The sequence below is a fragment of the Vibrio kyushuensis genome (assembly GCF_050337325.1).
Classification (GTDB): domain Bacteria; phylum Pseudomonadota; class Gammaproteobacteria; order Enterobacterales; family Vibrionaceae; genus Vibrio; species Vibrio kyushuensis.
Map to the genome: position 1 here is coordinate 922,745 of NZ_JAKJSV010000002.1, position 115,343 is coordinate 1,038,087.

Consider the following 115,343-nt stretch of genomic DNA (forward strand, 5'->3'; position numbering starts at 1 on the left):
CATATTTTGAGTAAACTAATTAAGAGTGTGGCAATACTGTCTGCCATATTAAGCGCAGGTGTATACAGTTCTGATTCACCTTCATACCAAGTTAACGATGACGAGAAACAACTCACGATTCGTACCCATTCTCACAACGATTACCATTTAGAAGACCCTTTTTACGGAGCCCTTAAGCTAGGTTTCGGCAGTTTTGAGGCGGATGTTTTTTGGGATGAAACGTTTAGCGAAGTATTAATCGCACATGATAAATGGGAAACCGCGCTTGAGTGGTCATTTGATGAAATGTACATCCAACCCATCGTTGAACACGTTCGTTCAAACGGTCACTTTTACGAAAACTGGGATTATTCAGTTGTCTTACTTGTTGATATTAAGACAGAAGCCCTTTCTACATGGTTAGCTGTTGAAGATGTGTTGGCTCAGTATCCTGATGTATTTACCTACTACAACGGAAAAAATCAAACTGTAGAGCAGCGTCCGGTCACCGCGATTATTTCAGGTAACCGTCCAATAGATGAAATGCGTAATGCTGTTGAGCGTTATTCATTTGTCGATGGTCGCATTGAGGACATTGGTGTAGAAACTGACGCAACGCTTATGCCTCTTATCAGCAATAACTTTAGCTATTTTAACCAAAATAATTTCGGTTATTTCTTTGGTAAAGGTGAGTGGCCAGAAGAAGCAAAAGCAGAGCTAAAACGCGTAACGGACATTGCACACGCTAATCAACAAAAAATCCGATTTTGGGCAACTCCTGAAGGAATTGACCATATGAATAATCATATTTGGAGTGAATTGGTTGAAGCAAATGTTGATTTCATTAATACCGATCATCAACAAGCGTTGCATGATTGGCTATTAGAAAATGATCCTAATCACGCGACACCGGGCGTTGATTGGCGTGATCACCCTAATTGGAATTAATCAGAATTTAATTTCCTCCAACTCTATTATTTCCTTTGAGGTAACTTGTGAAAAATTTAATTAAAGTCGCGTCTTTGACGACGTTAGCATTAACGTTGGCTGCATGTAAAAGCAGCAATGATGATCGATCTGATATCGACCTTGAGCCAAAAGTGGTGCCAATGTCACGCGCTATTGTGGGTACAAACTATTTATTAGATAACCCGTACGAACAAAATATTGAAAACCAGTTTGGCGCTTCTCAAATAGAAGTATTTTTCCGTAATGGAAGAGAGGTCTACGACGAACCATTGGTCGGTCGTTCGGAATGGATGACTGAATACGAATGGTCATTCGAAGATACATTTGTTAAACCCATCGTAGACCAAGTCAGAGCTAACGGCGGCCAATTCTATAAAGGCTGGGATGAAAGCTACATCCTATTAATGGACGTCAAATCCAGTAATGAAGAAAAAGTTATTACGTGGTTAGAAATTGAAAAAGTACTAGCGAAATACAGTGATGTTTTTACACACTATGACGGTCAAATGGTGACGGAAAAAGCCGTGACTGTAATACTTTCAGGTAGTGATCATATTATTGATGAGATGCGTGCTGCTCCTTATCGGTATACGTTTTTGGATGGTCGAATGAATCACCTTGGTGAAGAGTTAGACTCAAGGTTAATGCCTTTAATCAGTAGTAACTTCAACTACTTTGACCGCGACGAATACGGAAATTTCTATGGCGCAGGTGACTGGCCTCAAGAAGCGTTGCATCGGTTACAAGAAATTACTGACATCGCCGCTCAGAATAATCAAAAAATCCGTTTTTGGTCTTCACCTGAAGGCAATGATGAAATCAATGCGAAGATTTGGACTGAACTTCATAACGCAAATGTCGATTTGATTGTGACTCGTTATTCCGAAGAGCTACGTACGTGGTTACTCGAAAATGATGATGAACCTTCTCAACCTAACGTTGTTTGGACAGACCATTCTCAATGGACTAAAGCAGACTAATTACCCCAGTTTAAAACTAAGAGACCCTATTATGAAAAACACATTTTTTGCCCTTAGTGCTATTGCAGCCGTGACGGCTACCGTAGCTCCAATGCAAGCTTTTGCATCAAATGAAGAAGTCGTAGTGTACTGTTCAGTTGATGATAACTGGTGTCGCATTATGGCAGATTCATTCCAACGAGAAACAGGTATCAACGTATTGATGACGCGTCGTTCATCTGGTGAAACTTACGCTCAAATTCGCGCTGAAAGTGGACAACCACGTGGTGATATTTGGTGGGGTGGTACAGGTGACCCACATTTGCAAGCAGCTGAAGAGGGCGTAACACTTTCTTATAAGTCTCCAAAGCTTAACCAACTACAAGACTGGGCTGTTAGTCAGGCAGAAGCATCAGACTATAAAACGGTTGGCGTTTATGCTGGCGGACTTGGGTTTGGGTACAACACGGATCTAATACGTAATGATCAACCACAATGTTGGGCTGACTTGCTAAATTCAGATCTGAAAGACGATATTCAAGTAGCTAACCCAAACTCTTCGGGTACGGCTTATACGCTACTCGCGACATTAGTTCAGCTGTTCGGCGAAGATGAGGCGTTTGATTACTTAACTCAGCTAAACGGCAACATTAATCAATACACTCAATCTGGTGGTGCACCGATTCGTGCAGCAGGGACGGGTGAAACAGCCGTTGGTATCGTATTTATGCATGATGCAGTCGCTCAGTCAGCGCAGGGCGCTCCTATCGTAACGGTTTCTCCTTGTGAAGGCACTGGTTATGAAATTGGCTCAATGAGCTTAATCAAAGATGGACCAAACCCAGAAGCTGCAAAAAAATGGTACGACTGGGCGTTAACAGCGGATGCGCAAAGCCTTGCTATTGAAGCGAATTCTTACCAAGTACCATCAAATAAACAAGCGAAAACGTCGCCGCAGGCACCTAAATTGTCGGATATAAAGTTGATTGATTATGATTTCAAACTTTACGGTTCGTCAGATGAACGAGCACGTTTACTTAAGCGTTGGGATGATGAGATTGGGTCACTACTTTAATGCTTAATATCAATAATAATCAAAGAGCTGGCGCAAGCTGGCTCTTTATCATGCTCATCGCAACAGTGTTGATGCCATGGTATAAAATGCCATCAATCGAGCACAGCTCTTGGGTTGATAGTGCGTTTGTTAATGCGATGAATGGATCGGCATGGTTATGGTTGTGTGTCTTAACACCATTGATCCTTTCGTTGATCTCTTTGCTTAACCGTCAATTTAATCGCATTGACACCCTTGTTGTGAGTATGGTTGGTCTTGCGTTTGCCATATTTCAAGCATTCGCGATTCCTTTAAATGGTACAGAGTTTGGCCTCGTTCAAAGTGTCTTCCCTTCGTCGGTTAATGGACAAACTGGTTTGGGGTGGGGTGGTTACACATTTTTCGTTGGCTGCCTAGGGTTTCTGTCTCATGTATTAGCCTCATTTGGTCTGTGTAAAGGCGATCGATTTGCTAGCGCGGCAATAGTCTTTATCTCTGCGCTACTAATTACGTTTGTCTTTTTCCCTATCAGTAAATTGATATTAACGGCGTTCATTCAACCTGATGGTTCTTGGGGCGTCGCTCATGCTTTGCCACGAGTTACCTCAAACGAATTATGGCAACTAAGTTGTTTCACTGGCAGTGGACGTTGTGGCGTTGTTATTAACTCTCTAATCCTTGCGACGCTAGCGGCATCGCTATCCACGATTATTGGTTTAGCGTTGGCACTACTGTTTGTACGCTCTGATTTCAAATATAAAAAGCTACTTCGAGGGTTATCCATTCTTCCAATCATCACGCCGCCTTTCGTTGTTGGTGTTGCATTGATTGTGCTATTTGGTCGAAGCGGCTTAATCACCGGGTTCACTGCTGATCTATTTGATGTCCGTCCTACGCGTTGGTTATATGGTTTACCCGGCATATTAATAGCGCAAGTCTTAGCGTTCACGCCTGTTACATTCCTTGTGATTCAAGGGGCTTTGGAGTCAATAAACCCGACGCTTGAGGAAGCTTCTCAAACGATGGGCGCAAAACCGCTTCATAGTTTCTATCGCGTGACACTTCCGCTTTTGAAACCTGGTATTGCGGCCGCGTTTCTTTTGGCATTCATAGAGAGCTTATCTGACTTTGGTAACCCGATTGTTCTGGGTGGTAACTTTGAGGTTCTATCAACGAAGATCTTCTTTGCCGTCGTCGGTGCGCGTTACGATTTAACCAACGCAGCGGTTCTTTCTATCATTTTACTTGGACTAACATTAGCGGCCTTTTGGCTACAAAAACGTTGGTTGGGCGAAAAGAGCTATGTGACGGTAACGGGAAAATCAGATGCTGGTGTGGTCGCGCCACTGCCGAAGACACTACAAAATGGGGCTGCAGGGTTCGTCGTTCCGTTTATTCTTCTTACGCTTGCAATCTACAGTATTGTTTTGATTGGTGGTGTGGTGAAAGACATTGGTCGGTGGGATCTCACTCCCTCGATAGAGCACCTATCTACCGCTTTCTCTTTCGAAATCAGTACCAGTGGTATTGATCTCTATGGATCAGCTTGGAACTCTTTAAAGACAACACTTTGGGTTGCAGGAATTGCAGCACCAATTACAGCGGTGCTTGGCATTTTGACGGCTTGGTTAATCACTAGGCAGCAATTTTACGGACGACGTCAATTTGAATTCATGACGATGCTGAGCTTTGCGGTTCCGGGTACTGTTGTTGGTGTGTCTTATGTCGCTGCGTTTAATGTACCTCCTGTCGATATGACGGGGACATTGATCATTTTGATTATCTGTTTTGCATTCAGAAATATGCCTGTAGGTATGCGTGCGGGCGTCGCAGCGCTGTCTCAGATTGATAAGTCTATGGAAGAGGCAAGCCAAACTATGGGGGCAGGTAGCTTCGCGACTTTACGTAAAGTGGTATTGCCAATGATCAAACCTGCGATATTCACAGCAACCATTTATGCCTTTGTTACCGCGATGACCGCCGTATCTGCGGTGATATTCTTAGTTAGCGCGCGTCACAATATGGCGACGGCATACATTATGGGTAGAGTCGAAAATGGTGAATACGCACTGGCAATCACCTATTCAGCGGTATTGATGGTCATTATGATTTTAGTCATTGGTTTAATCGCAATTTGTGTGGGTAAAAAACGACAATTTCGCCAACGTGACACTGAACAAAATAACAATCAGCTTATTGAAGCAACGCAGAAGTAAATAAGCATTAAGGAATTATTATGAGCAAAGAAGTTGCGATTGAACTAAAAAATATCGTCAAAAAATTTGGTGACGCTACAGCAGTAGCTGGAATCGATCTCACTATCAATAAAGGCGAGCTAGTTACGTTTTTAGGGCCTTCTGGCTGTGGTAAAACGACCACGTTACGTCTCATTGCTGGGTTAGAGTTACCCAGTTCGGGTGAGATATTTATCGACGGTAATGATGTAAGCCAGCTGTCTGCGTCTGACCGAAATGTGGGTATGGTGTTTCAGTCCTATGCGTTGTTCCCTCATATGACAGTGTTAGACAATGTTATATATGGGCCAGTTACACGTGGAGAAAATAAGCGCGAAGCGAGTAAGCGTGCTCATGAGGTACTATCGTTGATTGGTTTAGATGGCTTATCTAAGCGTTATCCTTCTGAGCTGTCAGGAGGGCAACAACAACGAGTCGCTGTCGCACGTGCCATAGTGCAGCAACCTGATGTGTTGATGTTCGACGAACCGTTATCAAATGTTGACGCTAAGCTTCGTCGAAAAGTGCGTAACGAAATCCGAGATCTGCAACAAAAATTTGGAATTACGGCCGTGTATGTAACGCATGATCAAGAAGAAGCGCTCGCCGTTTCTGACAAGGTTGTTGTGATGAAAGATGGTCAGATTGAACAAATAGGAACGCCTGAGGAACTCTATGCACAACCCAATTCCCGTTTCGTTGCTAACTTCATTGGCGATGCCAACCTTATTGATGGCAAGATACAGCAAAATAAATTCTTCGCGGGAGAATGGCAAGTCGATGTTGAAGGAGAGGAAAGTATCGATGCGTCCATTTCTATTCGACCAGAGCTTATTCAAGTAACGGAAAATAAAACTGATTTGGTTGGGCGAGTGGTCAGTGCAACTTATCTAGGCAGTAAAATGGAGTATGAAGTTAAAACATCATTCGGTGAGCTATTGGTTTCTACTCCTGCAAATGATGAGCGGTATCGCGTTGACTCGGATATTAACCTACAGATAAACAAGAATGACCTAATTCGAGTAAGCTAAACGCGTTTTACTAATACGGAAAATAAATATCGAAGGCAACCAGTAGGTTGCCTTTTTCGATTAGTACGTACAATTCCATTTTACTGTCACGAATTTGTCACTGTTCTTCTATGTAAATGACACATTGAAAATCTAATATTTACCTCACTTGCACAGCTGTGCAAAGTATTTAACGAGGTGTATTTTGAACTCTTTGTCTGCAAGAACTCAAGAGTTAAAGCAACAACTAAGCTTTAATTCATTACGATATAAGTCACAACTAATAGTACAGACACCGACCAGTATTATTGGCTTCATGCTCCTTGCTCTATTTGGCTATTTTATAGCAGTTCCAGTACTGTCGCTTCTTTTTGATGCAGTACAAGTTCAATTTGGTGATGAACGCCGAATAGGTAGCTCTACAGGCGAATGGACAGACTATTATCTAATTCGAACGCTTGTTTCTCCTATTTCAGACTCATTGTTTTGGCAACCGCTTAGTCACACGTTACGAGTTGGTGTTGGTGTTATTGCTATCTCTTTAACATTGGGTAGCGTTCTTGCCTGGTTAGTGAGTCGTAGTGACATGTTCGGTAAGAAATGGTTTGCTACAGCGCTTATCGTTCCTTATATGCTACCAGCATGGACCTTTGCGATGGCATGGACGACCATCTTTAAAAATCGTACCACCGGCGGACAACAAGGTTGGCTAGAGAACCTTGGGATCTCAACACCAGACTGGCTTGCGTATGGTGAACTGCCAATTATCATCATTTTATCACTGAACTATATTCCGTTCGTTATCTTACTGCTCGGTAACGCGCTGCGATCATTCGACTCACAATTAGAAGACTCAGCAAGAATACTCGGAGCGAAACCACGAACTATCACGTTTAAGATCATCATGCCTTTGATGCTGCCCGCGTTGATGTCGGCAAGTGTTCTTATTTTTGCCAAAGTTTTGGGAGAGTTTGGTGTCTCATACATTCTTGGTCTTCCTGTTAATTACGAAGTGCTTTCAACTTCTTTGTATAGAAGTATTGAATCAAGGCAAACAGGTGTAGCGGCAGTTCTAGCTGGGGCCATTATGTTCTTTGGCATTGTTTCTTTATTAATAGATGCGCTCGTACTTAAAGAAGCGAAACGATTCGTCACTGTTGGTAGCAAAGGGGTGATGCACCGCCCAAGTCCGCTTGGTCAGTGGCGTCTGCCTGCAACCTTGTTATCAGCGACGGTATTTCTGGGCTCTGTGGTGCTACCGCTTCTTGTTCTTTCACTCTCAACCGTGATGAGAATTCCGGGTGATTTCTCTTTAAGCAACTTCACTTTAGATTACTGGGTCGGTACAGGCCTTGGGACAATAGCAGAAAGCAGTGGCATTTTACTGAGCTCGAATCTTTGGAGTGCGGTGTGGAATACATTATGGATAGTGAGCATCGCCTCAATATGTTCAGGTGTCTTGGGGTTGTTGGTCGGCTATGTGGTTGTGCGAAGTCCTATCAAGCTGCTTAGTACAGCGTTACGACAGATCACCTTCTTTCCATATTTGGTTCCAGGCATTGCATTTGCGGCTGCGTACTTGTCTTTGTTCGCAGTTTCTCGAGGACCAATGCCAGCACTATACGGAACCGTGACTCTCCTGATTTTAGCTCTGATAGCGGACGAAATGCCTTACGCTTCGCGTGCTGGAATATCCGCGATGATGCAGCTAGGAAAAGATCCAGAAGAAGCTGCTCAGTTGGCTGGCGCTGGATGGTTCACTCGAATGCGACATATTGTATTACCCATTCAAAAAGGGTCGCTAGTGACTGGAATATTGCTGCCATTTATCTCTGGTATTAATGGATTGAGCTTATTTGTCATTCTAGCAGTACCTTCAACAGATGTACTCACCACTTACGCATTGCGATTGATTGACTACAACTATACCCAAGCTGCGAATGCGGTTGTTTTAATTATCTGTTTAATCGCTTTTGTTGGGACATATTTCACTCAAAAATTGACCAAGACTAACCTTGCAGAAGGACTAGGAAGCTAATGCCAAATATTCATCTAAACCAAGTATGTAAACAATTTGATAGTGGGTCGGGGCAGGCGGTAAATCAGCTCGATCTTGTGATCAATGAAGGTGAGTTTATGTGCATCCTTGGCCCATCAGGATGTGGGAAAACAACCACTTTACGCATGATAGCAGGCCTAGAAAACGTGTCATCGGGAAAGATAATGCTTGGTGAAACCATAGTTGATTCTATAGATGATGGTGTTTTTGTACCGTCAGAAAAAAGAAACCTAGGCTTGGTGTTTCAAAGTTACGCTCTTTGGCCCCATATGACGGTTGAAAAGAATATCGAGTTTGGTCTTAAGCTGCGAAAGGTGAAAAAGACAGAGCGACAAGAAATCATTCAGTCGGTAATGGAAACACTAAGTATTGAAAAGTACCGTGCGCGCTACCCATCACAATTATCTGGTGGTCAACAACAACGTGTGGCGCTCGCTCGAATGTTAGCTGTGCAACCAGACATATTATTAATGGATGAGCCTTTATCGAACCTTGACGCAAGGCTTCGTCTTGAGATGCGTACTGAACTTAAGCGCATCCACTCAACTTACAATACTACTATCGTATTTGTTACTCACGACCAGTGGGAAGCGATGGCTCTGGCAACAAAAATAGCGGTAATGAAAGACGGTGAGTTGCAGCAAGTTGGAACACCAAACGATATTTATGATCGACCTGCGAATCGATTCGTTGCTGAATTTGTCGGTACCCCGCCTATTAATATTTTCGAGCTTAACGAATCTTCTCTCTGCAGTGAAGTGATTAAGAAGTACCTCGTTAATCAGTTAGGGAATATTGATGAGCACAGCTCTGTAGGAATTAGACCAGAGCGCATTAAAGTTGATGACTTAAGTAGCCTAAGCGACAAGGGAATTGGAGAAAAGGGAAACAGCGAACAAGGCAACCTAAGTTTAAGTGCACACCTTGAAAGTGTTCTTCCTACGGGAGGAAGTTGGATTTTAGAGCTAACCGTGGCTGATCATAAGTTTCACTTGAACACTCAAACACCACCAAATTTCCGAGAAGGGGAGCACCTTATGCTTTCTATTTCACCACAAGACATTCACTTATTTGACGGCGGAGGAAAACGCATTGAGATCGATGCGTTGAAGGAAATTAATGCGAATAAGAACGAACAAAAACTGATGACGAATTAGGATTAGATCTATGAAGATTACAAAAATCAAAGCTAAAACACTCGTGTTGGCTATGGCGAGCGTATTAGCTCCTTCAAGTGCTTTAGCAGTTACAGAAGACACAACTGAACTAGCTGAGTTGATTAAGGCCGCTCAAAATGAAGCGCCAATCACAGTGTATGCCCCATCAGGAAAGATTGTCCAAACGGCTGAAAATTTTACCAACAAATACGATGTAAAAGCGGTCGGCAGTAAGGTCAGCGGCTCTGTGCAAGTTGAGATGATGATCAGAGAATTCCGCGCGAACAATATACGAGGGGATGTGATTGTCTCCGGCGATGCATCCGCTACGGTCGCTCAACTATTACCTTTGGGGGTCGTTGAATCTTGGGTGTCTCCTTCTGTTTCTGCAGATATTGCTGATTACGGAAAAGACCCTTTGGTGGTTTATGGAGACCCGGCCGTTTGGACATATAACACTGAAGTACATGCTGAATGTCCGGTGTCTAATATTTGGGCCTTAACGGATGAGGATTGGTCACGCAAGGTGGCGATGCCTGATCCACTAAACAATGGTCGTTTTCTCGATTGGTTTAACCAAATAGAGATGCATCACGACGAGGCGGTTGCCATTGCCTATGAGTTGCACTACGGAAAACAGTTAGATACGAGCAAAGAATCGGCAACAACAGCTTGGGTTAAAGCACTGGCAAAAAATTCACCACTACCAACCGATTCGGGTTCTGCTGCGGGCGATGTAGTGGGTGCTCCGGGCCAAACCGAATCGTTTGTTGGGTTTATGTCCACAGCTAAATACCGAGACGTTGCGAAAGGGAAGGTCCACTTAGGTATATGCGAAACAATGAAACCATTCGTTGGGTGGTCTACACCGAGCTACGGGGTTATCTCGACTAAAACGAAAAGCCCAAATGCTGCGAAATTGTTTCTTCATTTCCTGATGACAGAAGAGGGCATAAGTAATCAAACAGTGGATGGCAAAGTATCTGGAAACTTAGCGATACCAGTACACCCGAAGGAAGCATCAGGGGTGCAAAACGTTTATTCGAAAATTCTGCAGTATAACGCGTCAACGGGTTTAGAAGACTTTGATAACCGTCAAGACTGGGCTGATCTATGGAGAATCAACTTCACTCGTTAAATCATTCCAATAATAACGCAAAGATAAAAGCATCAATAACAAACGCTGAACGCAATAATGAGATTGCGTTCGCCCAATTAGTAAGGGTTTACATGCAACAAGCTTTAGCAAAGAACACCGTTCAAGAATTGGACGAGACTAAACTAACCGAGGGTGATCTAACCAATCGCTTGGTTGTTGCCATCGACATCATTAAAGAAGCGGGAAAACTGGCTCGCAAAGCATTTATTTCGATGACACCTGAAAAAATCGCGTTTAAAGGCCCGCAAGATTTTCTTACAGAAACTGATCTCGCGGTTGAAGAGTTGATACGGGACCGTCTCATCGAGGCTTTTCCATATGACTCTGTTTATGGTGAAGAAACCGGCGGTGAAATTAAAGCCAACACATGGATATTAGATCCCATTGATGGGACAGCGAACTTCGCCCGTGGCATTCCTCATTTCTGTATTGTCATGGCGTTTGTGAGTGAGAACGACACCAAACTCGGCTTGATATTCGACCCAATCCACGATGAGCTTTTTATCGCTGAAAAAGGCAAAGGTTCGACGATGAACGGTCGCACAATCAGCGTTGCAAAAACGGAATCCTTTAGCGCAGCGAACTTAGAGCTAGGTTGGAATCAGCGATCATGTCGCGACAATTACTTCTCGGCATTACAAAATTTAAACCTACTTGGTGGAAATGTGCGCCGTAGTGCGTCTGGTGCTCTGGCACTGGCTTACGTTGCTATTGGTCGTACCGATGGGTATGTCGAGCTGCACATGAATCCTTGGGACTGTCTAGCGGGTTTGCTTTTAGTCAAAGAAGCTGGAGGTGTGGTCAACAACTTCACTCAGTATCCAGACTGGCACAACGGTGGGCCAGTCTTTGCTGTCATTCCATCATTGGCAGAGTCTGTCGCTGATACCGTCTCCATCCATATTGATCAGTGTGCTTGATTTACCAATAAAAGATTAGGAATTGAAATGAAAATATCTCCTGTATATGAGCGTGATGCTGCTCATTTGGTTGCAACGAACATCGGGCCTGAAGGTCAAAATCTGTACCTTGGTGGCTATGATTCAGCGCGAGATCTGGCTTTACATAAAGAGCTGGGCATCACGACCATTGTTAACTGTGCTGTTAATCTTGATATCAACTACGTTAATGACCCGTACTTGGAAGAGGAAGGCGAGAAACTTGCTGGTGGTAGCGGTGTCGCTCGTACCTATAAAATGGGGCTCATTGATGGACCTGGCAACCCCCATCAAATGATACTGGCCGGCTATTATCTGCTTGACGGTGCTTTTAAACAAACAATGCCTGAAAAGCCGAGTTATCCAAACAGAGAGCGAGGCAACGTACTCATTCATTGCCGCGGTGGTCGTAGTCGTTCAGTAGCGATAGCGTCTTTGTTTATTCATAGAAAGCAGCAAGAGCAATATCCTTCTTTACAATCTGCCATCGATATCGTCCGTGAGCGTCGCGATCTCAGACCTGATGAGTGGTTTGAAACGCCAAAGCCAAGCCTTGTTGAAGCGATTGAAAAAGCCAATAGCATGCTAGATCTGTTGGATGAGCACGGGTTCAACGATTAACATCGCGTTGTAGCCTTCGTTTGATCAAACGACTTAAAATGTCGTATAAAGGCCCGCTTTGTAAAGTGGGCCTTATCTTTTTTACCACTTAAAGACTTAGACATTACTATATGGCCAAGAGTGATGACACCGTAACTTAAAGCTTGGTTGTTTTTCGCCAGACAGTCTCAAGGGTATATTGGTGATCTATGTTTGGTTGGTTCGCTGGACTCTGTATTCGCTTAATGATGTGCTTAGTGATCTCTTCAATCGGTTGTCTAAACGTCGTAAGTTGATAACTACCCCAACTTGATTGCTCAATATCATCAAATCCTACTATCGCAACGTCTTCTGGGACTCTTAATCCATTAGATTTTAGACCATCCATAAAACCACACGCGAGAAGATCAGTGACGCAGAATACGCCATCAATAGGTTTAGTGAGATGCTTGGCAATGTAATAACCTGACGAATAAGAGGTATCACCATATCGGTGAATAAATACAGATACATTGGCCTTTTCCGCTGCGGAGATAAAGCTTTTTTCGCGGGCCTTTAAACTCGATGATCCTACGTTAGAATTAACAAGTGCAATATTTTTACACCCTTGAGAAACGAGAATGTCTAACGCCTGTTTAGCAGCGTCACTATTATTTATTCGTAGGTTATCAGTATTTGGATGGACGTAATTTCGGTTGACTAAAATAACACGCTGTCCATTAGCAATGCACTGGTCTATGAGTGTTCCTGACGGCTGCCCTGATAAAATAATGGACACTTCTGCACGGAAATTAAGGGTTTGGTTTAAAGCTGCAGTGACGCTCTCATTATCGCCTTTGGTGTTGATGACCATGGCGACTTTATTAATCTTCTGTAGGTTTCGAGTTAAGGTGTCAATGAAACTTGCTTGAAATGGCGTGCTGATATCGGTGGTAATTAGGCTAACGATATTACTCGTATCATGTAGGCCTCGAGCAAGATGATTGACATGATAGCCAAGTTCTTGCGCAGCTTTTAACACTTTCTCACGTGTTTTAACAGAAACACTGGCCCCTTCCGTGAACGATCTTGACACCGCAGAGCGCGAGACGCCAGCCAAATCGGCGACTTGTTGGGCACTAATGAATCCTTTAGTACTATCAGTCATAACCAGTTATAAAATCCGTATAAGTTTGTTAGCTCGGTGGTATACAGCATCTGATACAGTGGATACCAAGATTATAGATTAACGAATTTACTATAGAGATTCACAGTTACAATAATATGTTATAAGTTCAATTAATTCAGTTCAATACACGGATGTACAAGCGATGGATTCGAAAATGAATAAAGAGAGCAGAAAGTATTTACAAAACTTTCTTAACTCACTCCCAAAGACTACTTCAACACAATATCACTCCTTCAGTTCTGACTACTTTTGCGCGGATGAATATAATGCCAATTTGTGCGCCGACTTAATCTTACGCGGTGAAAAACGCGCGTCGTGCAGCATGGAGTATTGGTACAGCAATGAAGGTGAGGTTAGGCCTGAGGTTGGGCATTTACAAGTTGTGACGAACTGGGATGGTAAACCAATCTGCATTATTGAAATTACCTCAGTGTCGACTAGCAAGTATAACGATGTAACGGCTGAGTTTGCTAGAGCCGAAGGAGAGGGCGACAAAACATTAGAGTGGTGGAAAAAAGCCCATTGGGCGTTCTTTGTAAAAGAGTGCGAAGAATTAAAAATCGAACCCTGCGAGGAAATGCTTTTGCTACTAGAGCATTTTAAGGTGGTCTATCCTATAGAGAGTTAGGAAACAAAAAGGGAGCACTATGGCAAACATGTTAGAGAGTGAACTATATCGTTCACTTGGTGCTCATGCCGTTATCAAACTCGACATTTCGGAGCAAAGAATTGTACTAATTGTTGCGCCGTGGAGTGATCTCGATAACCAAATTACCGCTGTTTTCAAAGATATTGCGCTGAACTACGTCGAGGTGCAATTAGATCCTCAGGATGAAAGTGTTAACCTTGACTTACCGTGGGACATCATACGTTTGGATTCTTCCATGAACGATAATATCACATGGCACTTTGGTCTATGTTGCAGTGACATCATAATTGGATTTGATGCACCTTGGCCAAGTATTACCTTTTCCAACAAAGAATAGTTTCGTGGCGATCGTGAGGTAATTACGTTTCGTACATCAGATATAAAAGGTAGGGCAGCGAGCGCTACCCTATATTATTAAACATTAATCAAATTGTTTATTCACAGGTTGGAGTAACGAAGTCTCCATTATGTGTACCTTGGAAACCAAAGGTTGCGCTTTGTCCCGGTTGTAAATTACCGTTATAAGCTTCATTGGTCATTGTTGCACTTAGACCATCAGAAGATTCTGATAACACGCCATTCCAAGAGTTTGTAATCGAGGTTGGATTTTCAAAGTAAACGTTAACCGACCATTCTGCAATAGCGTTTGTTCCATTGTTGGTAACGGTTACTGGGTTTGCTGTGAAACCTGAATTCCATACATCGGTTGAAGTCACGTCACACACTAAACCTTCACCAACAGGTGGAATGACTACTTCAATAACATTGAGTGATAACGCCGCTTGAGCTTCGAGTTCAGTTCCTAGTTCGTCAATGGTGACAACATCGATATTAACAACGCCTTCAGTCTCAGGCATGGTCAACGCAACGTTGCCGCTACCGATTTTAGAGGTAACAAATGATCCATCTACGTACACATTCACGCCATAAGCATACACTACAGTGAGGTTTAGCTGCACAGTACTCGCTATTTCGACTTCTTCTCCATCTTCTGGTGAATTGATTGTTACACCAGGTACAATTGGTGCTTCGATGTCGATAGACACGGTTGCGGCGTTTGACACAGCACCTGAGTTATCGGTAGCGGTATATGTAAAGCTATCGCTACCAAAGTAATCAATATTTGGTGTATATGTCACAATGTTCTCGGCTAAAGTTGCTGCTCCTTTAGTTGGCTGAGAAGCAAGAGCATAACCGACAACGGTACCATCTGAATCAATGGCAGACAGAGTGATACTGACAGGAGAATTGTATTGCGTTGTTGCAGAGGCATTATCTGCTACGGGTAGACAGTTAATTCCAGATTCAGCGCCACAATCAGGCGTTGGCTCTTGGCCCCAAACGAGTTTGCCATCATCATACAATGCAATCTTAGGAGCTAGTTTTACACCGCTTCCATAATCGTCCCATGAAGGGTCGTTTGTGTTATCCCAGTCAGGGTTGTTGTTATCAGCAGGTAGAGCCATACGGAATTGAACTTCTTTCTTAGAGGCTGATTGTCCTCCAGGGTAAACGTCAACGCCTTGATAGCTAATTTCCGCATAGTAGATATTAGACTCAGGATCACCCCATGAATAGAGCCCAGATATCCCTTTACCTTGGTTATAGGCTGTTGATAGTTCAATATCATCTGCGGTATAGCCTGCGGAAATAACCTCAGAGATATCGATCCAGTAGCGGAAGGTGAGGTTGTCAGTGTTTCTTGATGGCCATGCCGTATGGTTATAAACCTTAGTACTCAGCTCCAAATGGCGCGTACCTTGAGAGTTAATCTTGGCGTCAACGTAGAACTCAGTATCCCGCACTTCTTTGGCTGGAAAGTCTGCTTCGTTGATAGGTTGACCACCATAGTCGAGCCAAAGTCTTGCCAGTGCCGAAGTAAAGCCTGCATTGTAGTCTGTCGCAACCTCATTCTTTACATAATCACCACGGTCATCTTCCCATGAATCATCCGCACCCGGCCCACCAACTAATGCGCCTACGAGTAAGTGACGGTTTTCAATTGGATCAGACGAACTATCATTCCAAGCACCATGAGCCGTTCGGTGGTGCGGCTTCGTTGGGTGATAATCGCCATAACCAATTTGATATGAAATATTTAACGGGTTATCACCAAGTATGTAATCAAGCTGGCTCTTCGCAAAGTCATGATACCGAGTGACCAATTCAGGCTTGAGATCGTTATTTTTAAGGAAGTCGGAGTACACTAACGCAAGAAATGAGGTATTGGATGTATATCGAGCCGCTCCCCATGTATCGAGGAACGCCATACCACCGGGCGTGTATTTAATTCGTTTTCCGTCATGCCCAACCGTCCAGTAATTTAACCATCGTTCGGCATCAACTTGGTATAGCTCATCACCTGTTAGCTGTGCCATCAAAACATAGGCACCGTAAGATTTATCATCCCACGCTTGTCCCCAACGGTAAGAACGTTCTGTCGATTGTGGTTCCGTACTTAAAAGAAGATATTCGTCTTTCGCTTTAGCGAGGTAAGACTCGTCACCTGTGGCGCGATAAAGCCAAATTGCGCCCCAGACAATCTCATCTTGGTACCCACTCCAAGAGTTATAGAAAGCGGTCGCATCTGAGATAGCGTCAGAATATTTTCCTCTGTACTCATCAGCAAATAGGTAAAGCTCTTTCGCATGTTTTAATAGTAGTGCTGCATATTCAGGATCTGACGATTCGAAAATCATTGAGATTGCAGCAAGAGCAGCCGCTGTTTCTCCTGCAAGTTCACTACCAGGGTTTTCTACATCGATCTTATACGATGGGCGATCCATCTTCATGACTTCAGCTGAGCCCCACCAAGCGTGGTCTGCAGCTCCGGCGCCGACTTGCCCATAAAATTCATTTGGACCGGTATGGGCTTTAACGAAATAATCAGCAACGAATCGTAAGTTGTTCTTTAAATGCTCAAGTTGACCCGTCTGTTCATACGCTTCACGGTAATCAACAGCACCCCAAGCAAGCATTGTCGCTGTGGCCGCCATTGGAAATCCAAATTTAACGTGATCACCAGCATCGTACCAACCTCCTGTTAGGTCGACGCCATTGTCTTGTCCATCTGTTAGCGCTGAATCACCACGCCACTCCGTTCTATTCCAATCGGGTATTACACCTGACTGTTGGGCTTCGTAAAAGTAAATAGATTTCTGTAATGCTTCTCCATAATTCGCAGCGGCGATATGGGTCGAGCAGAGTAGAAGGGCAGTCGTTAGTAATGTTTTTCTAAATTTCATTCTGTAGTCCTTTAACTAAATGTAAGCTTAAAACGTTAGATATTTCAAAAGCTTCGTTATTACGCGACGAGACTGCTAACAGGGGGGGGCTACACGTCGTATATTGTCTTTAACTGCGACAATGAAAATGTAGAATGAATTTTTAGGGGATGTGTTGCGTATTCAATTTTGCTAGAACGTGGTTCAAATATTATTTTTATTCATGACATGAAAAAATTACATATGAAATTATTTGGATATTATTTGTGATGTTACGACTTATTGTAAAAGTGAGATTAAACATCAATATAGCTGCAACTTATATTTTGTAATGTATTAATTAGTGATTTCAAAGTACACCATAGATATCTTCATCAATGTAGCAGCAATCTCGTTACAGTTTTTCAGTGCTTTTAATTTTAAACCTTATTATTACAGAGTTGTTTAGAGCGTTCGTGATATTTCTCCACTCATTACGCTTGCGTAATACGGTTTCAATAAACCTACGGTAAGATAACGCCATACAGAACAAAAATAGCAGAATAACATGACGTATAAAACCGTATTAGTGACAGGTGCAACAAAAGGCATTGGCCGAGCATTAGTCATCGACTTATGTAAAAAGGGATATCAAGTTTTCGCGACAGGTCGTGATGACCGAGAACTACAAGCATTAATGAGCGAAACAGGGTGTTTTGGGCAAAGCTTCGATCTTAGTCAACCTGCATCTGTTGCAGAGCTATATCAAACGGCTAAAGAAGCGCTCGGTAGTATCGATGTATTGATCAACAACGCCGGTATGAATTCTCGTAAATGTGCGATTGTTGATACATACCTTGAAGAATTCGAAAAGCAGTATGCGATTAACCTTCGTGCTCCTTACATTTTATGTAAAGAAGCGATGAATGACATGGTCCAAAATAAACATGGCTATATCATTAATGTGGTTAGCACAGTAGCGAAACGAAGCAATGAAACCATGGGTATCTACACTGCCATGAAGCAAGGTTTTGCTGGTTTAAGTAATGTGTTGATGAAAGAAGCTCAGCCTTACGGGATAAAAGTGACGGCAGCGTATCCTGGTGGCACAAATACTGGATTTAGAGATCAAGAGCGCCCTCAATATATGAAGCCTGAAAGTGTTGCAACAATGATTGCTCAACTACTAACAAACCCAAGTGATGTGATTGTTCATGAGCTCACATTCAGACCTCCCGTAGAGCTGGAATAGAAAGAGTTGGTAAACTATTTACCTACCTTTACTTGTTTGTGTGCGTAGCGCCAAACAAGTAAAACTCATTAGGATAGGGGCATAGTAAACGATATGAATTTATAATATTGTCAACGAACTCAATGAAAAGGAGTTTATCGTAGTTATGTCAGTAGAGTTCCAATCCAACAACTTATCTCAAGATCATTCCAAACAAACAGGCTCTTGTTCCTTGCGCCTTAATGTTGCATTACCCTTGATACTATCAGGTCCAATCCTTCGAAAGTGTACTCGTTCAGAGATAACACTTTGGTTAGCCGTTTCAGCGCCTTTGGTTGGCTCTTTTGAATTGTATAAACATGGAGCGGAACTGCCTTTTTTCAAAGCAAATTTAGAAGATGGCGAACACATTCAGATAGGGGAACGAGCTTGGATCTATTTACTCAATGTTAACGGAGATTTTCCGACTAATACGCCACTTGAATACGAGTTAGTGACTAGTGAAGGGGAACTTGCAGATATAGTTTCTGACTTACTTTATGATACAGAAACAAGGCCACAGTTCGAAATAAAATCCGAAGCGAATTACATCATGCATGGCTCTTGTCGTAATCCTCATTACCCAAGTAAAGACTCGCTTGTTACCGCCGATGCTAAGGTGTCTACATTATCAATAAATGAACGCCCATCGTTATTGATGATGAGCGGCGACCAAATCTATGCTGATCATGTTGCAGGTCCCATGTTGGATGCTATTCAACAAGTTATTCATCTACTCGGTTTGACCGACGAAACCTTTACAGATGCTCCTGTTTCTAGCGCCTCAGAACTCTACAAACACGAAGATAACTTTTACCGTAGAGACAAAATTTTGCCCCACTATTTAGATGGTGGAGAAGGAACATTAGATAAACGTGAATGGTTTAAAAACTGGTTAACTCGCCGTGTTCCCGTTTTCAGTTCAAGGGAGTCTGGCAATCACTTAATTTCGTTAGCTGAGTTTAACGCAATGTATTTATTAGTTTGGTCTCCGACACTTTGGCACTTTGTTGATAATGCAGCATTGAATCAGAATAAATTCATTCACGGTAATAAAGAGTTAGAGCCGAAGTGGCAAAAGCTTTGGAAAGATGAATACCCTGTGATCGAAGAGTTTGTATCTGGGTTATCAAAAGTACGTCGTTTAATGGCACATATTCCAACTTATATGATTTTTGACGATCATGATGTTACCGATGACTGGAACTTAACAAGAGGTTGGGAGCAAGCGGCGTATCAGCATCCATTTTCAAATCGAATTATAGGTAATGCGCTCATTGGTTACTGGTTATTTCAAGGGTGGGGGAACTCACCCAAAACTTTCAAAAATGCCTTCATAAACAGCGTAAAGACTGCATTAGTAGGTAACGATAGTAATAAACAAGATGAGTTAATCGATAAGCTCTATAAATTTGAGCAATGGCATTACACCATAGAGACAGCGCCTAAGATGTTAGTGTTAGATACACGAACCCGGCGTTGGCGATCCGAATCTAAAATGAACAAGCCTTCGGGGTTAATGGACTGGGAAGCGCTGAGTGAGTTACAGCAGTCTTTGTTAAATGAACCTGCTGTTATCATCGTTTCTCCTGCTCCAATCTTCGGAGTGAAGTTCATTGAGACGTTACAAAAAGCGATGACCGGGCTAGGGCAACCATTACTTATTGATGCAGAAAACTGGATGGCACACCCAGGATCAGCCAATACACTCCTTAGTATATTTACACACTCGAAAACGCCTACAAATTTTGTGATCTTATCTGGTGATGTCCACTACTCATTTGCCTATGACATCCGCCTTAGGTTTAGTAAGAGTAGCCCTAATATTTATCAAATCACCTCGAGTGGGATCAAGAATGAATTCCCAGATCCGCTACTTAAGGTATGTGACGTTTTAGACCGAGCTCTTTATAGTCCGCGATCACCATTAAACTTTTTTACTAAGCGAAAGAATCTTAAGATCTATAAACGCGACCCTGATTATGATGGTGAACGTACATTAATCAATCAAAGCTCCATAGGAGAGGTCTACTTAGATGAAAATGGAAAGCCACTAACCATACAGATCTTGCTTGCAAAAGGTGATGTTGTAACGTTTCCGGAGGTGGAAAAACTGCGATAGTTTACTAGACTCATGAACAAGGTGCTGTTAAAAGAATGAAGCTTTATATCGATAATTCAATTGCTTGTAGTTAGTGTTTTGTCATTTAAGTTCATTGTAATAGCGTTTTTTAGTGAAGGTATAGCAATGAAATATGATCATGGTCGAAAGGTCAGTATCCAAATGGCAATCAGTGCAGTACTAGCACTGGCCATAATTTCTGTTTCTATTTACTTTTCTCCGATCAACGCTGCTAACGAAAATATACTACGTGTTGCAAACTCAAAAGCGTGGAAACCCTATTCATTTATCAATAATGAAGGTGAGCCAGAAGGAATACTGATAGATTTTTGGCGTAAGTACGCAAAAGAAAATAATGTTGAGATAACTTTCGTTCTTGTTGATTGGAATGACTCACTTGAAGCTGTTAAGGATGGCCGAGCCGACGTACATGGTGGGCTACTGTGGTCAGAGCCTCGTGAAAAGTTCTTAGATTATGCACAGCCTTTGTTTGAGATCGAAACTCAACTTTATTATCACCAAAGTGATGTAGGTAATGACATCACGACCCTTCTCAATGGAGAAGTCGATGATGCAATTGGGGCAGTTAAAGGGGGCTATGAAGAGTACTTTGCTCGTAAAGAGTTTCCTAAGGCAAACATTCGAGTTTACGCAACCACCGAAGATCTTGTCTTTGCGGCAAACTCTGGTGAGGTGAGAGCATTTGTTAGTGATCTTCTCACTTCCAGTTTCTATCTGTACTCCTCAAGACAACCTTTAAGTTTCGTTCCCGTTCGTTATCTATATTCAGGCGACCTTTATCCTGCGGTAAAAGAGGGTAATGAGGCACTGATAAAAGAAGTTACCCTTGGTTTCAACAAGATAAGCGAAATAGATCGAAAGAGTATGTTACAAAAATGGATGCATATTGAGACTGTCTACCCAAAACATATCGTCACCTTGGTCATAGTGATCATCGCTTTCGTCGTAGTAGCATCTATTTTCATCCTCAGACAGAACGTTAAATCTAGAACTAAGCACTTAGAAGATACAAACCAAAGGTTAATGAAACTCTCTTTAACTGATGTACTCACCGGTATCAGTAATCGTCGGCACTTTACAGATTATATTAGTGGTCTAGAGAAAGACGGGCATACCATTTCAGTTATGATTTTTGATATTGATAACTTCAAAAACGTAAACGATACATATGGGCATACCGTTGGAGATAAAGTTATACGCTTTGTCGCACAAGTAGTAAAAACTGAGCTTAATTCGACCATGCACTTCTCTCGTATTGGTGGCGAAGAATTCGCTATCGTCGCACTCGATCTAGATTTTGATGCCGCTAAAGATCTAGCACATAGAGTTTGCAGCAAAGTACACGAGGGGAACCATTCAGAAAAGTACTTAAATCGGCTCTCAATCAGTGTTGGTTGCGCATTCTATGAAGAAGGAGCCAACACCATTGATATCGTTAAAGCCGACCATTTAATGTATCGAGCTAAAAAACAGGGCAAAAACCGAGTTGTGGTGGAGAAGGTTTAATCCTTGAATCGCCTCTTGCTCTAAATCTCTTTCTTTAGCTCTTTTGTTCGTTGAATCAAATAGTTTTTAAAATCTAAACAACGCGCAGGCATCTGTTTGCGTCGCTTATAATAGAGGCTGAACTCAAATTCACTTTTCACGTAATCATTAAGAATAGAGACAAGCTTGCCACTTTTAAGCTCCTCTTTGACGAGCTGTTTAGGAAGATAAGCAACACCACAGTCTTGCATCGCGACAGTTTTTACAAACTCACTATTTTCGATCTCAATTGTTTGTGCTATTTGAACTGTTGTGAATTCACCATTACGTTCAAACTGCCACCGGTTTCCACCAACAAGTGTTGAAGTATATAGACAGTTGTGGTTTTTGAGCTCATTGGGTGTCATGGGCTCTTCATGCAGCTTTATATATTCGGGCGAACAGCATGCTACTAACGGGTATTTAAGCAGTACTCGCTTTACCAATAAGCTGTCTTTTTCTAAGTGCCCTCGATAGGTTGCATGGGCCTTTATTGAAAAGTCGACCTCTTGTATATGGTCTACTTCAAAGGCAGTTTCTACAATTTTGAACGATACTTTAGGGTGCGCTAGTAAATACTCGCCGACGATTCGGCTAAGGAACCTTTGTGAAAATAGAGGAGTGGCTGCTATTTTAATCACACCACCTATATCGTGATCGAGGTTTTGAATTTCCGTAAAGATATCCGATGCCTCATCTTGGATATGACTGAATCGCTCAAAAAGCTTTTGTCCCATGTCCGTTGTTTTTATTGATCGAGTTGAACGCAGTAATAAACTCACCCCTAACTCTTCTTCTAGTTCTTTTATCCAGCGACTTCCCGCCGAAGCGGAAATACCATAGATGCGAGCACCTTCAGATATTGATTGTGTTCTCACTACTTCTACAAAAAAAGCGGTCTTATCCAACATCACGAGCAGTTTTCCAAATTAATATTGCCATTTACGGTAAGCATAATCCCATATTTAGCAAAATAAGCATGGGTTCTTGTTCATTTTTTTGAACTACGACAGATAAGAACTGTTTATTAACCCACTACCTAACACTGCTATCTAGTTGTTATTTAGTATTTATTTCTTGTCAAGTAACCCATAAAGAGCTTGTTCCTATTTTCAAAAAAGCACCTGTTTTCGTGATTTGAGTAGAGAAGATCAAGTTGCTATATCTAATAGCCATATTGATGAGGCAAGTGGCCGAGATTCATACCGAAAACGGAGAAACACAATGTTAAAAGATAAGATTTGTATTGTAACGGGTGGTGCGCAAGGTATCGGTCGCACTATTGTTGAACGTTTTTCAGCGGAAGGTGCTAAATGCATTTATGCCTGTGACATGAACTCGGAAGCAATGAGTGATGCATACGAATCTCTAAAGAATGTGAGAGCAACGCAGCTCAACGTTTGTGACCGTGCGTCGATTACAGCGCTAATTGAACAAATACAACAAGAACACGGACGAGTCGATGTGCTTGTTAACAACGCTGGTGTCACTCGCGACAATTTACTTGAACGTATGTCAGAACAAGATTGGGACTTAGTAATAGACGTAAACCTTAAAGGTGTATTCAACATGACTCAAGCGATTGCGCCGATGATGATTGAAAACAACGCAGGCTCGGTTATCACAATGTCTTCTGTGGTTGGTACTGACGGAAATATTGGCCAAAGCAACTACGCAGCAACAAAAGGTGGCGTTATCGCAATGACAAAAGGCTGGGCAAAAGAATTCGCACGTAAAGGTGCGCAAGTTCGCGCTAACTGTGTCGCACCGGGCTTTATTGAAACGCCGATGACGAAAGACTTGCCACAAAAGGTTCTTGACCACATGACAAGTAAAACGCCTTTAGCTCGTATGGGTACCGGAGATGATATTGCTAACGGTGTGACATTCCTTGCCAGTGAGCAGTCAAGTTTCATTACAGGGCAAACTCTAAAGATTGATGGTGGTTTAGTCATTTAAAGCACTGAATAAAATCATAAATTATCAATCAAGAGTGAAGGAATTAGTAATGAAACGAGTATTTATCGTCGGCGCTAAACGTACAGCATTAGGCAGCTTCGGTGGCACTTTAACAGGTGTACCAGCTTCTGAACTCGGTGGTACAGCGATAGCAGCATCGCTGTTGCAAAGTAATGTCGCACCACAAAATGTAGATGAAGTCATTGTGGGTAACGTTCTTGGTGCAGGTCAAGGCATGGGGCCAGGGCGCCAAGCGGCCATGTATGCTGATATTCCACAGGAAGTACCCGCTTATACGTTAAATATGATTTGTGGTTCGGGTATGAAAACCGTAATGGAAGCGGCGAGTAAAATTAAAAGTGGGGATGCAAATATTGTTGTTGCTGCGGGTATGGAGAACATGTCTCAAGCCCCATACGTTATGGATGCAAAAAACCGTTCAGGCGCGAAAATGGGCCACCAAACAATGAAAGACAGCATGATCAATGACGGTCTTACTGATGCTTTTCATCAATACCATATGGGCGTTACAGCGGAAAATATTGCGAAACATTACAAGATCAGCCGTGAAGCTCAAGATAACTTTGCGCTTCGTAGCCAACAACGCGCAGTAGCGGCAGTAGAATCAGGGCGATTTGACGATGAGATTGTTCCCATTGAGGTAAAGCAGAGACGAGAAACGCTGTCATTTTCTCAAGATGAATACCCTCGAAAACAAACGACGATTGAATCGTTGGCGAAGCTTCGTCCAGCTTTTGATAAAACTGGAAGTGTTACGGCTGGAAATGCCTCGGGCATCAACGATGGTGGTGTTGCCTTTGTTTTGGCTTCAGAAGAATCTATCGAGGAATTTGGTTTAGAGCCAATCGCCGAAGTACTTGCTTACGGGCAGGGGGGCGTTGATCCCGCCATAATGGGGTTAGGCCCTGTTCCGGCTATCAAACAAGCACTTCAACGTGCAGACCTCAAACTTACTGATATTGAATTACTTGAATTAAATGAAGCATTTGCAGCCCAAGCTCTTGGCGTTATGCATGGTCTAACAAAAGAGCATGATGTTGATATGGAATGGTTTGACGATAAAACCAATCTCAATGGCGGCGCTATTGCGCTAGGCCACCCTTTAGGTGCATCGGGTGGGCGAGTTCTCACAACGCTGTTATATGAAATGATCAAACAAGACAAAAAGCTTGGTCTTGCATCGCTTTGTATTGGTGGCGGAATGGGTACCGCGGTCATTCTTAAGCGCGCGTAATCATACTATTAGTGCGTGTTGAATTCCGACACGTACATATTTAAATCACAACAGTTAACAAATAGTTTAAAAGGTTTTAGCCATGTCTAAAGTAACTCAACTGACTTGCCAACAAGCAGCCGAACTCATTCAAGATGAAGACAAAGTGATACTAGGCGGCTTTATTGGCGCGGTTGTTCCTGAAGCTATTGAAGAAGCCGTCGGTGAACGTTTTCTTACAACGGGTCACCCTAAAAATTTAGAATTGATCTTTGCTGCGGGACAGGGCGATGGAAAAAGTAAAGCCAACAACCACCTCTCGTACGAAGGTATGGTCAAGAGTGCAATCGGTGGTCATTGGGGGCTTATCCCAAGGCTTCAGAAGCTAGCAAATGACGAAAAGATCACAGGATTTAATCTGCCTCAAGGCGTGTTGTGTCAACTATTTAGAGACTCTGCCGCAGGAAAACCGGGCTGTATTAGCCATATAGGGCTAGGCACTTTTGTTGATCCAAGAGTAGAAGGTGGCCGAATCAACAATTCAACAAAAGAAGAACGAGTTCACCTCACCGAAGTAGCAGGCAAAGAGTATCTCTTCTTTTCTCGTATTGATGCAAATGTAGCGCTACTGCGTGGTACCACAGCTGACGAAAATGGCAACATCTCGATGGAAGATGAATGCCTTATTCTTGAAAATCTTGCAGCGGCGCAATTGGTCCGCAATCAAGGCGGCAAAGTCATAGTACAAGTGAAAAAAGTAGTGCCTACCGGAACGCTTGATCCTCAGTCCGTTCGAATCCCCGGCATATTTGTTGACGCCATCGTCGTCACTGATGGTCAAAACCACATGCAAACTTTCGCTGAAGAGATGAATGCTAGTTATGTCGGTCGTGGAGTGCAAACCAGTGATCAAGTAATACCACGTAAGCTTGATGCAAAAAAAGTTATCGCTCGCCGTGCTGCAATGGAACTCAAAAAAGGCGCCATCATTAACTATGGGATTGGTGCACCAGAAGTGATTGCCGAAGTCACCGACGAAGAAGGAGTAAGCGATCAACTTATTGCCACGGTTGAACCGGGCGCGATAGGCGGAACACCCGCTGGCGGGCTTTCATTTGGTGCTTCAGCATTTCCAGAAGCAATTATCACTCAAGATCAGATGTTCGATTTTTATGACGGTGGCGGTTTAGATCAAGCCTTTCTTGGTTTGGCTGAAACAGACCAAAAAGGTGACCTGAATGTTTCCAAATTTGGTCCTAAAATTGCGGGCTGCGGTGGTTTCATCGACATCACTCAAAATGCCAAACAAGTGTTCTTTTGCGGAACCTTCACTGCGGGGCGATCGAAGATCATTGCTGAGGAAGGGGAACTAAAAATCATTGAAGAAGGCACGATAGACAAATTCATCGAAAGCGTTCAACAGATTACTTTCTCATCAGATACAGCAAGAGCCAATAACAAGTCAGTCATGTATATCACTGAGCGCGCTGTTTTCAGTTTGTCAGATGAAACCATCGAATTAACAGAGATAGCGCCTGGCGTTGATCTTGAAAAAGACATTCTTTCTCATATGGCGTTCAAGCCAGCAATCAGCCGAGACCTAAAGATGATGGACAGCCGCATCTTCTGGGATACCCCTATGGGTCTTGAGCTTAGCAATTAACAATCCTAAACATTTAAACGAATTCTTTTTTGGTGGGTGAGGATATTTCCAAAGCCACCCCAATAAATAGGTAATCTATGTCGTATACCATAGAGCAGCTCGAAATTGGCCAATCAGCCAGTGTCGAAAAGCGTATCACTCAATCAGAAGTACTCACTTTTGCTGATATCTCAGGCGATATCAATCCCGTCCACATTGACGAAGCTCATGCTAAAGCATCCGTGTTTGGTGAGCGTATTGCTCACGGCGCACTTGTGTCTGGTCTCACATCCACCGTTCTTGGAATGAGGCTACCTGGGGAAGGTACGATTTATCTTGGACAAGAAAATCGATTTGTTGCACCAGTCTATTTTGACGATGTTGTCACCGCCCGCTGCGAAATCATTGAAATAAATAAAGAGAAGAACATCGTTAAATTCTCCACTACAACCACCAATCAAGATGGAAAAGTGGTAATTACAGGTGTAGCAACCGTCATGCCGCCAAAAGACAACACGCCATTAGAAAAGGACACATTATGATCATCGAACCTGTCATCAAAGGCGTGGTAGCACGAACAGCGCACCCTGAAGGTTGCAAACAAGCGGTATTGAATCAAATTGAATACGTAAAGGCCCATGCGCCAATAGAAGGTGGCCCTAAAAAGGTTCTAATCCTTGGCGCTTCTTCAGGCTTTGGTTTGGCATCGCGTATCGCATTAACCTTTGGCGGCGCGAAAGCTGACACGATTGGTGTTTCATTTGAGCGTGGTCCAAGTGAAAAGGGGATTGGAACTGCAGGTTGGTACAACAACATCTCTTTTCGTGAAGCGGCTGAAAAAGAAGAGCATATAGCGAAAAACTTTGTCGGCGATGCATTCTCTCCCAAAGTTCGCGAAGAAGTAGTTGAGTTTATTCGAGATGAATTTGGCGGAAAAGTAGATTTGGTAGTATATAGCCTTGCAACAGGCGTGCGTCCTAATTCAGAAACCGGTAATTTATGGCGTTCATGCCTAAAAACGGTAGGTGAACCGTTCACTGGTCAAACAGTAAACCTAGAAGAAGACAGCTTATACGATTCTGTACTAGAACCAGCTTCTGATGATGAAATAAAATCAACTGAAAAAGTAATGGGTGGCGAAGATTGGCAAGAGTGGATCGACTTCTTATTAGAGCAAGACGTTTTAGCGAATGGCGCAAAGACCGTGGCTTATTCGTACATCGGGCCTAAAGCAACGTACCCAATTTATCACCAAGGCACGTTGGGGATAGCTAAGCAGCACCTTCATGCAACGAGTGACAAAATTAACCATCAATTAAAAGCCATCGGTGGCGAGGCTTACGTCTCTGTGTGTAAGGCGCTAGTCACTAAGGCAAGTGTGTTTATTCCTGCGTTCTCGCCATACATTCTTTGCCTCTTCAAAGTAATGAAAGAGAAAGGGTTACACGAAGATTGTATTGAACAAATGCAACGCATGTTTTCGGAGCGCTTATATCCTGTAGATGGCCAAGCTGTAGTTGATGAACAACGACTAATTCGCGTTGACGACTGGGAACTCAGCGATGCCGTTCAAAGTGAAGTATCTGCACTAATGACGCAAATGACCGCTTATAACTTCATGGACATCGGTGATTACCAAGGATACAAGCAGGCTTTCCTACAGCTAAATGGATTTGAACAACCTAATGTCGACTATAAAAAACGTGTCGACGTACATGCGTTAAAAGAACTTCATCCGTAATAAATATCAAAACTTAATAACTGCATTAGGGGGCTAACCTACAAGCCCCCATATATAATACGAAACTTAAGGAAAAGAATATGAGCATGAATAAGAAAAAACTGATCGAGCTTGTCATCTTCATGACCTATGCGCTTTTTGCGATGTCGTGGGTTGCGGGCTCTATGATGACAAAAGACATCATGGCCTTTTATCAAATTGAAGGTATGGCGGCCGCGACATGGATGACCAATGCGATTACTATCGCCAAAATAATTGGTAACTTACTTGCTGCGAGTTTTCTCGTTAAGCTAGGGCCTAAGAAAGCCTTTGGGTTTGCGTCTCTACTGATTGTTGCTGGTGCATTAGGAGCGTTCGCTTCGAGCTATCCTATGTATGTCATTACCCGACTAATCATGGGGTTTGGTGGCGCTTTCGTTATTGTCTATTTCAATCCAATCGTTATCAATTACTTTACACCTGAAGAGCGCCCAATGATCAACGGTATCAACGCCGCAGCGTTTAACATGGGTAACTTATTAGCAATATTACTGACAGGCACGTTGCTCGCGCATTTAGATATCTGGCAAAACGTTATCTTAGCAATATCAGCCGCGAGTTTTGTTGTACTAGTTATCTGGTGGTTTATTAGTGATGATTTCTCACTATCAAATGGCGCTAAGGGAGATACGCCAGCTCAAACATACACGTTAAAAGACGGTGTGAAAGAGAGCGTTAACTGGTGGCTTCCTATTGCTTACTCTGGCCTTCTATTTTGCTACATCTCAGTATTCGCAATCTTTCCTATGGTGCCAAGCTTTGCTGCTGAAGCAAAATACCTTTCTTCGATTATGATTGGTGCGGGTATGGTCGGTACGATTGTGGGCATATTGATTACTAAACGACTACCACTTCGAGTACCGATCATTCGTTACTGCGGTCTTGCGATGACAGCTTTTGCTGCGTTAATGATATTTACAGATAGTGCAATGATTGCTTACGGATCGGCTTTTTTCGCAGGATTCTTTATGTTTGTTCCAATGACGGCGCTAGTTACGCTTCCTCAAGAGCTACCAAATATGACACCAGCACGAATTACCGTCGTATTCGGCATGTTCTGGTCAATTTCGTATGTTGTTGAAACTATTTTGATGTTTATTTCTGGAATCATCGCAGATTCAACAGGTAACATCGCTTATGCGGCCATGTTTGCAGTAGCGTGTTCATCGACGTTCTTCATCGCGAGCTTTATGTTGCCGGAAACGGGAAAAAATCCTGATGTGTTACCTCAACAAACAAAGACAGCTTAGGAGTTCGCTATGCGCAAAGTAAGTCAAAAACTCGCTCCTTGGTTAGACAACTTTAACCAACTAGTCGTGAAGCTTGTTGAAGGTGGGTTCAAACCGACAGCGACAAACGCTCGTGAAGGGCTTGCCAATTTAACCAAAGGGCTCGTGACAAATATACCTGAAATTGAATGGGTTCAAGATGATTTAGTAGCGGGTGATGATTATGACGTTCCCGTACGTATTTATCATCCAGCGCCGAAAGAGTCACTCCCTGTCATAGTTTACTATCACGGGGGAGGTCACATGGCCGGAAGCGTGACGGTTTATGATCCAATCTGCCGTAAATTGGCTAATTCTACCCGCCATATTGTTGTATCTGTTGACTATCGCTTAGCACCTGAATGCCCATATCCGGCAGGCATAAACGATGCTTACTCTGCAGTTAAAAATGTGTGGGATACTTTAGAAAGCAGATCGCTCAATTATACAAAGCAGGTTTCTGTCGTCGGTGATTCGGGAGGTGGCGCGTTGGTTGCTTCGGTAAGTCGTAAAGCGCAGTTTGACAATTCTGTGTCTATATACAAACAAGCTATGATTTATCCAAGTTTAGATTACACGATGGATTCAGAATCCATGAAGCAGAACGCAACGGGATATTTATTACAAAAAGGGAAGATCGCTTGGTATTTTGATAATTACTTTAAGCGTAATGAAGATCGCCACGCAGTGTCTCCGCTCTTTGGTGAGTTTACAAATCAACTACCTGAAACACTGATGATTACTGCTGAATTTTGCCCGTTAAGAGACGAAGGTACTCGGTACTACGAGCAAGTAAAAGCGGTTGGTGTAAACGCTGAGCACATACACTTTGACGAGATGATTCATACATTTATGAATATGGAAGACCTTGTCGAAGACGAATGTAATCAAGTTTATAGAGCTATCTCAGAGTTTTTGAATAAATAGAAAGATAAATACTTAATAAACCAAATCATCGATAGCATCCATGCTGTCGATGATTTTGCGTATCTAACCCATTAGGATTCAAGCAACTCGGCATAAATTATTATGTGTTTAATGTTCGAGTTTAGCTACATTTCTGAGGTGTCAAATTTGAGCCCTCTCATGTTCAGATTTGATTCACTTAATTCCTCATACTTCAACGCATCCAAGTTGTAAGAAGTTATTACAGCTTAATTATTGAGATTGCCAAGCGACGAATACTTTCTATTAGTTCAAAAGTATTGGGTCACGCTAAGGGGGCATCTCCAGTTTTATGTTGATTTATAAGGTTTAAAATGAAACTCAATTTAATTGTCGCATCCGTCCCATTTATATTCGCATCAAGTATAGCGTTTGCGCAATCTCTAGATATTGGTAGCAATGAAAACTCAATTAAGCTGCCGGAAACCACCCCAAGTATTCCTGTAGAAGATCCAAAACATAATTTGGGTGTAATTGGGGAAGCAACGAAAGATGTTTACCAAGAAGCATTTCAAAGGGAAATTGAGAGTGGTAAAAGCACTCCAGAAGAAGCAGCCATAATTGCCCGACAAGAAGCTGAAGCATTCTTATATGAGCTTGACCAAACGATAGATCTACCAAATGGTGAACTGCCTGGGCCACATGATCCACTAAAACCTCAGCCACTACCAGAAAAGCCAGCACCGGTGAAACCAGAGCCTTCCCCTGAGAAACCAGACTTTGGTGCAACGAACCCAGTTGAAGACCCAACAAGAGTTGATGGCATTATTGCTGAAGGTGCTGCTGAAGCATATCGAAGCGCAGCATACGATGAACTGACTAATGGAAAAGGTGAAGCAGGAGATGGTGCTGCACGAATAGCAGGACGACAAGCAGCAGAAGCTTATTTACGAGAAGTAGACGAAGCTGTTGATCTGCCTGTAGGTGAAGTTCCAGGGCCTAGTGATCCAATTAAACCTCAACCACAACCGGAGAAACCAACTCCTGTTAAACCAGAGCCAGCACCTGAAAAACCAGACCATGGTGCAACGAACCCTGTCGAAGACCCAACAAGAGTTGATGGTATTATTGCTGAAGGTACTGCAGAAGCATATCGAAGTGCAGCATACGATGAACTGACTAATGGTAAAGGTGAAGTAGGAGATGGTTCTGCACGAATAGCAGGACGACAAGCAGCAGAAGCTTATTTACGTGAAGTAGACGAAGCTATTGATCTACCAGTAGGTGAAGTACCAGGGCCTCATGATCCTATCACAAAGCCTGAACCAATTAAGCCATTGCCGGAGATTCCAGCAAAGCCGCCTACAAACCCGGTAGAGCCGGTTAAACCTCTCCCTGAGATTCCGGCTAAACCGCCTACAAACCCAGTTGAGCCTGTTAAACCATTACCAGAAATAGGAGATGGAGACTTAACTGAAAACGCAGGTGAAGGCCAAGTAATGACAAAAATGGTTAAACTGGAGGCTCTAGAAAATGCATCTGGAAGTGAAGATCCAATACGTGACATAGTGGACAACATTAAGCCAACTCCAAATGAATCGGGAGAGTTAGAACCTACTACTCCAGGTACATTCAGTGGAGAGGGTGTCGAATCACTAAGCGCTGCACTACAAGCTCAAAGTGAAGAGTATATGGATTACCACGATAATGCGATGGCAACGACTCAGGCAACAGTGAACGCTCGTCCACAGGTGACAAATGGTCAATTCGCACTTGGCGCAGGTGTTGGTTTCTCTGGTGATTCTGAGGCGGTGTCTGTTGGTGCGGCCAAATCGTTCGGTGAGTCAGGTTGGTCTGCTTCTGCAACGGTAACTGGGACATCAGAAACGACATATGTTGAAACTGAAGTCTCTGCAGGTGCTGGCGTTCAATACGCATTCTAATAATTAAAACATTTAACAAAGAAAGCCCGGATTTGTCCGGGCTTTTCATTTGTAAACAATAATTAGATTTGAGCATAGTATTTAGTATGACCTTAATTTAATACAACTGAAGCACAACCTACTTATAAACGTCATATTTCCTCATTAAATTGTTCATACAAAAATGAGGAGTTCAAAATGAAAACAAAGCTTAAACAACTGTCAGTCTTAACATTATCGCTAGCCGCTACTAGCGTATTCGCATCTGTTTGTCCTGATACACTTCGCTTTGCCGATACAGGTATTGAAGGTACAGAAGAGTTACAACTGACTTACCAGCAGTTTGTCGACGAAGTTGAAAATCGTTTAGGTGTTAATGTTGAATTCTATCCAGTAGGTAACCGCACAACAGCGATTAACGCACTTCGTTTCAACCAAGTTGATATCGTACTTGCGGGTCCGTCTGAATATGTTCTTATGACTGAACACGTTGAAGGTATCAAGCCAATCAGTGCTGTTGTTCGTCCTGAATATTATTCTGTTTTTATTGCTCCAACAGACAGCGGTATCGATAGCCTTGAAGATTTAAAAGGTAAGCATGTAGCAATGAAAGACCACGGCTCAACAACAGGCCACATCATGCCAATGTACATGCTACACAAAGAAGGCATCGATTTAGATCGTGACTTAAACATTAGCCTTTTAGCTGGCGCTAGAATGCAAGCGTTAGCATCTGGTGAAGTGGATGCTGTTGGTACTGGTGTCCGTGATTTTGCACCATTTGCAGCGCAACAAGGCGAAGGGAAATACAAAATTATTGCTCGCAGCCAAACTATGCCTGGTGATCCGCTAATTGCTGGCCCTCATATATCTCAACAATGTTCAGACTTCATTCAAGAAAAATTTATGGACGATCCTGATGGATTACTTCAAGCGATTCTTGCACCAGGAAAACGTAAAAAATACGTTGGCGCTGAAATGGTTTCAGTCAATGACTCGGCTTACGACATGGTCCGTGAATCCTACTCTCTGCTTTAATCCACATAGTTAATAGTTAATAGTTAAGAGACACCTATGCGCTTAGACGTTCAAAACTTAAAAAAGACCTACAGCGACGGAACGCAGGCCCTTAACGGGCTTTCGTTTAATGTTGAGCAAGGAGAAGGTGTCGTTATTCTTGGCCATAACGGCTGTGGAAAATCGACTTTAATGAAATGCCTAACTGGAATAGAAGATATTACAGAGGGCAGCATTATCTTAAATGGAACGGACCTGACAACCGCTCCGAAAAGAGAACTACGTGAGTTAAGACAAAAGATTGGCTGTGTGTTTCAAAAGTTCAACATGGTTGGAAACCTCTCGGTTCTTCAAAATGTACTGTTTGGGTTGATGGGCAGAAAAGGATACTTTGCATGTAATAGTATAACGGCCAATAAATCGGACAGACTACTTGCGATGGATTCGTTAGAGCGAGTGGGACTCTCTCATTTAGCGGGTCGAAGAACCGATACTTTATCTGGTGGGCAACAGCAACGTGTCGCTATAGCAAGAATGTTGATGCAAGATGCTGAGATCGTATTTGCCGATGAGCCAGTTGCTAGCCTTGACCCTAAAGCAGGGCATGAGGTAATGACGCTGCTGTGGGACATAATTAAAGAGCGAAAGATGACTGTAATCTGCGTTCTTCATCAAATCGAATTTGCTCGTGAATTTGGCGATCGTTTTGTTGGCCTTAATTCTGGAAAGTTAATGTTTGACTCACTCTCTTCCAATATCTCCCAGCAAGATATTGACCAGCTATACAAGATTAACACTAACGTTTTGGAAAACTCTAATGGAACAAGTTTCAACGAAACACAATTCTCTGCCGCCTAGGTTAGAAAGTCCATCTATCTTTGCTTGGGTTATCGCTATTGTTGTATTGGCGTTTTTTGTTAATGGCGTTAATGAGGCCAATATTACTGCTGACAGACTAGGCAATGGATTCTTTAATTTAGGCACATTTATTGGTGAGGCTTTCCCGCCTAAATTAGATCGCGTGGATGTCATTGCAAAAGCGATGTTAGAAACGTTTCAAATGGCGATTGTGGGCGTGGTGTTTGGTGTCATCCTTAGTTTACCAATGGCATTATTGTGCGCTCGTAATACAACACCACACCCTTTGGTTCGTATGGTTTGTGTCAATATCGTCTCGACGTTCAGAACTATTCCAGACCTTGTTTGGGCGCTAGTGTTTGTTATTGCCGTTGGTCTAGGGCCACTGGCCGGCATTCTTGCTATCGTCATGGATACCATTGGTTTCTGTGCTCGCTTTTTCTCCGAACGCATTGAAGAGATCGATCCTGGTCCAAGTCACGCACTTAATGCCATTGGCGCAAAGCAAAGTGGTGTGATCATGGGTGCTGTCGTACCGGAATGTTTGCCATCATTTGTTGCAACTAGCCTTTATTCGGTTGAAAAAGCAGTACGAAGTGCGGTTGTTCTCGGTTTGGTTGGAGCGGGGGGAATTGGTGTTGAATTGTCTGCGTCAATGAATCTGTTCAGATATGATCAAGCGCTGACCGTAATTTTATCAATACTGGTAGTCGTGATTGGTGTTGAACGCGTATCAGCGATGATTAGAAAGAAAATACTGTAGATCTTACAAAGCCAAGTTACAGCCCAAGAAAGTAAGCTTGGGCTGTAACGACCTAAACCAATCTTCGTTTCAAGCCCGCTTTTTCTAAAATACGAGTCGAAATTTCTTCAACAGAAAGAGAAGAGGTATTGATATAAGGAATCGCTTCACGCCTGAAAAGAGCTTCTACACTCGCTAGCTCCAGTCTACATTGCTCTGTACTCGCATAATCGCTGCCTGATAAACGATTTTCACGAATTTCGGTCAACCTTTCAGGGTTTATGGTTAAACCAAACAATTTGTGTCGGTGAATTTCAAATTCTGGAAGAAGGCGCATCGCTTTTATATCGTCATCAATGAAAGGGTAGTTAACGACTCTTAAGCCAAACTGCATTGCCATATAGAGACTTGTAGGCGTTTTTCCACTTCGGGAAACACCCAGCAATACTATATCGGCTTTCTCTATTCCTTTAAGTGTGATTCCATCATCATGAGCTAAGGTATATTCGATAGCTGCAATTCGATCAAAATACGTGTCTGAGTCTCTTTTCACACTTCGTGAACGTTGAAGCTTTGGCGTTGGATCCATTTGAAGATCTTTTTGCATTTTCTGCACAATACCCTCTAGCACGTCATAACAGTGTGCCGAGCTTTCGATCAAGATTTGCCTTACATCTGGTAATACGATAGAGAAAAAAACAAGCGGTTTCTCTCCATTTCTTTCGAAGCTACTCTCAATTTCTTTAACAACGTCTAAAACTTTGTCTTCAGTTTCTACAAATGGAAAGGTTTTTTCATTTGCGGAAAATGAGAATTGACCAAGCAAAACGTGCCCAAGTGTTTCACAAGTGATGGCTGTACCATCAGAAACATAGAATACATCACGACTTTCGGTATTGATCTGCATATTTTGTTTAAACTATCAAATTATGTTGAGTATGATGCGTACCATAATAACGATAACAAAACCCGGTCTGCAATTACGCGCCCCACAGCTTTTGAAATTTGTTAGATTTTTTTAAGTTGATGCGTAATCGTTTGCCTTCCCCTACAAAAAAGCTGTAATGCATTCGGAGAAATTCATGCATAAGAACACTCTTTGGTTTAATCGCTTGTCCATGGAAGACGTCGACAAAGTCGGCGGTAAAAATGCCTCATTAGGTGAAATGGTATCAAACCTTTCAAATGCTGGTGTATCAGTACCAAACGGATTTGCTACAACGTCCTACGCGTTTAATCAATTTCTAGATTTTGAAGGCCTTGATGAGCGAATTCATCTACTGCTTGATGAATTAGATGTTGAAGATGTCGACGCGCTACGTAAAACAGGTGCTCAAATTCGAGATTGGGTGTTAAACGCCCCGTTCCCAAGTGATTTAGAACAAGCTGTTCGTGAAGACTATCATGCTCTTATTGATGGTAACGAAGAGCTTTCAGTCGCCGTGCGTTCATCTGCAACGGCTGAAGACTTACCTGATGCTTCATTTGCAGGCCAACAAGAAACGTTTTTAAACGTCAAAGGCATTGATGCAGTGTTAGAAGCAACAAAGCACGTTTATGCGTCTTTGTTTAATGATCGCGCTATCTCTTACCGTGTTCACCAAGGGTTTGACCACCGCGGAATTTCTCTGTCCGCTGGTATCCAACGTATGGTTCGCTCTGATAAAGCATCATCAGGCGTTATGTTTACTCTTGATACCGAATCAGGTTTCGATCAAGTCGTCTTTATTACCTCTTCTTGGGGCCTTGGTGAAATGGTTGTTCAGGGCGCAGTTAACCCTGATGAATTCTATGTTCATAAGCCGCTTCTTGAAGCAGGGCAAACGCCAATCGTTAAGAAAACCTTTGGCTCCAAACTTATCAAGATGATCTACTCTGACAACCAAGAAATTGGTAAACAGGTTGATATCATAGATACGTCAGCGGAAGAAAGAGAGCAATTCTCACTTAACGATGCAGAAATCAAAGAGCTTGCTAAGCAAGCAATGATCATTGAGAAGCACTATCAACGTCCAATGGATATTGAATGGGCGAAAGATGGCATTGATGGTCAGTTATACATCGTACAAGCAAGACCAGAAACGGTGTGCTCTCAATCAGAACAAAATGTTATCGAGCGATATGAGCTAAACAACAAAGCAGACGTATTGATTGAAGGCAGAGCTATTGGTCAGCGTATCGGTAGCGGTAAAGTTAGGTTGGTGGACTCACTTGATCAAATGTCTCTGGTTCAAGAAGGCGATGTTTTAGTGACAGATATGACAGACCCTGACTGGGAACCTGTTATGAAGAAAGCCGCGGCGATTGTTACTAATCGAGGTGGGCGTACATGCCATGCTGCAATCATTGCACGTGAGCTTGGTATTCCTGCGATTGTGGGCTGTGGAACAGCGACAAGCGCACTGACTGACGGTGACATTGTAACTATTTCATGTTCTGAAGGTGAAACAGGGTATGTTTACAAAGGCGAGCTTGATTTCGAAATCAAACGTTCTGCTGTTGATGAACTGCCTATTCTACCTACTAAAGTAATGATGAACGTGGGTAACCCCGACCGTGCTTTTGACTTTGCTCAACTGCCGAATGAAGGTGTTGGCCTTGCAAGACTTGAGTTCATCATTAACAAAATGATAGGAATACACCCTAAAGCATTACTTAATTTTGATGCGCAGAGTGAAGAGATTCAAGCTGAAATCAAACAACGTATTCGTGGTTATAAAGATCCGATCGACTTTTACGTCAGTAAGCTAACAGAAGGCATTGCAACGATTGCTGCTGCATTCTGGCCTAAACGCGTTATCGTTCGAATGTCTGACTTCAAATCAAATGAATACAGTAATTTGGTTGGCGGTAAGAGCTTTGAACCACATGAAGAAAACCCAATGCTTGGTTTCCGTGGAGCTTCCCGTTATATCTCTCCTGTCTTTGAAGATTGCTTTGAGCTTGAAACACAAGCAATTAAGCGTGTTCGTAATGGAATGGGGCTTAAGAACGTTGAAATCATGATTCCATTTGTGCGCACTCCTAGTGAAGCAGCTTCTGTGATTGACCTTCTGGCTAAATTTGACCTTCGACGTGGAGATCAAGGGCTGAAAGTCATTATGATGTGTGAACTTCCATCGAATGCAATTCTAGCGGAAGAGTTTTTGAAGTACTTTGATGGCTTCTCAATTGGTTCAAATGATATGACCCAGTTAACTCTTGGGTTAGACCGAGACTCTGGTGATGTCGCGCATCTATTTGATGAGCGTAACCCAGCGGTTAAGGCAATGTTGAAGATGTCGATTGATGCAGCGACCAAAGCAGGTAAGTATGTGGGTATTTGTGGTCAAGGACCTTCTGACCACGACGATCTTGCTAAGTGGTTAATGGATCAAGGGATTAGTTCAGTATCTCTAAACCCAGATACCGTCATTGATACTTGGCTTAAGCTTGGAAACGTCAGTAGCCAATAAATGATAGTAAAAAACAAACACTGTACATTTAAACAGTAATCATAAAAAGCGCCACTTTAGGCGCTTTTTTTATACAAGGAGTTTCGTAACCGATATTCGTATTACTTCAAATTGAACTACAACATCGAAGACGCTAATTCACGCTCTACACGCTTGTAAGCCTCAATAATAGGCTGAGTGTCACTATGATTACCTTTTGCTATTCTTTTGTAATGAGACAGCGTTTTAGCGAGGTACTGCTTCGCTACTCTCTGTTGAGCGTCACAGTTCGATTTCCATATCGTGTCGCCAACTAACGATACCAATGGTAATTCATCATTGTCGGTAGATGTTCGTGTCACAAGCTGCACTTCGTAGTACCGTCTGTTGTCTTCAATCAGAGTTTCTTGTTTCGATTTAAACCCAAGTGCGCGTAGATGCTCTCTAACACTGTAATGATGAAGGACGGGACACAGTAGAAAGTCAATTGACTCAGAAGGGTTACTTCTATTAATAGCCTCTATGAGCTCTTTTATTAAGTCCCCTCCAACACCAGCGATGATAACAAGGTGGTTTCCTAGGTACTCTTGTAAAGGTAACTTCGCGACATCCATGCAGTGAGTCTGCCAGGGAGTAGGGGAACTAGAATAGAACTTCGTTAAGTTGGCTTTCAGTTGTGCCATTAGATCAGGCACGATATCAACAAAGTGGACTTGCCCACCAGCTTGACGAGAAAGCAACTGAGCCCCAAGAAGCCCGTGATCACAGCAGCAATCCCAAATATGGTCGTAGCCAGGCGCAACCATGGCATCAATTTGTTTCAATCGTTTGCTAATTTTCACACGAAATACCTATTTGAAGTCGGAGCTATTGTAGTGGCTTTGAGAGCCTAACAAAAGGTTGTGTCGATAAGTAACACAAAGAACACGTGCTTAGACCAAGATATTCTAATCGGTTATGGGCTATCAGTTGGTTTTGGAGAAAAAGAAACAACTGTTTACGTGTAATGTTTTTGTTAAATGCATCACGAAACAATTTAATGACGAGAATAATCTTTCATCCAAACAAGTAATTTCCGACTATTTATTCATCGATGTTGAATCTGCCACTTCGGTGATTGTTAATACATTGTATCATTAGATAAACTAATCTTTATGGGTAGTTTTTGTCATTATTTAATCACCTAAAAAACAATTATATTAGCCGCAACGAAACGAAATTATTCGAATTATAGAGAGGCTTCTATGTCACAAGTAATGCATTTAGACACAATCGCTGTTCCAAACTCTATGGATAAGAAAACCTACTCGGTTAGTTTCAAAGGATTGATTGCACATTTATTAGATATTCTGTTTGTTGATAACAGCCAGCCACGCGCTTACTATGCATCTGATCTTTCAGACCACATGCAAAAAGACTTAGGTCTTACTCGCTAATATCAAGTAATAAGCATTTAAAAACGCAGCCAATGGCTGCGTTTTTTGTTTGTGTCTTTCTAAAGCGATATTTGATGCCAAAACACAGCAAGTAAACTCCAGGTACAAAAAAGGCGCTCATTAAGCGCCTATTCAATCATTCTTTTTGAAAATTACTTCTTACGACAGAACTCAGCAATTACATACATAGATTGGCCGCCGTTTGTTTTACCAGAAACAAGCTTTGGGTCATCGCCAACGCTGATTCCGCGAATAACAGTACCTTGTTTGATTACTTGGTTAGTGCCTTTAACAGGTAAATCTTTAATTACCGTTACGTCGTCACCTTTTTTAAGCTCGACACCGTTTACATCAAACGGCTTATCATCAGCTGACATGCCGATTTGAGCCCAAACTGAAGTCTCTTCTTCAAGGTACATCATTTCTAGTAGGTCTTGTGCCCATGACTCGGCAGAAAGGCGAGTCAGTTGACGCCATGCTGTTACTTGAACTGGTGCTTCTTGGCTCCACATACTGTCGTTCAGACAACGCCAGTGGTTGATGTCTTTCGGGTCTTCAATTTCACTTAAACATTTTTCACAAGCCATGATGCCGTGATCAACTGTTACATGGCTATGTGGTGGTACAGCGTATGCTGTTAGTGGAGAGTCGCTTCCACATAGTTCACATTTAGATTGGCAGCGTTCTAGCATAGTCGCTTCAGAAGACATAATTGGCTCACATTTAGTAAATTAAATAACGCGCATATTATCCACTTTATCCATTAAAAAGAAAGGGATTTAGCTAGCTGGCCCAATTCTGGCTGCAATGTGTATTTAAACTCGGATTAAACCCCAATAACTTGTCAGTTAGTTACCTTGTAACACAAGTTCTAGCTTTACCCATCACTTATTGCGCGTCATAATCTCCGCGTTAATGATCGTTTAATAATAGGGAACACATTGGAACTTTTAGCAATTGAATGTCTTGGAAAACCGCTACGTCTTGAAGGCTCGATGGCAGGTTGGCAACAACTCTACTGGGATAACACCCTAGTATCTCAAATAGACGCTTCAAACTCCTCAGATAGCCAATCCACTCACCAGTTCACGCTAATGCAAGGTGATGTACACCTAAACTGTAAGCTTAACCTTGATCTGATTTGGCAACCTTTTGATCTAAATTACTCACTGTCTATAAACGAGCAACCAATAACTCAAGGTGAGAGAAATCAAAAAGACATAGAACAGCAAGTTCCATTTACGCCACCTAAAGCAGAAAGACGTTTCAGCCTTATCGGCTTAGTCTCTCTGGGCATGAAAGCGCTCAAAAGTGCAAAGCTTATTAAAGTCGTTCTTGCTTCAGCAAGTCTTGCTGCTTATTCATGGTTGTTCTCATTTCAATTCGCGCTAGCGCTGATTGCCTGCTTGGTATTCCACGAGTACGGCCATGTTAAAGCGATGAAATATTTTGGGATGAAAACCAAAGGAATCTACTTAGTCCCATTTTTAGGGGGATTAGCCCTAAGCGATGAGAAAATCAATACACGCTGGCAAGACGTCGTTATTTCAATAATGGGGCCGTTCTTTGGCCTGATTTTATCGATCGTATTGATTATCGCTTATTGGGTTACAGGCAATATGTTCTTTGCAGGCCTCGCTGTTTTTAACGCGTTCCTTAATCTGTTTAATCTATTACCCATATTGCCTTTAGATGGTGGGCATATTTTAAAAAGTATCAGCTTCTCGATGAACAGTGTCGCCGGCATTGTATTGTGCGCAGCGGGCGCAATTGGCGGAGTGGTTCTTAGTTACTCACTAGGGCTTACGCTGTTTGGTTTCTTACTCATCATGGGAACAGTAGAAATCGTATTGGAGTGGAAACAACGTCACCATAGCCATTTGTTGCCTCTTGATCGTTACGGACAGATTATCTCTGCGCTTTGGTATATCGGTTTAGTTGGCGGACTAATTGGAATCATTTGGTACTTCGCTTCAACTGGCGACGCTTTACTACAGCTTCCACTGCAGCTTTTAGGAACCTAGCTCTTAGCGTGATTCGAGTTAGAAATAATAAAGGCGAACATTTAACTGTTCGCCTTTATTATTGAGTGAAACTTGACTCAACTACATTTTGGCTTAGTACCTGTGTATTGAGGTAACGTTGCTATCTTCGCTTTTAAATCGTTAATGCGCGTGTCGTGTGACGGGTGAGTAGACAATAGTTCCGGAGGTTGAGCACCACCTGACGCTTTAGCCATGTTCTTCCATAAGTCGACACTTTGGTTAGGATCAAACCCAGCATTTGCCATAAACTCCAATCCCACGATATCTGCTTCAGATTCTTGAGTTCGTCCGTAAGGTAAAATAACACCGTACTGCACACCCACACCTAAAGCGGCCATTGTCATTGATTTGTATTCTGAATATTCCGAAGAGCCTAATGCAATACTTGTAACCTGCAATCCCGCATTAGCGAGTTGAGATTGTGACAACCGTTCATTACTGTGATCAGCTAGAACATGAGCAATTTCGTGTCCAATAACGGTTGCGAGTTGGTCTTGATTTGACGCTACGTTTAATAAACCAGTATAAACACCGATCTTTCCGCCGGGTAGGGCAAAGGCATTAACTTGGTCACTATCAAAGACCACCACTTCCCAGCTATCGAAGCTTGGTTGATTAGGAACATGTTTGAGTACTGAGTCTGCGACACACTGAACATAGCTGTTAACGGCTTTATCCATGCTAATAGGTTGTTCTTTTTTCATTTGTTCAAACGACTGACCACCGAGTGAACTCATCTCATCATCAGAAAACAAAATTAACTGATTTCTTCCGGTAGGCGAGGAGCTACAAGCTGTTAACGCAATAACAGAGCACAGTACCGATAATTTAAACGCTGTTTGCATTTACAATCTCCATATTGAAAGGCAAATTAGTCATTCCATGACGACTTCATCAAATAACTGTAAGTTAATAATTATAACGTAAACAATAAGAGTGCTAAATGACTATCTGGAAAAAGCCACTAAATTTGGAACAACTCAATTTAACGTCAAAGAATACGCTAATAGAGCACCTTCAAATTGAATATACGGAATTTAGCGACAACAGTATCTCTGCGACAATGCCTGTCGCGCATATTACACACCAACCGTTAGGAATGCTTCATGGGGGGGCATCTGTGGTTCTAGCCGAAACACTCGGTTCGGTTGCTGCGAACATGTGTGTTGATGATCAGCACTTTTGCGTTGGCTTAGATATCAACGCTAATCATATTCGAGCAATGAGAACAGGGGTAGTGACAGGCACGGCCTCTCCAATACATTTAGGTGTGTCAACACAGGTGTGGCAAATAAACCTGACCGATGAAAAAGAGCGACTCATCTGTTCAAGCCGTTTAACCATAGCCGTTAAGAAAATCAAAAGTAAAGCGGGTAAATAAAGGATGGTTATTGAATTTTCATTAGGAAAGATCATCGCAACTCCCCATGAATTGATCGTACGTTTATCTGGTGAGCAACATATCGTGATGCAGGCGCAATGTGATTATATAACGTTAATTGGAAAGGGAGCTAATGTACTTGTGGCCAATGATAGTGGCTGTAAGTGGTCAATAAAACTTGATAATGAACAACAGCTTATTCAACTGAGTGAACTTTTAGGCTGCGCGATTAGCGTATAGCTTGCCACAGCTTAAAAAAAAGGGGAAACTAAGTGCTTCTTTGCTAAGTTCGAGATTTCCCCTTTATGAGCAGTCCCCGTCTACGCGTGCAGTTTGAAACTCTTTTTAAGCATTTCAATGGTCAAGATTCAGGTATTCAGCTTGATGAGATCACTGAGATCCTTTTCTGTACTCGTCGTAACGCTCGGATCGTTCTCAACAAAATGGAAGAGGAAGGCTGGATCGAATGGCGACCAGCACCGGGTCGCGGAAAACTCTCTCAACTAAACTTTAAACGAAGCCGTACTGACGTTAATGAAACCTTAGCGAAGCAATACTTAGATGAAGGGCGTATCTCACACGCACTCTCAGTGCTTGATAATGACAGTGCAAAGCTTGCACGCGTTATAGATGGTTACTTGGGTGTTCAGCATCAAGAAGGTCTGCAGGTCGTTAGACTGCCGTACTATCGCCCCTTATCTATGCTAAACACAAACAAAAATATGCGTCGTTCAGAGCAACATATTGCTCAGCAAATTTTCAGTGGTTTAACTCGATTAGATGAAGCCGATACATTACAACCTGATTTAGCGCACAGCTGGGAAATGCTTTCTAGCCGTCATTGGCGCTTTTATATTCGCCCTAGAGTTCGATTTCATAATGGCCTAGTGCTGAATACAGAGCACATCATTGAAAACATATCACTGCTAAAAAGTGTGTCTCTATTTGCTCATATTGAGGATGTTTCATCCCCAAATGACAGCATCATTGATATCAAGCTTGCGCGTGATGACAGACGTTTGCCTCTGTTGCTAGCCGAGTCGTGTGCAAAAATCTTATTACCAGACGAGCTTAGATCAGACGGCTTTGACCTTATGCCTGTCGGAACTGGGCCTTATCAAGTTGTTGAAAACAATGACAAGAGGCTGATATTACAGGCTTTTGATGGATATTTTGGTTTCCGTCCTTTGATTGACCGAGTTGAAGTATGGGTTATTGATGAGGTTCATTCTTCGATGATATTCCCAAGCTTGTCGAACCCAATTAAGCCTGACCTACTCGACCAAAACGAAGAGGTAAAGTTAGATCCAGGCTGTACCTATTTACTTCTTAACCGTAGAGATGGTCTAGCAGTGAATACCGAATGGGCTGAATACTTTACGAATAAACTTCATACCATGAACTTATTCCGGATGTTACCTGATAATAAGCTCGTCGAGTTAGGTGTTCTTCCCGCACATGGCCTTAAACCAGGCTGGTACCATCAAGGTCGTTCTAATAGCACCGTTAAGCCTCCTGAATTTAAAAGCATAACTATCGCGTATCATGCTCATCACCCAATGTTTCCAACACTCGCTAAAACGATCGAAAAAATATTACGTGATGACGGTTTAAAAATAGAGATGATCAAATACGATCTCTCAGTTCCTGATACCACGGAGATTGATATTTGGATTAAGCCAATGGGGGTGTCCAACAATCGAGATGATGCACTTGCTGGTTGGCTTCTGGATTACAGTGACATCAAACTAATGAGCACGGATGAACATTTCAAATATTGGGGAAGTTTAATCAATCAATGGCGAAGTGACGAAACAGTTCCTTTCCCTGCGAAATCGTTAGGTAAATCTCTGGTAGAAAACTTACAACTAATCCCTATGTTTCACTGTTGGTTGGGTGTTAGCCAAGATCAGTGCGGTTCTTTACAAAATGCCAAGTGTAATGCATTAGGATGGTTTGACTTTAGTCGCGCATGGGTAAAACCTGAATTAACCTCGGATTCAAATGATGGCTAAGCCTAACAAGAAACAGCCAACACGCACGGTCACCGTCTATTGTGCAAAATGTAAAACCCTTTTGTATAAATACAGAAAAGGTGGAAAAGGTGCTTTAGTTAAATGCTTTCAAGAGCGTATTGTTACCGACTTTACGACTGAATTAGGAAAGTGCCCAAAATGTATGATTACATTCGCTCGAGAAACAATGATACGGGGAATGCCCGCAAATAAGATCATAGGTGGAAAAATTACATTTAAATAACAACTTATGCTTACATATATTTAACATTTAAAGTGCTATATCTCTCAGTTACCACTCCGTATCGTTCGTTTTTTGTGCGTTTATTGATCTATATCGATTATTTACGTAATAAATACGTTAAGCGCTTTTATGTCGCTTCGTAAATGTTAGAATTCCCGCAGTTACACCTTGTTACGTTTTGAATCTAGGAGTTACATGTGGAAATAGGTCTAATCATCGCTTTTATCGTTGCTTCTGTCGTAATGGTAAAAAGAGAGATGTCTAATAATTAGTTTTCATTCAGCCCAATTTGTTATTACTTTTCGAATGATTATTTTCTAAACCAGCATTTATTGCTGGTTTTTTGTTATTTGGATACTCTATAGAGAGATTGGTTTTTTTAAGGGGCTCTCATTGCATAATCTACTTACACTTGAAGCATTATATATCCTTGATGCGATTGATCGCCGTGGTAGCTTTGCTAGCGCAGCAAAAGAGCTCGACAGGGCACCTTCTTCGCTGACTTACCAAATACAAAAACTTGAACAAGATTTAGATCTCATGATCTTTGACCGTTCGGGGCACAAGGCGGCGTTTACAGAAGTTGGGCGCTTGATACTCGAACAAGGCCGCCATATTCTCCAGGCCTCTCAAGACCTAGTCGGTAAAGCATCCGCTTTGGCTAATGGATGGGAGCTTGAACTTACTGTCGCTTTTGATGGAATTATTCCGGTTAATAACTTTTTTCCTCTAGTCGCAAAATTAGAAGAGATCAGCAATACCAAAGTTAAGTTGCAAGAAGAGATCCTTGCAGGTTGTTGGGAGTCCTTAGCTGTTGGTAGAGCGGACATATTGATCTGTCCGAAAGTAGGGATGATCCCCCAAGATCTGAAAACTCAGAAGCTTGGATCGATGTCTATGGTTTGGGTCGCAGCCAATGATCATTATATTCATAACAGGGTTGGTGAATTTAACGAACAAGAGCGTCAAAAATATAAGGTTATCGCTATTGCTGATACAGCCCAAGAGCACCCTATTCAAACAGTTAACGTATTAGACAAACAGCCACGACTGACGGTAACCTCATTTCATGCCAAAGTGGATGCGCTTATCGCAGGTTTAGGAATAGGGACACTACCTAAACAAGTCGCTGAACGGTTAATAGCCGAAGGTAAGCTATGTTTAATCGATGGCGGTCAACAGCAAGATATTGATATTGTGATGGCTTGGCGCAGAAGTAATATGGGTAATGCAAAAAATTGGTCGATTCAGTATCTAGCAAAAAATTGGAATCTGATCTGATAATCTGATCTATACAAAGGTATAGAGAGGGAGATTTAAGAACTCCCTCTAAACGCTTTCTAAGTTACTCTAATTTAACTTCATTACCATATCAGCAGTACCATCAGAAAACTGTATATCAACCTCAAAACCGAGCTTCTGTGCCAGTGTTAACATGCCTCTGTTGGTTGGCATTGTCATTCCTGAAATTTGAGTTGTACCTTTATCACGACAATACTCGATAACTTTTCCCATCAGCACCTTTCCTAGGCCGTTTCCTTTTAGGTCAGAACGAATCAATATTGCAAACTCAGCATCACTGTTTTGATGGTTTATCAACGCGCGAGAGACACCGATGATGGATGGATTCCCATCAGCATTAGAAACTGCTACAAACGCCATTTCACGGTCGTAATCAATTTGAGTGAAATTGGCCAAGGCTTCATGATTGAATTCACCCACGTCGCTAAAAAATCGTTTATAGAGATCTTCTTTTGACACGTTATGTATGAATTCGGCATGAAGTGGTTCATCTTCTGGCAGTATTGGTCGAAGCAATATCTTGGTTTGATCTTTGAGCACGAGAGCTTCTTCCATCTCTACTGGATATGGTCTGATCGCCAAACGCTCGTGAGCATCTCTGTCATACGCTTTCAATACTAGGTCCGCATCAAGTATGGTAAATTCACTGCCATTTGCGAGTAGTGGATGGATATCCAGTTGGTGAACCTGAGGGCAATCAACCACCATTTGCGACAACCTGACCAAAAACTCCGATAATCCTCGTATATCCATAGGCTCTGGTAGTTTCTGAGGGCGGATTTTACCACCTTTAATAGCTCGAACTATTAAGTAGCGTGCAAGCGTCATATTTAGAGGAGGAAGAGCAGCGGCCGCATCTATTGATTCATCCCATTCTGAACCACCTTGACCAATCATTATGACGGGCCCAAACGTTTCATCGGTTACTACTTTAATTCGGATCTCTTCTCCGCCAGCTAATTTACCCATTCCTTGAACAAGTAAACCGTGAATATTAGCTGCTGGATAAGAGAGTTTGGTTCTATCTAGAATCGCTTCAGCTGCATTAGCAACTTCGACACTATTTCGAAGGTTTAGCATCACACCATGTACATCTGATTTGTGAGTAATATCAGGAGAACGCAGTTTTACCGCTACAGGGTAACCGATTTTCTCAGCAACATGTACAGCTTCACTAGCGTCAGAAGCAATCCATGTAGGTAGAACATTGAAATTAAAGAATTTGAGAAACTCTCCTATCTGATGGGTATCAAGCGTTGTTAACTTATTATTAGTTAACTTTTTTTCGATCCAATCTTTGGCTTGGTTCAGCTCTGCGATGTGAACAGGCTCTGCTGATGTAGGTGTTTCCATTAACTGCTTTTGATTTCTTCGGTACTCGACTAAGTGCATGAAAGCAACAACAGCACTTTCCGGTGTTCGATAGGTCGGTATTCCCGCCTGAGTAAAGACTTGCCTTGCAGGCTTAGCCGTTAGTTCACCTGACCAATTCGTTAGAATGTTGAAGTGTTTGCTTCTTGGGTGCGCCTTAATCGCATCAATAAGTTCTTGAGCAGTTTGCTCTGACTCTGACACAGCAGAAGGGCTGTGCATGATAAGTATTGCGTCTGCATCATTGCTATCAAGTAGGGTATTGAGGGTTGAGACATAACGACGATGGCCAGCATCTCCAACCATGTCGATGGGGTTACTCTGGGACCAGCTCGAAGGTAATATGGTATCAAGCTTTTTACGTGTTTCGTTACTCAATTTAGCTAATTTCCCTCCTCGCTCTAAAAGAGTATCCACAGCCATTATTGCAGGTCCGCCACCATTAGTAATGATCGCAAGCCGTTCACCACGTAATGGTACAGAGTGAGTTAATGTTTCCACTGCTGCAAACAGCTCATGAGTATTATGTACCCGAAGCATTCCTGTTCGACGTATCGCAGAATCGTAAATGATATCTAATGTCTCATCACCACCAGTATGTCTTCTTGCTGCTTTTCTCCCTCCAGCGGTGCGTCCACCTTTCAATACGAGTATTCTTCGGTTTCGAGATGCAGCCCGAGCTGCAGACATGAATCGACGTGCATCTTTAATAGTATCAACGTAAAGAAGAATCGCTTCGGTATGAGAATCCATGCTCAATCGGTCGAGAAGCTCAGCAAAGTCGATATCTAAAGCGTTTCCTAACGAAACAAACGCTGAAAAACCGATGTTCTTATCATTAGCCCAATCTAGAATCGTGGTACAAACGGCAGCTGATTGTGAAATAAACGCAATCTTTCCCTTTAAGGCAGTAACCGGAGAGAACGAAGCATTGAAATTTAACCAAGGAAGAATTACCCCCAAACTATTCGGACCAAGAAGTCGCATGTTCGCTTTCTTGGCAATGTCTAAACATTGTTCTTGAATGGACTTATGCTCGCTGACAGATCCTGCCATATCAGAAGAGAGTATAATAACCGTCGCAATACCCTTATTCGCAAGTTCAGAAACAAGTGACACGTTACGGCTAGCATTCGTACACAAAATCGCGATATCAGGGGTGATTGGTAGAGCATCGATTGTTTTGTACGCTAATACCCCACAAACGGAGGGATACTTTGGAGTAACGGGCATGATAGCCCCTTCAAAACCACCCAATAGTAAGTTTTTCATCACTATGTTACCGGCTCTTCGCTCTTTTATAGAGGCGCCAATAACCGCCACTGATTTAGGTTTAAGCAATTTATCTAACGAATGCATGTTCAACTCAATCCATTTGTAATAACAACAGATTAATCAATTCCATGTTAGTTTGTGAGCATTTCGCACTCATTATGAACAGTAGGACAGGGTAGAAAAGTGACTTTGTGCCATGCATCACAGAGTATTGATATATAATTAAAATGTTGGCTTGATTCTAAGTCGTTCAATCGGCATGATTTACAGTAATCTCTATTTAGGACGTAAGTACATTTCATGAAAAAGATTTCAATTGTTGGCCTATCTGTGCTTCTATCGGCTTGTGCTTCTGACACGTACATCACTGATGTCACCTCAGAAAGTTACAAGGAAGACTACAAAGTTGCTGAGGTAGATAAACCGGTTGTTTCTAGTGAAGGCACTGCTGATGGTATTACCGAGAGCAACGTCGAGCAAAATGTAGTTAAAGTGTCACCAATAACTGAAGAGAAGAAGGTCGTTAAAAAAACGCCTGAAGCCGCTGCTGTTGCAATTATCCCACCGACGGCAAATCAAGTTGCAATGAACCCTCGTTACGGCTTTACGATTCAGGTTGTTGCTGTAGGCTCTCAAACAAAGGTTGATGAATTCGCTCGTAAACTTCCTATGGATTCAAAACAACCTGTATGGGAAAACTACAAAGTAGTTAACGGGACAAAATGGTACACCGTACTTTACGGTGATTACGCTTCGCGTGTGGATGCTAAACAAGCTATTGATACGTTACCCGTTGAATTTAGAAACCTTAAGCCGTTTGTAAAGAGTATTGATTCAATTAAGAACTCTGAGTTCCCAACTTTGAACAAACTGAACTAGTTAACATAATAGATGGGCGCTGCTTATCTATTACGGTGAATATTTCAACAGATGAGCCAAAACCGCGTAAATCCTACTAAGTTACGCTACCGTTTTGGCTCATTTTCATTATGATTACCTTTCAATCTTTTGTAGCGTTTCGGAAACTAGGTTAATGACTAAAACAACCATTCTTCTTTTGTGTGGAGGCGGTTCTTCAGAGCATGAAGTTTCGCTAGTATCAGCAAACTATTTACAGCAACAGCTCTCCATAACATCAGGTTTCAACGTGATCCGTGTCGAAATGAGAGACAATGGTTGGTATAACGACAACGATAAACTGGTATCACTTGATACGAATACCGCTACATTAAATTGTGACTCTGAAAGTATTCATATTGATTTTGTTGTACCTTGCATTCACGGTTTTCCGGGTGAGACAGGCGACATACAATCTATGCTAGAGCTAGCAGGGATCCCTTATTTGGGATGTGGCCCTGAAGCAAGCACCAATAGCTTTAACAAAATCACGTCCAAATTATGGTATGACGCGTTGGGTATTCCAAATACACCGTATCTGTTTCTTTCTGAGAATAATGATTCTGCATTTAAAGAAGCTGAGTCTGCTTTTGCAAAGTGGGGAAGTGTCTTTATCAAAGCTGCACGTCAAGGTTCTTCTGTTGGGTGTTACAAGGTCACAGAATTGGCCAAGCTTAAATCTTCAATCGATTTAGCTTTTGGATATTCAGATCAAGTTTTAGTCGAGAAAGCGGTAAAACCAAGAGAACTTGAAGTCGCTGCTTATGAGTTTGATGGGAAATTGTACCTATCTAAACCTGGCGAGGTTATAGCACCTTCAGACGCGTTTTATACTTATGAAGAAAAGTACAGCGCCGATAGCCATTCAAGTACCGAAATTGAGGCGACTAATCTTACTGAGCCACAACTAGAAACCATAAGAACAAGTGCGCACAAAGTTTTTAAACAAATGCGATTACGCCATTTATCACGTATTGATTTCTTTTTAACTGAAGATGGTGAGATCTATTTAAATGAAGTGAATACGTTTCCGGGAATGACGCCAATATCTATGTTTCCAAAAATGTTAGAACACAATGGACATCAGTTCCATGAATTCTTAGCAAACTGCGTGAAAACGTCAGTGAATAATGACTAGGGCTATTCCCAAGGTCTAATTGTTTTAAAGATTTGCTTTTCATCCTCTGCTTTTTGTTTATATCCTATATATTGATAAGGCATAGCAGGGGATAACCATCGTCCAAACTCTTGAATTTCTTTCGCTTTCTTCCCGTTATTAGCTAAATGTTGAGCTGCGCCTACACGAGTTGATTGCCCTGAAAACTTAATTGGAAGCTGTAATAGTTCGCTTACATTTTTCAACACCCGATAGATTGATGAGTCATCCATCGCCGAATCACCTATGTTTTCATGCCTATCAATTGCTCTAAAAACATAACACTCGTTAGAGTCACCAGCTAAAGATAACCAAAGCCTTAAAGCGGATGTGCCTCGTTCGCTTAATCGATAAGTACAGCCTTTAACCGTGATACAAAAATCAGTTTCGATACAATCAACCTGACCTATGGTTAATTTCTTAAGTTCAGAACGTTTAAGAGCGCATTCAAACATAAGATAATAGATGGCAAGATCACGAATGTTCTTAGCACAAGGTAAGCGAGTTAAATGTTCGTCCAATGCTTTTAGGTGCTTAAGCGTCAGACTATTGGCCTGTGCTGCATCACCATTTTTATCTAATCTATACTTTGCTAACAATTGGCGGATTTTACTGTTGGAGACTGGATCGTGATTAGCTAGGAGTCGGTGAACCAGAGAAACGGTGACAGCGTAACGTTTTAGGGTGGAAAACTTACGTTTTTTGGCTTCCTGTTCAATAAAAAGTCTTACAGCAGTAACGGATGCAGGAATAGATTTGACGTTTTTTAGAGCGCAAAAATCAGAAAAGTGATTCCAGTCTTTGACCATTGCTAACAACGAATTCTTTGAATATTGGCCCGCGGTTAATGAATCAAACTGATCTAGCGATACTTGAGAACGAAAAGTTGAACGCCACTGATTAAGTAACGAAATATCAGTAACCTGTGGTATCTGCTTTCTCATAAAAAACGTCTATAAATCCATATATATGTTGCAAATATACTTGATAACCGCGCAGATACAATTATTATTTAAGTAACTCCTATAATAAGAAAATTGCGTATGGCTGTTACAATTTATAAAGGGTTTAACCTCAAATCTTCTGATAGCAATATCTGGCAAGCTAAGATTAAGAATCATGTCCTGTCTGGTAGCCTAGCAGCAGTCAAAAAAAGTATTGACTGGTTTTGCGATACAGCAACCATCATTGACCCTAAAGAGTTCTCATCTGTGGGGCAAAAGCGCGAGAGCGAAGGTTCTCCTATGGCAGAGGACTTTAATGGTTATGCTTTAAAGAACGATACTGGAGAACCAAACACCTGGTATTGTTTCTTTAACGGTCGATTGATTAAAGGTTCGAAAATCGCGATACAAAAGCATATTGAAGCGTATATACTTGCGAAACAGAAAGCAGAGCAACAGAGAAAATAATCTATATGAGTCTTGTATATTCGACGGATATTGGCCGTATTAAACAGGAAGAAGAAGTCGTTCAACGACCAAAAGGTGATGGAATCGTACGAATCCAGCGTCAAACTAAAGGCCGCAAAGGCAAAGGCGTATGTATTGTTTCTGGATTAGATCTAGAAGATGTACAACTAAAACTAATCGCTGCTGAATTAAAAAAGGTATGTGGTTGCGGTGGTTCGGTTAAAGACGGAACGATTGAAATTCAAGGTGACGCCAGAGACAAAATCAAAGCTCACCTTGAAAAGAAAGGCCATACAGTGAAGTTAGCCGGTGGCTAAAAGTAGACTGAAAGATAATAGCTAGCGAACATCGTTAGATAGTAAGCTAGTTATTATCTATTTTATGGTAAATAGAGTTATGTTTAATGAATTACCTAAGTAGTACAGGAGAGTAGCAACTCTCCTTAATGCGCTTAAACCTATTTAACATAACATAGATAATACGCACTGGGACATATAATTTAAAGGCTCAGAAACGCTGTCTTTAGCCACTACAAATCCTAAGTAAGCCATTGAAATCCCTGTATAACCAAGCCCGTTAAACTTTTTTGCTATGTTGGCCCATAGAGCTTGTTCTTGTGGTGTTTTTGCTTTGTCTGCGGCTAACCCGATCAACACCGCTTCTTTTTCTTCACCAATTTTCTCTGCAATCATAAGTGCAAGATTTTCCTTAAGAAATGCGCGACCTTTGCGTATATCTGTAAGCATTTGGACGCTAATGCCAAGCTCGTGCGCGACTTGCTTGTATTGAACGTAATTCATGTGCTCTTTATACGCATCTATAAGATTGTTTGTGTACATTTCCATTTTCCTTTCTATGTCACCTCAGTTGATTCTAGCGGAATATTACGGATTTTATCGTATTTACAATATGATAATTGTCGTATTAACTAATACGAAATCTATCGTACTGAGTTATCTACAACATGAACAAAGCTCAAATCATCTTCTACGACTTGCTTCCTGACTATACGGTTTCCGTATTGGTTAAAGGATCTTGTGAATGGGATTTGTTCAAATCAATGTCACACCTGAACTCTTGGATGGCGACCGAACTTGGTGATGTTGAACTCATCGATATCACGAACACCACGTATCAAGAACGCTTAAATCTGGGAGTATTCGAATGAGTAACGCTACCCAGCTGCTAAAGCAATTCACCCAAGCACCAGAATCCGTTCATGTTGATTATCTGTGTTTTACATTTGCTCTGAAAGATTTGCGCCATTGCTATAACGCGATTGCTGAGAAACCAAAGAAAGGCGAACCGAATTACGTTAAGACCAAAAGTCTTTTACAACGCTGTGCAACTGCACCTAAGTTCCCTGCTCCACCTGTGTTTAATCCAACCTTGGCAACGAATGTTGAAGATATGCACAGCTACAACAACGCATTTCGAGTCGTATATCAAAACTATCTTGAAGATTGTTTGAAGATTTTCACTAATCGCGTTCTTGGCCTGTCGCTCAATGCGCCTCGTGGATTGGGTTTTCAGTTCTACACCGATTCAATGAAGTTAACGACACCAAACGGTGAAGACTTCTGCGGTTATGTTGGGATTGGTGGCAACAATGACACTGTGCATTTCCAAATAAACGGTGTTGGTTGTAAGCATCTTTTCAGTCAGCACGAACCTTGGTATGTGCATGACTGGTTAAGTAACGTTCTTGGCGTAAAACAATTGGCCCGTTTGGACTTGGCGTTTGATGATTACGACGGTTTATTTGATTGTGATTATGCCTACAAAGCTTGGCTTGATGATGCCTTTCGCACCAATGCCCGTGGTCGCGGCCCGTCTTTATCTCCGTGTCATACCATCGAACGTTTGGAAGATGGCAACGCGAAGTACAGTAAAGAAATGTATGCGATTGGCTCAAGAACGTCCCGTGTTTACTGGCGTATCTACAACAAAGCGTTAGAGCAAAACTTTGGCGATACCGATTTGGTTTGGTATCGAAACGAAGTTGAGCTGAAAAAATGGGACATCGATGCCCTATTGAATCCTTCTGGTGCGTTCTCAGGTCTGAACGCGTTTTCTGCATCGATGTGTACATCCATACAGTTCAACACAAAACCGAAACCATCTAAGCGCGCATCGCTTGATTTGTTGTCGTCGGCCTATTGGATGCGAAGACAGTACGGAAAAATCTTAAACAGTTTGATCACGTTCCATAACGGTGACGTTAACAAAGTTATTGGCTCACTTGTTCGTGATGGAACACCTTTCACCTTTCCCGATACCTACGGGAAATTAGTCGAACACATATTGGAGAACTAACTCATGGCTAAAGCAGTATTTGTATTGGGAATGGACATTACGTGGAACAGTTTTAAAGGTGACGGTGCTCAACTGAACATCTCGCGTCCACTTCGTGAAATCAATTCCGAGAAATTCAAGCGTCGTACTATTGGCGAATCAGGTGATGTGAATCCCCAATGGGACCAGCCGTTAATGGTGGATTACGAATACGCACTGAAACTGGAGAAGTCAGGTGCGCTCGTTCCGCGTCGCGAATACGAATTACGTCTGGAAATTAATCCAGAAGATCCACTATCAGGTGCGGTTGTTACCGAACTTGTTCCAGTGGAAGAAGAAATCAAAGCTCACTTTAAAGCGTCTTTTAAATAGGGCTTCGATATGACGTGCGTAATTGATAACACCACACACTTAAGCATTGATGATGTGACGTGCGATTACCACGTATTAACACCCGAGGAATATAACCAACTGGTTGAGGTTATTTCGACAGGTGCACTCACTATCGATTCTTCTTTGTACATTACCGTTAGCGGCTGGATCTTATTTTCATTTGTTAGCGGTCATGTTCTAGGTCGAATCATCAAGGGTCTATCAAAGGGATAGATTCATTTTTCAGAAATAAGAAGGAAATTTGTTATGAAAAAAGTGTTAGTTGGTTTAGGTACTACGGTACTGGCTTTTGGTGCTTCGGCAACGTCTGAAACTGAAACCGCAATCAATGCGGCTGTGACCTCTGGTCAATCAAATTACGGTTTGGTTGTCGTGGGTCTGATTGGTTTGGCTGCTCTTGGCTTTGGCCTTAAAGCAATCATGGGCGGAATGCGCTCTTAATGGCGGCTTTTGCTACTGATATCGTGACCATCCTGTTTGGGATGGTCATGTCTATGTCTTTTGTTATGGGGGTTTACACTGGAATAAACGCTTCGTAACGTCACCTTAAGGAGCTGTTGAAATGGACTTAGAAAAACGCTCTAAACTCACCAAAGCCTTTAACGATTTTATCGTGGCTCTCTTCTTTTTTATCTTTGCATGCCTTGCTGTTTTTACTCCTCCTCATGTGTTCGCGAATGAAAATGTGTATTGTCCTGCTGAAAATGAATGGACTGGTCTTGTCTATTTTCCTTATGGAACGGAAGGTTTGACTCACTTTGCTTGTATGGAGGATTGTCAGTATGTGAATCGTTATGGTGTACAAAATATTTGTAACGCAGAGGATAATCATTGTTATACAGATATGGCTTCTACTGGTATTCAATGCTTAGGTACTGAAGACAGTATTGGTGATACACCGAATAAACCTGATGTAACGACGCCTCCCGAATATCCCGACGAATGTACGCCGGAAAACCTACCTGATTGCGAAGAGCCGCCAGATACCTCCGACTCTTGGGTGACGCTTCCTGCTCCAATAGAAGTTATATGTACGGAAAGTACCCAGCACCTTTGCCAAGCCAAAATTTACAATGCCATCAACTCTGTTGCGGCAACTAACAAATCGCTCGTTGATACCTATTTTCGGCAATTAAATACGAAATCGACTCGGGCTCAAATTGATACCTTATACGTCAAGAATAGAGTTGAAACAGATAAGTTAGCGACAACATTACGCCATCAAGATAGTAAGGCCAACTATCATTACGAAAAACTATCCGAGCAATTAGATTCGCTCGATTACACAGCGATTACCGACAAGCTCAGTGAAATGAGTGATGTACTTGATTACGAAGTCGCTTCTCAAATCAATCGCCTAATTAACTATTCTGCGAATATTGAAAGCTATGCTCGACAAATACCAAGCAACTTCAGCACGATGATGGGTTACTTAGGACAGACAAACTATAACGTCACTCAGTTGCAAGACGATACAGCAGAATTAAAAACGGGGCTTGATAGCTTGAGCACTGAGTTTTCTGCCATGCAACCAACGATTGATGATATTTCGTCATGGTCCAAAGCGGCTAAGAATAATTCTGCCACCGCTAAGAACCGAGCCATTGAAGCGCGCGATGCCGTCAATGCACTTCAAACTTCGACTGATGCACAATTTGCTTCTCTAACTTCTGATATTTCCGCCACCAATGACGCAGTAGTCGCAAATGGATTAGCGATTGCGGCTCTTGGTGATACGGGTGGCTCTGGCGATATGTCAGGAGTTGAAAGCGGAATTGGTGAAAGTAACAACCTACTGTCAGATATTCGCGACTCCATTGGGTGTGATGGTGATTGTCTTGCTGGCTTCACACCAGAAGGAAAAACCTATGGTTCGCGTTTCTTGTACGATGCTGAAAAGCTGACTCAAATACAAAACGCCATTGATGTTTTGAAATACGAAGCCACCCAAGAAATCCAAAACTTCAGAAATCTATTCAGCTTTGACACTACGGCCATGAACAACGGAACGTATAAAGATCATTCATTAGATCTCTTCGTTAACGGCCAAGCGCATTCATTTAAAAGTGGTGTGCTCCCTGCCCTTATCGACAACGCGACCTTAATCGCTTCCATCATTTTGTTCATTGCCGTTCTGCTCGGCATTAAGAGTTTGGGGAATTAATCATGGATTGGATCATCGACATATTTAACTTCTTTGGTGATGGCCTTGATTCGATTATCAACTTCATCAACTCCACGCCAACCATGTTTGAAGACATCATTACTTACATGCAGCTGTGGTACATCAAGATGCAGTTCACTATCTATATCAGCTTTCTAAAAATCAGTTACCAAACGGCCCAGCTGCTGCTCGAAGAGATTGGGTTTAACGATGTGCTCGTTTCAACGTTTAACTTATTGCCTGACGAACTTCGTTATTACGCGCATGCGTTTGGACTGCCCAAAGCGATTGCTACTTACATCAACTTCTTTACTACGGGGTTTGTTATGAGGTTTAGCAAATAATGGCTATCTGTATTAGAACGGGTGCGAACGGTTCCTATAAATCGGCCTACTCGGCTTACTTCGTGATCTTAAAAGCCCTTAAAGCAGGTCGTATTGTTGTGACCAATTTTGAGGGTATGCAGCCATTAGAAGAAATTCAAAAACGATTGAACATCACCTTCCCTTCAACGGCCCGTTTGATACGTATCTCGTCGCGTGACGAAACGGGTATTTTCCTTTGGACTTATTTCTTTTGTTGGATGCCGATTGGATCTCAAGTGGTGATTGATGAGTGCCAGGATATCTATTCAACCAAAATTGGGTTTGATATGAAGAAAATCAAATACCGTCCTATGGCCGACTTCATCACCAAAGAAAAGAACGACAACTTATTACCGAAGTCTTTTCTTAAACTGTTCGATTCACGCTACGTTCCTGTCGATATGGATAAACTTGATTCCAATGAAATGGACGATAGAGGCGTGGCAGAATATGACGAACTTGGACGACCTATCTATCCACACACGTTTAATGGTGCATTCATGCGTCACCGAAAATACGATTGGGATATTGAATTGCTCTCACCCGATTGGACGCAAATCGATACGGGTATCAAGATGTGTGCAGAGCAATGCTTTTTCCATAAACACCGTGACCAATACCCATGGGCTAAACGTAAGCCTTACATCTACAAACATGAAAAGGCGGTCACTAAACCAAGTATCCCAAAGGGCTATAACGTCAACTTGATCACCGAAAAGATCCCTTTAGATACTTTCCTTTTATACAAATCTACAGCAACCGGCTCTGTTAAAAATGCAGGAGCTATGAATACCCTATTTCGTAGTCCTAAGTTTTTTGCCGTCGCTTTGTTGTTCCTATCCTGCGTGGGGTATTTAGTCTATGCGCTATCCAATATGGTTTTTGGTCTTGATGAACAGGTTTCGCAATCGGAAACGGTGGCAAGTTCGGTTCAACCTTCCACTCAAAGCAGTGTCGTTTCGACTGCTCAAGTTCCTACTGTTTTATCTAATGGTGGGGATAGCCATCAAGTTGATAACAGTGGGAATCAAAGCAATGCTAATCGTCTAGATATTGGCTCACTCTTTCCGTTCAAGGGATTCCAAAACATCTACATTACGGGCCATGTGATCAAGGTTAACTTAGATGAAAACAGGATTAACGTGACATTGTCACTCGAAGTTGATGCGGATGACGGGACCTATTTCGTTAACGAAAAGTACTTAGACCACAACGACATAGACTATCGGTTCATCGACGATTGTCTGTTGGAAGTTCGACACCAGAGCCTAAGACAGATGATTACATGCAGGCCGCGCGCTAAAGGTGATGTGGCGGTGACGCAAGCATCACCACAGCAAGCCCAAGTCAGCTTATTTTAAGGAGGAAGTATGGAAGCCGTGATTCAACTGACCGAACAGGACTATCAAAAGATAGCAGAGTTCCTTTTTGTGTGGACATTCTTAGGTGTGTTCGCAGCACTCATCGCTTATGACGGTGTGTGTATGTTTCTTAGTTGGCTGCGTTCGTAAACGTCCAGTAAAGAAAAACCAGAAAGTCCGCTGTTATGCGGACTTTTTTGTTGGTGCAGACAAAATATAGAAATCGTTGCAGTGAAAGCGGTTTTTGCTTTCTCGGTTAACGATTTGAACAAGCGCAGCGCGTTAGTTTCTTTTTCTTGTATGGTTTCGACTTAGTCGGCTCGCTATCTTCGAGTTTGGAGGTAGCGAGACTGAGCGGACGACAACGAGAAAAGATAGCGGAGCTAGATTTGGGTCAGAACCCCCGACCTGTATTACGGGGGTAAATTCCACCATTTCTATGCTTTCTACGTTAACCGTATAATTTCTTATTCATACTCTATTCCTTAAAACCAAATTTATGTTTTTCCAACGCTACCTGCTCGTCAGTTCGTCTAGTTTCTGAGCGGATCATTTCGGTTAAAGCTTCTTTATACTTAAATGCAAACTTAACTACATTTACATCTTCGTCTTGTTCCCATAACTGAATATTTTCTTTTTTCCGTTCATATGCTTTAGCTAGACCATATTCACCATGGACCACCCCTGTACCATTTAAGGAATGAATAAACATTTCGAACTTCTCTTCAGTGCATGCTACCGACGTAAGTAGAGTTCTAATTAATGGTAAGATCGATGTGTTCCCTTCGTAATTAGTGACTAATGCTAGTATTAGCTTCAACTCTCTATCATTGTTTGGGTTCAATTGATTAAGAATCTCATCAATTAGTTGTTCTTCAAATACTGGGAAGCACTTCTTAAACAAACTAGCAATACCAAATTGGAAAATTCCATCGTCATAATCATAATTATTTTTAATAAGAGATAGAAGCTTATCCGGATGTTTGGCCAATACATCTTTGATAGTAGATAAGCTGTAAGGGATATCTTCGTAACGTTCTTCAGTAATGTGGCCGATCCCCTTTTTATGAGCTACTCGCTGTTGAAAAAAATAAAAAATATATTCGGGATTATTTTCTGCAACTTGTTCTAGTACACCTTCTATTCGGTGGTCTACTTCACTCACAAACACTAAATTATCAACTAACAGCTTTAAATTCTCATCCGAAAGGACGTTGATAAATGATTCACTTTTTTTGTTATACCAAACGTAATTAACCCAATTGGTTTTTTTCTCTGAGTTCAAAAAAATCATGATCTTTTTAAATTCATCGTTGATATTTTCTTGACCAAAATTATCTTGATTGAACGTAATTAGACGTATCAATGCGCACAAACTATCAGTGTTGCTCATTAAGATACATTTGTCTGTCATGATTGAGACTAGTTCGTAATCTAGACCTTTGAGGTTTGAGAACGCTGAAGATAGCTCCCATAAATACTGCCCATTTTCAATCCACTCACAAATCAATTCTCTAAACTGTTTGTTTAAATGAGACTTCCAAACCCCTCTAAATACCCAAATCAATGATTTATTCAGTTCTGATGTTTCTAATATTCTAGATAGAATCTCATTTGGAAAACGTTCAGCAATACTTTCTACAAAATGAAATAACTCAGGGAATGTAGCAAGATCTTTGGATTCGGTTTTTAGGTAGTGTTCCACTCTATTTAACCAAAGGAGAATATTTTCGTTTGAGACGCTCTCTATATGATCGTTGATTCGTTGGTCACGCAGTTCTTTTTGAGCACCATACCCATCTCTAGAAGTTCTTTCTTCTTCCCAATCGTTAAATATGCCTTCGTAACCGACTAGATCACGATATATCTGATACTCCAGATTTTTTTCTATAGCTTCTTTTACCATCAAAGTTGCATTTTTTGCCGCAACAGATGTTCCATGGTAGTAATTCCAGTAAGCATTGTGCTCGATTATTTGAACCAACTCTAAAGGAGCTGATTTAATCAAAGTGGACCAATACTCGTGAATTTCAATTGTATTATTTTCTACAAGCTCTTTCAGAGCCTCGGATAACTGATTACGAGTGCCCGTTCTGCAACATGAATTCATAAGAATAATGAGAGATTTACTATCGCCTAGCGTTCTAGCATTTTGATAGAGTTCAAATATAGAAACTATCACCCCTTCCCGTAAATTGATGATCTGGGGACTTACTGGTAAAGCCATTGTTTGGATTGATACTGTATGGTACTCCCAGTTATGGCCCTCTATTTCGGTTTCCAGGAATTCTTTATAAGCTATGTTTAGAATAGGGAAAAAATCCAGTTTTCGATTTAATGGAAGTTTATTAAATGTCTCTAATAGCTTTGTTTGAGGATCAAACCCAATTGTTCTAACTGCATGGAGATTGAATTCTGATAGTTCTTTAAACACTTTTTCGATTTCGCTTCGTTGGTCTGGATCTTCCTCCCAAAAGCGTAATAATGTGTTAACCACCTGATTTTGTTCCAAGTACCTTAGCCTACTTAGCAGCGAGATTATTTTTGAATTGAGTTTAACTTTAGTATGGTAGCGCCTTAAAGATTCATCTATTACGTCTAACTCTATATTGTCATGAAGCCGTGCCCACAGATTAGTAAGATCCTGTAACGCCCTTATCGATATGTGGCTTATGAATTTATCAAGTATATCGAATGCGTTTGATAGAAGACCGTATGAATTCGAATCGTTTAATATTGGTTGTAATTCGTTATAGATAGCTGACAAATAGGATTGTGCTTTTGGATCATCATGTGGCTTTGCAGCAAAATATTCGATTGCTTTAACTTTTAAACTATCCATCTATACGCTCCATAAGAAATTCCATGATATCGTCTTCTATTTGTACAGCTGCCTCGATCGAGAACTCACCTTTAACTGCAAGGTAGTAGTGTTCTGTTTCATTCAATAAACTTCGTTTCAGTAAATACTCTACACGGTTGGACACCAAACTTTGTTCATAGCCCCTAAATTGTGTTAAGTATTCCATTAGCTTTTCTTTAGCCACAGTATCGAAAAGAGCAGCAAAACCCAATATTTGCTCATCTAATGGAATTATTTTTTCATTTTCATCAACTAAAGCAGCCCTTAGTACACCTACAGTTTTTGTTTGTTCTTTTTGCTTTAATACAGATGACTCGATATCTTCCACTTTTCTTTCGTCAACTTCACGAATCTTCTTTAGCAAAACCTTTAACTTGTTATTTAGATCCGAATGGTCTCCATTCTTTTCATCATAACTAATTAAATTGATGCCATATTCTTTTTGGTAGAACTTTACTCTTTCTGGGGTCGTGTTCTTCATGAATGCCCAAAATTCAAGAGAACTAGAGTTATAAGCTTCTGTTACGTAATTTCTAATATGATTAAAGTCAGGGTCATTTACATCAGAACCGATAAAAACCAGCGTTTTCGATTGAATTAGGTGCTTGAGACAATCTAGGTCAACACTATTGCCGTGAATTTCCTTTCGATAGGACTTGAAATCGAAAACGATATCATCAGGCATTGTTACGCACCCATGATACTTATAGACATATTGTTTAAGCTTACTTCTCATTATTTTGTTAAGTGAAACAGTGTCGCTTTTGTGTACAACTTGGATTTGACGCTCGAGAGATTTATAAACCTTTTCAATGAGTAAGTCATAATTCGGAGTTACTATACAAGAAGTCGGAAGCTCTGCGATAAGGTGGTGTATTTCCTTCGGTTCTGCTGAGCGAAATATTGAACAATTTTCATCATCATTAAAAAAGTCTTTTAAGGACTTACCGTGCGACTCTAACTCTGATGTTAATGCACTGGTGGCATTGATTAGATCATTAGTACTTTCTTCCAGAAAGTCATTTGCAACTGCGGTATTTCCTCCGAGACGAGATGTGTAATCCTCAAGCCACATAACCAAAGTCTTCCATGACGGAAGCCCGGACGGTATGGATGCACCAGAGCCGATAAAAAGAACAGTGTCACTATCAAAGTCCTCAGCCAACTTATCCATTAATTCCAAACTTGTTCTCTCCCCTACACAAATTCTAGCAACAAGCCGTATAATGCACGCTATGCCCCAAAAGCCTCACAGAATTTTCCATAAATAGGATTATTAGCAGACTTAACTAAAATAACATTATGCTTTTTTTTATTTATAAAATGAATTGAATATCGTTAGTTATTTGATGCACAGGAGTACTAATACTTTACGGTGAGATATTGTGGAGAGAAAGAGTGCGGTAATCTGCACTCTTAAAGAGAGACTACTGTATCAGCTATTTCTTTTGATTCGTTCTATAGCTCTGGCTAGTTTGAGCAGTTGTCGACAGGTTTGAATTTCTAGATCAGATTGAATATGTAGTAATCCAATGCCCGTAAGTAACTGTTGAGGAGAGACTAGTTGACCAGTTGGTAATCTCATTCTCCCATGTATGATTTTAAACCCTTCCCAATCAGAACTCGTGCTAATTTCAACTCCCTTACATAATCGCATTAGCCTTTTGCACTCTTTAGGGATCTCTTTACCTTCATCCCAAGCAGTGACTTCACTCACACTTTTAAAACATAGCTTAGTTACTTCATCCTTGGTTAAATTACATTCGATTGCACGAAAAACATGATTTTTAGTCATATCGTGATACTTCATCGTTTATTCCCTTAAAATAGGGAATTATGCATACCTTTATGAAGCCTGTTGCATTTAACGTAATGTAAGATAATACGCACTATTGATAGAACCATCAAAATTTTGAAGCTATATGATCGAGTAGAGAAAAGGATTTATGACAGCAAAGTATATTACTGCTCATTGGTATCAATGTTCATACTAACGTTTCGTATTTTGGTGATAAGTGCCCTCCTATTTACGGAGGGCTTCAACACAACCTCTAAGAACTTAGATCTGGAAGCATAATACTTTCCATTAAATGTAATGCTTTCGTTTTTTGGTCCGAAGTAGCATCCCCAGATTGAGCTTGAAGAATTAAATCTCGTTCTTTTGCCGAAATGATTACAGTAGTAAAGATTGCATCCAGTACATCATATGTAAACAAAACTGGGCTAGACGTATTATCGTACGAGAATTGATATAACTTAGCCAAAGCTAACAATTCTTTTACCGCAGAGCCTAGTCTGTTTTCCACATTATAGCGCTTTAGCTCGGCATAATGTTTCATCGAAACCGAAGGTTCAACGCCTTTACTTTCCTCGACTAGTTCTCCGAACTCCAACCATCCTATAAATTTAAAATCATCAATTGTTACCAAAATAATCATACCTCTTTGTTTAGTTATTAAGGCCGTCTTATTTAGACCCAACAAGTCGTTCAAGTACCGAAAAATTCAATAAATTTCCAAATATAGGTACTAAAACTACCGTCCAAGCAACGTTTGTTGTTAGATACCAGTTATTGATCGAATCAAAACCTATATATTCACTCATACTGAATAGCTGCAAACAGTTATCACTGATTGCACACGCCGCATATGTAACATCAATGATCTCCCACTCTCCACTTTTAAGATAGCTATACACACCAAATCCAACAGATGCTATTGGAGCAAATATGGTGGTGAAGATAGCTAGTATTGAGAAGTCCTCTATCACCAAAGCTATTATTCCCCACACGAAAATTAGAGAAACAAAAACAAGTATTGCCATTTAGAAGCCTTATTAACATCAATTAGTGAAAGTTTGTTTAAAGTAACACTATAAACGCGAATGATAATAGCTATCATCAAGAGGCCAATCAAGACTATTTTATTCAAGGTGGCTATTGGATTGGGTGGAATCATTTGTTTGACGGGTGATTTAAATGTGTGAGGAAGCAATAGCCAGCAGTTATCAGCTGTTTTGATATCACACCGCTCTACGTTTTTGATGTAATCGTGTAGAACAGCATAGTTTTCTTGATATATGCATCTGAGTATCGTATAAAACCAAACTATTCCTTTTAGTTTAGCGTATCACTATGAAAGATAAGAAAAAGTGGCTAATTGATACACTTTTACCGCAGTTCAATACTAGCCTTAGTGCCAACTTAATTTATTTGCACAATACGCTAACGTGGACCGTTACTCTTGTAACTGCCGGTATCATTGCAATAATGCACTTTAGTGAGTTTCCAAACCATCTTAGTTTGGCTTCTTTGAACATTTTGCTATTGCTTCTAGTTCACTTTTCAATAAGAACTGGCAAGGCCTATCTTAACGTTGTCAGATATGGGATGTTGGATAAACAAGTAGTGAGATATCAGCTTGAAACAATTGACGATGACAACTTTGAAGCTTTCGATGAGTTAAAACAAAAGGTCATTAAATACCACTGTGATTGGGTAAGCCCCCTATCAAGATCTACTGTAATTAAAAAAGTTCTGTTTGAACTTGGCTTTGCTTATTTCATTGGTATAAACATTGCTGCTTCGGTCTATGCCGCTAACTTACTAGGATGGGATAGTACCAGTATCATAATAATTCTAATTACAATCATTTTTCTCATACTAGAAATCTTTATAGCATTTATTGGCTCAACTTACTTCAAGAGCATAGATCAAGATAGTTATGCCAAAAAAATCAAGTAAATACGATTATCCCTTTAATTTAGCAATTTTGTTAAAGCGACACAGCTTGATCATTCCTGGTATGTAGTCGCTTTTGATGACCTTTATCATTTTACTCTCTGATATGTTACATCTACTTTTTTCATACTAATTGACAGTTTGTTCCCCAACGGACCGTTCACCTCAAGCGAGGTTACTTCGTTTTCATTACTAACGATAGAGTACCGCCCAGTAATATTTAGGGGAATAAAGCTCTCTAATGGTGGGATAAGATCCATAAACTTTGGTTCACTCAAGTCAAAAAGGCTTTGGTTTACTTGTAGCGATGTTGGGTTCGATTTCGAATTAGTTAATGTAATATACAAATTCTCTGAGTCGTTCAGCCAGGTTCCTGTGCCATCTAAGTCATAACTTACTTTAATCGAGTCTTGATTGTCAGTTAAGGTATTTATATTCATCTTTCCTTTGAAGTTGTACATTCCAGTTTTGAAGTATTCCGTCGTACCTTCTACCGTAGCAACACCACCATTTACAGAGTAACTATATTCAGATGCCCATATGCCAAAGAACTTATCTGAATTCCTCGGGCTATCATCAAACAGATCCATTTCGATATAAATAGTAAACAAAAGAGCCAAAATACCAGCTGTTGCAGCAACTCTTTCGAGAGTAAGTTTAATTTTTTCCTTATCTTTATCTTTACCCACCTTCTTCTCCTGTATATTTTTAATTCCTTAGTAACGCAAAACCTTACTTATTCTTAGAGGGCTATTTTCGAACCTAGTCTGTATCGCTATATGTCGATATATAAAATAGTACAGGGTTATGGTCGGAGTAATATTGACTAAATTTATTACCATCATAAGGATCACCAGGGTAATGTGCTTGTGAATCTTCAGGCCAAAATTCGAGCATTTTATCGCGCAATTCAACAACTTCGATTCCAGGAATATATTTTATGTCTGTATTATTTGTTTTCAAGATAAGAACGTTGTCGTAAGGTTTTGGATTATTAGAGACGTTGGTTTTTTTGCAGTTTATACCTTTATTTAACGCATTATAGTCGTCAGAAACTGAAGAACTAATCTCCGCACAATTTTTAAAGTTCATATCTCCAAGTATTATAAAGTTATCATCTTTATCTTTATTGGATTCTACCCAACTATAAATTCTGTCTAACTCTCTACTCCTTTTAAGTCCGTCTGTCGGACTAGCTCCAGCAGCTAGGTGGGTAGAAATGACGACAAAGTCTGTTTTTGTTTTGATATGCTTGAAGCTAAATGCATAAGGAACTCTATCGAACACGTCATTATTACTTCTATCTAAATCGACAAAACCTTGTATCAAACTCGGCTTTGGTTGAACAATACCCGGCTTGTAAAAAGCCACAAACCATTCGGTAGATGTCGTTGAGCTATGGTTAGTTGAAGAAGCACCGGTATCCTCCTCTGATAAAACATAATTAAAACCAGCGGAAATCATCCCTTCAAAAAAACCTTTTGATTCAGGGTCAGATCGATATTTTTTGCCGTTTGGGTATGATCCATCATAAGGTGGAGCAACTAACTCTTGTATAAATACTAAATCATAATTAGACAAAATATTCGCAATAGCTTCGTTATCTTTTAGCTTATAGTGTCCAACAAACTTGTTATTATACGTAACTATTGATAATTGGTTCGTTGGTAAACTTTTGTTAACCAACTTCATTTCTACCATGTCACTTGAGTTTGACGAACATGCGAATAAAGCAACAGCCGAAATTAAGTACATCCCTACAAATATAATCTTTTTGAGTGTTGGTAAAAACAGCATATTAACTACTCCTGTGGACAGCTCATTAGGTTAAGCTCTGTGTCATAACAAATCGCGAATTCGTGTTTCATATTCACAATGTTACTTTCAGTGATCGATTGATTATTTGCGATCATCCACTCTATTGCTTGGGTAGTGTCATACTCTTTAGGGGGTAACTCTAACGCATTGTGTAAACTGCTAGTTTGAGAAAAGTACTCTTCTGCGGTATCGAAATCGCAGGCTCCATGCTTTTCCCACTCCCCTTGTAATAATGCAGTGCCTGGAGACATACATAGATAAGGGATTAATGTTTCCAATGGTTCAGGGTCAAGATCTCCTTCACACCATCTAGGATGCCCGTCCTTTTTTTGGTCTATAAAGCTCTGTTTATTTTCAGCCCAAAGACCATGAACAACCCATCCGAAGTCGTTATCTGATTCGCATTGAAACTTTAGTTTATCTGCGAACCCACGACTTTCTGCATATTTACAAAACCTAGGTGAGTTAGAATAAACTAGAATGAAAAACTCAGTATCTCCTAGATTCTGAGCATCACTTTCCGCCTTTATTGCATTATAATTCGGGTTCAATAAACTCGATTCTATGTTGCAGTTTGCTTGAACACTTGCAGATAAAAAGGCCACAATCAACAAAATCCATTTCATAATAACTTCCACATTTTTAAATATCTTTAACCTTAGTACGTCGTAAAAATAAACATGTGATCTATGTAGACAAACTCATATCAATGATATTCATATTAACTAAATTGAATTAAGCCTATGAGAACGTCACTAAAATAGACTTGGAATCATCACGACACAGTAAGGTGACAACTTCAGCGGAAATTAAAGGAAAGTGAGGAGGATGATGTTTTTAGCATAGCTTGGTTAATGAAGACTTAAGGGCCCATATGAAGGACCCCTATCATTGATAAGGGGCCCCAGCTAGAGGTTTTCTTCAACAAAAGTCCGCTCATCCTTATACACAAGTCCAAAGTTCAACTTAAGAATCAATTCTTCCAAAGTTGAACTTGGCTTACATGGTAAGAGAACTACTTTTTTTACGTCTTTACCTAAGAGGTTTTCATAATCGAATAGTTGGCCAATAGCCATTCTAACTGCTGTCCGATCTGAAGTTGATTTTGCTTCAAATAAATAATCATCCAAAAACAGGTCTGTGTATAAAGGATTACCATCACCAAAAGAAATCTTGTTTCGCTTAGGCTTAACAATTTTCTTAAACTCACAGTATTCTTTAACTAGACAAGATTCAGAACGATTTCCCGTTCTCTCGCCCGTGCCTTTAACCATGAATTGTTGATCATTGTCGACTTCTATATCAACGGTTTCAATATCTATGCTACAAGAATTAGTTTTGGGGATTCCCACTTTTTCTTGTCGGGCGCTGTCTACGATCGTTAATGATAGGTTGTCTTTCCCTATGGTTTTATCGAAAGACAAAAATAAAGGGGTTTCCGTTTGATTAAAATGCTTTGAGACGTCTCTCGAAAATCTTAGATCAAACCGAGTGACACCCTTCTTATCGACAGATTTCACGACCTTAATTGAAACAAGATCACCCCGGAAAGTTGCTTTTAATTCGGTATTATCTAATCCGGCAGTAAAAAATGAACGAACAGATTTAGGCAACCTAGTACTAGAATAATTAATTAGGGTGGAGTCTATATATTTGATTGCCTTTGTTTTACTAACTACTTCCCAACTCTTGCCGTAACCTGTATTAGAATCCGCTTTCTCCGCAGAAGATTTCGATTCCATTTGAGCAAGAGACAAAATTTGTACATAAGCATTTTTATCAATCTTACGCACGGCGTCCCGGAAATAATTTTTAGCCGTGTGCGATTCAATGTGGCTTCCTTTAAATTTAAAAGGGACCGCTTTATCAAAGGCTGTAAAACCTTCGAGTTCTGCGTATAAATCACCTTTTTTGCTTAGAGGATCAGGAGTGATCGCACATACCGTCGCAAAACCAAAGTAATGAGGCTGCTTTGACAAACGTTTGTTAGCAAACTTAGAGTTGGTCATCCGACCCTTGTAGTAAACTACTTTTGTTCCAACTCTAATACGGGATTTAGCTATATAAATCTTTGGAAAATGATACTTTACTCCAGTTTGATCTTTCCACGCAGATTCATCATTCTCTACTATTACGGCATATCCTTCTTGCTCCATAAGTCTCTACCTTTAGCCTCAATGAATAACATTCATTAAAGATTAACATGACACTGTATGCATGACCAGTATTCGTGCTTAATTTGAATGATGTTGTTTATAAGACCGCATTTGAGCTTACGATACGTATAAAAGTCGAATCAAACTATCGTCCTATATTTATTTTTTTCAGTAACATAGTGGTGATAAAAGCACTAAATATTTATACTCGTGTCTATCCTCGCATCCTTATAGTACTTCTGGACAGTATCGACCTCGAACTGAATTTGTGTGTGTCTAAGCTTATAGATCTCTATATTGGAGTCCCGTTTACGTACCTGTTCTTTTAATGTAGAGACCTCATCTAGAATGGATTTTTTAAATTTCAGTTCATTTTCTAGTTGTTTATTTCTATTTTCTAGCTCTTCACTAAGGCTTGCTGTTTTCTCGTACTCAGCATTTAGTAATTCTACTTCTCTAGGAGCTGTATCTGAATCGCTCAAGTTAGCAGCTATTTTATTACTGTAATAGAAATGTAATGGAGCTGCACCTAGAAAGAAAGACGTTAAGATATAGAACCAAAACTCAGTAATATTGATAATATAATTCATACATATTCACCCTGGAATGTTAATGACAAAAACAAATTGTGTGCATTAGCATCGATGTCGATTCCATTTGATGACGACTTCACTGAACGTCGGGTAGTGCACTCCTACTACTATCAATGCTTCAAATAACACATTAGAATTCAATGTAGAATATACATATTCATAGATCATTTTTGATTACAATAACACTCAATATTGAGATTTCTTTTGATTCATAATTGCCGCTAACTTTCGCGATATTCGTAAAAGCACGCTACATGTATTCTTATCGATTTCGCTATTGATCTCTACTAAAGCTGCTCCTATTAGTACTTGATTCGCAGTTAGTCTCTGCCCCGTTGGCAGAACTAGTTTTCCGTGTTCGACGTAAAATCCCAACCAGTCATCAGTAGAGCCAATTTCTCTATTAGAATTAAGCCTCATCAACCTTTTACACTCACGAGGTATAGGATTTCCCCTGTCCCACCTTTTGATGGTGGTCACACTTTTAAAACATAATTGTGCTGTTTGCTCTACCGTTAAGCGGCAATAGAATTCCCTAAAAAAGAGGTTTTCGGTCATTTGGCTAAACCTCAACTACATTCGTTGAGAAAGTTGAAGTTTTAATACATACTAGATTTATTGATAACTTACTGAATAGTAAGCTTTTGTTTAACATAACGTCTGATAATACGCACTGTGGTATTGGAGGAATATTTACTTTTCATAAGCTCCGCGGTTCGATTCTGAATCAATTTGTTCATACACACCGCTTTCACGAAGTTTCTTTAAGCCACTATTGAATGCCGCAATCAGTTGTTCAGAACGTTTTGATTTCTTAGAGATAATTAATGAATATGAGAGTAAGTTTATTGGTTTAGGATTCATCACCAATTTATCTTCTGCATTTAACTTATCAATAAACTTATTCGCGACATTGGGATATTCCAAGAGTATATCTAGTCGGCCTGATAGTAACTTATGATAATTACCAATCTGATTTTCTATCCGGATAATATTGATTACGTTGGATTTTTCAAGCTCTGACAAACCATAGTCATAGCCTAAAACTCCACCAATCTCTAGACCTTGAAGATCTGAGACTTCATTCCAGACAACTTCATCATCCCGTCTATGAAAAACCGCAATGGGAACTGACAATATCACATCTGAAAATAAAGCGAACTTAATGCGTTCATCGGTTTTAGAATAAGCAAATGAACCGTCGACTTCTCCTGTTCGGACTTTGTCAAACCCTCGAGCCCACGGGTAATAGACCAGTTCAACTTCATAACCTTCTTGTTTAAAGGCTTCAGTAACAATGTGAGCAACAAAACCGCCTTCTCTTAGAGTCTGTGATTGATACGGGTACCACTCACCTGACGCAAGAGTCACGATGTCATTAGAAAAAGCGAAGTTAGAACTCAATGAGAATAACAAAAGTAAAGTAGATAACTTCATCTATATTCTCCCGCATAAACCTTTCTATAAGTTTAGCAGTACATTGAATGCTACTGGAATTGTTTTAAGGCTTCTTTAATAGGTGCTAACTGCCAGTCGTTATAAACATAGGTACGTGTTCCTGAAAAGTAACGGCAACTCAAGTTAGTACTAGAAACTATTAGATCGGCGAAAATGGCGTTCTCTGTATTATTAATAGGTGAAAAGCTCAAGATAGAGTCGCTACATTCGCGAGAAAACTCAACTGGTGTTCCGTTTATGATCAATGACACAGAAGGGTTACTACTTAAGTGCTGGTTAGACCCACAAGATATTCCATATAGTACGGCTGACAGCTCTCCGCTCTTAGAGAGTTGAAACTTCGGCAACTCCACTGATTGGGCAATAATATCGTTATCTACGGTTTGGTTCTCATCAGAGGGAGTGCCGTCACAACCAACCAATAATGCTGCACTACACACACACACCAGCAACTTAAATTTGTTCATGAAATCATAGACCTTGTACTGAGGGATATTCCTTTAGTTTGACATACCAAGGTCCACATTAAAATCACAAACAGTGTTACCGCGTCACGGATTGGTAATGAGTTTTACTACTTGTTGGTGACACTGTGCTAGTGCGATATATTCCTCTAAATAAAAACTCATACCATAATCAACCTGTAATTATATTACATCGGAACATTTAGTGATAACCAAACAGGACAATACTCCAACCTAAGCTGTTGTTAATAATGCAAATAAATAACACCCAGAAAGAACCCGATGACCATGTTAATAGATAACAAATTAGATATAATAGACTTTGGTTAGATGAATGTGAATGGCAGTCTAGTTTTGTTGGTATTAAATATTTAGTTATAGTGCGTCAGGTGGTAATAGAGTAGATTCCTACCCTACTCTTGTTCCTTATGTTCTTTTCTGATTTGCTCAGCTACAAGTTTAATCGCTTGAGCCGTGCTCATACCTGTTTGCATTAACTCTTGAATTCTTTCAACAGCCTTTTGCTGTTCTTCATGGGAAAGGGATAGATCATCAAACATAAAAAAGCTCCTCTTAATTGAGGAGCTGACTATATACTGAAACCGTTAGTAGCGGTAGAACTATTAATAACTACCTAAGAAATTTAGATAAACACCCATCGAGTTTTCATTTGTGTAGCTAGCACCAATGTCTAACTGAAATAGATTGAGTGGTGATATTCCAATACCGGCAGTTACTGTGTCGTCGCTATTTTCATAGGCCAGATTACGTTTATAACCAGCTCGGAGTTTCAGTTGACGCATTATATCAAGCTCGCCCCCTACCCTTAGCCACTGAGTGTTATCATCAAAACCGGTAAAGCGTTCGTCTTCATTGATATCGTAATCAACGCTTATGGTGGCATAGTCAGCCACAAAACCTGCGCCTATAGTATATTGTGGTCGCATTTGGTAGGCATAACTTAGTGTATCAGCAGCGCGGACTTGGGTAGGATCAATTTCAGATGTTAATGCTTCTCTATGTAATTCTTGAGTAGTGATATCTCTGGATATCAAGTTTGTGGCTGATAATCCAATCCTTAATGGACCATGAAACCACAAAAATCCGGCATCAAGGTTAAACATAGTTTCCCCTGTGCCATTATCGGCTATGTCTGAGATATCATAGTTGTTTAAATCTGCTGTATAAACATAGGTATAGATGCGTTGGAGCTTAGGCGATAAGCCAAAAGCAATATGTTGTCCCAAAAATGTTTGATACTTAGCGATCGAAATACCAATTTCTGTTACGCCTATCGCAACAGCGTTCACTGAACTGAATTCGGCATTAACGGCAGTATTAACATCATCGCCGCCTAGAGAATCCGCCTCTGTGTAGATATTCGGTGCCGCAAACGTTTCAGTATATGCTTTGCCAAACACGTTAGCCGCTACATATTGATTTGGTATTGCAAACGCTACAACCCCCCCTAACTCAAGCTTGGCTTGATCACCTTCCAAATTGTCGAGGCTTGTCTGCAATTGGTCTACGTTTGAATAATCACCTGAGCTTATTTCACTAATTAGGCCTGATACAGTATCTAAATCATCAACCATATTATCTTCATCGTTATACGATAATCCAATACTTGGGATGATCATTCCAACATCGTCATTACGACGGTAGATTGCAGTTAATGCAGGGTTATAAAATGGTGCGGTAAGAAAGTTTGCTGAAACAACCCCAACGCCACCCATAGCATCACCACGGGCTTCGATTGCGTAATTAGCAGCGCTAGCGGATGCACTTGCAAGTGCGATAGACAAAGTTAAAAATCTAATAGTAGTCTTCATAATTTATAAACAGTTATTCCCTTAAGTTTATAACGACTTATTGTCTATTAACTTTAGCTAATCCTCCACAGAAACGTCATATGTTTTACTAATTATTTGAGATTGTTCGATTAATACCTGTCCCTGCCATCTTTGGTTGGTCATGGAAACGGCCAACACGTACCTTTCGGGATCTATGTTTCTTGGTTCAAATGAAGTTGGATAATCAGATTCGAAACTACGACTCCACACTTCATTGTAGTTACCATCAATATAATCATAGAGTGCAACTGTTAGTGACGGAAGTGGGCAGTTGTCGTTGAGAAGTGCATTTTTCTCGATCGTCCATTGGTCCTTGGACTGCCATCTCACGACTTGTTTTGCTTTTGAATCTACAAATACGATCCAAGAGCTCCAAGTCTCTTGATCTGTCGCTGTAACATCTAGTCGATAGAGCCCTTTTGGCACTCGGCTATTTAAGTTGTAGCGCTTTTGATAAACCTTCTTAGTCTTACCATTTTGGGTTGACTCATTAAATGCAAATTCACTATCTGTTGAAATCTGCTTATCTACCCAGCGTTTAAAAACAATATTTTCAATCTCTTTCTTAGATTCAATAGAAACAGTCACGTTATATATATCGCGACCCGGACTTTGAATATTGGTTCTTCGAATTGTTGTCGTTGTTATCCAGTCAGGTAAGTGGTTGTTATCAAGACCTTTACCGCAGTCGACTTCAAGAGAATGAAGTAATAGATTGTTGAGGTGTTCACGAATAGACCGACTATCATTTTGCTGATAGACCTCGACGACCGACCCAAACATCGCATCAAGATCGTCATCAAGAAGAAATTGATGAGCTTGAGTCAAAGGTGTATTTGACTCAAACCAATCAACGCTATTTGCCGCCAAAGGGAAGCAAATAGATATACAAATAAAAGTAACAAGCTGACGCATTATGCTTTCATCTTATAACCAACACCACGAAGTGTTTCAATTTCTAGACCAGCTAATTTTTGACGTAATTGCAATACGTGCGTGTCTACAGTACGTGTCGTTGGGAAGTGATTGTAACCCCAAACATGATCAAGAAGTTCGTCTCTTGTAAACACTCGGCCTAAGTTGCTAGCTAAAAATAACAACAGATCAAATTCTGTTCTAGTCAATGTAATTGCTTCATCACGATAAAACACTTCACGTGTTGCTTTGTCGATCACCAAATTCGGTGTGATAACTTTAGAGTCATCATGTTCTTCAGATTCAGGTAATCTTAACTGAGCACGAATACGCGCAAACAGTTCAGCTTCTGCAAAAGGTTTCGTTAGATAATCATTCGCACCCGAGTCCAAACCTGCAACTTTATCTTTAACAGTCACTAACGCCGTTAATAAGATAACGGGGATATCTTTTAGCTGTTTCCAATCTTGTAGGTGTTCAACTGAGTCACCATCTGGCAATTGGCGATCTAATATGACTAGATCAGCCTTCTCCCAGTGTTGTGCTACACAAGCAATTGATTCTGCGTGCAAACATTCATATCCTGCTTGTTCTAGGCTTACTAATAAACCATCGGCTAAGTTCTTATCATCTTCAACTAGTAGCAGTGTCTGTTTCACAGGGTATCTCCAAAATAAATGTAGTTGGTGGCCCGATTAGCGTCATTTTCCCGCCCATTCGGCCAACCATTGATTCAACAATCGTCAGGCCTAATCCCAGGCCTGCTTTACTTACAAATGGTTTTTTCAAGTTCCGCCAATCTCGATGTGATAATTCGCCCTGATCTATCACTTTGATCGTTAAACGATCTGCGGATGTTGTAACGTCAATAACAACAGGTGCCACACCATATTTGATTGCGTTACGTATTAAATTATCTATACAGTTACTTAACCAATAAACATTGAGCTTGGCGGCTCTATCTTCATTGATTGCTAATTTTATATTGCCTTTAAATTCATCCGATACTTTGTACTCTAACCACTCTTGTACTGATGGTACCCATTCTGTGTTCAGTGGTTTGTTATCTGACTGTAAATAATCCTTACTAGCTTCAGCTAACTGTCTTAATCTTCGTGAATCTTCGCACAAACGTCTGAACTCATCGTATACACTTTCAGGCAATTGCTCAAACTCACGTCTAAAGCCTTCAACTGTTAATGACAAACTAGCAATCGGAGTACGTAACTCATGAGTCAATATTTGTAGTACCAGCATTCTGCTTTTCATTTCTTGCCGTTTCGAGTTCCAACGGTATGCAGACCAACCAGCAACCAATAAAATATTGGCAAAGACCAACGCTATCATCCCTATGCGTAAAATATCAGAATGATCTTCTATGTCCCAACACATGTTGCCACGTTGGACAAAACACGTTGAGCTTTCGCTCGACAAACTAAAACTCAGTTCTGCCTTGCTAACGTTTGGCTTCCACCTATTAGGCCCAAAAATATGATATGTATTACCTTGTTTGAGCCAAAGCTCATCTTGTTCAATGAACATCTTAGCCCCACCAATGAGAGCCGTAATACTGTCCTGGTTCATACGCTGCAATCGACCTAGCAGTGTATTAGGTAGAGATAACGGTCTTTCTTGAATATGCATGAACATTTCAAGAAGTTCTTTTTTATCTGGATATTTTGAAACCCAGCGGTAAGCGTATGAACCACCACCAGGGTGAATTAGGCCACTTCGCGCAAACCAACGTACCGATAGATTTGTGTCTTTACATACTGCTCTTGTGAAAACGAGAGGTTCTGTAATTAGTGGGCTTAATGGTAATTTCCCGGTACAAGATAGCGACAATTGATACAGTTTTTGAATATCGCGTAATGGGTACTCTGCAGTTCTTGGTAACAGAGAATCTGGTGTGATCAATCTTGTCGGGTATTCAGCTTGAATAACGCGAATATCGTAAGAGGCAATCGCATCATTAAAGTTAAAGTAACTCACAAAGTTATCAATTCTTTCCGGTAAAGAATCAGCTAAGACACTTCTCGTTACGAAGGCTAAGCTAAACAGTGATAAATAGAGTGCGCGTTTAATCAAAGTGAGTAATCAGAATAATTTACGTTAAAGAACTATAAAGCATTCTGTCATAAATATACATATCGTTTGTGATATCAACGTCAATAATGTATGCAAAAAAAAAGCCAGCTATTAGCTGGCTTTTAAATAAAAATGTACTTAATTACAGAGCTTTAGAAATCGCATCCACACTTTCTTTAGCATCTCCGAATAACATCTGAGTGTTATCTTTAAAGAACAGTGGGTTTTGTACACCCGCATAACCTGGGTTCATCGAACGTTTAAATACGATAACATTTTGTGCGTTCCAGACTTCCAAAACAGGCATCCCTGCAATTGGGCTTGTTGGATCATCTAACGCCGCAGGGTTTACTGTATCGTTAGCACCAATAACAAGAACGGTATCTGTCGAGCTTAAGTCATCGTTGATTTCATCCATTTCTAGAACGATGTCATACGGTACTTTTGCTTCAGCAAGTAATACATTCATGTGTCCAGGCAGACGGCCCGCGACCGGGTGAATACCAAAACGGACGTTGACACCAAGAGCACGAAGCTTTTCAGTAATTTCGTGTACTGGATATTGAGCCTGTGCCACTGCCATTCCGTAACCAGGAGTGATGATGACTGAAGAAGAGTTTTTCAGCATATCAGCTACGTCTTCAGCATTGATCTCTCTATGTTCGCCGTAATCTTCGTCACCTGAACTTGTACTAACTTCTTGGCCAAACCCGCCAGCGATAACACTTATGAATGAGCGATTCATTGCTTTACACATGATGTAAGAAAGAATTGCACCTGAAGAACCAACTAACGCACCGGTTACGATGAGTAGATCATTCGCTAGCATGAATCCTGCTGCTGCTGCTGCCCAACCTGAGTATGAGTTCAACATTGAAACAACAACCGGCATATCAGCGCCACCAATGGAAGCAACTAAGTGACAACCAAAAGCAAAGGCAATTAATGTCATTACAAGCAGAGCAAACATACTGCCATCAGCTTTAACGAAGTAAACCATCAATAGTAATGAAGCCACAATCGCCAGCAAGTTCCATTTATGCTTATGTGGAATATTCAATGCAGATGAAGAAATCACACCACGCAGTTTACCGAATGCCACGATGGAGCCAGTGAAGGTTACCGCACCAATGAACACACCTAAGAATACTTCAACTAGGTGAATAACATGTTCAGCATGTATATCAGCCGGGGTAACAGAAATTACAGCGGGTGGATCAATGTAACTATTGAAACCTACCAATACGGCTGCCATACCAACAAAGCTATGTAGTATTGCAACTAGCTCTGGCATTTCCGTCATTTCAACTTTCTTAGCGTAGTGGATACCGATTGCACCACCAATAACCATAGCTAATAAAATCCACGCCAAGCCTTCTGTACTAGGGCCAAATATGGTCGCAACTAGTGCGATAGCCATACCGGTAATACCGTAGTAGTTACCTGCTCTAGCTGACTCTTGCTTAGAAAGACCAGCAAGGCTCATGATAAAAAAGATTGCAGCAACAATATAAGCCGCTTGTACTAATCCTGCAGACATTTGTTACTCCCTCTAATCTTTACGGAACATTTCAAGCATACGTTTGGTTACTGTAAAGCCACCAAATATATTTATGCTTGCTATGAGCACTGCGATGAACGACAAGAAAGTTACAACGCCACTTCCTTGCCCTATCTGTAATAATGCACCAACAACAATGATGCCTGAAATAGCGTTCGTTACCGACATCAAAGGCGTATGCAGTGAGTGGGAGACATTCCACACAACGTAATAACCAACGATACAAGCCAGAATGAACACAGTGAAATGCGCTAAGAACGCTGCAGGTGCAACCGATGCGACCCAACCAAATGCTGCTAACGCAACACCTACACCAACAAGCTTTTTAACCGGCGAAGTCGGCTCTTCCACTTTAGGCTCTAATTTTGGTGCTTCTTTCTGCTTAACTTGTGGCTGAGCTGAAACCTGAATCGGAGGCGCAGGCCAAGTAACTTCACCTTCTTTAATAACGGTAACACCACGAAGAACAACATCTTCAAAATCAATATTGATGGTACCGTCTTTTTCTTTGCAAAGAAGTTTTAGTAGGTTAACGATATTTGTTGCATACAACTGCGACGATTGTGTAGGAAGGCGACCAACCATGTCTGTGTAGCCAACGATCTTAACACCGTTCGCTGTCGTAATAACCTTATCCGCGACGGTGTATTCACAGTTACCGCCATTAGCAGCAGCTAGATCGACAATAACAGACCCCGCTTTCATGCTATCAACCATTGCTTTAGTAATAAGCTTTGGTGCAGGGCGACCTGGAATCAGAGCCGTCGTAATGATGATATCAACATCTTTCGCTTGTGCTGCGTACAGCTCTTCCGCTTTCTTGTTGAACTCTTCAGACATCTCTTTTGCGTAGCCATCGCCTGCGCCAGTGTCTTCTTCGAAATCAACTTCTAAGAAATCCGCACCCATCGATTGAACTTGCTCTTTCACTTCGGGGCGTACATCAAAGGCTCTTACGATTGCACCAAGGCTACCCGCAGCGCCAATCGCTGCAAGACCTGCAACACCAGCGCCAGCTACAAGAACTTTTGCAGGTGGCACTTTACCAGCTGCCGTAATTTGGCCAGTAAAGAAACGGCCAAACTCATGCGCTGCTTCAACTACCGCACGATAACCAGCAATATTCGCCATAGACGACAGTGCATCTAACGCTTGAGCTCGGGAAATACGTGGAACAGCATCCATCGCCATCACATTGATGTTTTTGGTTGAGAGCTGTTCCATTAATTCAGGGTTTTGAGCAGGCCAGATAAAACTGATAAGGCTTGCACCATCTTTGAATAGTGCAATTTCGTCAATGCTTTTGTCTTTATCAACAATAGGAGCATTAACTTTAAAGATGAGATCTGACTGCCATACGTCGCTAGAAGATGAGACGGTAGCTCCGGCTTCTTCATACGCTGAATCGTCAAAGCTTGCTAGACTACCCGCTCCGGTTTCAACTGAAACCTCGAAGCCAAGCTTAATTAACTGCTCAACCGATTTCGGTGATGCAGCGACTCGCGTTTCTCCCGCGAGTATTTCTTTAGGTACACCAATTTGCATAGTTATTCCTTCACTATTGGCACAATGATTCTTCTTTTTTATCTAACGGCAGCTTTCATCGCAAGTGTTTTGTAGTAAAAATACTGAAAAATACTACATTGCGCCATAATCAAAGGTTGATTCGGCACTTTATGATGAAAAATAACGACGGACTTACACTCAGCAGAGGTCGAACCAGATTAAAAAAAGATGTTGCGAAACAAGAGATTAAACATATAAAAATGAGCCGTAAGCATAACTGCTTACGGCTCATTAAATTATGATTTTCATCAAGTTGATATTAGCTAACAACTCGACTATGAGAAAATGTTGTCACCCATTTGATCAATGAACATTTGTGACTTTTTGAGCATCAACTCATTGGCGTCGTCTTTGTTCGACAGTACATCAGAGCGAATGAAACGATGAGACTTTACTTCATCATCTAATTTCTTTGTAATCCGTCCGGCGATTCGATACTGCCCACCTTCTGAAATAGGCTCTTGATAGATCAGGAAGCCCTTATATTCAATAGGTTCGATCTCTACCTTTGACTTAGTTTCAGCATTACCTAATCCAAACAGACGCGAAAATAGTCCCACTTATTAATACCTCTTATTTTTTTATTTGTATGAGTGGTTTTTCGAACCACTCCAATTCTACGTCGTCATCGAAGCGAGGATGGCTAAACATGATAGGAACATCATCACCTCTTTCCATACGACGATCTCTTAAAATCATGGACTCAGCATTTTCAATCGCTGTTAGAGTATACTGTTTCAATATTATCAGCCGTGACTCTGCCAGCGCAGAAAGAAAATCAATGTCATGACGTATGTATACTGGTCGCAGTTGACTCAACGCTAAACACGCTATATCTGCAAGTTGCTCATGATCGTAATTGGATGCATACTCCTCTTTTGCGAGAATATGCCCAACCAGAGTTTCCATGTAATTGTGAACATCTACACTAATCTGCATTATTTACTCCTTAATCAATCACATAACGACTTACAATTTAACTATTATAAAATTTAATTTAGCGCACCCACCAGTGAACAACAAGTTTTCTTGCCAGAACTAAGGAGAGCAATTTATGTTAGTTCATATTTGTCCCATAAGTTTAGCAAAAAGCTTGGCAAATCAGTAAATAGAAGTATCCTAATAGGGTCTTTGATAAATTACTCTTTATAACTAATTGGTATACTGCTGTTAATGTCTCCATCCATTGTTACTTCAAGCTGGTTTAGGGTCTCCTTCCCTCTTTGTCTCATAGCGTCATTATGGCTCGGTATGAGTAACGTCATCACTATGACTCAAGGTAACTTGGACATCGCAGTTAATTTGCCGATTGTGCTTTTCCTCGTTGCACTACTTCTAAGCCATAGTTTTAACCAAAGCCGCTGCGCAATGATTGCAGTGGTTATGATGCTTAGTTACTGGATAATACAAAACCGACTACAATCTTCGTTAGGTACTGGTACAACACTGCTAGAACTCTCTTTACTCGCATTTTTGTTACCCGTTGCATCGCTATTAACTTATGCATTCAAAGACTCCAATTTAAGTAGCAAAAGTTTTTTACTATATGTCTTAATTAATGGTCTTTTTTTAGCATGGTCTTACCTAACCATTAGTCATTTTGGCGAAGAAAGTTTAGTGCACTTTAATGATGGCCTTCTTTTTGTTGTTCCTCAGATTTCGCGACTCCCATTCGTACTAGTTTTGTACTTAGTTGCATTAACCGGTGTTACCGCTATTTTGGTTCTGAGAAACAATCGAATTGCAGATGTTGTCTCTTACTCGGCAATCGTGACAACCACGTTTACGTTCATCTTTTTTGATACACCATTTATCTCAAGCACTATGTTCACATTAGCCGGCGTACTTCTTCTGGTCGCGCTAATATCTGCGAGCCATGAACTTGCGTTTAATGATGGGTTGACCGGTATTCCTGGACGCCACGCTTTAGAAACCGACTTAAAGCAATTAGGTAGAAAGTACACCATTGCTATGCTCGATGTAGACCACTTTAAAGCATTTAACGACACTTACGGACACGATACAGGTGATGATGTACTTAAACTGGTCGCGACGCGCTTAACTCTCATAGGCGGAAAAGCTAGAGTGTATCGTTATGGTGGAGAAGAGTTTACTGCCGTGTTTAAAGGCCGCTATCTAAAAGAAGTATTAGAGCATCTAGAGATATTAAGGGAAGATATCGCTCAATACGAGATGGCGCTTAGAGATGTGGCTACACGACCGAAAAATAATAAATCAGGTACATCTAAGCGTGGAAAAGCATCGAATGCTGATACAGTGAATGTCACTATAAGTATCGGTGTCGCTGACTCCTCTAGCGATAGAAAGCCACATAATGTCATTAAGCTAGCCGATAAAGCACTTTATAAAGCGAAACAAACCGGCAGAAACAAAGTAGCTCACTAGTTTGTTTTGTGTCGAATATACAAAACGAAATAAGAGCTTAGGCACACGACAACGACATAAGTTAGGTCTGATTGAAAAACAGAACAATACTTCCACCTTTTAGTGCGCTGCCATAGTTAAAGTTTAAGCCTATGCCCACATTATCAACCCACTCAGTGTCAAACGGAGGTGTCATTAGCCATCCGATAGATGCTTCATAGTAATACCCCGTGCCTAGTGGCTTTTCAACATCTGCACCTAAATCAATACGGTGAAAGCTGGTATACATCGACTGTACTGCCTTCCCCCACTGATCAAAGTCATATTTAGACTGAATACCATTAGAAACATACCAACCTTCTGTATTCCCTATTTGGCCTTGATTCGCTTCGCCCCAGCCATGCCCGTAGAAGTAGTGCCACTTAGACTCGACACTCCATTGCCCCCAAGGACGCGCTCTTTGGTATTTAAAGGAGATAGTAGGTTCATAGATCATGCTCCATGCAGAAGTATTAACGTAAACCCCGTCCAAACGATCTTTAGCCTCAATAAGCGCATCACTTCGATATTCAAATTTATTTTTATATTGCATAAGATGAGTCGCAAACGAAGGCTCTATACTCCATTTGTCGTTAATAACAAATTTGTATTTGTACGCAATATAGCCAGCTAGAATCCTATCTTCACTATGGTCTTCAACCGTAACGCCGTTCAGCTTGATATTTTTTTCTGATACCAGTCCAGATAGGCGAAGCATAAGAGACTGTTTATTGGTATCTTCCTCATCACTGAGATCAAAGGTATAAGGAATTGTTGATACTTGAATTCGGTTTCTTAAACTGACGGATTCTTCAGTGCCAATATCTTCGTTTTCTAAGTTAAACCAGTCATTAGGATCAAAGTCATGGATACCGAATGTAAAGACATCACTGTCCATAAGTATCACAGCTGCCGCAAAATTCTGTTCTAATTGATGTTGGTAGCCCTTACTCGGAGAGGCATGAGCTACAGTCGTAGAACTTATATTCGCCACACAAAGTATTGGAGCATAGACCGCAAACCTTACTGACTTATGCAATGGGTAACCTTAAACATCTACTTGAACATGACTATAATCATGACCTATCAATAGGTATAAAATCAACACCTTAGTTTATGAATATTTTGTTTAGTTAATAGCTGATTTACTAAAAACGTGACAATTCTAGTTAGCTAAGGATAGAGCAATCGCTCAAGCCACGAGTCTATGATTAATCTTTGCTTTCAGATAAAACGAACGTATTGCGGCCCTGATGCTTAGCAGCATAGAGTGCTTCATCTGCTTTTGTGTAGATTTCAGTAATTGATTCATGACCGCTTGGAACGGTGCTATAAATACCTTGAGATACAGTGACAATTCCAAAATCTTCGTTATATTCATGATGATAAGCTAGTTCCTCTAACGCTTCTTTAATTCTTTTAGCCGCCAGTAGCGCTTTGTCATGTTCAGTATGGCTAAGCAGTATTGCAAATTCTTCACCACCATAACGCCCCACATACTCGGCACTTCTTGAGAACAAACTTTTAGCTAAGTTAGCAATAGCAATTAAGCACTGGTCACCTTCAATGTGACCATAGTTATCGTTGAACGCCTTAAAATGGTCCACATCTAGCAGAATTAACGTTAGAGGAAACTTGTGCCGTCCGTGCCAACTGATCATGTCATGGAGCTTTTCATCGATGAACCGACGATTATATAGTGCTGTCAAACCATCTTCATTCACCTGATGTTGCAGTGCATGATTTAACTCTTGTAACTTAATAGAGGCACGCTTTAACTCTCTACGCATATGAGCAATGCGCTGCATAGCGATTAGCTTTGAATTTAGAACTATTTTATCAACGGGCTTTATAAGGTAATCATCGCCACCCGCATCAATCGCTTTAGCAATCATGCTTGGTTCTTCATGGCTACTCAAAAATATGATCGGTATCCAATCTGGGTATAATCGCCGAATTTCCTGTGATAACTCAAAACCATTCATTTCAGGCATTGTGATATCGAGCAATATTAATTCCGGATCGAACTTTAAATAGATGGCTAATGCTTCTTTACCACTAGAAACCGCTTCAACATCGTGACCGAGTTGTTTTAAACGAATCGCAAGTTGCATTCGATCCATCTGTACATCATCAACGAGAAGTATTCGCATTGAGGATCCATTTATAGTCATATAGTCCCTTATAATATTGTGCTAATTAGACTTATAGCACTTCAAATCAGATCTTTCACTAGTTAATTAAGTCTAGCTTATTGACTTTTTATCATAAGTTTTTAGCATATTGTTTTTATTCCAAGAGATATTGTCATGACTGACGAAAAACAAACAGAACAACCTAAAGTTGACTTATCAACTGTTTCAGCAGAACTTAAACAAGTAATTGAATTTGATCAAGTTCCTGAAGCTATGCACTTTATGGTCACGTCTATTCATGAAGTTTCTGAAGAAGCGGTTAGAGAAGCATGGGATTCTTTACCAGCTAGTGCTCAAAATGTACTTGATAATTTCGAGCAATTTCACGCATTAATTTCGGTAAGCCAAGCATTTGCTGGTGTTAACGTAATGGAAGAATTTCCAACGTTAGACTTACCAAAAGATATGACCGAAGAAGACAAAGAGGCATACCGAAGCCAGCTCCTTGATCAAGTTTTACACAATTGTGTTAAAGACATGGTTAAGCAAATCAAAAAAGCTCGTAGAGATGCAATTTTGAAAAAAGACTTTAAAGAAGTCTTTGTTAAGTAGTATTGATTACATTGGTTAGGCTTTAACGACCGGCAAGACTATAAATAAATAAGCCGCAATTAATCTGCGGCTTATTTTTTGCTTCGCTTCTTGCTGACATCTATCCAGTATCTAATGGATTGTTAGAAGAACTATCTGGTAATCAAATCGGGCCATAACAAGCCAAGATCCATATGTTCTTCGATTGCATCAGCGATGCGATCTATTGCCCGTTCATTGGTTTCTATATGATCGACCTGTTTAATTTCCGTAACACCAAGCCAGCGAGCAATCATAGAAACAACGTCTGGGGTATCAAATATGCCATGAAGGTATGTCCCCCAGATTTGTCCACAATCCGATACTGCGCCGTCTAGCGATCCGTCTTGCAGTGTAATTGGTTGGTTTGATGAGGCTTGAGTGACTCCGACATGAATTTCATACCCTTTCACTTTTTGCTGCTCACCATTTAACGATATTGTCCCTGTCACGTTTGTTAACGTTTTTTGCTGTGTGAGCTCTGTATCAACAGCAAGTAGAGCTAGCCCTTCACTTGTACCCGCTATGCCCTCCACGCCATGAGGATCATTGATAGTCTTTCCTAGTATTTGGTAGCCACCACAAATACCGATAACCCTGCCACCCAATCTAATATGGCGTTTAATATCTTCATCCCAGCCTTGGCTACGTAAATATTCAAGATCGCTTCTGACAGATTTTGTTCCCGGGATTATTAAAAGATCGGCTCCAGTAAGACGCTCTCCTTTACCTACATATCTAAAGTTAATATCAGGGTTCAGTCTTAATGCATCGAAGTCTGTATGGTTGCTAATTCGAGTTAACACCGGAACTAGTATGTTGATCTTACTGTTTGAATCATGAACCTGCTCAGCGTTGATTGCATCTTCAGCCTCGAGATCAAATCCATGCAAATAAGGTAGCACGCCAAGTACAGGCTTATTCGTTTTCTCTTCTAACCAATCTAAGCCTGACTGTAATAAAGCAATATCACCACGAAATCGGTTGATCACGAAACCTTTTACCCGCTGCTGCTCACTTTCTGACAATAAAGCGAGTGTCCCTACTATATGAGCAAATACTCCGCCACGATCAATATCCGCTATAATAATTACTGGGATATCCGCTTTTTCAGCGAACCCCATATTGGCAATGTCATTCTCTCGTAAATTAATTTCTGCGGGGCTACCCGCGCCTTCAATAACAATGCTTTCAAAATCATTACTTAGACGCTGATACGAATCCATTACCGTGTTCATGGCAACCAACTTGTAGTCGTGATACCCAACCGCATCCATGTCTTGAACCGCTTTTCCTTGTAGTATCACCTGAGCTCCCGTGTCGGTACAGGGCTTAAGTAATACAGGATTCATGTGCACGCTTGGTTTAAGCCCGCACGCCTGAGCTTGTACAGCCTGTGCTCGACCTATTTCGCCACCATCTTCAGTTACAGCACTGTTTAGTGCCATATTCTGTGGCTTAAATGGTGCCACGTTAATGTTTCGCCTTTTTAATACACGGCATAAACCTGCCACTAGTACACTTTTTCCGGCATCTGACGTGGTGCCTTGCACCATTAATGATTCTAACGAGCTTTTCATATCACATAAAATTCAAGATAATTTTCGACATAATAACGCTTGTTCTTGGTAATGCTCAATATAATGAATTGATTATGAATCGTTTTCTCAGCTGATGTTCAACTCAACCGGTGTTTAATACACACATAGATTCACAAACACCATATAACAACAAGGGAATATCATGAAAACCAAATTAATGACTTTAGCAATCGCCACGACTCTTACCTTAGCTGCGGTACCAAGTTTTGCCAAAGGGAAAGGTCACGACGAAACTGCGATTCAATACAAAGGGCCTGTTGCCGTTACAACCATTAAACAAATGAGTAGTGATGCTAAGTTATTTTCAGACAGTGACGTCATTCTCGAAGGTCACTTAACGAAACAATTATCAAAAGATAAATTCTTGTTTGCTGATGGAACGGGAGAGATTATGGTTGAGCTTGAAGATGTAACTATAAATAGCATGTTGGATCATGAAACTTTAGTTCGCTTATTCGGCGAGTACGAAGGTGGTTCAGCACCAGAAGTGGAAGTAGATCATATTGTAATCCTCTAACAACGTTAATTCCTCAAACGTCCAAACACTTAACATAACAATGGCCTGCTTTTTGCAGGCTTTTTCGTAACGTCAAAATTCCATCTGTATACTTAATGACTACGGAGCAGTTATGTTTAAAGTATCAAGCAAAGTTAGCCTCATTGCGCTTACCTTTTTGTTAACCCCTTTTGCGCAAGCTAATAACTTCAGCTATAACTATTTTGAAGTAAGAGGAGGCTTTGGGCCACAAACTGTTGGTGGTGAGTTCAGCATGCTAATTGTGGATAACGCTCACTTCGTCGGGAGGGTTGATACTACGTTTGGCAATGATTGGGACGCAGCAGCCGGCGTCGGTTTTAATGGACCTATAGGTTCGTTTGCAGACATCTACGGTCAAATTTTAGTCCATCATGTCAATTACGAAGACGATACTGGAAAAGATTCTGCCTTTCAGCCTGAGTTTAATATTGGTGGCCGAGTTTGGATGACCAACCAAATCGAGCTCACTGGTCGTATTGGTTTGCATGATGAGCGTTCAGTCTTCCATGCAGGGCTTAACTTCCATTCGACTGAAGCCCTGACACTATTCGCTGGTGCACGAAATGACGGCGTTTATGGCCCTCAGTTTTCTATAGCTGCTCGATTTAATTACTAACCTACTAACGACTTGTTACTAATGGCAGTAACAAACGAAGATATTGCTTATCTGGTAGAGCTATCACTCTTTTTGAGTTCTCTGTATAAGTAATATCCTCTCACCGTCATCAATATTTAAAATCTCTCGCATCAGCTACGCTAGTAAAAAAGAGCTAAATCACTTAAATCTTGGTATAGCTCATACTCTTGATCATTAATATGCCACTCGTATCACGAATATATTATTCCTGTAAGTTATTATACGAGCATCTTGATGATGATTATTTTATATGACGTTTAAGCCAACCTCCCCGATTCTTCAGTTCACTCTCATGTTTATTGTATTGAGCATAGTGCCGACCCTATTTTTCGTAAGCGAATGGTATCGTATAGAAGAACGTGCAACTTCTAGAGTCGAACAAGAAACTCGGGCACTACTTGAATTTAATCAATTATCTTTACAATCCACCCTCTCTGATATTGAAGCGTCAGTTGAATTGTTATCAAGCAATAACTTGTTGCATTCAGCGGTTACCGCTAAAGACACACTTAACATCAACGCAGTCCAAGACCTATGGATTCTAATTGCACGTTCGAAAGGTTATTTTTCTCATTTACGTTTCCTGGATAATTCAGGAAGAGAAGTAATCCGTATTAATAGTGTCGACAATTATATTGAGGTAGTTCCGAAAGAATTTTTACAGGATAAGAGCGCTAGAGATTACTTTCAGTACGCAAAAACGCTTAAACCAAACCAATCAGGTAGTTTTGGTATTGATATTGAGTATGAAAATGGAAAAGTTGTGACTCCAATTACTCCTGCTCTACGTTTGATTGTTCCTGTCGATGTAGAATTTAAACGCTATGGCTATTTTATTGCTAACCTCAATTTTGATGCTATCTATAATTCTTTAGGACACAGCTCAAAAAGCCAACTTAAACCAGATATTTTAAAAGCCAACGGTTTTTATTTGCAAAGCCAAACCTTTAGCCAATTACTTGGCGATATTGTTTCAGAACATGCAGATTTTAATATTCAAAACCAATTACCACTGGTTTGGAAGGAATCTCAAACTAATCCCACCGGTAGTGTCTTTGATGCTGGGTCTTGGTGGTCTTATTCAAAATTATCATTATCCAACCAATTAATGGGGAAAGACCTACTGCTCGTGCTGAATGTACCAGACCAAAAGATTAATGAAATTATTTCTGAAGAGTTCGATGATATCTCTCTGCTTGCGTTAGCTGTCTATATTATTATTGGACTGGTTACCTTCCTTTTTTGTGGCTGGAATATTCGCCATCAAAAACACTCGGTAGAAAGCCAAATTGCACGAGTTGCCATGAACGGTATGTCAGCTGTTCTCATATCAGACAGAAACAATCGTATTATTTCCGTGAATAAAGAGTTCACTCGGCTTAGCGGGTACACCTTAGATGAAGTAAAAGGAAAAAGTCCCTCAATTTTTGCCTCTGGAAAGCATCAACAACAATTCTACATTAAAATGTGGAAACACTTATTGGCCGAAGGTTCTTGGGAAGGTGAAGTTGTTAACCAGAGAAAAGATGGCTCGACCTTAACAGAGATTTTAAGAATTCAAACTGTGAGTGACCGTCAGGGAGAAATCCTCTTCTATGTCGGCTCCTTCGTTGATATTACACAACGAAAAGAGTTAGAAAATCGCTTACGTGAACTCAGCGAAAAAGATTCACTAAGTGGATTATGGAACCGCCGGAAATTTGACAAACAGATGAGACGCGAAACTCGTCGCTCACGCAGATACCCTACTCAGTATCAATCATGCCTTGCTATTATTGATATAGACAATTTTAAACGGGTAAATGATGAGCTTGGGCACGATGAGGGTGACCGAGTCATTAAGTCTGTCTCAAGTATTATATTAGAACAGATTAGAGACACGGACTTCCTCGCTCGTATTGGTGGTGAGGAGTTTGGACTGATCATGCCACACACCCCTATTTTGGAAGCTGAAATGGTGGTTAATAGGCTAAGAATTGCTATTAGCTTATGTCATGAGAATTCCGTTTCAGTGAGTGGTGGTGTCAGCGACATCGACTCTAGCGTCGAACGGTCTTACAAACGTGCAGACATCGCTCTATATGAATCCAAGAGTTCAGGGAAAAATTGTATTTCAATCATTACTAGCCAAGAAAGTGCTGAGATTGCTTAACCATTAAAAGCCCAACGTTACTCTCTCCTTCGAGAGATCGCTTATTTATGCATATTAACGCCCAGAGAATGAGATATTACTTAAACGGCTGTTTTCACCGCGTTATTTTAAACCGATTATCATCCTGTACTCTTATCTCTAACTCATTATTTTAATGAGCTTTATAAGACTTCGATTTATGTACTACTCTCTATGATGAACAATTGATTGCACATCATCTGGAGAATATAGATGCAAAACGCGTTAACCGTCATTTTGGCTGGGGGGATGGGGTCTCGGCTTAGCCCTTTAACTGAAGATAGAGCAAAACCAGCAGTACCGTTTGGAGGTAAGTATCGTATTATCGATTTTACGTTGACCAATTGCCTCCATTCAGGCCTTAGACAAATCCTTGTTTTAACACAGTATAAATCCCACTCCTTACAAAAACACCTAAGAGATGGTTGGTCTATTTTTAATCCCGAATTAGGCGAATATATCACCGTCGTCCCCCCCCAAATGAGAAAAGGCGGAAAATGGTATGAGGGGACAGCAGACGCCATTTATCACAACCTATGGTTGCTTTCACGTAGTGATGCAAAATATGTTGTTGTGTTATCCGGCGATCACGTATATCGCATGGATTACGCTGCCATGCTTAAACAACACAAAGCAACCGGCGCTAAGTTGACGGTCGCTTGTATGGATGTAGCTAGAGAGGATGCGAACGAATTTGGTGTGATGGCGACAGACGATAATGGCCAAGTTATCTCTTTTATTGAGAAACCTATCGATCCACCATCGATGCCTGGCAATCCTACTCGTAGCCTTGCCTCTATGGGTATCTATATATTTGAAATGGAAACATTACAAAAAGCATTAGAAGAAGATTCACTTATCGAAGCTTCGAGTCATGACTTTGGAAAAGATATTATTCCGAAATTAATAGATAGAGAACGGGTATTTGCCTATCAATTTTGTAGCGATAAAGGCCGTGTTGAAAAGGATTGTTATTGGAGGGATGTAGGAACAATTGATTCTTTTTATCAGACCAATATGGATCTATTACAACCTGTCCCACCTATGAATCTATACCAGCCTAACTGGCCAATACGAACCTATGAAGCACAATACCCTCCAGCAAGAACCGTCTCTTCCGCTTCCGGAAACGAAGGGATATTTATTAACTCTCTTATTGCAAATGGAGTGATTAACTCGGGAGGGTCAGTTCAGCACTCCATTGTGTCATCCAATGTTCGAATTAACGATAGTGCGACAGTTGTTAATAGTATTCTATTTGACGATGTCGTTGTTGGAAGTGGATGTGAGTTAACCAATTGCATTATTGATAAGCATGTGACCATTCCAAACAATACGAAGATTGGTGTCGATAAATCTGAAGATCTAAAGCGATTTCACATATCTAGTAATGGTGTCGTCGTTGTTCCTGAAAGCTACTGTTTTGACTAAAAAAATAGCCTTAATCGTTTGATTAAGGCTATTACTTAACTATCAGTGATTAACTGATATAAATAGTATGCTTTCTTATGGGCACGCTACTTCATCCCAAAACCAGTTTGTTTGGGTTGGTGTCTCCCAAGTGCCTGGATTGTTTTTAGCTGTAAAACACTTACCATTATGTGAATAGGTATCACCATTGGTTGCCTGCGTTACACCCGCTTCCCAAGGAGTCACACTTCCCGGCGGGGTCGTACCACCATTATCACCTCCGCCTGTATTTCCGCCATTACTAATATCCCCAAGCGGAAGATCGGGTTGCTCAAACTTAAACGCATAAGCCACGTTATTTACAGTTACGGTGTAGTTTGCCGGACCTGAAATAGGAAGGTAATACACCATGTCTAATTCATAAGCTCCACCTGCCGGTAGATCTTTCCACGCAGGTAAAGAGAACGACACTCGATGCATAGGGCCATCAAGACCACCAACATTATCAGAACGAGTATGCCCCGATGAGATAACTTTCAAACCACCACCTGACTGATCTTTTGCATTATCAGGTGCCGATACTGGGATATCAAATTGGAACTCAGTACCGCCGGGTAGTGCTTGCCCTGTGTTGTTGGTAAACGTAACTTTAGGATTAATCGGATAGTTTTGATCTCCGACCTTAAAGCCACCAACTGATACCGTAATATCAAGTACTTCAGTTGCTAAAGTTGATGTCGCTAGTTTGTTACCGTATGGAGTTGCTGATTTAAATTTTTCATAAATGGCTTTCGTCATGGAATTACCCATGTGGAATTCACCATTACCTGAGTTACAAGCTTGCTCAGTTTCGTCGACAACACCACGATTACCGTTTACATCTAGCGTATAACAGTTGTAATCGCCTGCAAGTTCCCAGAACATGATTCCGCCAATTTCTTTATCAATAACGTAGTCGGCTTTCACGTTGATTGACGATTTATCTTCAGTTGATAAGAAGACACTCTTCTCCGCATTCCAAAGCCAAGGAGAGACTGCAACACTGTCATAGTTTCGAGTGTAAGTACCAACGATTGGGTTAGTAGTAGGATCTAAGTTATAGGCCACCGCATAAGAGCCCCAAATCCCTTTTTCTAAGTTCTTAGCGTGCCACATTGGGTTTGAACCCGCACCCATTTCATTGCCTTTAGGGTCGGTATCGTGCCACATATTGTCGATACCTGTTGCGCCGTATCCACAATTGTTTTTCTCACCTTCGCCCGTACCAGCAGAACATTCAGATTGGTTTGGAAGGGCAGCTCGTCCCCATAAACCATTCTCACCACCAGTCACGCCTTGCCAACCACGAGTATAATATGGAACGCCTATATTAATACGACCTGCTGGCATAGATCCACGGAAGTAGTGATAAGCCCAATCCGTATTTAGGTACCCTATTCCACCGTATGCCGCAGTACCATAAACATTCCAAGCCGCTAACTCAGAATCTTTACCTGTATCAAACAGTGCCGCATTGTGCCCAACGTGGTCATTCCATGCGCCATGCAAGTCATAAGACATGATATTGACGTAATCTAAGTACTTGGTTACATCAAACGTTTCCATACCGCGTAGAAGATAGCCCGATGAAGGAGCTGCGATAGTTAGCATGTAGTGCACGCCATCTTGAGCTGATTCTTGGTCTAACTTTTGACGAAGTACTTTCATTAGCTCTTGATAGGATGCCCACAAATACTGACGACGTGGCTCCATAAAGTCTTTATCGTAAGGGTTACCGGCACCCGCCATTGAAGTTGGGTATTCATAGTCAATGTCCAAACCATCAAATTTATACTTCTTCATCATTGCAACAGCTGAGGTAGCAAAAGTTTCGATACCTTGATGGTTGATAGATCCGTCAGTATTGGTTGTCATAGTATAAAAACCACCGTCAGCAACACGACTGCCATCCGTAGCGAAATGGCCACCTGTTTCTGCCCAACCACCGATAGAAATAAGAGTCTTCACTCCGTGTTTCTCTTTTGCCGTTGCTAGCGCACCAAAGTGCCCCTTAAAGCCGAGCGTTGGATCAATTTCAACATCTGGCCATTCCATACCAACGGCAGCGTTAGTCGGATCATTAACGTCACCAATATTCGTTTTTCCATCAGCGCCAATACTTACGAATGCATAGTTAATATGCGTGAGTTGATCCCATGGAATATCTTTAACTAAATAAGCGGCTTGTGGGTCATCGCCAGCGCGCCAACTAGTAAAGTAACCAATTACACGTCTAGGGTGATCCACGCCCATGATCTCACGACCATCTTCATCATAAGTTGTGCAGTAAGGTACATTCACGCCTTCTGTCTGGTATAAGCCATCAGGGCGACATGTACTAACCGTTGGTAAGCCATTGACTGTCAGTGTTACCAGCGAAGAGTCTGTTGCAGCACCTTTATCGTCAGTCGCTTTCGCATAAGCTGCCAAAGCTCCTGCTTTTGTTGCTGTGTACTCAAGTGCGTAAGGTGATGTCGCAGCAGTCCCTACGAGTGCACCTGCAACATAGAAATCAACTTTATCGACAGTTCCATCGGAATCTGATGCGTCGGCCGTTAATGTTACAACGCCGCCAACATCAATAGACGCTGCTGATAAAGAAAGAGACACACTCGGAGCCTCATTAGCTGGTCCATTTGAATCTATAACCAGAGATACTGAACTCTCTAAGCTTTGAGCCCCTTTATCATCATAGGCAATCACACTAAATAACTGAGTTCCCGCAACGGCAGTCCATGGTGCTGTGTATGGCTGAGCTGTCGCTTGAGATACTACAACGCCATTAACTAAGAAATCGACTCTAGAAACAGTACCGTCACTATCACTTGCCGACGCCGATAAGGTTACAACCTCACCTTCAGTCACTGTGTCTCCTGCAACTGGCGATGTTAATTCGGCCAAAGGAACTTCGTTGACTCCACCCCCACCATTTGTACAAGTGTCTGTTAATTTCCACTGAGCGTAATCACCAGAAAAGTTGGTCGGGTTATTATTTTGGTTCCAGTAATTGGCCTTGTATGCACTATCTTCATGTTGAACCTCATCACCACCGGTATAAACAGTAGATGAGTCCCATACATTCAATGCACTACAATCAACTGCGGCATAGCTATTTGTAGCTAATAAGCAGGATGCAGCCAGTGTACTAAGGGTTAGTACACTCTTGGGGATCTTAATGTTCGCTTTACGCATAATTCTCTATCCTTAAGTTATTGTTTCAATGCGTTAATTCAGCTTTACTTTTGTTTCGCTGGCTAATTTTTATACGCAAAATAACCTTAGAATAGTTTCTTTATTAAGCCCCCAATTTATGCACGTTTTGTACAATCACTCGCAATATAATTCACATTTATGCAACAAACCAACAGTTAATTTGCACCAACAACTAATTTATTACCTTAAAAAATCAACAACTCTTTCACGACTTGAAAAGCGTCATGATCTCAATTTCAACCTAATCTAAAAATAAATTGGCTGGGTATAACATTAATGACAAGTTCACGTGTTTTTTGTGTCAATTTACACACACCTGTACTGTAAATAATGTTAGCATCCGACCTCTTGTAAATAACCGTGCTTTCATTGGAGCAATTTAGATGTGGTTTCTTATTGTTCTTTTTTCGGCTCTACACGTGGGCTCGATTAATAGTCGATTTAAATGGTTGTTTTATATATCAAAGCCTATACCAATCATCTTATTGATCGGGACGATTTTATGGTCAGGTTCGATAGTGTTGCCTTACGTGCAACTTATTATATTAGGATTATTTCTATCTGTTATTGGTGATGTTTTTCTTATGCATCCCAGTGATAAGTTTTTACCCGGTTTAAAGTTTTTTCTTATCGCTCACATTTGTTATCTCGCCGCTTTTACCGGACAGATAACAACGTCTATTTCGCCTTGGCCAATTATCGTTTTATCAATACTCGGTGTGCTGGTTTACAAGTTTATATACAACCGCCTCGAAGACATTAAAATCCCCGTTGCCATATACATCTTGATAATCCTTTGTATGGCATGGGCTGCTATCGAATATAGAAGTGGTGGGTATAGTCAATCTGCTGCGTTTGCCTTTACAGGTTCAATTCTATTTTTACTGTCAGACTTTGTCTTAGCTGTCGACCGTTTCAGGGCTCCCTCTTTTCTAACAAGGCAAGTAGTCATGATCACGTACTACAGTGCGCAAGCCTTCATCGCTTTATCCGCTCTCACGTTCATTTAATTCCCTATAACAGCTAGCATATAAATGGCTCCTCTTTTGAGTAAATATGCATTCCGACTCATACAATTATAAGTTCATTTGTCATCAGTTTTTCCTAACAAAACCCACTTTAGCGAACTGACCACCGACTCTGTTACACTAGCGAACAAATAACGCGTCAAATAGCACTTTACAAAGAATAAATTAAAGCTATCATCCTGACGCAAACGTTTACCTAACTATTAATAGTCCTGTTCCGAGGGTTTTATGCTGTCAGATATCGAAATTTGTCGTGAGACAAAACTACAATCAATTACTACTGTAGCTCAGTCTATGGGCTTGCTCGATGATGAGTTCCAATCACAAGGTAAATACAAAGCAAAGGTATCCCTTTCCAGCGTAAAGCGTTTAACAAATGAGCAAATCGGTAAACTGGTATTGGTTACCGCTATAACCCCAACTCCGTTAGGAGAAGGCAAGACCGTAACGACCATCGGCTTGTCTCAGGGTCTGAAGAAGTTAGATCAATCCGTTGTTGCATGTATCCGTCAGCCTTCTATGGGTCCTGTTTTTGGTGTGAAAGGTGGCGCTGCTGGTGGTGGTTATTCTCAAGTAGCCCCAATGGACGAACTCAACCTTCACTTAACCGGTGACATTCATGCGGTAACAGCGGCACATAACCTTGCCGCGGCCGCCATTGATGCTCGTATCTATCATGAACAACGCAAAGGCTACAACGACTTTGAAGACCGCACCGGATTGACTGCGTTAAAAATAGATTCAAAGAACGTCGTTTGGAAACGTGTACTAGACCATAATGACCGCGCTCTTCGCATGGTAACGGTTGGTAAAAATGAGACCAATAAAACCATCAATGGGTTCGAGCGAGAGGATGGATTCGACATATCGGCCGCGTCAGAACTTATGGCCATTTTAGCGCTAGCAACTGATCTTAAAGATTTGCGTGCACGTATTGGGCGTATTGTCGTCGCTTACAACATTTATGGTGACCCTGTCACTGCGGAAGACCTACAAGTAGCAGGCGCAATGGCAGTTAGCATGAAAGATGCAATAGAGCCGACCCTAATGCAGACACTAGAAGGTGTTCCAACGCTTATTCACGCAGGACCATTCGCCAATATTGCTCACGGTAACTCATCAATCATTGCTGATAATATCGCCAATAAGTTAGCTAAATACACCGTTACCGAAGGTGGTTTTGGATCTGATATGGGCTTTGAAAAAGCCTGTAATATTAAAGCTCAGGCGTCAGGAAAAGCACCAGATTGCGCAGTTATCGTCGCGACGCTTCGTGGATTAAAAGCCAACTCAGGTCATTATGATTTAAAACCTGGGCAAGCCATTCCTGATTCAATATTTGATGCTGATTCAGACGCATTGATAGCCGGATTCGATAACCTAAAATGGCACATCAATAACGTCAACAAATACGGTGTTCCAGCCGTTGTTGCTATCAATCGCTTCCCTCAAGATTGTAACAACGAGCTATTGCAACTAAAAGAGATGGTAGAAGCACTGCCAAACAACGTAGAAGTTGAAATAAGCGAAGGCTTTTCTTTGGGTGGCAAAGGGACAGTAGCACTCGCAGAAAAAGTCATGAAACAATGTGAAAATAGTGTTGTATTCACTCCGTTATATAAATTAGACCAGTCGTTAGAAGAGAAACTTATGGCCGTCGCTGAAGTTGGCTACGGTGCGAAAGGCGTAACAATGAGCTATAAAGCAACTCAACAACTGGCACAGTTTAAAAAAGATGGATACGATAACTTAGCCGTATGCTTAGCTAAATCACCACTCTCAATCTCTACTGACGGATCTGTAAAAGGTGCACCTAGTGGGTTCGATGTGCCAATTCGCGAGCTAAAGCTATGTGCTGGTGCAGGTTTTGTTTACGCACTATGCGGTAACGTAATGACCATGCCCGGTTTACCAGATAAACCTGCGTTCATGAACCTTGATCTAGATGACGAAGGAAATATCATCGGGTTAAGCTGATCGAACATGCTTAAAACAAACAAGCGAGGCAAGTAGCCTCGCTTTTTTTCGCTCTGTATTCATATCATCAATCATGACTTTGAAATTTTTCCCATTCATTCCTGTTCTAATCTATAGACAACTTATTTGGGGAATCAATATGCGCAAACGCTCTCTCTTTACAATTTTTATCGCTGCAATGAGTGTACTTGTGGTTTCTTCGCTTATACCGGTTGAATCATCAACTAAAGCGACTAGTGAACAGAATAATCAATCTGGACACATTGAAATTGCGACACTGGCTGGCGGTTGTTTTTGGTGTACAGAATCAGATTTAGAAGCTTTAGACGGCGTAATTGATGTCGTGTCGGGCTACTCTGGAGGAAGCTTAGAAAACCCTACCTATAAAGAAGTTTCTTCAGGGAAGACAAAACACATAGAGGCCATTTCAGTTACCTATGATGCTTCACGTGTTAGCTACGAAGAAGTTCTCGATCAACTTCTACGCCATATCGACCCTACCGATAACAAAGGTTCATTTGTTGATCGAGGCCCTCACTATCGCCCTGCTATCTTTTTCCATAATGACGAACAAAAAGTGATTGCGGAACAGTTTTTACAACAAGTCGAGACTCTAGGGATATACAACAAACCTTTGAAAGTTGAGTTGATTGAATTTGATTCTTTCTGGCCAGCAGAAGATTATCATCAAGATTATTACAAACGAAATACAGTGCGATATAAGTACTATCGGTACAACTCAGGTAGAGACCAATACCTAGACAAGATCTTTGGTGAAGAGCGAATTGATATGCCTGTTACCCTCCGAACTATGATAGACGATCAAGCACGTTTGGCGACATTGAAGGCTTACAATAAACCGAGTGACAAACAAATCAAGGCTCAATTAACCGAACTCGAATATTACGTCACACAAGAAGAAGGCACAGAACGAGCATTTCAAAATAAGTACTGGGATAATAAACAAGCTGGTATATACGTTGATGTCGTGACTGGAGAACCGCTTTTTTCGTCAACTGACAAGTACAAATCGGGCACAGGCTGGCCAAGCTTTACTCGCCCAATTAACGACGGATACATTGAAGAACACGCTGACAATAGTTTACTTTACTCTCGAACCGAAGTCAGAAGTCGATTTGCCGACTCACATCTAGGCCATTTGTTTGAAGATGGGCCCGCACCAACTGGATTACGCTACTGTATTAATTCAGCAGCACTTCGATTCGTACCAGTAGACCAAATGAGCACAGAAGGCTATGAAGAGTATCTGTATTTATTTAATGGCTAACAACACGCTATCAAATTTCAGTAGCGAACGACTGCTAGTTATACAAAGAAAAAGTTAAACAGAGTAAAAACAAAAAGCCGAACACCATTAACTTACACAATGGCTGTTCGGCTTTTTACATAATCACATCGTTTTAATAAATAGTCCGGCTATTAAGTTAAATTAAACCGTCGTTTCTCCATAAAAGTGATTCTTGGCAAACTGTCGATAGCCCGAGATATCGGCATGGCTCTGCTTACGGATGTTGTTTGCTTTTTCAAGCAGCTCTGCCCCGGTTTCTATCGCTTCATCAAAACTAACGTAAGGGTTTGGTATCGCAGATAGTAGCAACTTTGTATAGGGGTGCTGCGGATTGTCTATCACACTGCCAGTGTCGCCATACTCAACGATTTGTCCCTGATACATAATCGCGATATCTTCAGCAAAGTACCTAGCGGTGGCAATATCATGGGTAATGTACAAAAACGTATAACCTTGTTCGTCTTTTAAGCGCTTTAGTAAGTCCAGCACATCAAGTCGAATAGATACATCAAGCATAGAGGTCGGTTCATCTGCGAGAATGACTTCTGCACCTACTGCTATTGCTCGTGCAATTGACACACGCTGACGCTGTCCCCCTGATAGCTGGTGAGGAAACTTCATAACTGTAACATCCGGATCTAACTCAACCATTCTTAGTAGCTCATCGACCTTTACTTTCGCTTCCTTATGATTCTTTACGTATTTATGAGTAAGTAAAGGGCGAGCAATGTGATGATAAATAGTATGAGCGGGATTCAACGATCCAAACGGGTCTTGGAAGATCATTTGTATCTGTTTTCGATACGCGACTAAATCTTTACGCGTTTCAATATCACTAATATTTTGGCCTTTAAAGAAAACGTCTCCACTAGTGTGATCATGCATTTTGGTCAGTAGGCGCGCAACGGTGCTTTTTCCCGACCCACTTTCGCCAACCAAAGCCATGGCTCGGCCTTTATTTAAGTTGAAGCTAATGCCGCGTAACGCTTTCACTTCTTTTTTCTTTACGCCTTTACCAGTATGGAACGTCTTACTCATATTATTGACTGAGATAATGGTCTCACCGTGTTCAAAAGTGCTCATGCTAACGATTCCTCCAGTTGCTCTTTTCTAATGTGATCTTCAAACGCAGCTGGAATAGAATTCCAAAGTTTTTGGGTATAAGCATGTTTTGGGTTATGTAAGATATCGCGTGCGCTTGCTACTTCCACCAGCTCCCCCTTTAACATCACTCCAATACGGTCACACAACTGAGTCATTAAGCTTAAATCGTGGGTAATGAACAAAACAGAAAAACCGAGTTTTTTTCGTAACGCATGGATTTGCATTAAGATCTCTCGCTGAACAACGACATCAAGCGCCGTCGTCGGTTCGTCCATTATTAGCAGGTCAGGGTTTAACGCTATTGCGATAGCTATCACGATTCGTTGGCGCATGCCTCCAGAAAATTGATGGGGGTAATCAGAAAGACGCTCTGGAGCAATCCCTACCCTTTCCAAAAGCTCTCCAGCTTTCTCAGCCGACTCTGCTTTGTTATAACCTCGGTGTTTGTAGAACATGTCTCGAAATTGTTCTTCAACAGTTATAACAGGGTTTAGGCTATTCATTGCGCTTTGAAAAACCATGCTCACTTTATTCCAGCGAAGAGCCGTGATCTGCTTAGCACTCATTTTCAAAGTATCTTCACCGTTTAGTAGAACTTCACCCTGTGAAATATAAGCCGGTGGCTGCAACAAACGACTAACCGCAAATGCGATGGTACTTTTTCCGCACCCAGACTCACCAGCTAAACCAAATATTTCGCCTTTCTTTATTGAAAAACTCACATTGTTTACTGCTGTAAATTCACTATCTTCAAGTAAGTAGTCAACACTAAGGTTATTGATCTCTAATGTGTTATCCATATACAGACTCCTTCTTAGCCAACTCTTCTTCTGGTTTCTTCGCAAGCCTTCTGCGCTCTTTAATCAGTTTTATCCGTTGGTTAAATTTCTTCATTCCTGAGAAAGTTCGTAATCGTGGATTTGAAATTTCATCTATACCAAAGTTCAGTAACGCTAAGCCCATCCCCAATATTGCAATCGCAACACAAGGCACCATTACTTCCCACCAGGCCCCTACTATCAAGGCAGAAGAGTTTTGCGCATTGTAAAGCATAGTTCCCCAGCTCACCGACAGAGGATCGCCCAGACCAAGGAACTCAATGGTTGCCTGCGTAATGATGGTAAAAATAATAGAGCCTAAAAAATTGAGACCAATAATCGATGCTAAATTCGGTAAGATCTCAACAAAGATGATACGTCTTGCAGGCTCACCCGCTAACTCACTTGCATGAATAAACTCTTTATTTCGCAGCGATAGCGTTTGAGCACGTGTAACCCTCGCCCCCCAAGCCCAGCTGGTCATGCCGATGATTAGTGCAATGGTAAACGGACTCACTTCTCCGATAAATGCGGCCAAAACCAACAGCAAGGGTAATTGGGGAACCACGAGTGCAATATTGGTAACAAGGTTTACTATTTCATCAAACTTGCCACCAAAGTAACCCGCAGATACTCCTAATGCGGTACCAATTAATACAATGATAATTCCCGCACTAAATCCAACCGCTAAAGAGGTCGACGTTCCTTGTATAAACTGATGGTAAACGTCACGACCCATTCGAGTTGTACCCATCACATTTTCAGCACTCGGCGCTTGGTGTGGTCGAGCAACTCGTTTGTTTGCATCGTGGCTAGTTAACACAGGTGCCGCTAATGCAATCAGTATATAAAACAGAACAATGAACAGGCCGACAGCAACTTTCTTATTGCGACCCAGTAATTTTAAAAATTCCTTCATATCAAATTCCTATTAGTCACGGCGCAGACGAGGGTCAAGATAAACATATGCCATATCGGCAACAAAATTAGCGCTTAGCATTGCAATCGTCATGATCAGCAACTGACCTTGAATGACGGGATAATCACGCGCAACAATCGCTTCAAATAGAGTATTGCCAAGCCCTGGATAGTTAAAGACGACTTCAGTAATCAGTGAACCGCCCATTACAACACCCACTGTCATAGCAAATGCGGTAATAGATGGAAGCAGTGCGTTACGAGCACCATAATTAAACATGACGCGGTTCTCAGACAAACCTTTCGCGCGCCCCATAACAATGTAATCTTCTCCCAAAATGTTGATCAGATTATTTCGAATGGTCAGCAGATAACCACCAATTTGAACGATAACTAAAGAGATGATCGGCATCGTCGCATGTTCAATCACGCTAGAGATGTATTCCCACGTAAACATCGGATCAAGTTCTATGTCGTAAGCGTATGAGAATGGAAGCCAATTCAGCGCCACGCCAAAAATGAACATAAAAGTTAACGCTAAAACGACCGCTGGTATTGACTGTAGAACCAACGACAATGGTGACAATATCGTATCGACCCAACTGCCTCGATACCAAGCCGCAATAATCCCGGAAATAGACCCGATAAAGAAACTAATTAACGTTGACGTGCCTACTAAGAATAGAGTCCAAATCATTGAACGTGCGATCACTTCGTTCACTTGAAGTGGGTAAAACTGTACGGAAAGTCCTAAATCCCAAGTAAAGACACTTTTCATATACGTGACGTACTGCAAATACAATGGTCCATCAACAAAGCCAAAAGTTTGTTTCAGTGATTCTAAACTCTCTACAGGTAAAGGGTTACCTTGCGAGGCGAACATGACCATTATTGGATCGCCGGGCATTAATCTTGGTAAAAAGAAATTAAATGTAGCCGCAAAGAAAAAAGCTATTACATAGAATACGAGGCGGCGAAGCACAAAATCCATATCTCACTCCTTTTGAGTTGAGCTTATAGTTATTTATTTGAGAATAAGGGCTGCAGCTACCAGCCCTTTATAGATTGATAAAAGAAGAGTTATGATTTCGGCTTGATACTTAGTAGGTGCAATAGACGCTCTGGAACACCAGGGTGTACTTGTGGACGAGCTACAGGGTTATCAGCACTAAAGAAACCTTCAAAACGTGTTTCGTTGTACTGGTACCATGTTGGATTGTTAAAGACAGGTACGAACGGCATATTTTCCGCAACGATTAACTGAATGTCATCCATCACTTCTTTCTGTTTCGTCTGGTCTATGCTCTGATAAAAGCTATCAAGAAGTGCATCTAAAGCAGGCTGACTAAAACGAGTAACAGCGAAACGTGATTGACCTTGTTGCTCGCTACTAAACGCGGAGTTGTACATGTAATGAGGAGTTGCTCCCTGATAGTAAGAGTTAATCGCGGCATCGTAGCTTCCATCAATAAGTGCAGCTGTCCAAGCTGGTGCTTCTGGTGTTCGAACTTTTGCATTGATACCCAATTCTTGAAGGCCATCACCCGCGATTTGAACCGTATTTACCCAGTCAGTCCAACCATTGGGAACGATAATGTTAAATTCAATTTTCGAACCATCTGGATTATTGATATAGCCATCACCATCGCTGTCAACGAAACCATTTTGTTTTAGTAGTGCTTGGGCTGACTTAATGTTGTATTTGGAAAACTGACCGTATTTCTTGTCAACGGTGTCGTTGTTCCAAGAGTGGTAAGTCGCGCCAAGGCCCGACGGATATTCATTTATTGTCGGGTAGCCATATCCGGCAATTTCAACCATGGCTTCGCGATCCATAGCCATAGACATCGCACGGCGGAACTCTACATTATTAAACGCTTGACGATTTCCTTCATGCTGGCTTTCTAAGTTAAAATTGAAAGCTACCATTGACCCTGCAGGGAACCAATATTTGTGGTTGTTTTTATCACGAGCGACGTAAGTTTTATCAATATCTGGTAAGAATGAACCGAACCAATCCAACTCCCCTTTCTGAGCCGCGGCTAATACTTGGTCATTGTTAGCCAGTTGAGGTAAGCGCAAGCAATCAACCGCTAAATTGTCTTTGTCCCAGTAATGAGGGTTTCGACATTGAACATAGACGCGTGATGTAAAGCGCTCTATTTCTGTCATTGGTCCACTTCCAACAGGCTCTTCATTGGTAAACGAGACAGGATCAGAAACATCTTTCCACACATGCTCCGGTACAATTGGAACTTGAACAATTTCAATTGCTGCACCGCCATCAGCCACTGGCAGGTTAAACTTAATCGTATGAGAATCAATTAACTCAATATCACTAATTCGCTGCCAGATCGCACGGCTATCAAGTGCCGCATTTTCTTTGACCATATTGAAGCTAAACAGTACATCTTGTGCACTTAACGCTTGACCATCTGACCATTTAACATCAGGACGAATCTTAAAGGTCACCGAGGTCAAATCTTCTGCGTATTCGAATGATTCAGCCAAACGATAATGTACTTCACCACCTTGCATAGAATTAAAAATGGCCAATGGCTCAAATACAAATTCGTTGGTTGTTGGTAAGAATGTGGTTTGGTTATATGGGTTGAAGTTTCGAACCCAAGATGTTCGAAGTCTAGGTACAATATTCAGTACTGATTTTTCTGATGTAGCACCAGTGTCATTTGCAACCGCCGTCGTAGATACAAAAGCAGTGCTAGAAAGTATTGTAGCGATACTTGTAGCAAGAAGAACTTTTTTCATTAAATCATATCCTTGATTATTGTCGTTATTTGGAAACTCAATTATTGTTCCAACTCTAGTGCCTACCGCAGCAATAAAGCATGAAATCATTCAAGCATCTTCTTGGATATTCTGACAAAGTGCAATGTCGTAAATATACCGTCAAAAACGTAAAAATAGAAAATAAGCCTCTGTTTATTAAAGATATAATGACTTTTACTTAGAATGCCGTACAGTTCACATTTAGTGGCTACATACGGCATTCTCTATCAAAACTAAATGAGCACCTTTTCAACTCTAGCAACCAGCTCTGCGACATTAATCGTTTGATCAATGCGAGACTGCGCGGTTGAGTTAAGAGAGTTTTCAAGGCGCTGTAAGCTCTCTTCAGAGAGAGGACTTAATTTGGTTTGCCAAAGCGTCCAATCATTCACGTCACCGTGGCACGCAAGCACCAGATCGACCCCTGCTTGCTGTACGGCGTGGCAACGGTCCTCCAAAGGCCCTTCTAAGCTCTCCATGTACACACAATCCGATATTAAGCTGCCTTCAAAACCTATGCGTTGTTTGATTAACTCGTTGACTGTTTTTTTCGATATGCTGGCTGGTAGGTTATCAACCTGTGAGAAAACCACATGTGCAACCATTGCCATTGGCGCATTGTGCAACTCGCTAAATGGATGAAAATCAGTGCCATCTAGCTCTATGAGTTTGGTATCAATACAAGGGCGAGTTTTATGGCTATCCTCCGTGGCTCGGCCATGGCCTGGTATGTGTTTCAGCATAGGCATTACGCCTGCGTCCATATGCCCTTGTACATACGACTTGGCAAGTTCCGCGGTGTATTTAGGGTTGGTATGGAAACAGCGATTGGACATTACTGCATCAGCCTCGTCCATTAACAAATCAAGTACTGGACCACAGTTCGCGTTAAACCCAAGCTCAGCCATTTCTGTTGCCATCGAAATACTGGTTTCGTATGCTGATTTTTTTGCTTGTTCTAAGTCTTTGTCTGCTAGCGCTTTAAAATCACCATAAATAGGGTAAGTTTGCCACTCTTCGCCTTGTAAGTACTGAATGCGGCCACCTTCCTGATCTGTAGTGACCATAACTAGCTCTTCGTCAACGGCTTGCTTAAACTGGGCGATAACGTTTTTTAGTTGAGCTTTGCTAACAATGTTATCCCTTGTAATCATTAAGCCAAACGGTTTGTATTCGCCAAAGAATGCTAACTGTTCTGAGGTAAATTCCGTTCCTGGAAAACCAATAACAAGAGGTGAGCGAGATGTTCCTTTTTTCATGACTATTCCTAACTGATTGATTTGTTATCATCTTTAAATGGGGTGAGAACCAGTTCAAGAATTAGCACCGATATTAACGATATTTCTTTATTAATAGGCAACAGTCGTAAAAACTGAGGAAAAATATAATAAAGAAGAACACTCGACATGATGTCAATGAATGCCCTTAGGAATATGGGCCTCAGAAATAAATTATTACTGACCTTTCTTATCCTCTCTATCGCCCCGATGCTGCTTATCTCCAGTATTTTTTACGTTTCGTTTGTATCGAGCACTGAAGAGCAAGTTTACGATAACCTGCTGTCTGTCGCGCAATCTAAACAGGGCATGATCAATCAACATATGGACAGATTAAAGCAGCAAAGCACACACTACAGTGAGACGGACTTTGTAAAATATGCCATGAGCCGTTTTTACGGATTTCCATACGCATTTGGGCTTATTTCCGAAGATTCCCAATTCGCGGCGCAAGAGTTAAAGTCTCATCACTCTCGTTATGGTGACTTTAAAAAATTACCAGCCAAAGCATCTGGCGTAACGGGAAGCTATCAGCAAGTACACGACAGATTTGATACTGGTTTTTCTCAGTTCATCCAGAAAAGTGACTTTAGTGATCTTTATTTGATCGATGAATCGGGACTGGTTCTTTACAACTTTAATAAAGGCCACTATTTTGCTGCTGACCTTACCAGTGAGTCCTATCAAAAAAGCCCTTTAGGCATCGCGTTTACAAAAATGAGTCAGCAACTACGAGAGCATGACGGTGCTATCCACGGAAAAATCGATCCAGAGTTCAGTCTATTCCATGACTTTGCATTCGATGCAAATGAAGGCCAAATGGTTTCCTACATTATCAAGCCTTTGGAGCATCACTCCCAAGTAGCAGGGTATATAGCGTTCGCTCTTTCTAGTGATTCTATTGATAGTTTAATTCATCAACCCGTAAGACTTGGGGAACAATCTGAAGTCTACGTCATAAATCGCCAGCTAAACCCTATATCTAAGCTGATGCACGGTTCTGAGTTAATCGGAAATGTAGACCCGCGACTAATTCACCGTTATACCTTTGACACGCCTACAATCGAACAAGCGCTACATGGTTTTATAGGGGTTATGCCAGGAACAAATTACATCAATACACCGGTATTATCTGCCTATAGCTTTGTCGATATTGGTGATGTTCGTTGGGCTATTGTGGCTGAGCAGAGTCAGTTAGAAGCCCAAGCAAGGTCACTACGGTTTGGATATCATATATTGCTGATTGGGACTCTTTTCATATTAACGGTCGCGGCCTTTGTCTATTGGCTTTCTCGTTCATTAACGTACCCTCTTCAATCTTTGATGGCAGCAACTGAATCCATAACTTATGGCGGCGCGTTGCAGCCTATTTCAGGTAAACATAGGAAAGATGAAATAGGACGACTAGCCTCTCGCTTTGACGTTATGGCTAAAGCGGTTCGCCGTCAGCTCGATGTCATCAAAAATAAAAACGGACAACTTGAAGAACACGTTGATCTTATTAACGAACAGAATGTGGCACTTAGACAAGCAGACAAAATTAAAGATGAATTTTTGGCCAACACCTCTCATGAACTAAAAACCCCTCTTACCGGAGTCATTGGAATAACCGAGTCTTTATTACAAGGCGTTGCTGGTGCATTAAACGAGCATCAAGAGCAACAGTTGAGCATGGTAAAGAACAGTGCTCAACGTCTCGCGTATTTAGTGGATGATCTTCTTGATTTCCACAAAATCGAAAACAACCAATTAAGAGTTAGCCCTTCAGCAGTAGACGTAAATCGTTGCTCTGAAACCATCATCGCTATTACACAGCATATGGTTGGCGACAAACCCGTTAAATTAAGTCTAACCTTACCTGATACGCCGATGTTAGTCTTCGCAGACATCACCCGATTAGAGCAAGTTTTATATAACCTGCTTAACAATGCGATCAAATACACCGATGATGGAGAGGTCAATTTACTAATAAGCAATAATGAAAATAAGACAGTCACATTCTCTATAATTGATAGCGGCATTGGGATCACTGAATCCGAGCACTCGACTATTTTTGACCCTTTTGTACAAATAGATGGCAGCATTACTCGCATCCACAATGGAAGCGGATTAGGGCTAGCGATTGCTTTTCAACTCGTTAAGCTGATGGATGGTAAACTATCGCTAAAAAGTAAGGTTGGAGAAGGGAGTTGTTTTACCTTTACACTACCGCTCTTTGACCCAGAATTGGAGCATCACAAATCTGCTGTTGTAGAGCACTTAACACGTAGTAGTTTAGGCGATGACGGATACCCAAGACAAAATAACGCACCATATAACGCGGGTCTGCCATTATGTCAGATGAATAACTCGAATACAGATGGCTTTAAGGTCGTCGTCGTCGATGATGAAGTATCTAATTTACAGGTATTAAATAATCAACTGACCTACGCAGGATATGAAGTCACTTCATTTAGTGATGGAACTGAAGCTATTAATTACTTAAAAGAAAACTCAGCCGATATCGCTATCCTAGATGTGATGATGCCGCAAATCAGTGGATTCGAAGTCTGCCAAGAGTTGAAGAAACATAAAACTACACAAGCACTTCCAATCTTATTGCTTACTGCGAAATCTCAGACAAAAGATCTATTACAGGCGTTTGAGAGCGGTGCCGATGATTATTTAACAAAACCTTTTATGCAGCAGGAATTGCTGGCCCGAGTATCGCATTTACTCAAAGCCAACCAAGCGGACAAAAAACTCGAAGAGAATGAGCAATTAAAAATTGAAGTTGCCGAAAGAATTGAGTCGGAATCGAGTTTAATAAACGAACAAAGCCGTATGAAAAATATTTTAGAGCAGATCGACGATGCTCTTATTAGTATTAATGACTCTAATGAAATCACCTATACGAACGCATCAGCATTAGCATTAACGGGGAATACACTGCCACAACTTATAGGTTCGAATATACAGACGGTTTTGTCCAACAAAGCAGTGGCAGAATTAAAATTGGATGCCGAATTAAATACCGATTCACCCGATGGTGCGCCCAAAGCATCAACTATCGATATTCAGTCTTCCCTAGGGAGTATAACAACGGTACAGGCTCAAGTTTTGGTCACAAATAAAGAGCCAAACTTAGAACGTCACATTATTTTGAGCAAAAGAATGCCTTTGCCCTCCTCTAAGACTACAGAGCCTAAGATGAATTCGGAATCTGATTTTCGTAAAAATCTGGTTGTTCTAATGAATGACTCAATAGCGTTGTGGCAAGATGGTACTGGGCAGAGCAAAATACACTTAGCGGAGAAAAGTCGTATCTGGAGTGTTTACCTTGATCGAAGCTCGGCTCAAACTCGAACGATGGATAAGTACTTTTTAGAGCAGACTCTTCCTAAAAAACCAAGATGGCGAGATGTGGTTCGAACAGCAACTTATGTCATTCACCATGTAGATAAAGAAGTGTACCGACACAAAATCGCCCACCTTAACCATACAAGTAATCAGATTAAGGCCTACTTATCCGAGAAGTAATCAACCGAAAATGCTACTTCCAAGCACAAAAAAACCGAACTAAATATCAGTTCGGTTTTTCGTTTAAGTTCTGTATGGAATGATTACTTCATGATACGCGCTTTAAACTGACGACCTTTAATCTTACCATTTTGAATCTGTTTTAAAGCAACATTAACCACGCTCTTTTCAACAGCAATGTACGTCACCATCGCTAAAGAGTTTATCTTACCGATTTTTTTACCATCAATTCCCGCTTGCTTAGTTAACGCACCAAGAATATCACCAGGACGCAGTTTCACCTTCTTACCACCGAGTATTTGAATCGTCTTCATCGGTGCTTCCATTGGCTCTTGCTTGCTTCTTTCTGGTATAGCTGAAGGCTTAATTTCAATATCCATGTACTCATCAATCAAGGCAACACGTTGCATTTCTTTATCGCTAAAGAAGCTAAATGCGTTGCCCTTTTCACCAGCACGACCAGTACGGCCAATACGGTGAACATGAACTTCTGGGTCACGTGATAATTCGAAGTTAAATACGGCATCTAGGTTATCAACATCGAGTCCACGAGCGGCTACATCTGTTGCAACAAGAATAGAAATACTCTTGTTAGCAAACATCGTTAGAGCCTGATCGCGTTCGCGCTGCTCCATGTCGCCATGAAGTTCCGTCACACTAAAACCACGGTGATGCAGTTCATCATTAACATTTTGAACTTCTTTCTTGGTATTACAGAACACCACTGATGATTCTGGTTGGAAATTCAGTAGCAAAGTTTCTAGTGCATCATCGCGATCTTCTTGGCATGACACTTTATAGAAGTGCTGCTTGATCGTTGATGTTTGATGCGTCGACTCCACTTTAACCATCTCTGGCTTATCCATGATACGAGCGGCAACGGTTTTAATCTCTTTCGGGAAAGTGGCACTAAACAATAATGTTTGACGCTGCTTTGGCGCTTGATCGATGATTGCATCAAGAGCGTCTTGGAAACCCATGTCCATCATGCGGTCAGCTTCATCAAGAACAAGCGTGTTTAGCTCATCTAAACAGATACGATCGCGAGACATATGATCTAGGATGCGTCCCGGTGTGCCCACTAATATATGCGCACCGTGCTCTAGTGAGCCAATCTGTGGCCCCATTGGCATACCGCCACAAAGAGTCAATACTTTAATGTTATGAATGCCACGAGCAAGAGTACGGATCTCTTTCGCTACTTGGTCTGCAAGTTCACGCGTTGGGCATAGAACCAAAGATTGAACACGAAAGCGTTTAACGTTTAGGTTGCTTAATAAACCCAAAGAGAATGCGGCAGTTTTACCTGAGCCAGTCTTACCTTGAGCAATAACATCTTTGCCCGCTAAAACACTCGGTAAGCTCTGCTGTTGAATAGGCGTCATCTCGGTATAACCCAGAGCGTCCAATGTTTGCAGTAGTTCAGGTTTTAACGACAGGGTCGAAAAAGAAGTTGTTGTCACGGTAATGTCCTTTAAGGCTCTTAATAAGGAGGCGTATTATGCCTATTTATAGAAAATTTGCCCGACTATTTTACCCTACTCGTCATTCATTTAAAGAATAAAGCTATAATATCGTAAAACTACTGAGCATTGAGCGTAGAAGTGATGAGAAGTTGTTCTAACAATAAAAAGCAAAACGCCTCTAATAAAGAGGCGTTTTTTAATTCGTAATCGTGATTATCTCAGCCCATGTAAAAATTCATGGCGAGTAGCGGGGATAGATTTAAATATCCCGCCTAATGCGGTTGTCGTCGTTTCACTGGTTGCATCCATCACACCACGAGATTTCACGCAGTAGTGAACCGCATCCATAGTTACTGCCACATCTTCGGACTCTAGTAGCGTTTGTAGTGCAACTAAGATTTGCTGTGTCATACGCTCTTGAACTTGTGGGCGCTGAGCAAAGAAGCGAACAATTCGATTGATCTTCGATAGCCCGATGATCTTTCCACGAGGAATGTAAGCAACGGCTGCCTTGCCATCGATAGTAACAAGGTGATGCTCACAAGTGCTGGTCACCGTGATATCTTTCACGCGCACCATTTCACTGACATTCATCTTATTTTCAATAACAGTGATCTTAGGGAAGTTTGCGTAATCAAGGCCAGAAAAAACTTCGTCAACATACATCTTAGCGATGCGATGTGGTGTTTCTTCGAGACTGTCGTCAGTTAAATCGAGTTCGAGAAGCGTTAAGATTTCACGCATGTGGTGCTCAATCTTCTCTTTTTTATCTTCACGACTAACCTGGTTCGGACGCATTGGCGTTTCTAAACCACGGCTTTCTAGCGCATCTTTTACTAACTTTGCGGATTCGCTAAGAGCTGACATTCTCATTCCTCTTGAATTACCCCTTTTGGATGGCAGCAAGAATACCCGTAATTGGAAATAATGACTACTCATAATTGTCTCTGGCCGTTATTGCTACTGATAATTATATGATAAAGTCGAACACAAATAATAAGATAATAGGATAACTAGATGGGCTGCTGTGACGCACCGGGCTTAATGCCTCTTGAAGATGCCATGGACAAAATGCTTTCCCGCATTAAACCAATCCAAACAACACAACGACTCCCTCTTGCTGATGCACTGGGTTACGTTCTTGCGGAAGATGTTCTTTCGCCAATTTTTGTTCCTCCTTTTGATAATTCAGCAATGGATGGATATGCCCTTCGTTTAGCAGATTTAGAATCAACAAACGTTCTACCACTAGCCGGTAAATCTTTTGCGGGCCTCCCTTTTGAAGGTGATTGGCCAGAGAAAACCTGTATTCGCATAATGACAGGAGCTAAAATCCCACAAGGCTGTGATGCTGTCGTTATGCAAGAAAATACCGAAGTAGCAGACGACGGGATCGTCATTAAACAAGAGAAAATCGCTTCACAAAACAATATTCGTCCTCTTGGTGATGATATTCGTCAAGGTGACATCGTACTTGAACAAGGTGCTCGCCTAACTCCTAGAGACATCCCTATGATTGCCTCACTAGGTGTGAGCCACATTGTTGTCGTACGCAAACCCAAAGTTGCCTTCTTCTCGACTGGTGATGAGCTTAAATCACTGGGTGAACCGCTCGCTGGTGGTCAAATATACGATAGTAACCGTTACGGTATTAAGCCTCTTATTGAGAACTTTGGTTGTGAAGCCATCGATCTAGGCATCATTCCTGATTGCCAAGAGACGTTAAAAGCGACATTTGAAAAAGCTCAAACATTGGCAGACGTCGTTGTAACATCAGGCGGTGTAAGTGTTGGAGAAGCAGATTATACTAAGGATATCTTGGAAGAAATTGGGGAAATCGGCTTTTGGAAACTTGCGATTAAACCAGGTAAACCCTTTGCATTTGGTGCTCTAGACACGGCATGGTTCTGTGGGCTGCCAGGAAACCCCGTTTCAGCCATGCTAACTATGTATGTGTTGGTGCAACCTATGTTAGCAAAACTCTCAGGGCACACCCAATGGAAAGAGCAAGAATCAATCCCAGCTGTCACCAAAACAGCCTTTAAGAAAGGCCCAGGGCGTACCGATTACCAACGTGGCATTTACAGTATTGAAAATGGCCAATTCATTGTTGAAACGACAGGAAACCAAAGTTCTGGCGCTTTCCGTTCCATGAGTTTATCCAACTGCTTTGTGGTACTTGAGCGAGAACGTGGCCGAGTTGAAGTTGGTGAGACAGTTCAGATTCAGCTATTTAACTCAACACTTTACTAGGATTTAGGTTTGGATATTTTATCTGACGCTGAAATGCTGCGTTACAACCGACAAATCATTCTGAAACAGTTTGATTTTGAGGGGCAAGAAGCATTAAAGCAAAGCTCGATTCTAATTCTAGGTGCCGGTGGCTTAGGCTGCGCAGCCAGCCAATATTTGGCTACAGCTGGCGTTGGCAAGTTAACGCTAATTGATGATGATAAGGTTGAGTTATCTAACCTTCAAAGGCAAGTGCTTCACACTGATATCGATATAGGTGTCGCTAAAGTCGAATCAGCAAAAGCTGCGTTAACCAAGCTAAATCCTCACCTTTGTGTTAAGACCATAGAGAATCGTTTAGGTGACAGTGAATTAGAATCATTAGTTTCATCTCATACGCTGGTTCTTGATGCGTCAGACAATGTAGAGACTCGTAATCAACTTAACCGTCTATGCTTTCGCAATAAAATACCGCTGATTTCTGGCGCTGCAATCCGCATGGAAGGCCAAGTCAGTGTATTCACTTATCAAAATGAGAATCAACCTTGCTACCAATGTTTAAGTTCACTATTTGGTAATAGCGCACTCACTTGTGTCGAGGCCGGAGTGATGGCTCCTGTTGTTGGAATTGTCGGCGCTGTGCAAGCAATGGAAGCGATCAAAGTCATTGCAAATTACGGAACGCCACTTGAAGGGAAGATTCTCATTTTAGACGCACTCACCATGAGTTGGCGAGAGATGAAATTATCTAAGATGCAACACTGCACTGTTTGCTCCTAACTGTAACGGGTTCTTGTGTCTTAACTGACATTTCTGATGCAGTTACTATGATTCTCATAATGAAAACCGACATATTGTCGGTTTTTTATTATGACAATCAATCTGATTTTTCTTCATTACTTTTTCATCAACACCCTCTTTACCACCATGTAAATCAATGAGTTAAAAGTGGCATAATCCTTGTAATAACGTAGGTAATCAACAAAACGTTTATTGGAAGGAGAACATCATGCGTAGGCTTATCCTATTATTTGTAGCAATTCTTATTTCGCTATCAGCTCATTCAGCCCCTTTTGAGACCTGCCCTAGTAAAGCGTATTTATTTC

At 41.3% G+C, this 115,343-nt stretch carries 104 protein-coding genes (1 of these 104 cut by a window edge); 61 read left to right on the forward strand and 43 right to left on the reverse strand.

What is annotated here, in order from left to right:
- Positions 1-6 precede the first annotated feature (6 nt).
- From L4D20_RS04045 to L4D20_RS04090, 10 genes are all read left to right on the forward strand, one after another.
- Entirely contained in the window at positions 7-927 is a 921-nt protein-coding gene (locus L4D20_RS04045; protein ID WP_428800260.1) for a phosphatidylinositol-specific phospholipase C/glycerophosphodiester phosphodiesterase family protein, read from the forward strand.
- Positions 928-974: 47 nt separating this feature from the next.
- Positions 975-1,928 (forward strand): PI-PLC domain-containing protein, encoded by a 954-nt coding sequence (locus L4D20_RS04050; protein ID WP_428800261.1) that lies wholly within the window; start codon positions 975-977, stop codon positions 1,926-1,928.
- Positions 1,929-1,959: 31 nt separating this feature from the next.
- Positions 1,960-2,982, forward strand: a complete 1,023-nt coding sequence (locus L4D20_RS04055) for an ABC transporter substrate-binding protein (protein ID WP_428800262.1) — start codon at positions 1,960-1,962, stop codon at positions 2,980-2,982.
- Positions 2,982-5,177 carry an ABC transporter permease gene (locus L4D20_RS04060; RefSeq protein WP_428800263.1) on the forward strand — a complete coding sequence of 732 codons (2,196 nt, stop codon included), beginning with the start codon at positions 2,982-2,984 and terminating at the stop codon, positions 5,175-5,177. The genes L4D20_RS04055 and L4D20_RS04060 overlap by 1 nt, the downstream gene beginning before the upstream one ends.
- A 20-nt stretch (positions 5,178-5,197) precedes the next feature.
- Entirely contained in the window at positions 5,198-6,226 is a 1,029-nt protein-coding gene (locus L4D20_RS04065; protein ID WP_428800264.1) for an ABC transporter ATP-binding protein, read from the forward strand.
- A gap of 184 nt (positions 6,227-6,410) precedes the next feature.
- Complete coding sequence (locus L4D20_RS04070) at positions 6,411-8,243, forward strand: ABC transporter permease (RefSeq protein WP_428800265.1); 1,833 nt, start codon at positions 6,411-6,413, stop codon at positions 8,241-8,243.
- Positions 8,243-9,421 carry an ABC transporter ATP-binding protein gene (locus L4D20_RS04075; protein ID WP_428800266.1) on the forward strand — a complete coding sequence of 393 codons (1,179 nt, stop codon included), beginning with the start codon at positions 8,243-8,245 and terminating at the stop codon, positions 9,419-9,421. The genes L4D20_RS04070 and L4D20_RS04075 overlap by 1 nt, the downstream gene beginning before the upstream one ends.
- Before the next feature lie 10 nt (positions 9,422-9,431).
- Positions 9,432-10,559, forward strand: coding sequence for an ABC transporter substrate-binding protein (locus L4D20_RS04080; protein ID WP_428800267.1), 1,128 nt, complete (start codon positions 9,432-9,434; stop codon positions 10,557-10,559).
- A gap of 92 nt (positions 10,560-10,651) precedes the next feature.
- Positions 10,652-11,500: an inositol monophosphatase family protein gene (locus L4D20_RS04085; protein ID WP_428800268.1), complete on the forward strand. Its 849-nt coding sequence runs from the start codon at positions 10,652-10,654 to the stop codon at positions 11,498-11,500.
- A gap of 27 nt (positions 11,501-11,527) precedes the next feature.
- On the forward strand, positions 11,528-12,139 hold the full coding sequence (locus L4D20_RS04090) for a dual specificity protein phosphatase family protein (RefSeq protein ID WP_428800269.1): 612 nt from the start codon (positions 11,528-11,530) through the stop codon (positions 12,137-12,139).
- 136 nt (positions 12,140-12,275) lie between these two features.
- Here L4D20_RS04090 and L4D20_RS04095 read toward each other — a convergent pair whose 3' ends face one another.
- Positions 12,276-13,265: a LacI family DNA-binding transcriptional regulator gene (locus L4D20_RS04095; protein WP_428800270.1), complete on the reverse strand. Its 990-nt coding sequence runs from the start codon at positions 13,263-13,265 to the stop codon at positions 12,276-12,278.
- A gap of 175 nt (positions 13,266-13,440) precedes the next feature.
- Here L4D20_RS04095 and L4D20_RS04100 point away from each other — a divergent pair, with 175 nt between their 5' ends.
- The gene (locus L4D20_RS04100) at positions 13,441-13,914 is read left to right on the forward strand and encodes an ASCH domain-containing protein (RefSeq protein WP_428800271.1); all 474 of its coding nucleotides are present in this window, start codon (positions 13,441-13,443) and stop codon (positions 13,912-13,914) included.
- Between the two features lie 19 nt (positions 13,915-13,933).
- Positions 13,934-14,272, forward strand: a complete 339-nt coding sequence (locus tag L4D20_RS04105) for a hypothetical protein (RefSeq protein ID WP_428800272.1) — start codon at positions 13,934-13,936, stop codon at positions 14,270-14,272.
- Positions 14,273-14,369: 97 nt separating this feature from the next.
- Here L4D20_RS04105 and L4D20_RS04110 read toward each other — a convergent pair whose 3' ends face one another.
- Positions 14,370-17,180 (reverse strand): glycoside hydrolase family 9 protein, encoded by a 2,811-nt coding sequence (locus L4D20_RS04110; protein ID WP_428800273.1) that lies wholly within the window; start codon positions 17,178-17,180, stop codon positions 14,370-14,372.
- Positions 17,181-17,706: 526 nt separating this feature from the next.
- Here L4D20_RS04110 and L4D20_RS04115 point away from each other — a divergent pair.
- From L4D20_RS04115 to L4D20_RS04125, 3 genes are all read left to right on the forward strand, one after another.
- Entirely contained in the window at positions 17,707-18,390 is a 684-nt protein-coding gene (locus L4D20_RS04115) for an SDR family oxidoreductase (RefSeq protein WP_428800274.1), read from the forward strand.
- A gap of 145 nt (positions 18,391-18,535) precedes the next feature.
- The gene (locus L4D20_RS04120; RefSeq protein ID WP_428800275.1) at positions 18,536-20,530 is read left to right on the forward strand and encodes an alkaline phosphatase D family protein; all 1,995 of its coding nucleotides are present in this window, start codon (positions 18,536-18,538) and stop codon (positions 20,528-20,530) included.
- Positions 20,531-20,656: 126 nt separating this feature from the next.
- The gene (locus tag L4D20_RS04125) at positions 20,657-22,057 is read left to right on the forward strand and encodes a transporter substrate-binding domain-containing diguanylate cyclase (protein ID WP_428800276.1); all 1,401 of its coding nucleotides are present in this window, start codon (positions 20,657-20,659) and stop codon (positions 22,055-22,057) included.
- A gap of 20 nt (positions 22,058-22,077) precedes the next feature.
- On the opposite strand, the gene L4D20_RS04130 is transcribed toward L4D20_RS04125, so the two are convergent.
- Positions 22,078-22,986: a LysR family transcriptional regulator gene (locus L4D20_RS04130; protein WP_428800753.1), complete on the reverse strand. Its 909-nt coding sequence runs from the start codon at positions 22,984-22,986 to the stop codon at positions 22,078-22,080.
- 313 nt (positions 22,987-23,299) lie between these two features.
- Here L4D20_RS04130 and L4D20_RS04135 point away from each other — a divergent pair, with 313 nt between their 5' ends.
- The 11 genes from L4D20_RS04135 (at position 23,300) to phnE (ending at position 35,403) form a co-directional block, all read left to right on the forward strand.
- A complete protein-coding gene (locus L4D20_RS04135; RefSeq protein ID WP_428800277.1) occupies positions 23,300-24,034 on the forward strand; it encodes a beta-ketoacyl-ACP reductase in 735 nt (244 codons plus the stop codon).
- Between the two features lie 49 nt (positions 24,035-24,083).
- The gene (locus L4D20_RS04140) at positions 24,084-25,289 is read left to right on the forward strand and encodes an acetyl-CoA C-acetyltransferase (RefSeq protein ID WP_428800278.1); all 1,206 of its coding nucleotides are present in this window, start codon (positions 24,084-24,086) and stop codon (positions 25,287-25,289) included.
- 82 nt (positions 25,290-25,371) lie between these two features.
- Complete coding sequence (locus L4D20_RS04145) at positions 25,372-26,931, forward strand: acyl CoA:acetate/3-ketoacid CoA transferase (protein WP_428800279.1); 1,560 nt, start codon at positions 25,372-25,374, stop codon at positions 26,929-26,931.
- A 77-nt stretch (positions 26,932-27,008) separates the two neighbouring features.
- Positions 27,009-27,452 carry a MaoC family dehydratase gene (locus tag L4D20_RS04150; protein WP_428800280.1) on the forward strand — a complete coding sequence of 148 codons (444 nt, stop codon included), beginning with the start codon at positions 27,009-27,011 and terminating at the stop codon, positions 27,450-27,452.
- Positions 27,449-28,651 carry an enoyl-ACP reductase FabV gene (fabV, locus tag L4D20_RS04155; RefSeq protein WP_428800281.1) on the forward strand — a complete coding sequence of 401 codons (1,203 nt, stop codon included), beginning with the start codon at positions 27,449-27,451 and terminating at the stop codon, positions 28,649-28,651. Before L4D20_RS04150 ends, fabV begins: the two co-directional genes overlap by 4 nt.
- An 80-nt stretch (positions 28,652-28,731) precedes the next feature.
- Entirely contained in the window at positions 28,732-29,940 is a 1,209-nt protein-coding gene (locus L4D20_RS04160) for an MFS transporter (RefSeq protein ID WP_428800282.1), read from the forward strand.
- A 9-nt stretch (positions 29,941-29,949) separates the two neighbouring features.
- A complete protein-coding gene (locus L4D20_RS04165) occupies positions 29,950-30,885 on the forward strand; it encodes an alpha/beta hydrolase (RefSeq protein ID WP_428800283.1) in 936 nt (311 codons plus the stop codon).
- Positions 30,886-31,217: 332 nt separating this feature from the next.
- Positions 31,218-32,786, forward strand: a complete 1,569-nt coding sequence (locus L4D20_RS04170; protein ID WP_428800284.1) for a YadA C-terminal domain-containing protein — start codon at positions 31,218-31,220, stop codon at positions 32,784-32,786.
- Positions 32,787-32,963: 177 nt separating this feature from the next.
- Positions 32,964-33,803: a phosphate/phosphite/phosphonate ABC transporter substrate-binding protein gene (gene phnD / locus L4D20_RS04175; protein WP_428800285.1), complete on the forward strand. Its 840-nt coding sequence runs from the start codon at positions 32,964-32,966 to the stop codon at positions 33,801-33,803.
- A 36-nt stretch (positions 33,804-33,839) separates the two neighbouring features.
- Entirely contained in the window at positions 33,840-34,640 is an 801-nt protein-coding gene (gene phnC, locus L4D20_RS04180; protein WP_428800286.1) for a phosphonate ABC transporter ATP-binding protein, read from the forward strand.
- A complete protein-coding gene (gene phnE / locus L4D20_RS04185) occupies positions 34,600-35,403 on the forward strand; it encodes a phosphonate ABC transporter, permease protein PhnE (RefSeq protein WP_428800287.1) in 804 nt (267 codons plus the stop codon). The genes phnC and phnE overlap by 41 nt, the downstream gene beginning before the upstream one ends.
- A gap of 52 nt (positions 35,404-35,455) precedes the next feature.
- On the opposite strand, the gene ppsR is transcribed toward phnE, so the two are convergent.
- Positions 35,456-36,289, reverse strand: coding sequence for a posphoenolpyruvate synthetase regulatory kinase/phosphorylase PpsR (gene ppsR, locus L4D20_RS04190; protein WP_428800288.1), 834 nt, complete (start codon positions 36,287-36,289; stop codon positions 35,456-35,458).
- Between the two features lie 175 nt (positions 36,290-36,464).
- Between ppsR and ppsA the strand changes: the two genes are divergently transcribed.
- A complete protein-coding gene (gene ppsA / locus L4D20_RS04195; protein ID WP_428800289.1) occupies positions 36,465-38,837 on the forward strand; it encodes a phosphoenolpyruvate synthase in 2,373 nt (790 codons plus the stop codon).
- Positions 38,838-38,953: 116 nt separating this feature from the next.
- Here the strand turns inward: ppsA and L4D20_RS04200 are convergent, their stop codons facing one another.
- The gene (locus tag L4D20_RS04200; protein WP_428800290.1) at positions 38,954-39,658 is read right to left on the reverse strand and encodes a tRNA (adenine(22)-N(1))-methyltransferase; all 705 of its coding nucleotides are present in this window, start codon (positions 39,656-39,658) and stop codon (positions 38,954-38,956) included.
- A 402-nt stretch (positions 39,659-40,060) separates the two neighbouring features.
- Here L4D20_RS04200 and L4D20_RS04205 point away from each other — a divergent pair, with 402 nt between their 5' ends.
- Positions 40,061-40,252, forward strand: coding sequence for a hypothetical protein (locus L4D20_RS04205; protein ID WP_428800291.1), 192 nt, complete (start codon positions 40,061-40,063; stop codon positions 40,250-40,252).
- A gap of 152 nt (positions 40,253-40,404) precedes the next feature.
- Here L4D20_RS04205 and L4D20_RS04210 read toward each other — a convergent pair whose 3' ends face one another.
- Complete coding sequence (locus tag L4D20_RS04210; RefSeq protein WP_428800292.1) at positions 40,405-40,962, reverse strand: PhnA domain-containing protein; 558 nt, start codon at positions 40,960-40,962, stop codon at positions 40,405-40,407.
- A gap of 231 nt (positions 40,963-41,193) precedes the next feature.
- On the opposite strand from L4D20_RS04210, the gene L4D20_RS04215 reads away from it, so the two are divergent.
- Entirely contained in the window at positions 41,194-42,276 is a 1,083-nt protein-coding gene (locus L4D20_RS04215; RefSeq protein ID WP_428800293.1) for a site-2 protease family protein, read from the forward strand.
- Between the two features lie 77 nt (positions 42,277-42,353).
- On the opposite strand, the gene L4D20_RS04220 is transcribed toward L4D20_RS04215, so the two are convergent.
- Positions 42,354-43,142, reverse strand: a complete 789-nt coding sequence (locus tag L4D20_RS04220) for a M48 family metallopeptidase (RefSeq protein ID WP_428800294.1) — start codon at positions 43,140-43,142, stop codon at positions 42,354-42,356.
- Between the two features lie 98 nt (positions 43,143-43,240).
- On the opposite strand from L4D20_RS04220, the gene L4D20_RS04225 reads away from it, so the two are divergent.
- From L4D20_RS04225 to L4D20_RS04245, 5 genes are all read left to right on the forward strand, one after another.
- On the forward strand, positions 43,241-43,678 hold the full coding sequence (locus tag L4D20_RS04225; RefSeq protein ID WP_428800295.1) for a hotdog fold thioesterase: 438 nt from the start codon (positions 43,241-43,243) through the stop codon (positions 43,676-43,678).
- A gap of 3 nt (positions 43,679-43,681) precedes the next feature.
- Complete coding sequence (locus tag L4D20_RS04230) at positions 43,682-43,918, forward strand: DUF3389 domain-containing protein (protein ID WP_428800296.1); 237 nt, start codon at positions 43,682-43,684, stop codon at positions 43,916-43,918.
- A 65-nt stretch (positions 43,919-43,983) separates the two neighbouring features.
- Positions 43,984-45,693: an SgrR family transcriptional regulator gene (locus L4D20_RS04235; RefSeq protein ID WP_428800297.1), complete on the forward strand. Its 1,710-nt coding sequence runs from the start codon at positions 43,984-43,986 to the stop codon at positions 45,691-45,693.
- Positions 45,686-45,937, forward strand: a complete 252-nt coding sequence (locus L4D20_RS04240) for a hypothetical protein (RefSeq protein WP_428800754.1) — start codon at positions 45,686-45,688, stop codon at positions 45,935-45,937. Before L4D20_RS04235 ends, L4D20_RS04240 begins: the two co-directional genes overlap by 8 nt.
- 393 nt (positions 45,938-46,330) lie before the next feature.
- Positions 46,331-47,218 carry a LysR family transcriptional regulator gene (locus L4D20_RS04245; protein ID WP_428800298.1) on the forward strand — a complete coding sequence of 296 codons (888 nt, stop codon included), beginning with the start codon at positions 46,331-46,333 and terminating at the stop codon, positions 47,216-47,218.
- Positions 47,219-47,287: 69 nt separating this feature from the next.
- Here the strand turns inward: L4D20_RS04245 and L4D20_RS04250 are convergent, their stop codons facing one another.
- Complete coding sequence (locus L4D20_RS04250) at positions 47,288-49,969, reverse strand: bifunctional acetate--CoA ligase family protein/GNAT family N-acetyltransferase (RefSeq protein ID WP_428800299.1); 2,682 nt, start codon at positions 49,967-49,969, stop codon at positions 47,288-47,290.
- Positions 49,970-50,185: 216 nt separating this feature from the next.
- Between L4D20_RS04250 and L4D20_RS04255 the strand changes: the two genes are divergently transcribed.
- Both L4D20_RS04255 and L4D20_RS04260 read left to right on the forward strand, forming a co-directional pair.
- Positions 50,186-50,764: an SPOR domain-containing protein gene (locus L4D20_RS04255; protein ID WP_428800300.1), complete on the forward strand. Its 579-nt coding sequence runs from the start codon at positions 50,186-50,188 to the stop codon at positions 50,762-50,764.
- Between the two features lie 154 nt (positions 50,765-50,918).
- Positions 50,919-51,920: a D-alanine--D-alanine ligase gene (locus L4D20_RS04260; RefSeq protein WP_428800301.1), complete on the forward strand. Its 1,002-nt coding sequence runs from the start codon at positions 50,919-50,921 to the stop codon at positions 51,918-51,920.
- A 2-nt stretch (positions 51,921-51,922) separates the two neighbouring features.
- Here the strand turns inward: L4D20_RS04260 and L4D20_RS04265 are convergent, their stop codons facing one another.
- The gene (locus tag L4D20_RS04265; RefSeq protein ID WP_428800302.1) at positions 51,923-52,882 is read right to left on the reverse strand and encodes a tyrosine-type recombinase/integrase; all 960 of its coding nucleotides are present in this window, start codon (positions 52,880-52,882) and stop codon (positions 51,923-51,925) included.
- Between the two features lie 99 nt (positions 52,883-52,981).
- Between L4D20_RS04265 and L4D20_RS04270 the strand changes: the two genes are divergently transcribed.
- Both L4D20_RS04270 and yciH read left to right on the forward strand, forming a co-directional pair.
- Positions 52,982-53,350, forward strand: coding sequence for a DUF3319 domain-containing protein (locus L4D20_RS04270; RefSeq protein ID WP_428800303.1), 369 nt, complete (start codon positions 52,982-52,984; stop codon positions 53,348-53,350).
- A 5-nt stretch (positions 53,351-53,355) separates the two neighbouring features.
- Entirely contained in the window at positions 53,356-53,667 is a 312-nt protein-coding gene (gene yciH / locus L4D20_RS04275; protein ID WP_428800304.1) for a stress response translation initiation inhibitor YciH, read from the forward strand.
- A gap of 144 nt (positions 53,668-53,811) precedes the next feature.
- Here the strand turns inward: yciH and L4D20_RS04280 are convergent, their stop codons facing one another.
- Positions 53,812-54,189, reverse strand: a complete 378-nt coding sequence (locus tag L4D20_RS04280) for a DUF3693 domain-containing protein (protein ID WP_428800305.1) — start codon at positions 54,187-54,189, stop codon at positions 53,812-53,814.
- Between the two features lie 125 nt (positions 54,190-54,314).
- Between L4D20_RS04280 and L4D20_RS04285 the strand changes: the two genes are divergently transcribed.
- The 9 genes from L4D20_RS04285 to L4D20_RS04325 all read left to right on the forward strand — a co-directional run bounded on the left by L4D20_RS04285 (position 54,315) and on the right by L4D20_RS04325 (position 60,078).
- Entirely contained in the window at positions 54,315-54,518 is a 204-nt protein-coding gene (locus L4D20_RS04285) for a hypothetical protein (protein WP_428800306.1), read from the forward strand.
- Complete coding sequence (locus tag L4D20_RS04290) at positions 54,515-55,666, forward strand: replication initiation factor domain-containing protein (RefSeq protein WP_428800307.1); 1,152 nt, start codon at positions 54,515-54,517, stop codon at positions 55,664-55,666. The genes L4D20_RS04285 and L4D20_RS04290 overlap by 4 nt, the downstream gene beginning before the upstream one ends.
- Before the next feature lie 3 nt (positions 55,667-55,669).
- A complete protein-coding gene (locus tag L4D20_RS04295) occupies positions 55,670-56,017 on the forward strand; it encodes a DUF1293 family protein (RefSeq protein ID WP_428800308.1) in 348 nt (115 codons plus the stop codon).
- A gap of 9 nt (positions 56,018-56,026) precedes the next feature.
- A complete protein-coding gene (locus L4D20_RS04300) occupies positions 56,027-56,251 on the forward strand; it encodes a hypothetical protein (RefSeq protein ID WP_428800309.1) in 225 nt (74 codons plus the stop codon).
- 33 nt (positions 56,252-56,284) lie between these two features.
- Positions 56,285-56,479, forward strand: coding sequence for a hypothetical protein (locus L4D20_RS04305; protein WP_428800310.1), 195 nt, complete (start codon positions 56,285-56,287; stop codon positions 56,477-56,479).
- A gap of 121 nt (positions 56,480-56,600) precedes the next feature.
- Positions 56,601-58,202, forward strand: coding sequence for a hypothetical protein (locus L4D20_RS04310; RefSeq protein WP_428800311.1), 1,602 nt, complete (start codon positions 56,601-56,603; stop codon positions 58,200-58,202).
- Positions 58,203-58,204: 2 nt separating this feature from the next.
- A complete protein-coding gene (locus tag L4D20_RS04315) occupies positions 58,205-58,546 on the forward strand; it encodes a DUF2523 domain-containing protein (RefSeq protein ID WP_428800312.1) in 342 nt (113 codons plus the stop codon).
- Positions 58,546-59,928 carry a zonular occludens toxin domain-containing protein gene (locus tag L4D20_RS04320; protein ID WP_428800313.1) on the forward strand — a complete coding sequence of 461 codons (1,383 nt, stop codon included), beginning with the start codon at positions 58,546-58,548 and terminating at the stop codon, positions 59,926-59,928. The genes L4D20_RS04315 and L4D20_RS04320 overlap by 1 nt, the downstream gene beginning before the upstream one ends.
- A gap of 9 nt (positions 59,929-59,937) precedes the next feature.
- The gene (locus L4D20_RS04325; protein WP_428800314.1) at positions 59,938-60,078 is read left to right on the forward strand and encodes a hypothetical protein; all 141 of its coding nucleotides are present in this window, start codon (positions 59,938-59,940) and stop codon (positions 60,076-60,078) included.
- A gap of 328 nt (positions 60,079-60,406) precedes the next feature.
- Here the strand turns inward: L4D20_RS04325 and L4D20_RS04330 are convergent, their stop codons facing one another.
- The 5 genes from L4D20_RS04330 to L4D20_RS04350 form a co-directional block, all read right to left on the reverse strand.
- Positions 60,407-62,770 carry a hypothetical protein gene (locus L4D20_RS04330; RefSeq protein WP_428800315.1) on the reverse strand — a complete coding sequence of 788 codons (2,364 nt, stop codon included), beginning with the start codon at positions 62,768-62,770 and terminating at the stop codon, positions 60,407-60,409.
- Positions 62,763-63,965 (reverse strand): SIR2 family protein, encoded by a 1,203-nt coding sequence (locus L4D20_RS04335; RefSeq protein WP_428800316.1) that lies wholly within the window; start codon positions 63,963-63,965, stop codon positions 62,763-62,765. The genes L4D20_RS04330 and L4D20_RS04335 overlap by 8 nt, the downstream gene beginning before the upstream one ends.
- 261 nt (positions 63,966-64,226) lie before the next feature.
- Entirely contained in the window at positions 64,227-64,601 is a 375-nt protein-coding gene (locus L4D20_RS04340) for a regulator (RefSeq protein WP_428800317.1), read from the reverse strand.
- 241 nt (positions 64,602-64,842) lie between these two features.
- Positions 64,843-65,229 (reverse strand): hypothetical protein, encoded by a 387-nt coding sequence (locus L4D20_RS04345; protein WP_428800318.1) that lies wholly within the window; start codon positions 65,227-65,229, stop codon positions 64,843-64,845.
- Positions 65,230-65,257: 28 nt separating this feature from the next.
- Positions 65,258-65,614 (reverse strand): hypothetical protein, encoded by a 357-nt coding sequence (locus L4D20_RS04350; RefSeq protein WP_428800319.1) that lies wholly within the window; start codon positions 65,612-65,614, stop codon positions 65,258-65,260.
- Between the two features lie 310 nt (positions 65,615-65,924).
- Here L4D20_RS04350 and L4D20_RS04355 point away from each other — a divergent pair, with 310 nt between their 5' ends.
- Positions 65,925-66,533 carry a hypothetical protein gene (locus L4D20_RS04355; RefSeq protein WP_428800320.1) on the forward strand — a complete coding sequence of 203 codons (609 nt, stop codon included), beginning with the start codon at positions 65,925-65,927 and terminating at the stop codon, positions 66,531-66,533.
- A gap of 86 nt (positions 66,534-66,619) precedes the next feature.
- Here the strand turns inward: L4D20_RS04355 and L4D20_RS04360 are convergent, their stop codons facing one another.
- From L4D20_RS04360 to L4D20_RS04435, 16 genes are all read right to left on the reverse strand, one after another.
- Positions 66,620-67,219, reverse strand: coding sequence for a hypothetical protein (locus L4D20_RS04360; protein WP_428800321.1), 600 nt, complete (start codon positions 67,217-67,219; stop codon positions 66,620-66,622).
- 73 nt (positions 67,220-67,292) lie between these two features.
- Positions 67,293-68,327 (reverse strand): exonuclease/endonuclease/phosphatase family protein, encoded by a 1,035-nt coding sequence (locus tag L4D20_RS04365; RefSeq protein ID WP_428800322.1) that lies wholly within the window; start codon positions 68,325-68,327, stop codon positions 67,293-67,295.
- Between the two features lie 5 nt (positions 68,328-68,332).
- On the reverse strand, positions 68,333-68,974 hold the full coding sequence (locus L4D20_RS04370) for a ribonuclease T2 family protein (protein ID WP_428800323.1): 642 nt from the start codon (positions 68,972-68,974) through the stop codon (positions 68,333-68,335).
- A 282-nt stretch (positions 68,975-69,256) separates the two neighbouring features.
- The gene (locus L4D20_RS04375; RefSeq protein WP_428800324.1) at positions 69,257-70,504 is read right to left on the reverse strand and encodes a hypothetical protein; all 1,248 of its coding nucleotides are present in this window, start codon (positions 70,502-70,504) and stop codon (positions 69,257-69,259) included.
- Positions 70,505-70,698: 194 nt separating this feature from the next.
- On the reverse strand, positions 70,699-71,094 hold the full coding sequence (locus L4D20_RS04380; protein ID WP_428800325.1) for a hypothetical protein: 396 nt from the start codon (positions 71,092-71,094) through the stop codon (positions 70,699-70,701).
- Positions 71,095-71,790: 696 nt separating this feature from the next.
- Complete coding sequence (locus tag L4D20_RS04385) at positions 71,791-72,534, reverse strand: substrate-binding periplasmic protein (protein ID WP_428800326.1); 744 nt, start codon at positions 72,532-72,534, stop codon at positions 71,791-71,793.
- Positions 72,535-72,584: 50 nt separating this feature from the next.
- Positions 72,585-73,022 carry a hypothetical protein gene (locus L4D20_RS04390; protein WP_428800327.1) on the reverse strand — a complete coding sequence of 146 codons (438 nt, stop codon included), beginning with the start codon at positions 73,020-73,022 and terminating at the stop codon, positions 72,585-72,587.
- Positions 73,023-73,432: 410 nt separating this feature from the next.
- On the reverse strand, positions 73,433-73,579 hold the full coding sequence (locus L4D20_RS04395) for a YoaH family protein (RefSeq protein WP_428800328.1): 147 nt from the start codon (positions 73,577-73,579) through the stop codon (positions 73,433-73,435).
- A 63-nt stretch (positions 73,580-73,642) separates the two neighbouring features.
- Positions 73,643-74,851: a conjugal transfer protein TraF gene (locus L4D20_RS04400; RefSeq protein ID WP_428800329.1), complete on the reverse strand. Its 1,209-nt coding sequence runs from the start codon at positions 74,849-74,851 to the stop codon at positions 73,643-73,645.
- Positions 74,852-74,908: 57 nt separating this feature from the next.
- Positions 74,909-75,787, reverse strand: a complete 879-nt coding sequence (locus tag L4D20_RS04405; RefSeq protein WP_428800330.1) for a DUF2861 family protein — start codon at positions 75,785-75,787, stop codon at positions 74,909-74,911.
- Entirely contained in the window at positions 75,787-76,446 is a 660-nt protein-coding gene (gene vxrB, locus L4D20_RS04410; protein WP_428800331.1) for a response regulator transcription factor VxrB, read from the reverse strand. Before vxrB ends, L4D20_RS04405 begins: the two co-directional genes overlap by 1 nt.
- On the reverse strand, positions 76,421-77,875 hold the full coding sequence (vxrA, locus tag L4D20_RS04415) for a sensor histidine kinase VxrA (protein WP_428800332.1): 1,455 nt from the start codon (positions 77,873-77,875) through the stop codon (positions 76,421-76,423). Before vxrA ends, vxrB begins: the two co-directional genes overlap by 26 nt.
- A gap of 142 nt (positions 77,876-78,017) precedes the next feature.
- Positions 78,018-79,415, reverse strand: coding sequence for a Re/Si-specific NAD(P)(+) transhydrogenase subunit beta (gene pntB, locus L4D20_RS04420; RefSeq protein WP_428800333.1), 1,398 nt, complete (start codon positions 79,413-79,415; stop codon positions 78,018-78,020).
- A 12-nt stretch (positions 79,416-79,427) separates the two neighbouring features.
- Positions 79,428-80,981: a Re/Si-specific NAD(P)(+) transhydrogenase subunit alpha gene (gene pntA, locus L4D20_RS04425; protein ID WP_428800334.1), complete on the reverse strand. Its 1,554-nt coding sequence runs from the start codon at positions 80,979-80,981 to the stop codon at positions 79,428-79,430.
- A 296-nt stretch (positions 80,982-81,277) separates the two neighbouring features.
- The gene (locus tag L4D20_RS04430) at positions 81,278-81,562 is read right to left on the reverse strand and encodes an HlyU family transcriptional regulator (RefSeq protein WP_428800335.1); all 285 of its coding nucleotides are present in this window, start codon (positions 81,560-81,562) and stop codon (positions 81,278-81,280) included.
- A gap of 13 nt (positions 81,563-81,575) precedes the next feature.
- Complete coding sequence (locus L4D20_RS04435) at positions 81,576-81,941, reverse strand: late competence development ComFB family protein (protein WP_428800336.1); 366 nt, start codon at positions 81,939-81,941, stop codon at positions 81,576-81,578.
- A 234-nt stretch (positions 81,942-82,175) separates the two neighbouring features.
- On the opposite strand from L4D20_RS04435, the gene L4D20_RS04440 reads away from it, so the two are divergent.
- Positions 82,176-83,408 (forward strand): GGDEF domain-containing protein, encoded by a 1,233-nt coding sequence (locus L4D20_RS04440; RefSeq protein WP_428800337.1) that lies wholly within the window; start codon positions 82,176-82,178, stop codon positions 83,406-83,408.
- 61 nt (positions 83,409-83,469) lie between these two features.
- Here the strand turns inward: L4D20_RS04440 and L4D20_RS04445 are convergent, their stop codons facing one another.
- Both L4D20_RS04445 and L4D20_RS04450 read right to left on the reverse strand, forming a co-directional pair.
- On the reverse strand, positions 83,470-84,465 hold the full coding sequence (locus L4D20_RS04445) for a Solitary outer membrane autotransporter beta-barrel domain (RefSeq protein ID WP_428800338.1): 996 nt from the start codon (positions 84,463-84,465) through the stop codon (positions 83,470-83,472).
- Positions 84,466-84,637: 172 nt separating this feature from the next.
- The gene (locus L4D20_RS04450) at positions 84,638-85,600 is read right to left on the reverse strand and encodes a GGDEF domain-containing response regulator (RefSeq protein WP_428800339.1); all 963 of its coding nucleotides are present in this window, start codon (positions 85,598-85,600) and stop codon (positions 84,638-84,640) included.
- A 135-nt stretch (positions 85,601-85,735) separates the two neighbouring features.
- Here L4D20_RS04450 and L4D20_RS04455 point away from each other — a divergent pair, with 135 nt between their 5' ends.
- Complete coding sequence (locus L4D20_RS04455; RefSeq protein ID WP_428800340.1) at positions 85,736-86,173, forward strand: DUF3069 domain-containing protein; 438 nt, start codon at positions 85,736-85,738, stop codon at positions 86,171-86,173.
- Between the two features lie 131 nt (positions 86,174-86,304).
- Here L4D20_RS04455 and L4D20_RS04460 read toward each other — a convergent pair whose 3' ends face one another.
- Complete coding sequence (locus tag L4D20_RS04460; protein ID WP_428800341.1) at positions 86,305-87,771, reverse strand: cobyric acid synthase; 1,467 nt, start codon at positions 87,769-87,771, stop codon at positions 86,305-86,307.
- Positions 87,772-87,934: 163 nt separating this feature from the next.
- Between L4D20_RS04460 and L4D20_RS04465 the strand changes: the two genes are divergently transcribed.
- From L4D20_RS04465 to glgC, 4 genes are all read left to right on the forward strand, one after another.
- Complete coding sequence (locus tag L4D20_RS04465) at positions 87,935-88,309, forward strand: YgiW/YdeI family stress tolerance OB fold protein (RefSeq protein ID WP_428800342.1); 375 nt, start codon at positions 87,935-87,937, stop codon at positions 88,307-88,309.
- A gap of 112 nt (positions 88,310-88,421) precedes the next feature.
- Entirely contained in the window at positions 88,422-88,946 is a 525-nt protein-coding gene (locus L4D20_RS04470) for a hypothetical protein (protein WP_428800343.1), read from the forward strand.
- Between the two features lie 271 nt (positions 88,947-89,217).
- A complete protein-coding gene (locus tag L4D20_RS04475; protein WP_428800344.1) occupies positions 89,218-91,119 on the forward strand; it encodes a sensor domain-containing diguanylate cyclase in 1,902 nt (633 codons plus the stop codon).
- 231 nt (positions 91,120-91,350) lie between these two features.
- Positions 91,351-92,568, forward strand: a complete 1,218-nt coding sequence (glgC, locus tag L4D20_RS04480; RefSeq protein ID WP_428800345.1) for a glucose-1-phosphate adenylyltransferase — start codon at positions 91,351-91,353, stop codon at positions 92,566-92,568.
- Positions 92,569-92,643: 75 nt separating this feature from the next.
- Here the strand turns inward: glgC and L4D20_RS04485 are convergent, their stop codons facing one another.
- On the reverse strand, positions 92,644-95,778 hold the full coding sequence (locus L4D20_RS04485) for a chitinase C-terminal domain-containing protein (protein ID WP_428800346.1): 3,135 nt from the start codon (positions 95,776-95,778) through the stop codon (positions 92,644-92,646).
- A gap of 404 nt (positions 95,779-96,182) precedes the next feature.
- Here L4D20_RS04485 and L4D20_RS04490 point away from each other — a divergent pair, with 404 nt between their 5' ends.
- The 3 genes from L4D20_RS04490 to msrB all read left to right on the forward strand — a co-directional run bounded on the left by L4D20_RS04490 (position 96,183) and on the right by msrB (position 100,092).
- Positions 96,183-96,809, forward strand: coding sequence for a lysoplasmalogenase (locus L4D20_RS04490; RefSeq protein WP_428800347.1), 627 nt, complete (start codon positions 96,183-96,185; stop codon positions 96,807-96,809).
- A 246-nt stretch (positions 96,810-97,055) separates the two neighbouring features.
- Positions 97,056-98,804 carry a formate--tetrahydrofolate ligase gene (locus tag L4D20_RS04495; protein WP_428800348.1) on the forward strand — a complete coding sequence of 583 codons (1,749 nt, stop codon included), beginning with the start codon at positions 97,056-97,058 and terminating at the stop codon, positions 98,802-98,804.
- Between the two features lie 139 nt (positions 98,805-98,943).
- Positions 98,944-100,092 carry a peptide-methionine (R)-S-oxide reductase MsrB gene (gene msrB / locus L4D20_RS04500; protein WP_428800349.1) on the forward strand — a complete coding sequence of 383 codons (1,149 nt, stop codon included), beginning with the start codon at positions 98,944-98,946 and terminating at the stop codon, positions 100,090-100,092.
- Positions 100,093-100,254: 162 nt separating this feature from the next.
- On the opposite strand, the gene L4D20_RS04505 is transcribed toward msrB, so the two are convergent.
- The 6 genes from L4D20_RS04505 to nagZ all read right to left on the reverse strand — a co-directional run bounded on the left by L4D20_RS04505 (position 100,255) and on the right by nagZ (position 107,002).
- Positions 100,255-101,196 carry an ABC transporter ATP-binding protein gene (locus tag L4D20_RS04505; RefSeq protein ID WP_428800350.1) on the reverse strand — a complete coding sequence of 314 codons (942 nt, stop codon included), beginning with the start codon at positions 101,194-101,196 and terminating at the stop codon, positions 100,255-100,257.
- On the reverse strand, positions 101,193-102,017 hold the full coding sequence (locus L4D20_RS04510) for an ABC transporter ATP-binding protein (protein ID WP_428800351.1): 825 nt from the start codon (positions 102,015-102,017) through the stop codon (positions 101,193-101,195). The genes L4D20_RS04505 and L4D20_RS04510 overlap by 4 nt, the downstream gene beginning before the upstream one ends.
- Positions 102,010-102,954, reverse strand: a complete 945-nt coding sequence (locus L4D20_RS04515; RefSeq protein WP_428800352.1) for an ABC transporter permease — start codon at positions 102,952-102,954, stop codon at positions 102,010-102,012. The genes L4D20_RS04510 and L4D20_RS04515 overlap by 8 nt, the downstream gene beginning before the upstream one ends.
- Positions 102,955-102,966: 12 nt before the next feature.
- The gene (locus L4D20_RS04520; protein ID WP_428800353.1) at positions 102,967-103,944 is read right to left on the reverse strand and encodes an ABC transporter permease; all 978 of its coding nucleotides are present in this window, start codon (positions 103,942-103,944) and stop codon (positions 102,967-102,969) included.
- A gap of 89 nt (positions 103,945-104,033) precedes the next feature.
- The gene (locus tag L4D20_RS04525) at positions 104,034-105,722 is read right to left on the reverse strand and encodes an ABC transporter substrate-binding protein (protein WP_428800354.1); all 1,689 of its coding nucleotides are present in this window, start codon (positions 105,720-105,722) and stop codon (positions 104,034-104,036) included.
- A gap of 254 nt (positions 105,723-105,976) precedes the next feature.
- Positions 105,977-107,002 carry a beta-N-acetylhexosaminidase gene (gene nagZ, locus L4D20_RS04530; protein WP_428800355.1) on the reverse strand — a complete coding sequence of 342 codons (1,026 nt, stop codon included), beginning with the start codon at positions 107,000-107,002 and terminating at the stop codon, positions 105,977-105,979.
- Positions 107,003-107,149: 147 nt separating this feature from the next.
- Between nagZ and L4D20_RS04535 the strand changes: the two genes are divergently transcribed.
- Positions 107,150-110,539 (forward strand): hybrid sensor histidine kinase/response regulator, encoded by a 3,390-nt coding sequence (locus L4D20_RS04535; RefSeq protein WP_428800356.1) that lies wholly within the window; start codon positions 107,150-107,152, stop codon positions 110,537-110,539.
- An 83-nt stretch (positions 110,540-110,622) separates the two neighbouring features.
- On the opposite strand, the gene dbpA is transcribed toward L4D20_RS04535, so the two are convergent.
- Both dbpA and folE read right to left on the reverse strand, forming a co-directional pair.
- Positions 110,623-112,002, reverse strand: coding sequence for an ATP-dependent RNA helicase DbpA (gene dbpA / locus L4D20_RS04540; protein WP_428800357.1), 1,380 nt, complete (start codon positions 112,000-112,002; stop codon positions 110,623-110,625).
- A 216-nt stretch (positions 112,003-112,218) separates the two neighbouring features.
- Positions 112,219-112,872, reverse strand: a complete 654-nt coding sequence (folE, locus tag L4D20_RS04545) for a GTP cyclohydrolase I FolE (RefSeq protein ID WP_428800358.1) — start codon at positions 112,870-112,872, stop codon at positions 112,219-112,221.
- Positions 112,873-113,022: 150 nt separating this feature from the next.
- Between folE and moeA the strand changes: the two genes are divergently transcribed.
- From moeA to L4D20_RS04560, 3 genes are all read left to right on the forward strand, one after another.
- Positions 113,023-114,258, forward strand: a complete 1,236-nt coding sequence (gene moeA, locus L4D20_RS04550; protein ID WP_428800359.1) for a molybdopterin molybdotransferase MoeA — start codon at positions 113,023-113,025, stop codon at positions 114,256-114,258.
- A gap of 9 nt (positions 114,259-114,267) precedes the next feature.
- Complete coding sequence (gene moeB, locus L4D20_RS04555) at positions 114,268-115,017, forward strand: molybdopterin-synthase adenylyltransferase MoeB (RefSeq protein WP_428800360.1); 750 nt, start codon at positions 114,268-114,270, stop codon at positions 115,015-115,017.
- A gap of 229 nt (positions 115,018-115,246) precedes the next feature.
- Positions 115,247-115,343, forward strand: partial view of an LruC domain-containing protein gene (locus L4D20_RS04560; protein WP_428800361.1) — the beginning only. The gene runs 2,015 nt beyond the window's last position; 97 of the gene's 2,112 nt are visible here — the first part of the coding sequence; the start codon lies at positions 115,247-115,249; its stop codon lies beyond the right edge, outside the window.

What these genes read in the sequence shown, in the direction of transcription:
- L4D20_RS04055 (WP_428800262.1), top strand. Translation starts at nt 1,960, where the DNA reads ATGAAAAACACATTTTTTGCCCTTAGTGCTATTGCAGCCGTGACGGCT.
- L4D20_RS04060 (WP_428800263.1), top strand. Translation starts at nt 2,982, where the DNA reads ATGCTTAATATCAATAATAATCAAAGAGCTGGCGCAAGCTGGCTCTTT.
- L4D20_RS04065 (WP_428800264.1), top strand. Translation starts at nt 5,198, where the DNA reads ATGAGCAAAGAAGTTGCGATTGAACTAAAAAATATCGTCAAAAAATTT.
- L4D20_RS04075 (WP_428800266.1), top strand. Translation starts at nt 8,243, where the DNA reads ATGCCAAATATTCATCTAAACCAAGTATGTAAACAATTTGATAGTGGG.
- L4D20_RS04080 (WP_428800267.1), top strand. Translation starts at nt 9,432, where the DNA reads ATGAAGATTACAAAAATCAAAGCTAAAACACTCGTGTTGGCTATGGCG.
- L4D20_RS04085 (WP_428800268.1), top strand. Translation starts at nt 10,652, where the DNA reads ATGCAACAAGCTTTAGCAAAGAACACCGTTCAAGAATTGGACGAGACT.
- L4D20_RS04090 (WP_428800269.1), top strand. Translation starts at nt 11,528, where the DNA reads ATGAAAATATCTCCTGTATATGAGCGTGATGCTGCTCATTTGGTTGCA.
- L4D20_RS04095 (WP_428800270.1), bottom strand. Translation starts at nt 13,265, where the DNA reads ATGACTGATAGTACTAAAGGATTCATTAGTGCCCAACAAGTCGCCGAT.
- L4D20_RS04100 (WP_428800271.1), top strand. Translation starts at nt 13,441, where the DNA reads ATGAATAAAGAGAGCAGAAAGTATTTACAAAACTTTCTTAACTCACTC.
- L4D20_RS04105 (WP_428800272.1), top strand. Translation starts at nt 13,934, where the DNA reads ATGGCAAACATGTTAGAGAGTGAACTATATCGTTCACTTGGTGCTCAT.
- L4D20_RS04110 (WP_428800273.1), bottom strand. Translation starts at nt 17,180, where the DNA reads ATGAAATTTAGAAAAACATTACTAACGACTGCCCTTCTACTCTGCTCG.
- L4D20_RS04115 (WP_428800274.1), top strand. Translation starts at nt 17,707, where the DNA reads ATGACGTATAAAACCGTATTAGTGACAGGTGCAACAAAAGGCATTGGC.
- L4D20_RS04120 (WP_428800275.1), top strand. Translation starts at nt 18,536, where the DNA reads ATGTCAGTAGAGTTCCAATCCAACAACTTATCTCAAGATCATTCCAAA.
- L4D20_RS04125 (WP_428800276.1), top strand. Translation starts at nt 20,657, where the DNA reads ATGAAATATGATCATGGTCGAAAGGTCAGTATCCAAATGGCAATCAGT.
- L4D20_RS04130 (WP_428800753.1), bottom strand. Translation starts at nt 22,986, where the DNA reads ATGTTGGATAAGACCGCTTTTTTTGTAGAAGTAGTGAGAACACAATCA.
- L4D20_RS04135 (WP_428800277.1), top strand. Translation starts at nt 23,300, where the DNA reads ATGTTAAAAGATAAGATTTGTATTGTAACGGGTGGTGCGCAAGGTATC.
- L4D20_RS04140 (WP_428800278.1), top strand. Translation starts at nt 24,084, where the DNA reads ATGAAACGAGTATTTATCGTCGGCGCTAAACGTACAGCATTAGGCAGC.
- L4D20_RS04145 (WP_428800279.1), top strand. Translation starts at nt 25,372, where the DNA reads ATGTCTAAAGTAACTCAACTGACTTGCCAACAAGCAGCCGAACTCATT.
- L4D20_RS04150 (WP_428800280.1), top strand. Translation starts at nt 27,009, where the DNA reads ATGTCGTATACCATAGAGCAGCTCGAAATTGGCCAATCAGCCAGTGTC.
- fabV (WP_428800281.1), top strand. Translation starts at nt 27,449, where the DNA reads ATGATCATCGAACCTGTCATCAAAGGCGTGGTAGCACGAACAGCGCAC.
- L4D20_RS04160 (WP_428800282.1), top strand. Translation starts at nt 28,732, where the DNA reads ATGAGCATGAATAAGAAAAAACTGATCGAGCTTGTCATCTTCATGACC.
- L4D20_RS04165 (WP_428800283.1), top strand. Translation starts at nt 29,950, where the DNA reads ATGCGCAAAGTAAGTCAAAAACTCGCTCCTTGGTTAGACAACTTTAAC.
- L4D20_RS04170 (WP_428800284.1), top strand. Translation starts at nt 31,218, where the DNA reads ATGAAACTCAATTTAATTGTCGCATCCGTCCCATTTATATTCGCATCA.
- phnD (WP_428800285.1), top strand. Translation starts at nt 32,964, where the DNA reads ATGAAAACAAAGCTTAAACAACTGTCAGTCTTAACATTATCGCTAGCC.
- phnC (WP_428800286.1), top strand. Translation starts at nt 33,840, where the DNA reads ATGCGCTTAGACGTTCAAAACTTAAAAAAGACCTACAGCGACGGAACG.
- phnE (WP_428800287.1), top strand. Translation starts at nt 34,600, where the DNA reads ATGGAACAAGTTTCAACGAAACACAATTCTCTGCCGCCTAGGTTAGAA.
- ppsR (WP_428800288.1), bottom strand. Translation starts at nt 36,289, where the DNA reads ATGCAGATCAATACCGAAAGTCGTGATGTATTCTATGTTTCTGATGGT.
- ppsA (WP_428800289.1), top strand. Translation starts at nt 36,465, where the DNA reads ATGCATAAGAACACTCTTTGGTTTAATCGCTTGTCCATGGAAGACGTC.
- L4D20_RS04205 (WP_428800291.1), top strand. Translation starts at nt 40,061, where the DNA reads ATGTCACAAGTAATGCATTTAGACACAATCGCTGTTCCAAACTCTATG.
- L4D20_RS04210 (WP_428800292.1), bottom strand. Translation starts at nt 40,962, where the DNA reads ATGTCTTCTGAAGCGACTATGCTAGAACGCTGCCAATCTAAATGTGAA.
- L4D20_RS04220 (WP_428800294.1), bottom strand. Translation starts at nt 43,142, where the DNA reads ATGCAAACAGCGTTTAAATTATCGGTACTGTGCTCTGTTATTGCGTTA.
- L4D20_RS04225 (WP_428800295.1), top strand. Translation starts at nt 43,241, where the DNA reads ATGACTATCTGGAAAAAGCCACTAAATTTGGAACAACTCAATTTAACG.
- L4D20_RS04230 (WP_428800296.1), top strand. Translation starts at nt 43,682, where the DNA reads ATGGTTATTGAATTTTCATTAGGAAAGATCATCGCAACTCCCCATGAA.
- L4D20_RS04235 (WP_428800297.1), top strand. Translation starts at nt 43,984, where the DNA reads ATGAGCAGTCCCCGTCTACGCGTGCAGTTTGAAACTCTTTTTAAGCAT.
- L4D20_RS04240 (WP_428800754.1), top strand. Translation starts at nt 45,686, where the DNA reads ATGGCTAAGCCTAACAAGAAACAGCCAACACGCACGGTCACCGTCTAT.
- L4D20_RS04250 (WP_428800299.1), bottom strand. Translation starts at nt 49,969, where the DNA reads ATGCATTCGTTAGATAAATTGCTTAAACCTAAATCAGTGGCGGTTATT.
- L4D20_RS04255 (WP_428800300.1), top strand. Translation starts at nt 50,186, where the DNA reads ATGAAAAAGATTTCAATTGTTGGCCTATCTGTGCTTCTATCGGCTTGT.
- L4D20_RS04260 (WP_428800301.1), top strand. Translation starts at nt 50,919, where the DNA reads ATGACTAAAACAACCATTCTTCTTTTGTGTGGAGGCGGTTCTTCAGAG.
- L4D20_RS04265 (WP_428800302.1), bottom strand. Translation starts at nt 52,882, where the DNA reads ATGAGAAAGCAGATACCACAGGTTACTGATATTTCGTTACTTAATCAG.
- L4D20_RS04270 (WP_428800303.1), top strand. Translation starts at nt 52,982, where the DNA reads ATGGCTGTTACAATTTATAAAGGGTTTAACCTCAAATCTTCTGATAGC.
- yciH (WP_428800304.1), top strand. Translation starts at nt 53,356, where the DNA reads ATGAGTCTTGTATATTCGACGGATATTGGCCGTATTAAACAGGAAGAA.
- L4D20_RS04280 (WP_428800305.1), bottom strand. Translation starts at nt 54,189, where the DNA reads ATGTACACAAACAATCTTATAGATGCGTATAAAGAGCACATGAATTAC.
- L4D20_RS04285 (WP_428800306.1), top strand. Translation starts at nt 54,315, where the DNA reads ATGAACAAAGCTCAAATCATCTTCTACGACTTGCTTCCTGACTATACG.
- L4D20_RS04290 (WP_428800307.1), top strand. Translation starts at nt 54,515, where the DNA reads ATGAGTAACGCTACCCAGCTGCTAAAGCAATTCACCCAAGCACCAGAA.
- L4D20_RS04295 (WP_428800308.1), top strand. Translation starts at nt 55,670, where the DNA reads ATGGCTAAAGCAGTATTTGTATTGGGAATGGACATTACGTGGAACAGT.
- L4D20_RS04300 (WP_428800309.1), top strand. Translation starts at nt 56,027, where the DNA reads ATGACGTGCGTAATTGATAACACCACACACTTAAGCATTGATGATGTG.
- L4D20_RS04305 (WP_428800310.1), top strand. Translation starts at nt 56,285, where the DNA reads ATGAAAAAAGTGTTAGTTGGTTTAGGTACTACGGTACTGGCTTTTGGT.
- L4D20_RS04310 (WP_428800311.1), top strand. Translation starts at nt 56,601, where the DNA reads ATGGACTTAGAAAAACGCTCTAAACTCACCAAAGCCTTTAACGATTTT.
- L4D20_RS04315 (WP_428800312.1), top strand. Translation starts at nt 58,205, where the DNA reads ATGGATTGGATCATCGACATATTTAACTTCTTTGGTGATGGCCTTGAT.
- L4D20_RS04320 (WP_428800313.1), top strand. Translation starts at nt 58,546, where the DNA reads ATGGCTATCTGTATTAGAACGGGTGCGAACGGTTCCTATAAATCGGCC.
- L4D20_RS04325 (WP_428800314.1), top strand. Translation starts at nt 59,938, where the DNA reads ATGGAAGCCGTGATTCAACTGACCGAACAGGACTATCAAAAGATAGCA.
- L4D20_RS04330 (WP_428800315.1), bottom strand. Translation starts at nt 62,770, where the DNA reads ATGGATAGTTTAAAAGTTAAAGCAATCGAATATTTTGCTGCAAAGCCA.
- L4D20_RS04335 (WP_428800316.1), bottom strand. Translation starts at nt 63,965, where the DNA reads ATGGATAAGTTGGCTGAGGACTTTGATAGTGACACTGTTCTTTTTATC.
- L4D20_RS04340 (WP_428800317.1), bottom strand. Translation starts at nt 64,601, where the DNA reads ATGAAGTATCACGATATGACTAAAAATCATGTTTTTCGTGCAATCGAA.
- L4D20_RS04345 (WP_428800318.1), bottom strand. Translation starts at nt 65,229, where the DNA reads ATGATTATTTTGGTAACAATTGATGATTTTAAATTTATAGGATGGTTG.
- L4D20_RS04350 (WP_428800319.1), bottom strand. Translation starts at nt 65,614, where the DNA reads ATGGCAATACTTGTTTTTGTTTCTCTAATTTTCGTGTGGGGAATAATA.
- L4D20_RS04355 (WP_428800320.1), top strand. Translation starts at nt 65,925, where the DNA reads ATGAAAGATAAGAAAAAGTGGCTAATTGATACACTTTTACCGCAGTTC.
- L4D20_RS04365 (WP_428800322.1), bottom strand. Translation starts at nt 68,327, where the DNA reads ATGCTGTTTTTACCAACACTCAAAAAGATTATATTTGTAGGGATGTAC.
- L4D20_RS04370 (WP_428800323.1), bottom strand. Translation starts at nt 68,974, where the DNA reads ATGAAATGGATTTTGTTGATTGTGGCCTTTTTATCTGCAAGTGTTCAA.
- L4D20_RS04375 (WP_428800324.1), bottom strand. Translation starts at nt 70,504, where the DNA reads ATGGAGCAAGAAGGATATGCCGTAATAGTAGAGAATGATGAATCTGCG.
- L4D20_RS04380 (WP_428800325.1), bottom strand. Translation starts at nt 71,094, where the DNA reads ATGAATTATATTATCAATATTACTGAGTTTTGGTTCTATATCTTAACG.
- L4D20_RS04385 (WP_428800326.1), bottom strand. Translation starts at nt 72,534, where the DNA reads ATGAAGTTATCTACTTTACTTTTGTTATTCTCATTGAGTTCTAACTTC.
- L4D20_RS04390 (WP_428800327.1), bottom strand. Translation starts at nt 73,022, where the DNA reads ATGAACAAATTTAAGTTGCTGGTGTGTGTGTGTAGTGCAGCATTATTG.
- L4D20_RS04395 (WP_428800328.1), bottom strand. Translation starts at nt 73,579, where the DNA reads ATGTTTGATGATCTATCCCTTTCCCATGAAGAACAGCAAAAGGCTGTT.
- L4D20_RS04400 (WP_428800329.1), bottom strand. Translation starts at nt 74,851, where the DNA reads ATGAAGACTACTATTAGATTTTTAACTTTGTCTATCGCACTTGCAAGT.
- L4D20_RS04405 (WP_428800330.1), bottom strand. Translation starts at nt 75,787, where the DNA reads ATGCGTCAGCTTGTTACTTTTATTTGTATATCTATTTGCTTCCCTTTG.
- pntB (WP_428800333.1), bottom strand. Translation starts at nt 79,415, where the DNA reads ATGTCTGCAGGATTAGTACAAGCGGCTTATATTGTTGCTGCAATCTTT.
- pntA (WP_428800334.1), bottom strand. Translation starts at nt 80,981, where the DNA reads ATGCAAATTGGTGTACCTAAAGAAATACTCGCGGGAGAAACGCGAGTC.
- L4D20_RS04435 (WP_428800336.1), bottom strand. Translation starts at nt 81,941, where the DNA reads ATGCAGATTAGTGTAGATGTTCACAATTACATGGAAACTCTGGTTGGG.
- L4D20_RS04440 (WP_428800337.1), top strand. Translation starts at nt 82,176, where the DNA reads ATGTCTCCATCCATTGTTACTTCAAGCTGGTTTAGGGTCTCCTTCCCT.
- L4D20_RS04450 (WP_428800339.1), bottom strand. Translation starts at nt 85,600, where the DNA reads ATGACTATAAATGGATCCTCAATGCGAATACTTCTCGTTGATGATGTA.
- L4D20_RS04455 (WP_428800340.1), top strand. Translation starts at nt 85,736, where the DNA reads ATGACTGACGAAAAACAAACAGAACAACCTAAAGTTGACTTATCAACT.
- L4D20_RS04460 (WP_428800341.1), bottom strand. Translation starts at nt 87,771, where the DNA reads ATGAAAAGCTCGTTAGAATCATTAATGGTGCAAGGCACCACGTCAGAT.
- L4D20_RS04465 (WP_428800342.1), top strand. Translation starts at nt 87,935, where the DNA reads ATGAAAACCAAATTAATGACTTTAGCAATCGCCACGACTCTTACCTTA.
- L4D20_RS04470 (WP_428800343.1), top strand. Translation starts at nt 88,422, where the DNA reads ATGTTTAAAGTATCAAGCAAAGTTAGCCTCATTGCGCTTACCTTTTTG.
- L4D20_RS04475 (WP_428800344.1), top strand. Translation starts at nt 89,218, where the DNA reads ATGACGTTTAAGCCAACCTCCCCGATTCTTCAGTTCACTCTCATGTTT.
- glgC (WP_428800345.1), top strand. Translation starts at nt 91,351, where the DNA reads ATGCAAAACGCGTTAACCGTCATTTTGGCTGGGGGGATGGGGTCTCGG.
- L4D20_RS04485 (WP_428800346.1), bottom strand. Translation starts at nt 95,778, where the DNA reads ATGCGTAAAGCGAACATTAAGATCCCCAAGAGTGTACTAACCCTTAGT.
- L4D20_RS04490 (WP_428800347.1), top strand. Translation starts at nt 96,183, where the DNA reads ATGTGGTTTCTTATTGTTCTTTTTTCGGCTCTACACGTGGGCTCGATT.
- L4D20_RS04495 (WP_428800348.1), top strand. Translation starts at nt 97,056, where the DNA reads ATGCTGTCAGATATCGAAATTTGTCGTGAGACAAAACTACAATCAATT.
- msrB (WP_428800349.1), top strand. Translation starts at nt 98,944, where the DNA reads ATGCGCAAACGCTCTCTCTTTACAATTTTTATCGCTGCAATGAGTGTA.
- L4D20_RS04505 (WP_428800350.1), bottom strand. Translation starts at nt 101,196, where the DNA reads ATGAGCACTTTTGAACACGGTGAGACCATTATCTCAGTCAATAATATG.
- L4D20_RS04510 (WP_428800351.1), bottom strand. Translation starts at nt 102,017, where the DNA reads ATGGATAACACATTAGAGATCAATAACCTTAGTGTTGACTACTTACTT.
- L4D20_RS04515 (WP_428800352.1), bottom strand. Translation starts at nt 102,954, where the DNA reads ATGAAGGAATTTTTAAAATTACTGGGTCGCAATAAGAAAGTTGCTGTC.
- L4D20_RS04520 (WP_428800353.1), bottom strand. Translation starts at nt 103,944, where the DNA reads ATGGATTTTGTGCTTCGCCGCCTCGTATTCTATGTAATAGCTTTTTTC.
- L4D20_RS04525 (WP_428800354.1), bottom strand. Translation starts at nt 105,722, where the DNA reads ATGAAAAAAGTTCTTCTTGCTACAAGTATCGCTACAATACTTTCTAGC.
- nagZ (WP_428800355.1), bottom strand. Translation starts at nt 107,002, where the DNA reads ATGAAAAAAGGAACATCTCGCTCACCTCTTGTTATTGGTTTTCCAGGA.
- L4D20_RS04535 (WP_428800356.1), top strand. Translation starts at nt 107,150, where the DNA reads ATGATGTCAATGAATGCCCTTAGGAATATGGGCCTCAGAAATAAATTA.
- folE (WP_428800358.1), bottom strand. Translation starts at nt 112,872, where the DNA reads ATGTCAGCTCTTAGCGAATCCGCAAAGTTAGTAAAAGATGCGCTAGAA.
- moeA (WP_428800359.1), top strand. Translation starts at nt 113,023, where the DNA reads ATGGGCTGCTGTGACGCACCGGGCTTAATGCCTCTTGAAGATGCCATG.